The organism is Bradyrhizobium betae, from assembly GCF_050632175.1.
Classification (GTDB): domain Bacteria; phylum Pseudomonadota; class Alphaproteobacteria; order Rhizobiales; family Xanthobacteraceae; genus Bradyrhizobium; species Bradyrhizobium betae_B.
In genome coordinates this window covers 6,942,772-7,054,002 of sequence record NZ_CP192576.1, presented here as the reverse complement: position 1 = coordinate 7,054,002, position 111,231 = coordinate 6,942,772, and the positions used below count along the sequence as shown (strand labels likewise).

Genomic DNA, 111,231 nt, shown 5'->3' with positions numbered 1-111,231 from the left:
GAGGCTTCGGTGACGAGCGTTGCGCCCTGCTTGATCAGATCGTTGGCGCCGGCGGCGCGCGGATCGAGCGGCGAGCCGGGGACGGCGAACACCTCACGGCCCTGTTCGGCGGCCATGCGCGCCGTGATCAGCGAGCCCGACCGGTGCGCGGCCTCGACCACGACCACGCCGAGCGAGGCGCCCGAGATCAGCCGGTTGCGGCGGGGAAAGTCGCGGGCGCGCGGCTCGTGGCCGAGCGGCATCTCGGAGATCGCGGCACCCGCGTGATCGAGGATCGCGGCGAGCAGATCGCCATGCTCGGGCGGATAGATGCAATCATGGCCGCCGGCGAGCACCGCGATCGTGCCGCTCGCGACGCTGGCGCGGTGCGCGGCCTGGTCGACGCCGCGGGCGAGCCCCGAGATGACGATGAAGCCGGCCTCGCCAAGCTCGCGGGCAAGCTGGCCTGCGAATTTCAAGCCAGCGCCGGAGGCGTTGCGCGAGCCGACGATGGCGATCATCGGCCGCATCAAGGTCGCTTTGTCACCGCGCACGGCGAGCAGCGGCGGCGCGTCGTCGATCATGGCCAGCCGCGACGGGTAGCCATCCTCTCCAGGCGCGAGCCAGGCGATGCCGAATTTGCGGCTGGCGGCGAGTTCGGCCTTCGCCTCATCCGCGCTGCAGATGCGCCCCGACCGCTGCGCACCGCCGCGGCGCGCCAGATCGGGCAGGCGCTCGAGGGCAACGCGGGCCGAGCCGAAATGATCGACAAGCGAGCGAAAGGTGCGCGGCCCGACATTGTCGGAGCGGATCAGCCGCAGGCGGTCGATCCGGTCGGCCTCGGTCAGCTCCATGCTGGGATTGATGGCGTCCACGGTGTCTCCTTGCAGGGGCAGCATGGAACAACCTGAGGGCGTGGGCAACGGCTTCGTGTGCTTGCGCGCCCCCGTCGCAATGCTAAAAGCGATCCCAATAAGAAGGGTTTTGTCATGATTTCACTCGCCGACCTCCAGCGCCGCATTGAAGCCGGCGAGCTTTCTCCCGATGACGCCATCGCCCAGTCGCATGCAGCGATCGAGGCCAAAGAGAAGGGCGTTCACGCCTTCGTGCGTCATGACAAATCGGCGAAGGCGCAGGCCTCCGGCCCGCTGCGCGGCATCGCGGTCGGCATCAAGGACATCATCGACACCGCCAACATGCCGACCGAGATGGGCTCCGAGATCTACCGCGGCTGGCAGCCGCGCGCGGACGCGCCGGTCGTGATGATGCTGAAGCGGGCAGGGGCCACCATCATCGGCAAGACCACGACCACGGCGTTCGCCTCGCGCGATCCGACCCCGACGCTCAATCCGCACAATCCCGGCCATACCCCGGGCGGCTCGTCCTCGGGTTCGGCGGCAGCCGTCGGCGCCGGCATGATCCCGCTGGCGCTGGGCACCCAGACCGGCGGCTCGGTGATCCGCCCCGCCGCCTATTGCGGTGCTGCCGCGATCAAGCCGTCGTTCCGGATGCTGCCGACGATCGGCGTGAAGTGCTATTCGTGGGCGCTCGACACGGTCGGCCTGTTCGGATCGCGCGCCGAAGACCTCGCGCGCGGATTGCTGGCGATGACCGGCCGCACCGAATTCTCCGGCATCGTGCCGGCCAAGGCGCCGCGCATCGGCGTGGTCAGGCAGGAGTTCGCCGAGGCCGTGGAGCCGGCGGCCGAGCAGGGCTTGCAGGCCGCGATCAAGGCGGCCGAGAAGGCCGGCGCCAGCGTCAAGATCATCGATTTGCCCGAGTCGGTGCAGGAAGCCTGGCGCATCCATCCCATCATCCAGGATTTCGAGGCGCATCGCGCGCTCGCCTGGGAGTTTTCGGAACATCACGACGAGATCGCGCCGATGCTGCGCGCCAGCCTCGACGAGACCGTCGGACTGACGCCGAAGGAATATGACGACGCACGCCGGGTCGCGCGTCGTGGCCGCCGCGACCTCAGCGAACTGTTCGATGGATTCGACGTGCTGCTGACCTATTCGGCGCCGGGCACCGCGCCGGCCAAGGAACTCGCCTCGACCGGCTCGCCCCGCTATAACCGGCTGTGGACGCTGATGGGCAATCCGTGCGTCGCCGTGCCGGTGATGAAGGTCGGCGGCCTGCCGATCGGCGTGCAGGTGATCGCGCGTTTCGGCAACGATCCCGCGGCGCTCGCGGCGGCGTGGTTCCTGGAGGATGCGCTGGCGCGAGCATGAGCGTGTGCCTCAACTTTATGTGAGCGGATCCAACCGTGCCGCGGCCCGGCCGACCAACTGAATTCATGACTCTCCCGCACCGACAGGGTCCACGCGGCCCACAATTCTTCGCCGCGAGTGAAAGTCTCGGCGAGATCGTCGAGACCTGTTGTGATGTCGATCTTGCGGATGCCGCGACCGCCTGCGCGCGCACGATCAAGGTGCTGCCGACGACGTCGCCGGTCGTGATCGTGCATTATCGATCGCCGATGGCCTCGCAACGCGGAGCCTACAAGCGAACCGTCAATGGCATGCACACCCGTGCGGCGGCGCTGACGCCGAGTGGTCCGGTCGGTGTCGTGCTGGTGCGGCTGAAGCCCGAGGCGGCCGACCGCGTGCTCGGGGTCAGGCCGGCCGACCTGCTCGACGCCAGCGTCGAAATCTCCGACATCTTCGGCGACGACGTTGCCGCGCGGCTTGAAGAACGTCTCGCCGGGGCCGGCAGCGCGGCCGAGCGCGTCACTTGCATGCAGGGCTTTCTCGAGCAGAGGCGGAGGCCGTCACGCCTCGATCCGCTGGTTGCGCAGGCGATGCGAGCGATCAGGCGGAATCCGGCGATCTCGATGCGCGGCCTCGCCGATTACCTCGACATCGGCGAACGCAGCCTTCAGCGCCGCTTCAAGACCGAGACCGGTACCAGCGCCAAGCAGTTCGCGCGGATCGAGCGGATGCTGCAGGCGATCGCGGCCCGCCGGTCCGGCGCCGATTGGGCCGATGTCGCGCATGCGTGCGGATTCACCGACCAGGCGCATCTGATCCGCGACTTCCGCACTTTCGCGGGAAGCTCGCCGGAGATGTTCTGCCGGCGTGTCGCGACCGACAGGGTGCAGGGCTGGAACGAGGAACTCGCCTCGTCGGATTTTTACAATACGTTCGTCAGCTAGGCCGCTACCAGCGCGTCTCCAGACTTCGCAAGGAGACGCAAACATGTCGACAGAATTCGCCCGCGGCACTCGGCTGCGCAATGCATTCAACAAGGAGACGTTTGTCTTCTCCGGACTGCTCGACAACCGTGACGTCGCACGTTTCGGCGTGATCCTCGAAAAGGGCGGCTCGGGCGGCGGCAACGCGCTCGTGCATGTGCATCCCGGCGCGGACGAGCATTTTGCGGTGAAGAGCGGTCGCGTCAAATTCGTCGTCGACGGGCGCGAGCAAGTGGTGGAGGCCAGCGGCAGCGTGACCGTGCCACGTGGCAGACCGCATTATTTCGCCAATGCCGGCGACGGTAACGCCGAGCTCGAGGTCTCCTTCACGCCGGCGCAGCAGCATCTGCGCTTCTTCGCCAATTTCGTCACGCTCACGATGAAGCAGCCCACATGGTTCTCCAGCGCCGGCGATCCGAACGTCCTGCTGATCGCGTTGGTGCTGCACGCCTATCGCGATCACATGTATCTGGCTGGCGTACCGATCTGGCTGCAAAAACTGCTGTTCGCCGTGCTTGCGCCGATCGCGCGCCTTGCCGGCTACCGGTTGGCGATCGAGCCGCTGCGCGAGGCGCCGGCGCCCGCAAGGTCGGGCTTTGCCGGGTAGGCGAGGGATCAGACCAGTGCCGGCTCGGCTCGCGCGGGCGCAGCATCTTGTGTCGCGGTCGTGCCTTGCCCGAGCCAGCGCTCGGCAGCGTGACGACCGCTCCGGTGCAGCAGGCGGATGAAGCCGCGGCCGAAATCGGTGGACGAGCGCTGCGCCAGGCCGTCGACGGAGTCTTCGGCCGCGATCCTGAACAGGCGCAGCGATGAGGCGGCCTGCGCCTGCGCCCATTCGATTGCCGCGATCTCCGCGTTGAGGACGGCATTGGCCGCGATCTGGTCGAGCCGGCGGTCGATCGCGGCGAGCGTGATCGGCACGAAGCTATCGCGCGCCGGCGTGACCTGGACCAGCAGAACGTCGGTCGCCGTGGTTTCCCGCGCCAGGCGCAGCAGCGGCGGATTGCCGCCAAGGCCGCCATCCCAATAGGCTTCGCCATCGATCTCGACGGCGCAGTGGACCAGCGGCGGGCAGGTCGAGGCCAGCGCGACGTCGGCGGTGATGTCATCGTTGCCAAAGATCTGCTGCTGTCCGTCGCGGATTCGCGTCGCCGCGATCAGCAGTTTGGGGCACGCCGCCTCGCGCAAGGCCGCGAAGTTGATGTCGCGCGACAGCGCACGCCTGAGCGGATCGAGGTCGAACGGATCGAACTGGCCGGAGCGCAGCGTCGGTCCGAACGCGACCGAACTTCCCGCTGCCGAGAAGCCACCGACCAGCATCAGCGAGCGGAACGAGGCCTCGTGCATCAGGCGGATCCAGAACCGGTTCAGCCGGTTGCGGGCCGCTTCGCGGCCGCCCTCGGCGAGGCCGCACGCGAGCAGGAGCGCGTTGATGGCGCCGGCGCTGGCGCCGCTGATCGTGTCGATCTCGATGTCAGGTTCTTCCAGCAGTCGCTCCAGCACGCCCCAGGTGAAGGCCGCGAAGGTGCCGCCGCCCTGAAGCGCCAGCGACAGTTTTCGCGGCGGCCATTGGTCGGAGCGGACGGGGGCGAGCGGCGCAGCGGTGATGGCGATCTCGATCGTCACAGGAACTTGCGCGACGGGATCGGGTGCCGGCGCAGGCGGCATAATGGGCACCGGGTTTGCTGCGGGCGGCGGCGCGGGCGCGTCGGACCAGATGTTGGTCGCCGAGAGCAGTTGGCTCGCCGCCGTGCGCGCGGCACCTTGCGAGTCCCCGTCGATATGCGTGCCGACAAACTTCTCGCTCATTCTGAGCAACCGCGTGACGCCATTTCCACCGTCAGGATGACAGGCATGGAACCTGTTCGCCACTCCGGCCGCGTGCAGGCGGCGAGTTGCGAACAGGTTTGGCATATAATGCAGAAGGGCCGCGGCGATATCCGTAGATGCCCGGCTCAGGCCTTCTCGCCGATCCGGCTTTCCTTGCCTGATTGCAGCCGCTTGATGTTCTCGCGATGCGCATAGAACAGCAGCAGCGTCAGCACCGCCGCGAGCGCCGAGAGGGCGAGGTGGCCGAACCACCACAGGAACAGCGGCGTGATGAACGACGCCACCAGCGCCGAAAGCGAGGAATAGCGGGTGGTGAAGGCCGTCGCCAGCCAGAGCACGCAGAACACCAGTGCGGCCGGCCAGAACAGTCCGAGCAGGATGCCGATATAGACGGCGACGCCCTTGCCGCCTTTAAACTTGAGCCAGACCGGGAAGAGATGGCCGAGGAAGGCGCCGAGCCCGGCCAGCATCGCGGCATTGGGGCCGCCAATGTAGCCGGCGATCACCACGGCGACGGTGCCCTTGAGTGCGTCGAGCAGCAGGGTGCCCGCGGCCAGGCTCTTGCGGCCCGTGCGCAGGACATTGGTGGCGCCGATGCTGCCGGAGCCGATCGAACGGATATCCTGCGTGCCGGCAAGCTTCGTCAGGATCAGCCCGAACGGAATCGAGCCGAGCAGGTAGCCGATGACGAAGGCCACCGGCAGGAATGCTTCAGGCGCCATGGGCGTCTCTCCAAATTGAACCGAGACGCCGCGCATCAATTCGCACGTCAGACATGTTCGAAGACCGTCCGTCCGCCGACAATGGTACGCACCACGCGGCCCGTAAAGCGCGCTTCGTCGAACGGAGTGTTCTTGCAGGGCGATTTGAGATCGGCGGGATCGACCACCCAGGGCACATCAGGATCGATCACGATGACGTCGGCAGGCGCTCCGTTGCGCAGTGTTCCACCCGGCAGGCCCAGGATCTCGGCCGGCCGGGTCGACATTGCCCGGATCAGCGTCTTCAGGCTCATCTCGTCATTGTGCACGAGGCGAAGGCCCGCCGGCAGCATGGTTTCGAGCCCGATGGCGCCGGATGCCGCTTCGGCGAACGGCAGGCGCTTGACCTCGACGTCCTGCGGATTGTGGTCGGACATGATGACGTCGATAAGACCGGACGCCACGGCCGCGACCAGCGCGCGGCGGTCGTCCTCGGTGCGCAGCGGCGGCGACAGCTTCAGGAACGAGCGGTAGGGGCCGATATCGTTCTCGTTCAGCGCAAGATGATTGATCGAGGCCGAGGCGGTCACGGCGAGGCCGGCGTCGCGGGCGCGCTTCAGCACGTCAAGAGAGTCGATGCAGGTCAGCGACGCCGCGTGATAGCGCCCGCCCGTCAGCGCGACGAGGCGCATGTCGCGCTCCAGCATCACGGCCTCGGCGGCATTCGGGATGCCCATCAGGCCGAGCCGCGAGGCAAACTCGCCCTCGTTCATCACGCCTTCGCCGACGAGATCGGGATCCTCGGTGTAATGCACGATCAGCGCGTCGAAATCGCGCGCGTAGGTGAGGGCGCGGCGCATCACCTGCGCATTGGTCACGCTCTTGTCGCTGTCGCTGAAGGCGATCGCGCCGGCGGCCTTGAGCAGGCCGAACTCGGTCATCTCCTCGCCGTGCATGCCCTTGGTCAGCGCCGCCATCGGCTGGATGTTGACGATCGCGGTGTCGCGGGCGCGGCGCATCACGAAGTCGACGGTCGCCGAATTGTCGATCACCGGAGACGTATCGGGCTGGCAGATGATGGTGGTGATGCCGCCGGTCGCGGCCGCCTGGCTCGCGGACGCAAAGGTCTCGCGATGGCTGAAGCCGGGCTCGCCGACGAAGGCGCGCATGTCGATCAGGCCGGGGGCCACGACCTTGCCGGCGCAATTGACGACGTCGGTGCCCTCGGGGACGCCGGCCGCACCAATGCCGCGGCGGGTCTCGCGGATGACGCCATCGGCAATCAGGACATCGCCGGGGCCGTCGAAGTCCCTGGAGGGGTCGACGACGCGGGCGTTGGCGAGCAGGATGGGGCGGCGGTCAGTCAGCATGAGCATCACGCGTTCGGCAAATTGCGGGCGAGCGCTTCGAGCACGGCCATGCGCACGGCGACGCCCATCTCGACCTGTTCGCGGATCAGCGATTGCGCGCCGTCGGCGACCGCGGTGTCGATCTCGACGCCGCGGTTCATGGGGCCGGGATGCATCACGAGCGCGTCCGGCTTGGCGTAAGCGAGCTTCTTCTGGTCGAGCCCGAAATAGTGGAAATATTCCGAGGTCGACGGCACGAAGGAGCCGTTCATGCGCTCGCGCTGGAGCCGTAGCATCATGACGATGTCGGCGCCATTGAGGCCCTCGCGCATGTCGCGCGCCACCTCGACGCCCATCCGCTCGATGCCGGGCGGCAGCAGGGTGGAGGGACCGACGACGCGGACGCGGGCGCCCATGGTGTTGAGCAGGATGATGTTGGAGCGGGCGACGCGCGAATGCAGCACGTCGCCGCAGATCGCGACCACGAGACCTTCGATCCGGCCCTTGTTGCGGCGGATCGTGAGCGCGTCGAGCAGGGCCTGGGTCGGATGCTCGTGCGCGCCGTCGCCGGCATTGATCACGGAACCGTCGACCTTGCGGGCCAGCAGTTCCACCGCGCCGGAGGCGTGATGCCGGACCACCAGGATATCCGGGTGCATGGCGTTCAGCGTCATCGCGGTGTCGACCAGCGTCTCGCCCTTCTTGATGGACGAGGAGGACACCGACATGTTCATGACGTCGGCACCGAGGCGCTTTCCCGCAAGTTCGAACGAGGACTGGGTCCTGGTCGAGGCCTCGAAGAACAGGTTCACCTGCGTCCGTCCACGCAGGACGGTGCGCTTCTTGTCAACCTGGCGGTTGAGCTCGACATATTCTTCGGACAGGTCGAGCAGGCCGGTGATGTCGGCCGCGGAAAGGCCCTCGATGCCCAGCAAATGCCGGTGGCCGAGGACGAAGGTCGATTTGGATGTCATTAAAGCGAGAGCTATAGGCGGGGATGGCGGGGGAGCAAGGGCCAATACCGGGGCGGGGAGTTATCCCCTGATCTGTCGATTTTGCCGCTGGGGCGTGGCCTCTCCGTCATGCCCGGGCTTGTCCCGGGCATCCACGTTCTTCTATCGCATTTGACGCAAAAGGGCGTGGTCGGCCGGGACAAGCCCGGCCATGATGGCGAGGAAAAATTCCGGTGAAATTACTTATGGCAGCAATTGTTGCGGCTAGCGTCATCTCGCCGACCCACGCCCAATGGCTGCCCGGCGGCTTCGTCTATCTGCGCGACGTCGATCCCACCATCGTCCAGGACATCCGCTACGCCACCGCGAACAATTTCGTCGGCCGTCCGCTCGCGGGCTACGGCGCCGGCGAGTGCGTGGTGAAGCGCGAGGTCGGGTTGCGGCTGAAGGCGGTCCAGCAGGAGCTGGCCGCGCAAAATCTGTCGCTGAAAATGTTCGACTGCTACCGGCCGGCGCGGGCCTCGCTCGACATGGTGAGATGGTCGCAGAACGGCCACGAGACCGCCGCGGAGCGGCGCTACAATCCCAAAATTCCCAAGACCGAGCTGTTCCGCCTCGGCTACATCGCGAGCCGCTCGCAGCATTCCACCGGCGCGGCGCTCGATCTGACGCTGGTCGATCTCAGGGCCGACAATTCCGGCAAATACGATCCGTCGAAAACCTATGCCGACTGCACGGCGCCGGTTGAGGCGCGGCTGCCTGAGGGCAGCGTCGACATGGGCACCGGCTACGACTGCACCGACACGAAAGGCCATACCGCGGCACCATCGATCACGCCGGAGCAACGCGCCTGGCGCAGGCGGCTGGTGGCTGCAATGGCGAAGCAAGGCTTTGTGAACTATTCGAAGGAGTGGTGGCATTTTTCCCTGCCAGGGGCGGGCGGGGCAGCCTATGATTTCCCGATTACGCCGCGACGGAACTGAGTCCGCGCCGCAAGAAAGCGCCATGACTGACCCCAGCCTTGCGACCGACCAGGTCTTCAATCCCCCGCCGCTAACCGAGACGCCCACGCCGCCGCGCGTCTGGAAATTCTGGGGCACGGCGCTGTGGGGCCTGTTCATCTTTGCCGCGATGTTCGTCGGGCAGATCGGCGGCGTCGCCCTGCTGGTCGCGTTGCGCGGCCTGCCGATGGACCTTGCCTCGGTCCAGCTCGTCGGCCGCGAGCCGCAGGCGCTCGCGCTGTCGGTGACCATGGGCCTGCCGGCGACGCTTGCCGCGGTGTGGCTCGCCATCCGCATCAAGAAGGCGTCCTTCGTCGACTATCTCGCGCTGCATTGGCCGTCCTGGAAGCAGCTGCTGCTCGGGGCCGTCGGGCTCATCCTGATCGTGGTGGCCTGGGAGACGATATCGCGAAGCCTCGGACGCGAGGCGACACCCGGCTTCATGACCGATCTGCTGAAAACGGGGCGGGACAAAGGTGCCGCTGCGCTGCTGCTGTTCGCCTTCAGCGTGGCCGCGCCGATGTCGGAAGAAGTTCTGGCGCGCGGCTTCCTCTATCGCGGCTGGTCGGCGAGCTTCCTGCGCGTTCCCGGCGCGATCATCCTGTCGTCGCTGCTGTGGACGGTCGTGCATCTGCAGTACGACATGTATTTCCTGGCCGAAGTCTTCACCATCGGCTTGTGGTTCGGCTACATGCGCTATCGCGCTGGTTCGCTCTGGCTCACGATCATACTGCACGCGCTGAACAATATGACTGCGGTGGTGCTGACGATGTGGCTGGGGAACTGAGGCGGCTGCCTCACGCCACCAGCGCGATCGCGATCGGCATCGTGATCGCCGCCAGAATCGTCTGCAGCGTGATGATCTGCGCCAGCAGCGGGGCGTCGCCGCCCATCTGGCGGGCCAGCACATAGGCGCTGGGGGAGGTCGGCACCGCAGCGCAGATCGCGACGATGGCGAGGCTGTTGCCGGACAGACCAAACCACACGGCGAGCGCCAGCGCGAGCACGGGCATCAGCACCAGCTTGAACGTCACGCCGAGCGTTGCGCCCAGGCTGGGGTGGAACAGGCCCTTGAGCTGCAGGCCCGCGCCGGTGACGAGCAGCCCTATCGCGAGCGAGGAACGGCCGAGCGCGTCGGCGACCTCATGCCAGATTTTCGGCAGCGGCAAATGGACGACGTTGATGACAAGGCCGATGACGCAGGCCCAGATCAGGGGATTGCGGATCACCGTCATGACGATGGCGCGCGCGGACTGCTTTTCGGGCGAGGCATAGTGCGCGAGCACGGCGACGCTGAAGACGTTGACCAGCGGAATGATTGCGACCATCGCCACCGAGGCCAGCGCCAGCCCGACATCGCCGTACAGATTGGCCGACACCGACAGCGCCACATAGGTCTGCCAGCGCGTCGCGCCCTGGAAGATCGAGGTGAAGGCGGGACCGTCGATGTCGAGCCGGGCGAGAGCCGGGCGGAGCGCGAGGCAGAGCAGGGACATCACCAGCGCCGACAGCAGCAGCGCGCCGCCGACACCGGCGACCGGCACTTTGGTGAGGTCGGCCTTCACCAGCGTCTGGACCAGAAGCATCGGAAACAGCACGTAATAGGTCAGCCGTTCCAGCCCGTGCCATTGCGTGTCCAGCCGCATCAGGCTGTGCCGGAGCACCACGCCGAGCACGATGAGGATGAAGACCGGGAGCAGCGCCGCGATCACGACGGCCATGGATCAGATGGCCCCCGGGCTGGCGCGCAGATTGGCGAGCCGGTCGAGCGCACCTTGCAGGATGAAGATCGCGGCGTGCTCGTCGATCACCTCGGCGCGTTTGGCGCGGCTGACATCCATCCCGATCAGCTCGCGCTCGACGGCCGCGGTCGAAAGACGCTCGTCCCACAGGCCGATCGGGAGCGCGGTCAGCCCGGCGAGATTGCGGGCAAACGCCCGGGTCGATTGCGCGCGCGGGCCCTCGCTGCCGTCCATGTTGATGGGCAGGCCAAGCACGAAGCCGACCGCCTTGCGCTCGGCCGCGATCGCAAGCAGCCGGGCGGCATCTTGCTTGAACGCCTTGCGCTGAATCGTCTCGACGCCGGTCGCGAGCCGGCGGTCCGGATTGGATACGGCGACGCCGATGGTTTTTGTGCCGAGATCAAGGCCGACCAACCCGCCGCGCTCGGGCCAGTGGGTTGCAGCATCGACGAGAGGCAGGATAAGAGCCGGCATGGTTTAGCGCATATCACGCGGTGCGCTGCGGAGTGAACCGGGAACATGGATGCGCTGACACTATTCGGCCTGTTTGCCGTGACGGCAATGCTGGTCTGCTATGCCCTCGAGGATCGCAGCCACTGGTTCGTTCTGCTGTTCGCAATGTCCTGTGCGCTCGGCTCGGCCTACGGCTTCCTGCAGGGCGCCTGGCCGTTCGGCGTGGTCGAGGCGATCTGGGCCTTGGTTGCGCTGCGGCGATGGGCGATCAGGCCGCGATGACCTCGTCATTGCCTTTCAGGCAGGATACGAACCCGCCGAGCGCGCTGTATTGATGTCCGGCACTGCGCTGGATGAAGAGCGTCTCGACGCGCGCGTGCGGGGGCTCAACGCGTGGATCGACACGCTGCCGTTCATCGCGCTGCGCTCGACGACGGCGCGCGGCAGCAGCGTGACGCCCATGTCGGCGGCCACGCAGCCGATCATGCCGTCGAGCGTGCCGAGTTCGAAGCGTGCCGCCGAGGGCCAGCCGAACTCGACGAAGATCTGTTCGAGACGCTGGCGGTAGGTGCAGCCGGTGCGGAACACCAGGGCGGTCGGACCGGACTCCGGCGTTCCGGCGCGCAGCTCGGCGAGCGAGCTCCAGCGCCGCGCGCTGACCAGCACCAGCTCTTCGCGGAAGGCACTGGTCGCGGTGAGGTCGGCATGCGCGATGGGACCGGCGACGAAGGCGCCGTCGAATGTACCTTCAAGTACGCCGGCGACGAGGTCCGCGGTGGTTGCCGTGCGCAGGCTCAGCCGCACGGCCGGGAAGCGGCGGTGGAAATCGGCCAGCAGGGGCGGCAGCCGAACGGCCGCGGTCGTCTCCATCGAACCGATCGCCAGCGGCCCTTCGGCTCGCCATCGTCGCGCGCGGCGAGCACGGCCTCGCGCGACAGCGCCGCCATCCGCTGCGCGTAAGGCAAAAGCCGCTTGCCGGCGCCGGTCAGCGTCATGCCGCGGCTATGGCGTTCGAACAGCGGCGTGCCGATCTCGGCCTCCAGCGCCTTGACGCGCTGGGTGACGTTGGATTGCACCGTGTTGAGCTCTTCGGCGGCGCGCGTGATGCCGCCGGTGCGGGCGACCGCGGCGAAGGTCTGGATATCGCTGAGTTCCATAGAGACGTCGTTTCGCTTTTGTGATGGCAGCGTTCGCGATAATTCATTTTTCGAGAATGCTAGCCGCGCGTAGTCTTGCTGTCCAGACAGGAGGATCCATGCCGATCGGGACGCCGCTGACCACGTTGCTGGAGATCACCCATCCGATTCTGCTGGCACCGATGGACGTCGTTGCCGGCAGCCGGCTGGTGACGGCCGTGAGCGGTGCGGGCGGCTTCGGTATTCTTGGCGGCGGCTATGGCGAACGGGAATGGCTGGAGCGGGAGAGCGCGAAACTCGCCGGCTTGTCAGCGCCGTTCGGGATCGGCTTCATCACCTGGAGTCTCGCCAGCCAGCCCGGGCTTCTCGACATCGCGCTCGCAGCAAAGCCATCGGCGATCATGTTGTCGTTCGGAGATCCGGCGCCGTTCGCGAGAAAGATCAAGTCCGCGGGTGCGCGGCTGATCTGTCAGGTGCAGGACGAAGCGATGGCGCGGCAGGCGCTCGGCGCCGGAGCCGACATTCTGATCGCACAAGGCACGGAGGCGGGCGGTCACGGGGCCTCCCGCACCACGATCGATCTCGTGCCCGCGATCGTCGATCTTGCGGCCGGCCGCGCGCCGGTGGTCGCGGCGGGCGGCCTTGCCGACGGGCGCGGGCTCGCCGCCATGATGATGCTGGGCGCGAGTGGTGTGCTGCTCGGCACGCGCTTCTATGCGAGCCAGGAGGCCGATGGCGCGCAGGACGCCAAGCGTCGCATCTGTGCGGCAAACAGTGGCTCGACCGTGCGCGGCATCATCTTCGATCTCTCGCGTAACAATGTCTGGCCGGCGCCGTTCACGGGACGGTGTCTGGTCAACGACCACGCCAGACGCTGGATCGGGCGCGAGGTCGAGCTGATGCAGAATGTCGCCGTAGTCGCAGAGGAGTATGCGGCTGCGAAGGCGACCGGCAATTTCGACGTGGCCGCAGTGATCGCGGGCGAGGCGGTCGGCTTGATCCATGATATTCCACCGGCGGCCGAGATCGTCGAACGGATTGCATCCGAGGCCGAGCAGCTTCTGGCCGGTCGGCGCAACTCCACTGTTTCGCTCGCCTGAACCAAGAGAGACACACCATGTGGCCTGACCGTCGACTGATCGACCTCTTCAAGACCGAATTTCCGATCGTGCTGGCGCCGATGGCCGGCGTGATGGATGCGGAACTGGTGATCGCCGTCGCGGAGGGCGGCGGGCTCGGCTCGCTGCCGAGCGCGATGCTGTCGCCGGAGAAGGCGCGCGAGCAGGTCAACATCATTCGCCAGCGCGTGAAGGCGCCGGTGAACATGAATTTCTTCTGCCACACGCCGGTCGAACTCACGGCCGAAGCCGAGGCGCGCTGGAAGCAGCGGCTCGCGGGTTATTACACCGAGCACGGTCTCGATGCCGCAGCGCCGATCAACGCGGCAAACCGCGCGCCGTTCGACGCCTCTTTCTGCGAGGTCGTCGAGGAGTTGAAGCCGGAAATCGTCAGCTTCCATTTCGGCCTGCCCGACGCATCGCTGCTCAAGCGCGTCAAGGCGGCCGGCTGTCTCGTGATCTCGTCGGCCACGACGGTGAAGGAAGCCGTCTGGCTCGAACAGCACGGCGTCGATGCCGTGATCGCGCAAGGCGCCGAAGCCGGCGGCCACCGCGGCATGTTCCTGACCGACAGGATCTCCGAGCAGCCCGGCACGTTCGCGCTGGTGCCGCAGGTCGCCGATGCGGTGAAGGTGCCGGTGATCGCGGCCGGCGGCATCGCGGACGGGCGCGGCATCGCAGCCGCCTTCGCACTCGGTGCCTCCGGTGTGCAGATCGGCAGCGCCTATCTGCGCTGTCCGGAATCCAAGGTCAGCGCGGGTGGGCGCAAGGCGCTCGCCGAGGCGCAGGACGATTCCACCGTCATCACCAATGTGATGACCGGGCGACCGGCGCGCGGTGTCCAAAACCGCCTGATGCGCGAGGCTGGGCCGATCTCAGTGGACGCGCCGCCATTTCCCCATGCCGCGACGGCGCTGGGGCCGCTGAAGGCGGCGGCCGAAAAGCAGGGCAAGGTGGATTTCACCAATCTCTGGGCCGGACAGGCCGTCGCCCTCGGCCGCGAGGTCCCGGCGGCCGAATTGACCCGGGATCTCGCCAAATCGGCCCTGGCCCGCATGAAAGCACTCGCTGGATAGGTGTCTCCGCCGGTTGCGGCGCAAAACCGGCCTCTGCTATACGGCACATGGGTTTTGCCGTGAGAGGCCTTATATAATGTCCGTCGACGCCGCTACCGTCCGCCGCATCGCGCATCTCGCGCGCATTGCGGTTTCCGAGGACGAGGTTCCGCATCTGCAGGGCGAGCTCAACGCCATGCTCGCCTTCGTCGAGCAGCTCTCGGAGGTCAATGTCGAGGGCGTGGAGCCGATGACCTCGGTCACGCCGATGCAGATGAAGAAGCGGCCGGACGTGGTCAATGACGGCGGGATTGCCGACGATATCGTTGCCAACGCGCCTGCGACCGAGGGGCACTTCTTCCTGGTGCCCAAAGTTGTCGAGTAGGTTTTAGGACCAAGTCCGATGTGCATGCTTTGCGACGATGAGAAGGCCTATCAGGCCTACATGAACTATCTCGACAAGATGGAGCGGCAGGGCAAGGCTGCCGACCCCAATGTCGCCGTCAATGCCGTGCTCGACGAGATCGAGGCTGCTGCGAACGCCGCCGCCAGGAAAAAGACGACCCGGCCAACGACAAGACCCTGTCTCCATTCTTCTGCAGCCCGATCAATAAATGACCGATTTGACATCGCTGACGCTCGCCGAGGCCCGCAAGGGTCTCGCGGCCAAAACTTTCACGTCACTCGAGCTGACCGACGCGCATCTGAGCGCGATCGAGAAAGCGCGCGTGCTCAATGCCTTCGTGATGGAGACGCCGGACCGGGCGCGCGACATGGCGAAGGCCGTCGACGCGAAGATCGCCAGGGGCGAGGGCGGCCCGCTCGCCGGTATCCCGCTCGGCATCAAGGATCTGTTCGCGACCAAGGGCGTGCGCACCACGGCGTGCTCGAAGATCCTCGGCAATTTCGTGCCGACTTATGAGTCGACGGTCACTTCGCAGCTTTGGCGCGATGGTGCGGTGATGCTCGGCAAGCTCAACAATGACGAGTTCGCGATGGGCTCGGCCAACGAGACCTCGTGCTTTGGCCCTGTGGGCAATCCCTGGCGGCGCGATGGCTCCAACACGACGCTGGTGCCGGGCGGCTCGTCCGGCGGCTCGGCCTCGGCCGTGGCGGCGCTGCTCTGCATGGGCGCGACCGCGACCGACACTGGCGGCTCGATCCGCCAGCCGGCGGCGTTCACCGCGACGGTCGGCATCAAGCCGACTTACGGCCGCTGCTCGCGCTGGGGCATCGTCGCCTTTGCCTCCTCGCTCGACCAGGCCGGTCCCATCGCGCGCAGCGTGCGCGATAGCGCGATGCTGCTGCGCTCGATGGCCGGGCACGACCCGAAGGACACGACTTCGGTCGATATCCCCGTGCCGGATTACGAGGCGGCAATCGGCAAGTCCGTGAAGGGGATGAAGATCGGTATTCCCAAGGAATATCGTCTCGAGGGCATGCCGGCTGAGATCGAGAAGCTCTGGAGCGAGGGCGCGGCATGGCTGAAGGCCGCCGGCGCCGAGCTCGTCGAGGTGTCGCTGCCGCACACGAAGTATGCGCTGCCGGCCTATTACATCGTGGCGCCGGCAGAAGCCTCCTCCAACCTCGCGCGCTATGATGGCGTCCGCTTCGGCCTGCGCGAGCAGGGCAGGAACATCCATGAGCTCTACGAGAACACCCGCGCCGAAGGTTTTGGCGCGGAGGTGCGCCGCCGCATCATGATCGGCACCTATGTGCTCTCGGCCGGCTATTATGACGCTTACTATTTGCGCGCCCAAAAGGCGCGCACGCTGATCAAGAAGGACTTTGAGGATTGCTTCGCCAAGGGCGTCAACGCGATCCTGACGCCGGCGACGCCGTCGGCGGCCTTCGGCATCGGCGAGAAGGGCGGCGCTGACCCCGTCGAGATGTATCTCAACGACATCTTCACGGTGACCGTGAACATGGCGGGATTGCCGGGCATTGCGGTGCCCGCCGGCAAGGACGCGCAGGGCCTGCCGCTCGGCCTGCAGCTCATCGGCCGTCCGTTCGAGGAAGAGACGTTGTTCTCGCTCGGTGACGTGATCGAGCAGGCCGCCGGCCGCTTCACGCCCGCGAGGTGGTGGTGAATGTCGCCGCGTTCATCGCGAGCCTCGACGGCGCGGCGCCGGCGCCGGACCTGAACGCGCCGCTCGCCGGTCTCTGGTGGGCCGGCAAGGGCGACTGGGACCAGGCGCACAGGATCGTTCAGGACGAGAGCAGCCGCGATGCGGCCTGGGTGCACGCCTATCTGCACCGCGTCGAAGGCGATCTCGGCAACGCCGGCTATTGGTACCGCCAGGCCGGGCAGGTGGCGGCAAAGGATTCATTGGAGGCGGAGTGGCAGCGGATTGCCGCCGCGCTGCTAGCGAGCTGAGAGCGGAGCGCCACGCAATCCCTGTTGCGGCTTCAACATGTCCTTCGGCAGCAGATAATCGTGCACGTGCGGACAGACATTGCCGACACCGCACTTCTCGGCCTTGATGATTGGCTCGAGTTGCGTGAGCAGGGTCCTGGCGTTGAAGATCCTGGGCGGCGCCGCGTCGATAGGGGCAGACAGGAAGTGGACGTCCGCTTCGATCCCTGGCTTCGGCCCTGCAGCGACGGGGCTGGTGTAGACGAAAAGCGTGCCGCCGCGAGCCAATCTGACCGGCGCGAGCGGCTGGCTCGCAAGATCTGCGTTGTCTGGTCGTAGCGAGAATGCAGCTGCTTCGTCCCACGACACAGGAATGCGCGTCTTGAGCGATGGGATCGCGCTTGCGAGCCGCGAACCCATGCGATCCTCCGGTGGCTGGCGCCGCACGAAACGCACGTCCGACAGGATCTCAAATCCGGCAAAGCCCTTTTCGATGGCTAGTTCGGCGCAGCGGTTGAGCCAGTAAACCTGGACTGTTTCGCGCGTCGTGTATCCGTTGCCCTGGAATGTGACCCGATAGACGTCAGGTCGCAGCTCCGTGACGTCCGCACCGCCGGTCAAACCTGATTGCTGATATGGTGTCGCACAGGAGGCGAGAATGATGGCCAAAGCCAACGTCATCAAAACACGAAAAAACATCCATGCCCCCTTCATGCAACTTCTACGGTACGTGCGGCGCCGACGTCAATGCCGGGGAGCACGGCCGCATTGGGCGGCGAGCGCCGAGGGCGGGCCGCTCGTGACCTGGGGCCGGCGTTGCAGTCCGATCGCGCCGGGGTCGCGTTCTCCGGCTTGACTGGCGCGGTCCATTGCGCGAAGCCCAAACCATCCCAGATATCAATTCGTCCGGAAACCAAGACTCATGAACGCCCCCGCCGCACCCCACAAGCTTCTCAAAGGCGCCACCGGTGATTGGGAGATGGTCATCGGCATGGAAATCCACGCCCAGGTGACGTCGAACTCGAAGCTGTTCTCGGGCGCATCCACGGAGTTCGGCGGTGAGCCGAACAGCCACGTGTCGCTTGTGGACGCGGCGATGCCGGGCATGCTGCCCGTGATCAACGAGGAATGCGTCAGGCAGGCCGTCATCACCGGGCTCGGCCTCAACGCGCAGATCAATCTGCGCTCGGTGTTCGACCGCAAGAACTATTTCTATCCGGACTCGCCGCAGGGCTACCAGATCAGCCAGTACAAGTCGCCGATCGTCGGCGAAGGCGAGGTCGTCGTCGAACTGGACGGCGGCAAGACCGCGACCATCGGCATCGAGCGCCTGCATCTTGAGCAGGACGCCGGCAAGTTGCTGCACGACCAGTCGCCGACCATGTCCCATGTCGATCTCAACCGCTGCGGCGTGGCGCTGATGGAGATCGTCTCCAAGCCCGACATCCGCGATGCCGAGCAGGCCAAGGCCTATGTGACCAAGCTGCGCTCGATCCTGCGCTATCTCGGCACCTGCGACGGCGACATGGAGAAGGGATCCCTGCGCGCCGACGTCAACGTCTCCGTGCGCAAGCCCGGCGCGCCGCTCGGTACCCGCTGCGAGATCAAGAACATGAACTCGATCACCTTCATCGGCCAGGCGATCGAGTACGAAGCACGTCGCCAGATCGAGATTCTGGAGGATGGCGGCGCCATCGACCAGGAAACGCGGCTCTACGACCCCAACAAGGGCGAGACGCGCTCGATGCGCTCGAAGGAAGAGGCGCACGACTATCGCTACTTCCCCGATCCGGATCTGCTGCCGCTGGAATTTTCGCAAGGCTTCGTCGACGAGCTGAAAGCGAAGCTGCCCGAGCTGCCGGACCAGAAGAAGTCGCGCTTCGTCGCCGATTTCGGCCTGTCGGCCTACGACGCGAGCGTCCTGGTCGCCGAGCGCGAGAGCGCGGTGTTCTACGAAACCGTGCTGGACAAGCTCGGCAACCGCGCCCGCGACGGCAAGATGGCGGCGAACTGGGTGATCAACGAGCTGTTCGGCCGTCTCAACAAGGAAGGCCGGGATATTACGGGCTCGCCCGTCAACGCCGAGCAACTGGCTGCGATCGTCGACCTGATCGGCGAGGGAACGATCTCGGGCAAGATCGCCAAGGACCTGTTCGAGATCGTCTGGCAGGAGGGCGGCGATCCGCGCGCGCTGGTGGAAAGCCGCGGCATGAAGCAGGTGACGGATCTTTCGGCGATCGAAAAGGTGGTCGACGACATCATCGCGGCCAATCCCGACAAGGCCGCGCAGGTCAAGGACAAGCCGCAGTCGCTCGGCTGGTTCGTCGGCCAGGTGATGAAGGCGTCCGGCGGCAAGGCCAACCCGCAGAGCGTCAACGACCTGCTCAAGTCCAAGCTCGGCATCTGATCTCGCGCGTTCGAATGAGGTGACGGTTGCTCCGTCACCTCGTTTTCAGTTCGCGATGCGACGCTCTCTTACGTCGCCGATGGCCAACATCTCCTCCTCGAACCGCCAAGCCGCGACCGAATCGCAAAGGCGCGATTCGCGTAAAAGGGTGACTTGGGCGTGCTCGGACGAGCGTTCGCGACGTTGTGCACGAAAATATTTTCGTTGCCAAAAATTGCGACTCAGAGTTCGCGCAGCGCCCTTGCGGCCCGATCGGATGAATGGCGACGTTCGTCGTCGCGGCGATCACGCGCGATGCGCATGCGCGGAATAATACTTGCTGCATAGAGTTTTTTTGCAATCACGGTCTTCGCCGACGTCGACGCGACCGCACCGTCGGTGATCGCAAGTACGCGTCGCAACGCGTGCTCGCATCGAGCGCGCGAGGCGCACGCGCGTTGCTGCGTCAACACTTCCTTAAGCGAGACGCTGTTTTTTTCGTTGTGTTGGTGTATTCCAGACAGGTGCATTCGATCCGCGAGTGCACACAGCGAATAAGCCATCTCACACATCGGAGGGCAACATGGCCAAGAAAGCTAAGAAGGCGAAGAAGGTAAAGAAGGCGAAGAGCGCAGTGAAGAAGACTGCGAAGAAGACCCGCAAGGTCGCGAAGAAGAAGTAACTTCGACTTCTGAAGTTGCCGGCTCCTCGTGAGCCGGCACGTCATCAGCGCCTCCTAACAGGTTCTGGTCGACGATAGAGGGTGTCGGCGAGACATCAGGTCAACGGTCGGATTGCTTTCTTCGCGGTCCGGCAGAAGAAACAAGTTTTCTTCGTTCGGTGCGGGGTCGGTTCGCCGGTTCTGCAATTTCACGAGTAGCCTTGCGGCCAAAGTGGAATCTGGTCCTGACGTGTTCGCCGACGCCCTCGTTCCTTGAGGCCGGGGTATTGCCGGCATTCCTTTCCCGACATTGCTGATCTGGTCGCGACGTGGCCGCGCTGCCTTGGGCGGGCGCGTTCGGTGCTCGCGCGGTGCGTCCCGGCTCACGGTGTCATCGTCCGCGCCGACCGCGCGATCCAATGCGCCGCGGCGTCTCGTGAGATGATCGGTCGTCTCTGGATGAGCGGGCACCCGACTGCCGCCTTCGCGCGGCCGGGGCGCGGGTGACGACAACGAGCGGCGCCAAATGCCCGAAGCCCACGCCACGACGCGCGATGGTTATCGTTCGGCAAAAATCCCAGGGTAAACCGAATCTGACGAATCGCAGAAGTGCCTGCAAAGCAGGGGCTTTTTGAATTTCCCGCGCGGGATGCGCGTCGCCGCGTTTACGTCTGCTTCATCGCGATACTTAAACTGCCATTCAAATTTGCCCGCCATGATCGCCTCCAACAAGCCGGCAAACGGCATGGGATGAGTTGAACGATTATCTGGACGGGAGCCGCGCTCGGGGAACGAAGCGGCATAAGAAAAAGGGGATGCGTTATGTTTCAGGGTACTTTCGATCTGGAGACGGCGACGCCGATCGACGCCAGCGCACTGTCGGACGTGCTGTTCGAGCGGGGGATCTATTGGGCGAGCGGCCGCTCCGGCCTCGTCGATCTGGTCGCCGCGCATAAATGGTTCAACCTCGCCGCCCTGAAGGGCCGCAAGGACGCCGTGACGCTGCGCCAGGAAGTCGCCGGGCAGATGTCGGACGCCGAGATCTCGTCCGCGCAGCGCGACGCGAGGGCCTGGATCTCCGCCCACTAGTCTAAACGTAGGCGTGCTTCGGAACCCACGGTTTCACGGGTCAGCCGTTTTCCGTGCCGGCGGAGTTCCGGCATCTTGAGTCAAGGCCTGGGCCGGGGAGGCGGTGTCGATATCGCCTTCGCATTGGCGGATACGGCGATCCCCCCATGTCAGCGCACACACATAAGACGAATCGGACTGAACTCAGCCGCGCAGATCCTTGCGTCGGGCTTTCGCACCCGTCGCCGCTCAGAGAACGCTCGGACCTGATTCTGCTGCTGGGTGGCGGAGAGGGAGGGATTCGAACCCTCGATACAGCTTGAGACCGTATGACGCTTTAGCAAAGCGTTGCCTTCAGCCACTCGGCCACCTCTCCGGTGCGAGCCTTATGCATCTAATTGCTTGGGCCGGTCAATTTGGAAGCGTGTGTTTTCGCTCGAATATTCCCAGCGATTTTCAAAACATGCAGTTTGCTCTCCGGGCGAGAGCGTAAAGCCGGCCCGATCCCGATAATTCGCGCCTTCTATAATGAGTGCCCGCCGCGCGCGGTGGCCATCGCCGTGACCGGGCTTGCGCCAGCTTGGAAGCCCCGGCAGCGGCGGATGCCTTCTCCTTGAGTCTCCTTCTGATTCCACGATTCGAGCCCGCCAAAAGCCCGTTCAGGCCAAGGCCTCACCTCGGGCGTCTCCCACCGGGAACTTTGGCGGCAGATGGAACCGAAGAAAAAATACAAACAAAAACAATGTGTTGCGAGGGCGTTTCGATCACATCTGCGTGTTATTTGTGCAACACCCTTCGGAAAACGAGCCTGGTTGGCCCGTTTCGGAGCGTTCTTTTGTTGTGTGTGCAAGGACGTTCGGTAATTGTCACTGAGCGACGGAGGGGGGCATCCCGAGGTCGTCCCGGTTTAGGTGGTTCGCTTAAGTCCCTCGCGTTAGCGGGTGTGTCCGAAAGCGCGAAGCGGCTAAGCGGTGAAGTTAAGGGACAAGGGAACCAACCTTAGGGTGTCTTCACCCAGCGGATCCGGAACCTTCCCTATAGAGCAAACTTGGAGGTTTGACATGAAGTTGGTTAAGAGCCTTTTGCTCGGTTCAGCGGCGGGTTTGATCGCCGTTGGCGGAGCGCAGGCAGCCGATCTCCCCGTGAAGGCCAAAGCGGTCGAATACGTGAAGATCTGCTCCCTGTACGGAGCCGGATTCTACTACATCCCGGGCACCGATACCTGCATCAAGCTGGGCGGCTACCTGCGTGCTGAAGTCGCGCTGGGCAGCAACAGCGTCTACGGTCCGGCCAACGGTGCTCCCGCCGGTGCGCACAACCGTACGAGCAACTACTACACCATGCGCGCTCGTGAAGATCTCAACATCGACACGCGCACCGCGACCGAGTACGGCGTCGTCCGCACCTTCTTCGATGCGACGTTCTCCTGGACCACCGGCGGCTACGTCGGCACGGGCTCCGGCACGGGCGTGACCGGTTACACCGGTACGACGGCTGGCACGACCACCATCAATCCGACGGACGGCGGTACCTCGGGCGGTTCGCTCGGCGTGTACTACGCCTTTATCCAGTTCGCCGGCTTCACCATGGGTAAGGCCGTGTCGCAGTTCGACGCGCCCTGGACCAACTATCCCGGCAACAACTTCGACGGTCTCGTCGGCGGTTCCGGCACGGTCACTGGTGTGAACCAGTTCACCTACACCGCGGACTTCGGTCAGGGCGTCACTGCGTCGTTCTCGGCTGAAGACGCAACGGCCTATTATCAGGCCGGCAACCTGAACCTGCTCGGCGCAACTGCTGCGTCCATGGTTGGTGGGTCGTATGGCTCCAACGCCATCGGCGGCTCGCGTTCGCCGAATCTCGTCGGTATGGTCCGTGTCGACCAGGCTTGGGGTCTCTTCCAGGCGTCGGTCGCTGCGCATGACAACCACGTTGCCTACTACGGCGCGACCGAGCCGACTGGTCACCCCGACGACAAGTGGGGTTGGGCGGTTCAGCTCGCTCTGTCGATCAAGAACATCCCGACTGGTGCGGGTGACGTGATCAACATTTCGGGCGTCTACACCGACGGTGCCACCCGCTACAACTTCCAGAACCTCGCGGGCAGCTCCTACCAGATGTACGGTAGCTCGGGCATCGCCTACCAGAGCGTCGGCTTCGCCAATGCTCCGGACACCGTCTTCACGACTGGCGGTCAGGAAACCGTCAAGACCTGGGGCTTCCGTGGTGCCTACACCCACAACTGGGATCCCTACTGGAACACCGCGCTCTACGGTGCCTACGCTCAGGCGCAGTTCGGTTCGCTCGCCAAGACCACGCTCTGCGGCGCTGGTGGTGCGGGTGGCGTGTTCGGCGGTCTGGCCGGTGTTACGGGTTGCAACCCGGACTTCGCCATCGGCCAGATCGGTTTGATCACCCGCTGGACTCCGGTCAAGAACCTGACGTTCTCGGCTGACCTCAACTGGACCCATCTGGACCAGAAGTACGCCGGTACTGCCGTCCTCAGCCCGGCTGCCAACACGGCAAAGCCGACCGCTGTGTACGAGCTGAAGGATCAGGACAGCATCACCTTGCTGCTCCGCGCTCAGCGCAACTGGTAAGTTTGGTCTAACGACCTGACAGAGAGCCCCGGCGGGAAACCGCCGGGGCTCTTTTTGAGTATCTTCGGGTGCTGAGGCGATCACCAGCGGGGGCGTATGATCATCTTCCCCTTCGGCTTCTTCATCCTGGATGAAAAGGCACCGGTCTATGTCGGCAACGACCTCAGAGCCCAGACCATCGTGCGCGCGTGGCTGGAAGCAAATCCAGACAAGGTTCGGTTGGCCTTCGATGCGGTGGGACCTGCCCGGGTGCTGACCAGGTTCCTCGGCTGGGATGAAAGCCCGCGTTCCAGCAGCATGGATCCTGAGCCCATGCTGTTCGAATCCAGCTCGGATGGCATCCCCGAAATTGCCGAGCGACGCCTGTATCGCAACTACCACGCTGCGCTGGCCGGACACGCTGAACTCGTTGAAATCGTCAAAGCCCGATTGCGCGGAGGGTGCTGATCGCAGCCGGCCTCCAGTTCAACTCTTGCTCGTCGTCGGCCCAGTTGCGGGCAGATCGGTGCTCTGGCCAGGCGATAGCGCGCCGAGGAGTCCGGGACGCCCTTACTCCACGCTACCTGCGCCGCGGCGCAGGTCAGCCTCGATCTGGAGCCGCGTGCCGCCGCCGAAGCGGGCGCGGTAGACCTGAAGGTTCTCCATGATCCGCTGCACGTAGTTGCGCGTCTCGGAGAATGGAATGAGCTCGACCCAGTCGACGGCATCGACCTTGGGGTCGCGCGGATCGCCGTAGCGGTCGACCCACTTCCTCACGCTGCCGCGGCCGGCGTTGTAGGCGGCAAACGTCATGATGTAGGAGCCGCGATAGTCCTCGAGCAGTCCGCCGAGTTCGGCCGAGCCGAGCGTGGCATTGTAGACCGAATCGTTCTTCAGCCGTCCCAGATCGTAGGTCGCGCCGTGCCGCTTGCAGACATAACGCGCGGCATCCGGCGTCACCTGCATCAGGCCGTAGGCCTGCGCCGGCGAGACCACGCGGGGATTGAACGCGCTTTCCTGTCGCGCAATGGCGTAGACGATGCTGCGCTCGACCTCGGGGCCGATCGGGGTGAACTGCGGAATGCCGTTGACGGGATAGGCGTAGAAGTCGAACGGCAGGCCGCGGTTGAGTGCAGCCTTGCCGACCAGCAGCATCCCGCGCGCGTCGCCGTAGCGCTGGGCGAGCTCGCCGAGGCCGGTGAGGGCTTCGGGATCGCCGTTCTCGCCCATGTCGGCAAGCATCGGCACCGCCATCTCGCGCTCGTCGAGTTCGTAGAGCAGTTGCGCCGCGCGCACGATCTCGAGCCGCTCGGCGCCGCGGCCGCGCGGCTGGCTGTTGAGCTCGATCTGCGGCAGGCCGAGCTTGGCGCGCGCGAGCTGGCCGTAATAGCTGGTGGATTGCTCCGCCGCCCTTGCATAGGCGTTGCGGGCCTCCTGCTGGCGGCCCGCCGCTTCCGCCGCGCGGCCCTGCCAATAGCCGGCGCGCGCCAGCGCGGTCGGGTTGACGCTGCCGACGCCGATCCGGGCGAAATGCTGCGCGGCCGCTGCGGGATCGTTGAGGAAGCGCAGCGCGATCCAGCCCGCGGTGAATTCCTGCTCGGTCTTGTAGATGTCGCGCGAGGGCAGGGCCGCATCGCGCGCGATCAGATAGGCGCTGCGGAATTCCTCGGTGTCGATCATCTTGCGCGCCAGCAGGCGCCGCTCGATCCACCATTCGTCGAGATTGTAGAGCCGGTTCGGATCCTTCGGCGCCGACAGCATGAGCTGGGCGGCCTCGGCAAACTTCTCCTCGCGGCGCAGGAGCTGGATCTTGCTGAACATGAAGCCGGGATCGCTGTGCAGCTCGCGCGGCACGGCCTCCAGCAGCGCACGCGCGTTCGGCGCTTTCTTGAGGGAAGCGATGCGGGCCTTGGCGAGCGCGACGTAGCCGGCGCCGAGACGTTTTGCGGCGCGCAGCGCGGCCTCGTTCTCGCTGCCGTAGAGCAGCGTGTCCATCCGCGCCTTCTGGTCGCCCGGCGTCAGCAACGCGCCGAACTGCTCGAGCGCGTTGTTCTCGGTATCCTCCGACATCGGATCGCTGCGCCAGGCATCGCGCACCAACCGCTCGGCATTGGCGCGGTCGCCGCGCGCCAGCATCGCCTTGGCGAGCGCGAAACGGCCCTTGGCGGACACGGGAGATTCGTTCTCGAACCACGACCACGCCACCTGATCGTCGCGTCTGTCGTCCCACATCGCAGCTTCGAGGCGGCGGCGCAGGAAGGTCTGCGACGGCCAGCTCGGATTGGCGGACAGGAAGGCGCGGTAACGCTCCACGGTCGCGCCATTGTCCTCGCTGCGCAGGATGATCCACTCCGCGAGCTTTCGCGCGACCGGATCCGAAATCGAGGCCGCATAGTTGGTGGCGTCGCCGGCCTTGCGCTTGCGCACGAGCTCGATGACGGTCTCCAGCGTGTCCTTGTCGGCTTGCGACGTCGACGAGGTCGCAGCGACAGCAGCCGGCGTCACCGGTTTGTGCGGCGCGGCGTGCTGGCGGGTCGCAGGTGCAAGCACGGGAGCGGCGAGCGGTTTGGCGGGGGCAGGGGCGGTCGGTCTGACGGTGGCCGTCGCGGCGGGCGCAGGTGCGGCTTTGGGCGATGAATTGTGGGCCGGTGTTGATTTTGGCGCAGGGACCGCTGCGGCAGCCTTGGGTGCGTCAGCCTTGGGTGCGCCAGCCTTGGGAGCGGCAAGTTTGGGTGCGGCAGGTTTGGGCTTGTCCTTCGCGGGCTCTTTGCCGGCGCTCTTGCTTGCACCCTTGCTTGCATCCTTGACGGGTTTCTTCGCGGCGTCCTTGGCTGGGGCGCTTGCGCCCTTGGTCGCGCCCTTGGCCGCGTCCTTCGCCGTTTCCTTGCCGGTTCCCTTCGTGGAGCCCTTTGCCGCATCCTTGGCAGCTGGCTTTGCGGTCTCCTTGGCCGCTTCCGCGGTCGTCTCGTTGGACTTGGCCAGGGCGGCGCAGCCGGCCGACAGCCCTGCCACCAGGCTCACAACCAGACCCGCGGATCGCCATACGGCACGAGGAAAAGAGGTCACGGCGTTTCGTCGCCCCGAATCAGTCAATTGGCTCAAGACCTATCTGTACAAGATCTGGCTGTATTTGATTGAATATGCGGACAAAATACCAACAGCCGCTTACCTCGGACCGGTTTGCACCAGCACCGCGGCAAAATCGCGGCCTAAACGGTGAGTCACACGGCCGCGGCCCTTTTACCGCCTGATTAGACCCGGTATGAATGGGACTTGCTCACAAGATTGCCGCGTACGGAGGAAGTCCATGGCTGCCAAGACGAAATTCCGGGGGTCGTTCACCGCCTTGGTCACGCCGTTCAAGAACGGCTCGCTGGACGAGGCGGCTTTCCGTTCCCTCGTCAATTGGCAGATCTCGGAGGGCACCAACGGGCTCGTCCCGGTCGGCACCACAGGCGAGAGCCCGACGCTCAGCCACGACGAGCACAAAAAGGTCGTCGAATGGTGCATCGCTGAAGCCAAGGGCCGCGTGCCCGTGATTGCGGGGGCAGGCTCCAATTCCACCAAGGAAGCGATCGAACTCGCCCAACACGCCGAGAAGGCGGGCGCGGACGCCGTGCTGGTCGTGACGCCATATTACAACAAGCCGACCCAGGAGGGCATGTACCAGCACTTCAAGGCGATCAACGATGCGATCGGGATTCCGATCATCATCTACAACATCCCGCCCCGCTCGGTGATCGACATGTCGGTCGACACCATGGCGCGGCTGTGGGAGCTGAAGAACATCGCCGGCGTCAAGGACGCCACTGCCAGCATGGTGCGCGTGTCGCAGCAGCGCGCCGCCATGGGCGAGGATTTCAACCAGCTCTCCGGCGAGGACGCGACCATTATCGGCTACATGGCGCATGGCGGCCACGGCTGCATCTCGGTGACCTCGAACGTCGCGCCGCGGCTGTGCTCGGAGTTCCAGGCCGCCTGGGCGAAGGGCGATACCAAGGCGGCGCTCGCAATCCACGACAAGCTGATGCCGCTGCACAACAATCTCTTCATCGAGAGCAATCCGGCTCCGATCAAGTACGCGATGTCGTTGCTCGGCAAGCTGGACGAAACGCTGCGGCTGCCGATGGTGCCGGTGTCCGAGCCGACGCGCGTTGCCGTGCGCAGCGCCATGGTCCATGCTGGCCTGATCAACTGATACGCCAGCTGCCGGGGAGCCCGTCATGAGCGCGATCGAGGAAAAGGGCACGCGGATGCTCAAGGAATTCCGCGAGTTCGCCGTGAAGGGCAACGTCGTCGACCTCGCGGTCGGCGTCATCATCGGCGCGGCCTTCGGCGCCATCGTCACGTCGCTCGTCGGCGACATCATCATGCCGTTGATTGGTGCGATCACCGGCGGTCTCGACTTCTCGAACTACTTCACCCCCTTGTCCAAGGCGGTCACCGCCACCAACTTAGCTGATGCGAAAAAGCAGGGCGCCGTACTTGCCTGGGGCAGCTTCCTCACGCTGACGATCAACTTCGTCATCATTGCCTTCGTGCTGTTCCTGGTGATCCGCGGCATCAATACGCTGAAGCGCAAGGAGGAGGCCGCGCCCTCCACTCCGCCGAAGCCGTCGGCCGAAGTCGAGTTGCTGACCGAGATCCGCGATCTCCTCAGGAAGCCCTGAGGCGTCGCTTCATCCGAACTGTTAGCGTCCACGTGCATCCTGCTCAGGTTTGTTTGCCAGGTTTTGACAAGTTATGGCCGAGAAGAACGAACGTCCTATCAAGGTCATGGCGGAAAACCGCAAGGCCCGCTTCAACTACGCCATCGAGGATACGATCGAGGCGGGCATTGCGCTGACCGGCACCGAGGTCAAGTCGATCCGCAACGGCAAGAGCACGATCGCGGAATCCTATGCCGATTCCAAGAACGGCGAGATCTGGCTGATCAACGCCACCATCCCCGAATATCTCCAGGGCAACCGCTTCAATCACGAGCCCAAGCGGCCGCGGAAGCTGCTGCTCCATCGCCGGCAGATCAACAAGCTGATGGGTGCGGTCGATCGCGAGGGCATGACGCTGATTCCGCTCAAGCTCTATTTCAACGAGAGAGGTCGCGCCAAATTGCAGCTTGCGGTTGCAAAAGGCAAGAAGCTGCACGACAAGCGCGAGACCGAGAAGAAGCGCGACTGGAGCCGGGAGAAGGGCCGGCTGATGCGGGCGAGGGGATAACGAGATGAATCAACGGAATCTGCTCGAGGTCGATTGGAGCCAGATTCCCGCGCCCGCCGATGACGGCGGTGCGGCGCATCTCAAAGGCATGGCGCTGCCGGCGATCAGCCTGCTCGCGACCGACGATACCTCCCTGACGCTGTCGGCGCTGCGCGGCCGGACCGTGGTGTTCGCCTATCCGCGGACCGGCGAGCCCGGCAAGATCGCGCTGGTCGACGATTGGGACATGATCCCGGGTGCACGCGGTTGTACGCCGCAGACTTGCGCGTTTCGCGATCTGTTCGCCGAGCTGAAGGCCGCCGGCGCCTCACACGTGTTCGGTCTGTCGACCCAGAGCAATGCCTACCAGACCGAGATGGCCTCGCGGCTGCATCTGCCATTCCCCGTGCTGTCGGACGAGAAGCTGGCGCTGACGCACGCGCTCAATCTGCCGACCATGGAGGTCGCGGGCCTGACCTTGATCAAGCGCCTCGCGTTGATCATCGACGACGCCAGGATCACGCATGTGTTCTATCCGGTGTTTCCACCCGACCGGAATGCCGGCGATGTGCTGGACTGGCTGAAGGCCAACCCCGCCAAGGATTCCGCCAAGGCCTAGTCGAGGTCGGCCTTGATCCTGGCGAACACGCTGCGGAACATGTCCGTCGTCAGCACGCGCGTGTTCGTGTTGTAGCGCGAGCAGTGATAGCTGTCGTAGAGCCTGAACGCGCCGGCCTGATGCACCGAGCCATGGCCGAAGGGGGCCTGCGAAGCCTTCAGCTTCAGCGGCTTGAGCACGCTGTCGTGCGCAATCCGCCCGAGCGCGACGATCGCGCGCAGCTTCGGCATGGCCTCGAGATTCGCGACGAGAAACTGGCGGCAGGTGTTGATCTCGACCGGCAGCGGCTTGTTCTGCGGCGGCACGCAATGCACGGCATTGGCGATGCGGCAGTCGACCAGCTTGAGGCCGTCGTCCGGGCGCGCCTGATAAGTGCCCGTGGCGAAGCCGAATTCGAGCAGCGTGGCGTAGAGGAGATCACCCGCATAGTCGCCGGTGAACGGTCGTCCCGTGCGGTTGGCGCCCTGCATCCCCGGCGCGAGGCCGACGATCAGGAGGCGCGCCTTGATATCGCCGAAGGGCGGCACGGGCGCATTGTGCCACAACGGCTCGCGCGCGCGGTTCGCCTCGCGAAAGGCGACCAGGCGCGGGCAGAGCGGACAGTCACGGTCGGGGACGAGGGTGGGGGAGGCCTGGTGGCTTAACCGGGCCGCCTTACTCCTCGAAGTCGTCATCGCCCCTCGCCGGCGCCATCGTGGTTGCGCGCTGGAGGAACTGCGGGGCGTGGTGGCGTGCCTCGCGGTCGCCGCGGTCACGCGGGGCAGGGCGTTCGGAAGGATCGCGGCCGAGCTTGGATTGCAGCTCGACGAGATCGGTAAAGACGTCGGCCTGGCGGCGCAGCTCGTCGGCGATCATCGGCGGCTGGCTCGCGATGGTGGAGATCACGGTGACCCGCACGCCGCGGCGCTGGACGGCCTCGACCAGGGAGCGGAAGTCGCCGTCACCCGAGAACAGCACCATCTGGTCGATGTGCTCGGCCAGCTCCATGGCGTCCACGGCGAGCTCGATGTCCATGTTGCCCTTGACCTTGCGGCGGCCGGAGGCGTCGATGAACTCCTTGGTCGCCTTGGTGACGACGGTGTAGCCGTTGTAGTCCAGCCAGTCGATCAGCGGACGGATCGAGGAGTATTCCTGATCCTCGATGATCGCGGTGTAGTAGAACGCCCGCAACAGCGTCCCGCGGCTCTGAAATTCCTTCAGCAGGCGCTTGTAGTCGATGTCGAAGCCCAGAGTTTTCGCCGTTGCGTAGAGATTGGCTCCGTCGATGAAGAGCGCGATCTTGTCGGTAGAGGAAGGTGACATTCAGTTTGCTCGCGTAGAGTTCGTGATTAATCGTTTATTGTTGGCGCACGGCAGTAAGCCGCGCACTTCAGAGTGCCGCCGAAACCGCAAATCCGGAGAAGCCGGTGCAATCAAGGTATAGTTATGACGGACTTTCATACACCCGGCGCCGCCTTCCATGGCAGCCCGGGAAACCACCCATCCCAGCCCCAATGTGGGGGTAGCAGAGCCGTTTGGCGAGGCCAAATCACAAATTGGCCTTGCGAAACCGCCCCGGCCCCTATAACTAGCCCCGATCATCCACATATTTCGTCCCACCCACAACGGAGCGACTGTCCATGGCTCGCGTCACCGTAGAAGATTGTATCGACAAGGTCGACAACCGGTTTGACCTGGTCCTGCTGGCCGCCCACCGTGCCCGCATGATCTCGTCCGGTTCACAACTAACGGTTGACCGCGATAACGACAAGAACCCTGTTGTGTCTTTGCGCGAAATTGCTGACACGACCATTTCGCCGGAGGACCTCCGCGAGGAGCTGGTGCACTCGCTCCAGAAGTTCGTCGAGGTTGACGAGCCCGAGCCCGACACCGTGCCGTTGATCGGTTCCGCCGGCGCCAGCGTCGATGCGGACGATACCGAAGTCGCTGTTGAGCGCATGACCGAAGAGGAGCTCCTGAAGGGCCTCGAGGGCCTCGCGCCGCCGGAAGAGCAGCCCGAGGAGGACGAGTAAATCGTCCATCGCAGTCGTCGACTTCTTGTGATCTTATCAAAGGCCCGAACCCGCGTTCGGGCCTTTGCTTTTGTTGGCGTTTTCGTGGTTACCATAGCGTTGCCGGTTCGCGCTCTGCACCTTTCACCGAATTGATCGGACGCGCGCGCGATCGGAGCTAAGATGTATGCAACGGGCCGTCTCATGGTCCGTTTGAAGGCAGGACAGAATGGTGTATCGGCGCCGGAGACCAACGCAGATGATGGCCGCAACCGAGATCGGTTGCCGTGGCCCCGACTGCGCCGGTGGCTCGCCCGGCCAAGCCGCGTGCGCGCATGATGCGTCAATATGACCTCGTCGAGCGCGTCCGGTCCTACAATCCGAATACCAACGAAGACCTGCTGAACCGCGCCTATGTCTACGCCATGAAGGCGCATGGTTCGCAGACCCGCGCCTCGGGCGATCCGTATTTCTCGCACCCGCTCGAAGTGGCGGCGATTCTCACCGACCTGAAGCTCGACGACGCCACCATCGTGGCTGCGCTGCTGCACGACACGATCGAGGACACCGAGGCGACCCGGGCCGAGATCGATCAGATCTTCGGCCCCGAGATCGGCGCGCTGGTCGAGGGCCTGACCAAGCTGAAGCGGCTGGAGCTGGTGTCGCGCGAGGCCAAGCAGGCCGAGAACCTGCGCAAATTGTTGCTGGCCATTGCCGACGATGTTCGCGTGCTTCTGGTCAAGCTTGCCGACCGCCTGCACAACATGCGCACCCTGGATTTCGTGCCGACGGAATCGCGCCGCCGCATCGCCGAGGAGACGCTCGATATCTATGCGCCGCTGGCCGGGCGCATGGGCATGCAGGAGATGCGCGAGGAGCTGGAGGATTTGTCCTTCCGCACGCTCGATCCCGAAGCCTACACGGTGGTGATGCAGCGCCTCGACGCGCTTGCCGAGCGCAACCGCAATCTGATCGGCGAGATCGAGGACCAGCTCTCCAACAATCTGCGCCACCGCGGCCTCGGTGCGCGGGTTTACGGCCGCCGCAAGAAGCCATTCTCGATCTGGACCAAGATGGAGCGCAAGTCGATCGGCTTCGAGCAGTTGTCCGACATCTTCGGCTTTCGCGTCGTCGTCAACGACATCGAGTCCTGCTATCGCGCGCTCGGCATCGTCCACACCACCTGGCCGGTCGTGCCGGGCCGCTTCAAGGACTACATCTCGACGCCGAAGCAGAACGACTACCGCTCGATCCACACCACCGTGATCGGTCCCGGCAACCAGCGCGTCGAGCTCCAGATCCGTACCGAGGCGATGGACCAGATTGCCGAGCGCGGCATCGCCGCGCACGCGTTCTACAAGGAAGGTGCGGGCTCGCCGACCGAATTCCTCAAGCGCGAGTCCACCGCGTTCGCCTGGCTGCGCCATACGATCGGCATCCTCTCCGAGAGCGCCAACCCCGAGGAATTCCTCGAGCACACCAAGCTCGAGCTATTCCACGACCAGGTGTTCTGCTTCACGCCGAAGGGCAAGCTGATCGCGCTGCCGCGCCATGCCAACGTGATCGACTTCGCCTATGCCGTGCATACCGACGTCGGCAACAGCGCGGTCGGTTGCAAGATCAACGGCAAGTTCGCGCCGCTGTCCTCGGAGCTGCAGAACGGCGACGAGGTCGAGGTGCTGACCTCTGAAGCGCAATCGGCGCCGCCCTCGGCCTGGGAGACACTCGCGGTCACCGGCAAGGCGCGGGCCGCGATCCGCCGCGCCACGCGCACCGCCGTGCGCGACCAATATGTCGGCCTCGGCCGGCGCATCGTGGAGCGCCTGTTCGAGCGCGCCAAGATCGAATACGCCGACGACAAGCTCAAGGGGCGCTGCCGCGGCTCGCGCGCACCTCGATCGAGGACGTCATGGCGGCGGTCGGACGTGGCGAGATCAAGGCCTCCCACGTCGCGCGCGCGATGTATCCCGACTACAAGGAGGAGCGCGTCGCGCGCTACGGCATCAAGAAGGGGCTCGCCGCCAAGCTCAGGGAAAAATCGTCCGAGCCTCCGCGCAGCCCGGTTGCGATCCCGATCGGCGGCATCAATTCCGACCTGCCGGTGAAGTTCGCGCCGAACGGCGGCGCCGTGCCCGGCGACCGCATCGTCGGCATCGTCACGCCGGGCGAGGGCATCACGATCTACCCGATCCAGGCGCCGGCCCTGAAGGATTTCGAGGAAGAGCCGGAGCGCTGGCTCGACGTGCGCTGGGACATCGAGGACTCCGTGCCGCAGCGTTTCCCGGCCCGGATCAGGGTCGAGAACGTCAACGAGCCCGGCGCGCTGGCGCAGATCGCGACCGTGATCGCCGAGCATGACGGCAACATCGACAACATCAGCATGCAGCGCCGCTCGCCTGACTTCACGGAGACGACGATCGATCTCGAGGTCTACGATCTCAAGCATTTGAGCGCGATCCTCGCCCAGCTGCGCGCAAAGGCGGTCGTTGCCCGCGTCGAACGTGTTAATGGATAGACGCATCCCACATGCGTCTGCCCTCTGATTCCGTGAGTCCTGAAATGCCCGTTTCTCCGCTCCGCCTCGGCGTCAATGTCGACCATGTCGCGACCCTGCGTAATGCGCGCGGCGGCCGCAATCCTGATCCGGTGCGCGCGGCGCTGCTCGCGATCGAGGCCGGCGCCGACGGCATCACTGCCCATTTGCGTGAGGATCGCCGGCACATCCGCGACGAAGACATGGCGCGGCTCAAGGCCGAGATCTCCAAGCCGCTCAATTTCGAGATGGCGGCGACCGACGACATGATGCGGATCTCGCTCGCCACCAGGCCGCATGCGGTGTGCCTGGTGCCGGAGCGCCGGCAGGAAGTGACGACGGAAGGCGGGCTCGACGTTGTCGGCCAGCACAATGCGCTGGCGCCCTATATCGCGCGGCTGAACGATGCCGGCATCCGCGTCTCGCTGTTCATCTCCGCCGATCCCGCCCAGATCGAGACGGCGGCGCGGCTGCGCGCGCCCGTGATCGAGATCCACACCGGCGCCTGGTGCGACGCCGTGGTCGACGGCCATACCGGCAAGGCCGATGCGGAGTGGAAGCGGATCGTGGCGGGCGTGAAGCTGGCGAAGGCCGCCGGGCTCGAAGTGCACGCGGGGCACGGGCTGGACTACGCGACGGCGGAGACCATCGCGGCGCTGCCCGAGATCATGGAGCTGAACATCGGCTACTACATGATCGGCGAAGCGCTGTTCGTCGGTCTCGCGGAGACCGTGCGCAGCATGCGCGCGGCGATGGAGCGCGGCCGGAGCCGGGCATGATCATCGGCATCGGCTCCGACCTGATCGACATCACCCGCGTGGCCAAGGTGATCGAGCGCCATGGCGAGCGTTTCCTCGACCGCATCTTCACCGCGGCCGAGCGGGCCAAGGCGGAGCGCCGGGCCAAGAACGAGAAGATGGTGGTGGCGACCTACGCCAAGCGCTTTGCCGCCAAGGAGGCCTGCTCCAAGGCGCTCGGGACCGGCATCCGGCGCGGTGTCTGGTGGCGCGACATGGGCGTGGTCAACCTGCCGGGGGGCGGCCGACCATGCAATTGACGGGCGGGGCGCTCGCCCGGCTCCAGGCCCTGACGCCGGAGGGGTTCGAGGCGAGGATCGACCTGTCGATCACCGATGACTGGCCGCTGGCACAGGCGTTCGTCGTCATTTCCGCCGTGCCGCGGGCCGGGCCCTGACGATCAGCAGGCCATTTTATAATTCGCATTAGAGATCAATATCTTACGAAGTTTTGACGCGATCCTTGATTGCGTGGACCCCGACAACCGTCTAAAAGTCCGCCGACGCAAATCAGGCTGGGCGAATTCGGCTTTACGCCGGAATTGGCCCTCATTATCAGAATCAGGACAATCTCCTTGGGCCGCGAGCGATGGGCTGTTCGCGGGAGGAGGGCGCTCCGTGACCGCCGGCCGGAATTGAGAGAGCAATGAGCGTGACTTCGGGAACAAAAACTGAGAGCGGCGTCGGCGAGACCATCCGGGTCGTGATCCACGCTCTCCTGATCGCGCTGGTGATCCGCACGTTCCTGTTCCAGCCGTTCAACATTCCTTCCGGTTCGATGAAGGCGACGCTGCTGGTCGGCGACTATCTGTTCGTCTCGAAATATTCCTACGGCTACAGCCACTACTCGATCCCGTTCTCGCCGCCGCTGTTTTCGGGGCGGATCTGGGGCTCGGATCCGAACCGCGGCGACATCGTGGTGTTCCGGTTGCCGAAGGACGATTCCACCGACTACATCAAGCGCGTCATCGGCCTTCCCGGCGATCGCGTCCAGATGAAGGACGGGCTGCTCTACATCAACGACACCCCGGTCGAGCGGCAGCGCATGAGCGAGTTCGTCGGCGAGGATCCCTGCGGCTCCGAAGGCGGCGGCATCTCCCGGGTGAAGCGATGGAAGGAGACGCTGCCCAACGGCGTGTCCTATGAGACGCTGGATTGCGCCGACAACGGCTACATGGACAACACCAACGTCTACAACGTGCCGCCCGGTCATTTTTTCATGATGGGTGACAACCGCGACAACTCGACCGACAGCCGCTTCCTCGGCCAGGTCGGCTACGTGCCGCAGGAAAACCTGATCGGCCGTGCCCAGATGATCTTCTTCTCCATCGCCGAAGGCAAGCACGCCTGGATGTTCTGGCGCTGGCCGTGGGCAGTGCGCTGGAATCGCTTCTTCAAAATCGTCCGATGAAAGACGAAGCCAAGGACATCGCGAGCCAACCGATCGAGGCGCAAGCCGTCCCTGAGGGCGAAGCTGCATCGAAGACGCCTGCAAAGAAGAAGCGGGTACGCAAGGCCAAGGTCAAGGTTAAGGCGACTGACGCGAATGCGGCGGCTCGAGGCGCGCATTGGTTACAGCTTTGCGGATCCGAACCAGTTGATCCAGGCGATCACGCATGTCTCGGCGCTGAAGTCCGGGCGCAAGCGCGGCGACAGCTACCAGCGGCTCGAATTCCTCGGCGACCATGTGCTCGGGCTCGTCGTCTCCGACATGCTATATCATGCCTTCCCGAACGCCGACGAAGGCGAGCTGTCCAAGCGACTTGCCGAGCTCGTGCGCAAGGAAAGCTGCGCCGACGTCGCCAAGTCGCTCGGTCTGCTCGACGACATCAAGCTCGGTTCGGTCGGCACCGCCGCCGACGGACGTCTGCGCAAGTCCATCCTCGGCGACATCTGCGAGGCCGTGATCGGCGCCATCTTCCTCGACGGCGGCCACGCGGCGGCGTCCGACTTCGTCAAGCGTAACTGGACCGAGCGCATGCACAAGCCGCGGCGTCCGTTGCGCGATCCCAAGACCGTGCTGCAGGAATGGGCGCAAGGCAAGGGATTGCCGACGCCGGTCTATCGCGAGGTCGAGCGCACCGGCCCGCATCACGATCCGCAGTTCCGCGTCGCGGTGGACTTGCCGGGATTGGCGCCGGCCGAAGGCATTGGCGGCAGCAAGCGCGCGGCAGAGAAGGTGGCGGCCTCGGTGATGATCGAACGTGAAGGCGTTGGCGGCGGCAATGACGGCTGAAGCAAGCGGCGAGGCGCCCACTGCTACGCGCTGCGGCTTCGTCGCGCTCATTGGCGCGCCGAATGTCGGCAAATCCACGCTGGTCAACGCGCTGGTCGGGGCCAAGGTCACGATCGTTTCGCGCAAGGTTCAGACCACGCGCGCGCTGATCCGCGGCATCGTGATCGAGAACAACGCGCAGATCATCCTGGTCGACACGCCCGGCATCTTCTTGCCCAAGCGAAGGCTCGACCGCGCCATGGTCTCGACCGCCTGGAGCGGGGCGCATGATGCCGATCTCGTCTGTGTGCTGATCGATGCCAAGGCCGGTATCGACGAGGAGGCCGAGGCGATCCTCACCAAGGTCGCGAGCGTCAATCACGAGAAGATCCTGGTGATCAACAAGGTCGACCTAGTCCAGCGCGAGAAGCTGCTGGCGCTCGCGCAGGCCGCCAACGAGCGCATGGCCTTCGCCAAGACCTTCATGATCGCGGCGATCTCGGGCGACGGCGTCGACGACCTCAGGCAGACGCTTGCCGAGATGGTGCCGCCGGGCCCGTTCCTCTATCCCGAGGACCAGATGTCGGATGCGCCGATGCGTCAGCTGGCGGCCGAGATTACCCGCGAAAAGATCTATCGCAAGCTGCACCAGGAACTGCCCTACCAATCCACGGTCGAGACCGACAAGTGGGAGGAGCGCAAGGACAAGTCGGTGCGCATCGAGCAGACGATCTTCGTCGAGCGCGAGAGCCAGCGCAAGATCGTGCTCGGCGCAGGCGGCGCGACCATCAAGTCGATCGGCGCGGATTCGCGCAAGGAGATCGGCGAAATCCTGGGCGTGCCGGTGCATCTGTTCCTGTTCGTGAAGGTGCGCGAGAACTGGGGTGACGATCCCGATCGCTATCGCGAGATGGGCCTGGAATTTCCCAGGGAATAACCAAGAAAAGATCGGTCCCCGATGAGCGTACCCAGCAACGTCCGGCGCTTCGAAGCGCTGCTCTACGCATCGTTGATGCTGGATGCCCTTTCGGTCGCGGTGCAGGACCGCACGCCCAATCCCGACATGACAGAGCAGATGATCATGACGGCCACCTTGCTCGCCGGCTGCATGATCCTGCTGCTGGTCTACTTCGTCTGGCTGGCGGCGCATTGGCGCAAGAACTGGCCGCGCTGGGTGCTGGCGGCAGCCCTGGCGTTGTCGGTGATCTCGCTCGGACAGATCATCGGCGAGAAGGGGATGGAGCTCGACAGCGCCATCGAGATCGTCTCGTGCGTGCTGACGGCGATGGGCCTGTATTTCTCCTTCAGCGGGGATGCGAAGGGCTGGTTCAACGCGTGAGGTTTCGCGCGGTCCGGTAAATGCGCTACACTTGCTTCGATGGAATGGACCGACGAAGGCATCGTGCTGGGCGTGCGGCGGCATGGCGAGAGCAGCGCCATCGTCGAACTGCTGACCCGCGCGCACGGCCGGCATCTTGGGCTGGTCCGCGGCGGCGCCGGTTCGCGGATGCGGCCGCTGCTGCAACCCGGCAACAGCTTGAGTGTGGTTTGGCGGGCGCGGCTCGACGAGCATCTCGGCACCTATGCGATTGAAGGCCTGAAGCTGCGCGCGGCGACGCTGCTGGGGGCCTCCCACGGCGTTTACGGCGTCACTCATCTGGCCTCGATTGCGCGGTTGCTGCCGGAACGCGATCCGCACGAAGAGATGTTCGCGATGCTCGAACATTCGCTCGATGATTTCGACGACATCGGCAGCGCCGCCGTGCACGTGATCCATTTCGAGCTGGCGATGCTGGCCGAACTGGGCTTCGGGCTGGCGCTGGACAATTGTGCCGTGACCGGGGAGACCACGGACCTGATCTATGTCTCGCCGAAATCCGGTGGTGCTGTGTCACGCGGTGCGGGCGAGCCGTGGCGCGACCGCCTCTTGCGTCTGCCGCCGTTCCTGCGCCAGGGCGAGGTGCAGGGCGAACTTACCGATGAGGATCTGCAGGACGGCTTCCGGCTCACCGGCCTGTTCCTGCTGCGCCACGTGCTGGAGCCGCGCGGGCAGGGCCATTCCGACGCGCGAGCCGGCTTCATCAACGCCCTGACACGTCAGCAGGCCAAGGCGGCGCTTCCCGCGCCATGACGTCTCGGCGGCTCTGCCCTGTCATGGAACATGGCGCCACCGGGAACGAAAGCCGGCAGGTCGCGTTGGCCCGACAGGTTCCATCACGGGGACGGCCTAAATGTTGATCAGGGGATTTGCCTTGTCCGCGGCGCTGCTTGCGTTCGCCCCGGATGCCATGGCCGCAGAACCGCAAACCGGCGTGTTTCGCCGGGCGTCCTGCACCGTTGTGCGGTACTATGTGGCGAAATATTCCGCTGCCGCCGCAGAGACATGGGCGCGGTCCAAGGGCGCGACGGAGGCCGAGATCGAGGTGGCACGGCGTTGCCTGACCAATGCGCCTGTGACCGCGCAGGCCAAGAGCCAGCAGACCTTCACGGCCGGTTGGGCGGGTCAATAGAAGCCCACAGGGAACCAATCGATCCTTGCCCGATTCGCTTCCACGGTTTAACCGGGCGGCATGGGAAAACGAATCGTTCCGCCGGAAGAACCGGCCGAAATTCACGACGTGCCGCTGCGTGAAGCGCTGGAAGAGCGCTATCTTGCGTACGCGCTCTCGACCATCATGCACCGTGCGCTGCCGGACGCGCGCGACGGCCTGAAGCCGGTGCACCGGCGCATTCTCTACGGCATGCGACTGCTCAGGCTCGACCCCGGCACGGCCTTCAAGAAATCCGCCAAGATCGTCGGCGACGTGATGGGCTCGTTCCATCCGCATGGCGACCAGGCGATCTACGACGCCATGGTGCGCCTAGCGCAGGATTTCTCCTCGCGCTACCCGCTGGTCGACGGCCAGGGCAATTTCGGCAATATCGACGGCGATAATCCCGCCGCCTATCGTTACACCGAAGCGCGCATGACCGACGTCGCGCGGCTTCTGCTCGAGGGCATCGACGAGGACGGCGTTGAATTCCGTCCCAACTACGACGGCCAGTCCAAGGAGCCGGTGGTTCTGCCGGGCGGCTTCCCGAACCTGCTCGCAAACGGCGCGCAGGGTATCGCCGTCGGCATGGCGACCTCGATCCCGCCGCACAACGCCGCCGAGCTGTGCGACGCCGCGTTGCATCTGATCGAGAAGCCCGATGCGAAGTCGAAGGCGCTGTTGAAGTGGGTGAAGGGCCCGGACTTCCCGACCGGCGGCATCATCGTCGATTCCAAGCAGGCCATTGCGGAAGCCTACACGACCGGCCGCGGCTCGTTCCGCGTTCGCGCCCGGTGGGAGCAGGAAGAGGGCACGCGCGGCACTTGGGTCGTCGTCATCACCGAGATCCCTTTCCTGGTGCAGAAGTCGCGCCTCGTCGAGAAGATTGCCGAGTTGCTGGACCAGAAGAAGCTGCCGCTGGTCGGCGATGTCAGGGACGAGTCGGCCGAAGACGTCCGCCTCGTCATCGAGCCGAAGTCGAAGAACGTCGATCCTGCCCTGATGATGGAATCGTTGTTCCGGCTGACCGAGCTCGAAAACAAGATTCCGCTGAACCTCAACGTGCTGTTAAAGGGCCGCGTCCCCAAGGTGGTTGGCCTCGCGGAGTGCCTGCGCGAATGGCTCGACCATCTGCGCGACGTGCTGATCCGCCGGACCAATTATCGCAAGGTGCAGATCGAGAACCGGCTGGAAGTCCTCGGCGGGCTTCTGATCGCCTATCTCAACATCGACGAGGTGATCAGGATCATCCGCACCGAGGATGAGCCGAAGCCGGCGCTGATCAAGGCGTTCAAGCTCACCGAAGTTCAGGCTGAATCCATCCTCAACATGCGGCTCCGTTCGTTGCGCAAGCTCGAGGAGATGGAGATCCGCACCGAGGACAAGAATCTCCGCAACGAGCTTAAGGGCATCAACGCGGTGCTCGCATCCGAACCCGAGCAATGGAAGAAGGTCAGTGAGCAGGTCGGCAAGGTCCGCGACATGTTCGGGCCGAAGACGCCGCTCGGCAAGCGCCGCTCCACTTTTGCGGATGCGCCCGAGCACGATCTCGCGGCGATGGAGGAAGCCCTCGTCGAGCGCGAGCCGGTCACCGTGGTCGTGTCCGACAAGGGCTGGATCCGCACCATGAAGGGCCATGTCGAAGATCTCTCCGGCCTGACCTTCAAGCAGGACGACAAGCTCGGCTTCGCGTTCTTCGCGGAAACGACCTCGAAGCTGCTGCTGTTCGCGACCAACGGCAAATTCTACTCGCTCGATGTCGCCAAGCTGCCGGGCGGCCGCGGTCATGGCGAGCCCATCCGGCTGTTCATCGACCTCGAGCAGGAGGCCGCGCCCGTCGCCCTGTTCGTCAACAAGGGCGGGCGCAAATTCCTGGTCGCGAGCCACGAGGGCCAGGGCTTCGTCGTCAACGAGGACGATTGCGTCGGCACCACCAAGAAGGGCAAGCAGGTCCTCAACGTCGACATGCCGAACGAGGCGCGCGTGGTCACCGAGGTGATCGGTGACACCGTCGCGGTCATCGGCGAGAACCGCAAGATGCTGATCTTCCCGCTCGACCAGGTGCCGGAGATGGCGCGCGGCCGCGGCGTTCGCTTGCAGAAGTACAAGGACGGCGGCCTGTCCGACATCGCGGTGTTCGACGCCAAGGCGGGCCTGACCTGGAAGGACTCCGCGGGGCGCGAATTCTCCGCAACCATGAAGGAGCTCGCGGAGTGGAAAGGTAGCCGCGCCGACGCCGGGCGGCTGCCGCCGAAGGGTTTCCCGAAGTCGAACAAGTTCGGCAAGGTGATCGGGTAGGGGCTCTCTCGTGTCCCGGACGCGCTGCAACGCTCCTGCGGTGCTGCGCAGACCCGGCACCCACGCTGCAACACAGGTGTCATGCCCCGGCTTGACCGGGGCATCAGTACGCCGCGGCTTCTCGGTTCAATCACGCTCGTCTCTGGAATACTCGATCGCCCGGTCAAGGCCGGGCGATGACACCGAGCATGTGGTTCGCAAATGCGTGGCAGATAGTCGTGAGCGCATACGTGTCCCGGCCTTGCGGGCACGAACATTGCTTTTTGCTGGCGACCGTAACCGTGTCGTCAAAAAGGCAAGAAGAAACCAATGCTCAAACTCAAATCGTTTATTCCGGCGCTGCTCGGGCTCGCGATCGTCGCGGCGCCGGCGCATGCGGCGGGCAATCTCGTCGCGGTGCTGGAGGCGGAGATCGTCACGCTCGATCCGCATTTCTCGACCGCCTACATTACGCGCACGTTTGGCTACATGGTGTTCGACACGCTGTTCGCGAAGGACTCCAAGGGCGACATCAAGCCGCAGATGGTGCAGGACTGGAAGGTCTCGCCTGACGGGCTGACCTACAGCTTCACCCTGCGCGACGGGCTGAAGTGGCATGACGGCCAGCCGGTCACTGCAGCCGATTGCGTGGCTTCGCTGCGACGCTGGGGCACCCGCAGCGCGCTCGGCCGCCGCATCTTCGCGATCACGGCGTCGCTGGAGCCGACTGATGCGAAGACTTTCGTGCTGACGCTGAAGGAGCCGTCGGGTCTCGTCATCGACGCGCTCGGCAATCCCGTCAGCCCGGTCGCCTTCATGATGCCCGAGCGCATTGCCAAGACGCCGGGCGACCAGCGCATCACCGAGATCATCGGCTCCGGCCCGTTCGTCTACAGCAAGGCCGATCACCGTACCGGCGATCGCATGATCCTGAAGAAGTTCGCCGACTACGTGCCGCGTCCCGAGCCCGCCGACTTCCTCGCCGGCGGCAAGCGCGTCAACGTCGACACGCTCGAGATCCGCGTCATTCCCGACGGATCGACCGCGGCCTCCGCATTGCAGGCCGGCGAGATCGACTTCATGCAATACGCTCCGTTCGATCTGCTGCCGCAGTTGGAGAAGAACGCAAAGGTCAAGCTGGTGAACTTCACCGGCGGCAACATGTTTGCGGGCGCCTATCGCCTCAACGCTGCATCGAAGCCGTTCGACGATCCTGCGATCCGGCGTGTGCTGTGGAAGCTGGTCGATCAGCGCGAAGTGCTCGATGCGCTCGGGCTGGATGCCAAATACGCCACGCCCTGCGCCACGTTCTTCACTTGCGGCACTACCTACGAGAGCAAGGCCGGCACGGAAGCGGCCGCCAAGCCGTCGATCGAGGCGGCGAAGGCCGCGCTGAAGGCGACGAAATATGCCGGCGAGCCAGTCGTCGTCATGGAGGCCAACGATCTCGAAGCCCCGCGCGTCTCGGCGCAGGTGCTGGCCGAGCGGCTGAAGCAGGCCGGTTTCAACGTCGATCTTCAAGTGATGGACTGGGCGAGCGTGCTGGCTCGCCGCGCCAAGAAGGAAGGCTGGAGCGTCTATGGCGTTCACGCCGGCGGTTTCGACCTCGGCTCGCCGCTGACCAACGTCATGGTCGCCTTCAACTGCGCCGACTTCACCGGGTGGCAGTGCGATGCGCGCCTGACGCCGCTGGTGGAGGCCTTCGCCAAGGCGCCGGCCGAGGAGGACCGCAAGAAGATCGCCGGTGAGATCCAGAGCATCATGTACGATCAGGCGCCCGGAATTCCGTGGGGCCAGTTCGCCCAGCCGGCCGCCTATCGCGCCACCCTGAAGGGTCTGATACCGTCCGCCATCCCGGTGTTCTGGAACGTTGAGAAGTAATGCGATGTACGATGTCATTGTTGTCGGCGGCGGCTCTGCCGGCGCCGCTGTTGCCGCACGGCTCTCCGAGGATCCCGCACGCCGCGTCCTGCTGTTAGAGGCGGGCCTTGACTGGCGCGCCGACGAAGCGCCCTGGGAGGTCAGGACACCGAACCCGATCCCGATCATTCACAAGCGCGAATATCAGGAGAAGTGGCAGTGGCCGCACCTCCTGACGCGCCGGTGGCGGAGCAGGAGCCGCGCTTCTACTGGCGCGGCAAGGGGCTCGGCGGTTCATCGATGATGAACGGCCAGATCGCCATTCGCGGCGTCGCCGATGCCTTCGACGAATGGGCCGCCAATGGCTGCACCGGCTGGTCGGCGAAAGAGGTAATGCCGCTGTTCTCAGTGATCGAGGACGATTTCGAGTTCGGCGACGCCGACGGCCATGGACGCGGCGGCCCGCTGCCGGTCTATCGTGCTCCGCCGGAGACATGGGGCCCGATCGATCGCGGCCTGCGCGATGCGGCGCTGGCGAGTGGCTATCCCTGGTGCGACGACGTCAACGGCCCGGACGGCGAGGGCGTCGCCTGCTATCCCATCAACAGCCGCGACTTGCGCCGCATCACCACCAATGAGGGTTATCTCGAACCCGCGCGCGGGCGGGCCAATCTGGAGATCCGCGGCCATGCGCTGGTCGATCGCGTGCTGATCAGCGACGGCCGGGCGACCGGCCTGCGTGTCCACATCGAAGGGCAGGGCACCCAGGACATCAGTGCCCGCCAGATCGTGCTCTGCGCCGGTGCCATCCACAGTCCCGCGATCCTGCTGCGCTCGGGCGTCGGGCCGGCCGATGAGCTGAAGGCAATGGGGATCGCGGTCGAGCGCGACCTTCCGGTCGGCAAGCACTTCTTCGATCACCCGCTGTTTCGCGCGACCATTCAGCTCCACGACAATCTGCGGCCGACCGATCCGGACACCCGCCACACCAATTGCTGCGTGACCTATTCGTCCGGTCTCGCCAACGGCGGCAAGCGCGACATGATCCTGATCGCCTTCAACCACCGTGGCATCGGTGTATCCGGGGCGATCGGCGCCGGGCTGTTCAATGCGTATTCGCGTGGAACGCTGAAGCTGGCCTCGACCGACCCTGCGATCGATCCGATCGTCGACGAGAACATGCTGGCCGATCCCCGCGACATGTTGCGCATGATGGACGCGGTGAGGCGGCTCGCCGTGATCACCTCCCAGCCGGCGCTTTCAGGCATCGCTGACTGGATCAGGCTCACAGATACCGACTTGACGCTACCGCAGGCAGCCGCGTTGCCGGATCACGAGCTCGACGCGCTATTGCGCCGGGAAACCGGCGACATCCAGCATGCCGCCGGCAGCTGCCGCATGACCGGCGCTGGCGACGCCGACGGCGTGGTCAATCCGGACGGCACCGTGAAGGGCATCAGCGGCTTGCGGGTCGCCGACGCTTCGATCATACCGTCGGACTGCCGGGCCAACACGCATTTCACGACGGTGGTGATCGGCGAGGCGATCGCGCGGATGATGATGCGGTAGTTGGCACACGACGGTGTCATGCCACGGCTTGACCGGGGCATGGACCGTGATGTTCGTCTATGGCAGCAGCTTGCGCAGCGCGTCTGGGACCTTGGTGCTGCCGACCTCCGCTTCCTTTGTCTTGCCGCTCGCCTCGTCGACCTCGAATGCATAGACGAACGCGTCGGGGATGCGCTCCGCGACGCTATTGGGCCCGCCCTTCTCCAGCAAGGAATTCAGGGCATCCGCGGTCGAGGGATCAAGGTCTTCCATTTGGAAAACCTTGACCTTTGGCTTCATGCCGGCCATGGGGCCGCCATAGCGGGTCACTTTCAGCGCCATCGTGATCTCCCGGCCAAGCTCCAGAATGTCCGAGCCTAGCACGGCGCGTGCGCGGTTTCAGGTCTCAATCGTCAGCGTCCCGCGTGACGTCTTCCGCCATTTTGGGCCCGCGTCTTGCCCTTCGCGGCGTACGTTGCGATGACCGCCTTCTTGGCTTTCTCGGTTTCCTTGGCGGCCTTCTTGGCCACGGCGGAGGACCTTGATGGTCCGCATGCCAAGCGAAGCGATCGGACCGATCGGCTTCGTGATCACACCGACGTCGATCCAGGCCTGCGAGACCTTGAGCGCGGTCGCGTCATCGAAGAAGTCGCGGGCAACCGAGATGGTTTCATAGGCACATTTGGCAAAATCGGTGTCGCCCTTCAGCCGTTGGGTGAGCGTGGTGTACCAGATTTTCGCTGCGGTTTCCCATGCCGGTTTGCCGATCGCCAGGGCCGCAAGATAGAAAGCGTGGTTTGGAATTCCCGAATTATAATGGACGCCACCATAGTCGCCTTCGCGTGTGTTTGGCAGGTTCACGTAGTCTTTCATGTTGGCCGGTTGCGGATCATCGGGGTTGGCGGTCCCTGGCGCCTTCATCGAGCGCAAGGCGCCGCCGGCCAGCAGGAGCTTGTCACCGACCAACCAGTTCGCAGTCGCAGGATCGCTCTGTTTGTCGTGCCACTGGCGAATCACCACGCCGAAGACATCGGACATGGATTCGTTGAGAGCGCCCGATTGTCCCTCATAGGGCAGCCCGGCAGAGAACTGCGTCACGCCGTGGGTGAGCTCGTGCGCGACCACGTCGAGACATTGGGTCATTCGACCAAACAGGTCGCCGCCATCGCCATAGATCATCTGCTGACCGTTCCACAAGGCGTTGTCGAAACCGCTTCCATCCTCGCTGTAGTGCACGGACGACACCATCGTCATGCCACGCGAGTCGATGGAATTGCGGCCAAACAGCGTGTTGTAAAGTCCCAGGTCACGCCGGCGTAGTCGTAGGCCTCGTTGACGGCAACGTCGGACGTTTGCCGGTCATTCTCCTCGCGGACGAGTTTTCGCGTCAGATCGGCTGAACCCTTGCAATCGAAAATCCGCCGCACCTTCGTCCGTGCGGTGGCCGGCGCCGCGTTGGTCACATTGAGCGAGCGTGATAGCGCCGATCTCACCGTTCGCGCGCGGGCGGTCGCTTCGATCGTTGCGACGGCTCGTTCCCGGATTCTTGGATCGGGGCTCTCGGCGAGCTTCTTCAGCATGTAGGGCGGGACGATTGAGCAGAATGGACAATTTCGCATGAATGCCTCCGAATGATTAGTCGGCGACGTCACAGCGTCGCGGATGAACGGCCCGTCGGCCGATGATCAATTTCAAAATCAAGTGCCCCACAAAGGGGAGAAAAAGACAGGCAATTAGTAGTATGAATGAAACAATACAGCGAAGGGTTGATTTGCGCAATTGGGCGATTCAACGCTCCGAGCGAGTCCGTTTAGGACAGTGGAGCTGTCTCAAGGTCGTCCGGCTATCGTGATCAAACCGTCGCCGAGCTGGCGGTGAGTCACCCGCTCAGCTTGAACCCATGCGAGATATCTCCTGCCGTGGCATTTTCACGCTGTCGCAAGCGGATGGTGGGGGCGCAGGGAAGGCCGGGCGCCGGCTGGCACCCGAGTCCGTGCGCCGAAAAAATGCACACGGGGTGGACCACAGGTCTCGCCGGATCGCCCGGCCTTCCCTGCGCGAATGGTTTTAACGGTGTCCTTCGTGCTCTCCTCGGGGAGCGATGCACTATTGCCCCCGTCGCATCGCGGATGGCTGATGCACGTGCCCGGTCGGGCCGCCACATCACCGCAAGGCTTGACGCCAGCCTACGGGCGTCAGGACCACACGACTTCTCCGTCCGCGCACGTCCTCGCTGGGCCCCCGGAGGGTGGCGTGTGCTCGCCTCCAGGGCCATGCGAGGACGCCGTCAGCGTCGTGTCGTACGCGCGAAGGCCGTTGCTCACGGCCAAGGCCGCCCTGCAAAGACCGATCGCGCCCGACGCCGTCGCGTCCATCGCTGCCCAACCCGCGGTTCGTGACGATCGCGATCCGCCCCTTGTAACGGGCCAGGGTGTTTTGTGTGTACGACAAATCCGAATTTCGGTAAAGTGGAATATTTTTGCGGTCGGAGGTTGACATGCGAGGTGGAGAAATTGCGCGGGTGTATTGCCCGACGGGTCATGGTCGACGGGGGAGGTGACGGGCGTTCGAAGGTATAAGCGTCAGCTTCCGAGGGCAAAGCGGGAGGTATCGGATTGACCGTCATCGTCGGCTTTTGTGACCCTGAGCAGAAGTCGAAAACGGCCTAGTTGTGCCCTGGTCGAGTAAGTTCGCTAAATCATCGTACCCACCGCGTCTTGCATAGTCGGCGGCCGCAAAACGTCCGGCGCGAGCGGCCGGATCGGCCCCGAGTTGGAGCAGAAGCCTCACAATCCCCGTGTCGCCGTTGCGCGCCGCCACCATCAAAGCAGTCACGCCGTCCGCAGAATGATTAATATTGGCGCCGCCAGCGACTAGCGCCCTTACTGCCTCCTCGCATCCGCTCTGTGCCGCAAGCATCAGGCAACTTGAATCCCCTGCGCTCGTGATTGCGTCCGGGTCTGCGCCGGCCGCAATGAGCGCTTGGATCACTGGTACTTGATCTCCGACCGCCGCCCGTAAGCTCGCCCAAAGCAACGGAGTATAACCTTTCTTGTCTCGCAGGTCGGGCAACACGCCCGCATCTAGAAGACGTCGAACAGTTTCTATGTCTGCATCAAACGCGGCGCCATGGAGATGGGACATGAGAGCTCTCGCAGTAATCTTTGCCGCGATCATACCTCCGACTCGAAGAAATGTCGCCACGTGGCCCAAGGCCGACATGCAGACCTGTCGGCTTCAACGCCGCCTTCCGATAGCAACGCCAGCAGATGTCCTACCTAGATCACCCCTGCCAGCCGCAGCGCCACGCCCGCTGCGCAACTGCCCGCCAGCACCGTCAGCATCCCCAGCTTGAACCGGAAGATTGCAATCGCCGCCGCGATCGCCAGCAGCAGCGCCGGCACATCGACGCTGCTCAGCACCGGCCTATCGAAGTTCAGCGGGAACGCATGCACCGGCACGATTGCGCGAAACAGCGTGTGCAGCGCGAACCAGATCGAGAGATTGAGGATCACGCCGACCACGGCGGCGGTGATGGCGCTCAGCGCGCCGGCTAGGCCCGGGTTGCCGCGCAATCGTTCGATATAGGGCGCGCCGACGAAGATCCAGAGGAAGCAGGGCGTGAAGGTGACCCAGGTCGCGAGCAAGCCGCCGAGCGTTGCGGCGAGCATCGGCGACAAGGCGCCGTGATCGCGATAGGCCGCCATGAAGCCCACGAACTGGAGCACCATGATGAGCGGGCCGGGCGTGGTTTCGGCCATGCCGAGGCCGTCGAGCATCTCGTGCGGCTTCAGCCAATGATAATGCTCGACCGCCTGCTGGGCGACGTAGGCCAGCACGGCATAGGCGCCGCCGAAGGTGACCAGCGCCATCTTCGAGAAGAACAGTGCGATCTGGCTGAACACGCTGGCCTGCCCGAGGGCCAGAAGCAGCGCGATCACCGGCACCAGCCAGAGCGCCAGCCACAAGGCGCCGACCCGGATCGCGCGTCCGGCGTTGGGACGCACGTGCTCGGGCACGGCATCGCCGAGCATGCTGTCGATCACAGCGCCGCTGCCGCCGGGACCGTGACCGGAGGAGACAAATTCCGGGCGGCCGCTTCTTGCGCCGGCATAGCCGATCAGGCCTGCGGCGATGATGATGATCGGGAAGGGGACCGCGAAGAAGAAGATCGCGACGAAGGCGATCGCAGCGAGCGCGATCATGATGCGGTTCTTCAGCGCGCGCTTGCCGACCCGGAAGACCGCCTCGACGACGATGGCGAGTACGGCGGCCTTCAGGCCGAAGAATAAGGCCTCGACGAAGCCGACATTGCCGAAGGCGGCGTAGATGTAGCTCAGCCCCATGATGGCAATAATGCCGGGCAGGATGAACAGCCCGCCCGCCATCAGCCCGCCGGCGGTGCGGTGCATCAGCCAGCCGATATAGGTCGCAAGCTGTTGCGCCTCCGGTCCCGGAAGCAGCATGCAATAGTTCAGCGCATGCAGGAAACGGGCTTCGGAGATCCATTTCTTCTCCTCGACCAGAATCCGGTGCATCACCGCGATCTGGCCCGCGGGAGCCACCAAAACTCAGGCAGGCGACGCGGAGCCAGACGCGAAAGGCCTCGTTGAAGCTGATGCCGTGTCCGGCATCAGCTTCCGTTTGATCGACGCGGGTATCCATCACGATTTCACTTTGTTGGTCGGCCAGTTGTGGGTCTCGCCGGTGGCGTCGCGGCACCAGCGGTAGAAGGCGTCATAGAGCAACATGCCGGCCTCGAGCTGCGCGATGTCGTCATCGTACATCCGCGACAGCCCGAGCGAGGCCGCGAGCAGGCCGGGCGCTTCCGGCGCAAGGTCGAGGCCGCGCGGTATCGGCGCCACGCACCAGCGTTGCCAGCCGGAGCAGGGCCGGAGTGGCGATCCCGAACTCTTCAACCATGACGTCGAAGGTGCAGAGCTCGCCGCGGTGGCTCCAGAACACGTTCTCGACGTCGAAGGGGGCCGCGCCGAACCGTTCGCCGACGGCGACGACCTCGGACGGCGCGACGTACAGGAACACTGCGTTGGGATCGACGAAACGGCGGAGCAGCCATGGGCAGGCGATACGGTCCACCTTCGGCCGTGCCCGCGTCACCCAGACGGTGCGTCCCCTGGCATCGCGCGGCGGCAGTTTTGACGCGTCGATCAGCGGCAGCCCGGCGTCCTTCCAGCCTTCGAAGCCGCCCTCCAGCGTCTCGGCCTGCACGCCGAGCTGCCGCAGCCAGGCCGCCGTGCCCTGCGCGAGCTTTGCGCCGCGAAGGCAGGCGACGATGGCGGAGCGGCCAGAGAGCTCGCCGCCCCAATCGGAGACAGTGTCGTGGCTCAGCTTGATGGAGCCGGGGATCAGCCTGGGGTCGGCGGCAAAATCCTCGTCCGTGCGCACGTCGATCAGGACAGGGGCGTTGGCCGTGCCGATCAGCCGTGTCAATTTGTCGGATGATATGGTCGCGAATGTTGACATGATGCGTCCTCGCATAAACGAAACGGGACGCGATACTTGGGCATGTCGCCTCGTGGGGAGATCGCTCAAATCCCCATGGACGGCATTACAACGAAATCGTGCGGGCCTGTCAATTGCTGGTTCCGAAGGCGATGAGCGTTAGAAAGATCGGCTGCCGGGGCCTATATTGATCAGAGACATCTGTTCCCGGAGCCTGACCTGATGCATTCCCATTCCATCGAGCAATGGACCCATGACCACGCTTTCCTCGGCGACAGGCACGACGAGAACGAGCGGCGCACCTGGCTCGTCGTCGTCCTGACGCTGGTCATGATGATCGGAGAGATCGTCGCCGGCTCGCTGTTCGGCTCGATGGCGCTGCTGGCCGACGGCTGGCACATGGGCACGCATGCGGCGGCGCTCGGCATTGCCGCCTTCGCCTACCGCTTCGCGCGGCGGCACCTCGGCAATTCGCACTTCACCTTCGGCACCGGCAAGTTCGGCGATCTCGCGGCCTTCTCCAGCGCGATCATTCTCGGACTGATCGCGGTCGAGATCGCCTATGAGAGCGTGCTGCGGCTGTTCACCCCGGTGCCGATCGTCTACGGCGAGGCGATCGCGGTGGCCGTGCTCGGGCTCTGCGTCAACCTCGCCAGCGCGTGGCTGCTGCGGGGCAGCCACGACCATCATCACGGTCATGATCATGCGCATGACGACCACGACGATCATGACCACGACCATCACGGTCATCATCACCACCACCATCACGACAACAATCTTCGCGCGGCCTATGTCCACGTCATGGCGGATGCCGCGACCTCGGTGCTGGCGATCGTTGCGCTCGTCGTCGCAATGTATTCGGGATGGGTCTGGGCTGACCCTGCGGTCGGCCTGATCGGCAGCGCCGTGATCGCGAGCTGGGCGGTCGGCCTGATCAGGAATGCCGGCGCGGTGCTGCTCGATGTGCGCGCCGACGAAAAGCTGGAGCGGCTCATTCGCGCACGGATGGAAGCCGGCGACGACCGCGTCACCGACCTACATCTTTGGCAGATTGGCCCCGGTCATTATGCCGTGCTGCTCTCGGTGGTGTCGGACACGCCAAAGCAGCCTTCTGTCTACAAGCGGCGGCTCGCCGGCCTGAAACGACTGAGCCACGTCACGGTCGAGGTCGAGACGTGTCCGCATTGACGTGATGGCGAAGGCGGAATTCCGCGGCTTGGCTGCAGGCCCGGTCGGGGTCAGCTCTTCGGCGCGGTCACCGCGGGTGGGCTCGCGTCCGGGGCCTTCTTCGGCCGCAGCGAGCCGGCATAGAACGAGACCAGCCAGACCAGGATGATGGCGAGCAGATAGACGCCCCAGGCCTGCGGCGGCGTGGTCGCCCAGCGCAGGAGGCCTTTCAAGTCGCGGGGCGGGCGGTTGTCTTCGGTCATCGTTCACTTGTGCGCGAAAGCCGCGAGCCGGTCAATCGGGCCGCGGCCCGGCGCGGATCAGAAACAGGGCCGCCAGCGCCGACAGGCTGAGCGCGGATGAGACGATCAGCACCCTGGCCCCCATCACGTCGATCAGCAGGCCGAAGGCCAGCGGCGCCACGGCTTGCGCCATGCGGGCGGGAGCGCCGATGATGCCGAGGCGATAACCAAAGTCCTTCGGGCCGAAGATCGAGAGCGGCAGCGTGCCGCGCGCGATGGTCAGGATGCCATTGCCGGAGCCGTGGAACAGCGCAAACGCGCTCGCCGCGGCGCCGCCGAAGATCGCCACGACCACGGCGCCGAGCGGATGGGTGAGGCAGGCGAGCCGCGTCGACCACAGCGGATGGAAGCGGCTGAGGAAGCCGGCCTCGAGGATGCGCGCGCCGACCTGCGCCGGGCCGATCAGCGCGCCGGCGGCGATCGCCTCGACCGGTGTCGCGCCCATCGTCTCCAGGATGCGCGGGAAATGCGCGGCCATCGCGCCGGTGACGGTCCAGACCGCGGCGAAGACGAAGGCGAGCAGGATCATGGTGCGGTCGAGCGGGACGTGCGGCTTCTCCGCCAATGCTGCCGCCTGCTTCGCGCCCTTGATCGCCGGCAGCATGACAAAGTTCAGGGGCAGGCCGATCAGGATATTGGCGGCAGCCCAGGCGAAACAGGTGTCGCGCCAGCCGATATGGGACAGGCCCCAGGCGGTGAGCGGCCAGCCGACGGTCGAGGCAAAGCCCGCCATCAGCGTGATGCCGGTGATGGACCTGCGTGCCTTGGTGCCATAGATGCGGCCGAGCGCGGCGAAGGCAGCATCGTAGAGCCCCATCGCCATGCCGATGCCGAGCACGAGCCAGGCGATCGCCATCACCACCACGGATTGCGAGAGGCCGAGCAGCGCGAGGCCGGCTGCGATGATCAGGTTCGAGGCCGACAGCACCTGCCGTCCGCCGACGAGATCGATCCGCCGCCCGATGCGCGGGCCGAGCATCGCGGAGATCACGAGCGAAGCCGAGAACGCGCCGAAGATCCAGTTGGAGGAGACGCCGAGGTCGCGCGCCATGGGATCGGCGAGCAGGGCCGGCAGATAGTAACTGGAGGCCCAGGCCAGGGTCTGCGTGGTGCCGAGCGCGAGGATGATCGGAAGCTGGCGCTGGCTCATATGCCGGTGTTTCTGGTCGGCGGTGTCATCGGCCAGCATTTGCTGCCTGCGGCGCCGGTGCGTCAACAGCGCCTGCGGCATATTGGACCTGCTGCGGGCGGGCGCCTTGATGGCGCGCGGTTCGCGCGCGGCCTTTCGCTCGTCACGAATGCACGCCATAATAGCGCGCATGCAATTGACCTCGCGCCTTGCGCTGATGAACTGGCTGACCGGCCAGGGCCTTACGGGCCTGCCCGAAATCGAACTGCTGCGCGGCTTCTGCGAGCGCTGCCGCGCCGAAGGCCTGGAACTCTCGCGCGGGCTCGTCGTCATCGACACGCTGCATCCGATCTACGAGGGCCGCGGTTTCCGCTGGAGCGACCGTCCCAGCAACGAGAGCGACGCGTTCGAATACGGCTCGACCGCCGAAGGCGACGCCGCGCAGAGTTGGCGCCGTTCGGTGTTCTTCCACATGCTCGAGCACGGACAGGACGAGATGGTGATCGATCTCGCGGATGCGCCGTCGATGGATTTTTCGCAGATCGGCGAACTCGCCGAGAAAGGCCACACGCACTATCTCGCCTTCGTGCATCGCTTCGGCGAGAACGGCGCGCTCGGCCTGATGGACTGCCTCTACTCCTGCTGGACCACGCGCCGCCCTGATGGTTTCGGCGAGGACGAGCTTGCCGCGTTGCGCGATCTCGTGCCGGTGCTGGGGCTCGCGATCAAGTCGGCGCAGCAGATGGACATCGCGCGCACGCTCGGGCGCGTCTATCTCGGCCGCGATGCATCCGAACAGGTCTTGCGCGGGCGCATCTCGCGCGGCGTCACCGAGCGCATCAACGCCGTGCTCTGGTATTCGGATTTGCGCGGCTCGACCGGGATCAGCGAGAGCATCGGCCCGGACGAGATCATCCCGTTCCTCAACGACTATGCGCAGGCCGTGATCGACGCGATCCACGATGCCGGCGGCGACGTGCTAAAGCTGATCGGCGACGGCGTGCTGGCAATGTTCACGGCTGCAGACATGGCGGATGCCCGGCGCGCCGCGCTGCGGGCCGAGCACCTGTTCCGCCAGAATGTCGCGGCGCTGAACGCGCGGCGGGAGGCGGACGGCCGCCCCACCACGTCGGCCTATATCGGCCTGCATGTCGGCGAGGTCTTCTACGGCAATATCGGCAGCGAGGACCGGCTCGACTTCACGGTGGTGGGGCCGACCGTCAACGAAGTGAGCCGCATCGCCTCGATGAGCCGCTCGGTCGATCGCGAACTGCTGGCCTCGGCCGAGTTCTACAAGGGGCTCGACGCCGCCGGGCGCCGCTATCTCGTCTCCACGGGCCGCTTCGCGCTGCGCGGCATCGGCCGCGCCCAGGATCTCTACACGCTCGATCCCGAGGTCGACGCAAGCGAGCCGGTGACGGGGAGCTACGAGCGGTATCTCGCGAATTAGGGCCGGGCTTTTTCAACATACTCCGTCATTGCGAGCGCAGCGAAGCAATCCAGAATCTTGCCGTAGACGCAGTCTGGATTGCTTCGTCGCTACGCTCCTCGCAATGACGAGGTTGCGGTCAGCACCGCGCCGCCACTTCGTCTCCCACCATGGCCGGCTGCCGATCCAGCGCAACCGCTGGTGACAGCCAGATCACCAGCGCCTGCACGCCGAACACGGCCGCCGCGAGATAGAGGCACGCTTCCGCGCTCCAGACGCCGCCGACGATGGCGCCGAGGGCCGAGCCGAGCGGACGGGCGCCATAGCTCATGATGTTGATGGCGGAGACGCGCCCAAGCAGGCGCGGCGGTGTCACGGACTGGCGAAGCGTGGTGGTCGAGATCACCCACAGGATCGGTCCGACCCCGAGCAGGAAGAAGCTGAAGGCCGCGAGCCAGGGCGAGGGGACCAGCACCGTCAGCGCCATCACCAATGCGGCGACAAATCCCGTGACGGGGCCGAGGCCGACCACCGTTCCGAAGGCAATTCGCGTCATCACGCGCGTGGCCAACAGCGCGCCGATCACCATGCCGACACCGTACATCGTCAGCACGGTGCCGACGCCGGCGGCGGTCAGGCCGAGATGACGCACGGCATAGGGCACGAACACCGCGACCTGCAGGAACCAACCGGTATTGAAGATGAACTGGGTGATGAACACAGGCCGCAGCAACGGATGGTGAAACACAAAGGCCGCGCCTTCGCGAATATCCTGGAAGGGATGACGCCTCGGCGGGGGTGTCCGCGCGGGCTCGTAGATGCCGGAGAGCAGCACGACCGCAATGGCCGAGGAGCGCGGCGGCAAAGCCGAAGGCCGGGCTCGCTCCCCACCAGCCGACCAGCGCACCGCCGAGCGCAGGACCGCTGGCGAAGGCGATGGTGCGTGCAAGCTCGATCCGCGCATTGGCGACCGGCAGGAGGTCCGCGCTCACCAGCGACGGCACCAGCGCCGGTGCAGCCACGCTGTAGACGACGGTGCCGCATACCGCCGCAAAGCCGAGCAGCGCCAACAGCGGCAGATTGAGCGCGCCGAGCGCGAGCAGCAGCACGATGGCCGCGAGCGCCACCGCGCGGAGCGCCTCGGCGCCGGCCATCAGCGAGCGGCGGGAGATCCGGTCGGCCAGCAGGCCTGCCGGGATCGCGAACAGGACGAAGGGCAGGGTGAGCGCGGTCTGGAGCAGCCCGGTCTGGCCTTCGGCGACCCCCAGCGTCAGCACCGCGACGATGGGAGCCGCAGCCAGCGCGATCTGCTCGGCCGACTGCGCCGCCAGATTGGACCAGGCCAGGCGGCTGAATGTGTCGGGAAGGCGCGGGGGATTTGACATGGCTCATTTCCTGCAAAGTCGGATGGGCGCCACTATCCGCTACCAACCGCAGCAACCCACCCGCTTCCCGACAAGGCGGCGAAGAAGGATCGCGAGAGGAACCTGCGCGGCTAGATGCAGTTGCAAATGAGTTGCAATAAAGTTCGACTTCGGTATTCTTCCCCCCATGGATGCTCGATCGCCCGATTTGACCCAAAACCTTCCCCGAGATGCCGCCGGCTGGCGCACGGATGCGCCGACCACTAAGAGCCTTGCCGAGGTGAACGGATCGGTCGCGCTCCCGATTGCGGGCGTGTGGTGGCGCCGGCTGCTCGCTTTCGTCGGGCCGGGCTATCTGGTCTCGGTCGGCTACATGGATCCCGGCAACTGGGCGACCGACCTCGCCGGTGGGTCCAAGTTCGGGTACACGCTGCTCTCGGTCATCCTGCTCTCGAATTTGATGGCGATCCTGCTGCAGTCGCTGGCGGCGCGGCTCGGCATCGTCACCGACCGCGATCTCGCGCAGGCCTGCCGCGCGACGTACTCGCCGGCCACGAACTTCCTGCTCTGGCTCGCCTGCGAGGCGGCGATCATCGCCTGCGATCTCGCCGAAGTCATCGGCACCGCGATCGCGCTGAAACTGCTGTTCGGCATTCCCCTGATCGGCGGTGCGCTGATCGCCGCGCTGGATGCCTTCCTGCTGCTGCTCCTGATGAACCGCGGTTTCCGCTTCCTCGAAGCCTTCGTGATGGCGCTGCTCGCCGTGATCGCGGTCTGCTTCGCGGTCCAGATCGTGGCCGCGGCACCGCCGGTCGCGGAGGTCCTGCGCGGCTTCATGCCGAAGACCGAGATCTTCACCAACCCGGAGATGCTCTACATCGCGATCGGCATCATCGGCGCGACCGTGATGCCGCACAATCTCTACCTGCACTCCTCGATCGTGCAGACGCGCGCCTATGAGCGCAACGACACCGGCCGGCGCGAGGCAATCAAATGGGCGACGACGGACTCGACCATCGCCCTGATGCTGGCGCTGTTCATCAACGCCGCGATCCTCGTGGTCGCCGCTGCGACCTTCCACAAGAGCGGGCATTCGGACGTCGCCGAGATCGGCCAGGCGTTCGAGCTGCTCTCGCCGCTGCTGGGGTTCGGCATCGCCTCGACGTTGTTCGCGGTGGCGCTGCTCGCCTCCGGCCTGAACTCGACGGTGACGGCGACGCTCGCCGGCCAGATCGTGATGGAGGGCTTTCTCGATTTGCGCCTGCCGAGCTGGGCGCGCCGCCTGCTGACGCGCGGCATCGCCATCATTCCGGTGATCGTCGTCACTGCGATCTACGGCGAGCGCGGCACGGCGGATCTGCTGGTGTTCAGCCAGGTCGTGTTGTCGATGCAGCTGCCCTTCGCCGTCATCCCGCTGGTGCGCTTCGTCTCGGACCGCCGCAAGATGGGCAAGTTCGCGATTCCCAAATGGGTCGCCGCGATCGCGTGGATCGTCGCGGGCATCATCGTGATTTTGAACGTGAAGCTGCTTGTGGATACGCTGTTCGGGTGAGCGCGCTAATCCTGCGGCTCGGACGACGCGTCGCCCTGTGCGTCGATGCGCAGCCAGCCCGACGGTGCCAGCCGCTGCTGCGGCAGGAAGCGGGCCTTGTAGTCCATCTTCTTGGAGCCTTCGATCCAGTAGCCCAGATAGACGTAAGGAAGGCCCTGACGCCGCGCCCGTGCGATGTGGTCGAGGATCATGAAGGTGCCCATCGAGCGGCTGACCTGGCCCGGCTCGAAGAACGAATAGACCATCGACAAGCCGTCGCTGAGCACGTCGGTCAGGGCGACCGCGATCAGCTCCTCGCCGCGGCCGGTGATGCCGCTGTCGGGGCCACGCTTGCGATACTCGATGATGCGGGTCTCGACATGGCTGTCCTCGACCATCATGGCGTAGTCGAGCACGGTCATGTCGGCCATGCCGCCGTGGCGGTGACGGGAGTCGAGATAGGCGCGGAACACCGAATATTGTTCCGAGGTCGGCACCGCGCTGCGCTGCTCGCCGATGATGTCGGCGTTGCGCGCCATCACCTTGCGGAAGTTGCGGGATGGCCGAAATTCGTTGGCGACCACCCGGACCGAGACGCAGGCGCGGCACTGGTCGCAGGCGGGCCGGTAGGCGATCGACTGGCTGCGGCGGAATCCGCCATGGGTCAGAAGGTCGTTGAGGTCGCCCGCGCGCTCGCCCACGAGGTGCGTAAACACCTTGCGCTCATGCCGGCCCGGCAGATACGGGCAGGGCGACGGCGCGGTAAGGTAAAATTGTGGGGTGTCGCGCGAGTGCTGGGTCAAGGGACGTCGTGGGCCTCCGAAGTGGGTGTCAGCATCGCGCTACGAAAGCCCTTGGTCAATTGGTCCGCTCGGCAGATCAGATCATTCAGCTTAGCGGGTCCTGGTTGACAGGTCCTTGATCACCAGCTTCTCAATAGGTCCTTGCTGCCTGAGGCACGGGCGCCCGGACCGAATTGTTGACGATGACCGTTCCCAGCACGAAATCGTGCAGCAGGGCGCCGGCGGCCATTGAACAAGCCGACCAGCACCACGAAGGGCGACAGGAACGAGACCGTCACCCAGAACAGCACGGCGTGGGTGGCGCCGAGCACGAAATAGCCCGGAGCGCCGTACCAGGTGCGCAATTCGAGGTCCATCAGGCGCATGCCGATCGTCGCCGACGACGGACCGCCGATGCAGGCGCCGTAATAGACGATGGCCCAGATCACGGACGCCGGCCAAGCCAGCCAGAACAGTGCCCAGCCGATGCCGAGTGTCACCACCCCGAACAGGGCGATGAAGAGGTATCCGAGGATCACCGGCACGGAGATCACGACCATGTCGACCAGGAAGGCGAACACCCGTCGCGTCGCGACGCCGCGGAACAGCTCCGGATGCAGATAGGGATCATAGGCGTGAGCCGCGCCGTCGCTGCGCCAGGCATTGCCGGAATTGCCCGAGTCCGAATACGACATGGTCCGCCTCCCAGGGAAAACTCCCGTGACAGGACATGGGAATAATCCATCTCCGTGCCAAGGGCGCGCTGGGATTAACTAGCCGAAATATTCCGGCGATTCCGCGGCGGTGCGCTACACCCTCACTGTCGTCCCGGACAAGCGAAGCGCAGATCCGGGACCCATAGCCCCAGGGAGTAGTTTGGTGATGACGCGTCGTTGCTCCCGTCGCCGGGACGACACCGGAGGGGCCGCGCGAGCTTATGCTTGGCTGCGCAGCTTCTCCGCCGCCTTCGGCGCGAAATAGCTAAGAACGCCGTCGGCGCCGGCGCGCTTGAAGGCGAGCAGGCTTTCCATCATCGCGCGCTCGCCGTCGAGCCAGCCGTTGTTGGCGGCGGCCGCGATCATCGCGTATTCGCCGGACACCTGGTAGGCGAAGGTCGGCATCGCAAACGTGTCCTTCACGCGGCGGACAACGTCGAGATAGGGCATGCCCGGCTTCACCATCACCATGTCGGCGCCTTCGGCGATGTCGAGCTCGACCTCGCGCAGGGCCTCGTCGGTATTGGCGCTGTCCATCTGGTAGGTACGCTTGTCGCCGGTGAGCGTCTTGGCCGAGCCGATGGCGTCGCGGAACGGGCCATAGAAAGCGGAAGCGTATTTGGCCGCATAGGCCATGATCTGCACGTCGAGGAGACCCGAGTGGTCCAGGCCTTCGCGGATCGCGGCGACGCGGCCGTCCATCATGTCGGAGGGTGCGATGATGTCGCAGCCGGCTTCGGCCTGCACCAGCGCCTGACGCACCAGCACGGCGACCGTCTCGTCGTTCAAAATCTTGCCATCGGTGATCAGGCCATCATGGCCGTGGCTGGTGAAGGGATCGAGCGCGACGTCGCAGAGCACGCCGATCTCGGGAAACTCCTTCTTGATCGCGCGCACCGCCTGGCAAACCAGATTGTTCGGATTGGTCGCTTCCGAGCCTTCGTCGTCGCGCAGGGACGGGTCGGTGTAGGGAAACAGGGCGATGCAGGGAATGGTGAGCTTCATGGCGCGCTCGGCCTCGCGCACGGCCTGGTCGACGCTGAGGCGGTCGACGCCCGGCATCGAGGCGATCTGCTCGCGCTTGTTGTTGCCGTCGATCAGGAACAGCGGCCAGATCAGATCGTCGGTGGTGAGCACGTTCTCACGCACCATGCGCCGGGCCCATTCGGCCTTGCGGTTGCGGCGCGGACGGATGGTCAGATCGAGGGCAGGGAGGCTCCCGCGCCAGTCCCGCGCGAAACCTCGCGCAATTCGATCGGACGTCCGTATTTGATCGCCATCACTCTTCCTCCGGCTGGAATTATTCTTATACCAGCTCGCATGGTTCCCGTCACCGCGGCTTGACCTGCCGCAAGGCAGAATTGAACGGACTGGGCAGCCGATTGATTTTGCGGGGCGAACCAGCCAGAAGAGGGCCATGTCCGAGATCTCGACCCGCGACCCGGCCCGCGACGGCGCCCATGCCAGGGACGCCAGAGACAATGCCCGGGAAAACGCCATGTCGGTGGCGGCGATCTCGTCGGAGCGCCAGGAGTCCGACGACAATGTCTGGACGCGCCGGCTGGTGCTGTTCCTGCGGGTGATGGCGCTGCTCTCGATCCTGAAGGGCCTCTATCATTGGGCCCAGGTGACCGGCTTCGTCGGCGGCGAGGACGAGGCGTTCGAGAACCAGTCGATGGCCTGGCAGGCCTCGACCATCTACTTCGCCGTGATCGAACTCGTCGCGGCGGTCGGCCTGTGGCTGGCGACGCCGTGGGGCGCGGTGGTGTGGCTGACGACCGTGGTGTCGATGGCGGTGATCGAACTGATGTTCCCGGGAATCTACGGCGGCAGCCTGGTCGTGGTCGGCGTCGAGGTCTTCATGCTCGCCGCCTATCTCGGGCTCGCCTGGATGGCCGCGCGCGAAAGGCCGCCATAGCGCAGCGTCGTCGCAGTTCAAAACACTCTCGTGCCCCGGACGCAATGCAGCGCGCCGATGGCGATGCGAAGCATCCTCCAGTGCGGCGTGATGCGTTGCAGTGCCGGGGCCCATCTCTCCGCGATCTCGTTTTTGGGCCCTGGGTCCGGGATCTTCGCTGCGCTCGTCCGGGACACGAGAGTGGAGTTGTAGCTACTTGGTTGACCGCTGGTTGCGTAAAATTCGACGTAACTTTTCGCTAACCAGCCCGTTCCGCCACAGCCGTTACGCGCGCGTTTCGAAACGGGGCGGGGCTGTTCAGGAATGCGACAACCGGGGCGGACGGAGGGTGAACAGGACCTTACGAGGGTCAACAGACGGTTGCGAAAAGCCCTTGTGGCACAGGCTTAATCCGCAATTCACTCTCTTAAATTCATGATCTCTTTATTCTCTTATTTAAGCCGATCTTCAAACGGCCCCCTTAAGTTGCACCTATCAGACGGGACACAAGTTTCGTCGAATGAGTGTCGATAAAAACGACAACAGGGGAAGTGTCATGATGAAAGCCGTCGCAACTGCGGCAGATACCGCAGAACGCGTCTCCGGCCAGCAGGGCTCGGTGCAGACGCTCTATCTGGAAGCTTTGACTCTGGTGGAGCGGCTGCATCGCCGGCTCCTCGACGTCATCAAGGACGAGTTCGATCGCCGCGGTCGCGCGGACATCAATTCGGTGCAGGCGCTTTTGCTCTACAACATCGGCGACAAAGAGCTGACCGCGGGCGAACTGCGCACGCGCGGTTACTATCTCGGCTCCAACGTTTCCTACAATCTGAAGAAGCTCGTCGAGCTCGGCTTCCTCGATCATCAGCGTTCGCGCGTCGATCGGCGCTCGGTGCGCATCCGCCTGACCCCGCAGGGCCAGGAAGTCCGCCGCATCGTCGACTCGCTCTACCAGAAGCATGTCAAGACCGTTGAACAGGTCGGCGGCATCTCCGGCGAGGAGTTCTCGACCCTCAACAAGTCGCTGCACCGCCTCGAGCGGTTCTGGACCGACCAGATCCTGTATCGGCTCTGAGTTTTTCCGGGGGATCAAGGCCAAGCCGGCCCATAACAAGACCGGCGGCCCTCCCGAAACTATCTGCCAAACGTGCCTCACTTCCCCAAGCGCGCCGGCCCGGCTTGTCCCGGACCGGTGCGTTTTGTCGTCTCGCGGTTGCGAAAAATCCACAACCCGGCGGAACCAGTTCCCTGCCTCGCGGTTATCTCGCCGGATCGGAGGATGCGATGCTGGTCGAACGCGGGTTGCAGGCTATGAATGTCGAGCTCGTGAGCGATGCCTATGCCATCGCCGCGAATTACCTGCGTCGCTCCGGCGCAATTCCCGACACGCTCGTCACCAACGAACGGCTGCTCGAGATCATCGTCAAGCTCCTCCAGCATGGCGAACTCAACAAGATCAGGCTCGCGAACAAGGCGATTGGCCGGTTCGAGGCCCAGTCCGGGGCCCGCGCGGTTGCCTGATCGAAACTCCCAGAATTCCATCGAAACAGAGGGTGCCATGGAAGCTGCTATCGACCGCATCATGCAGACCTATGACCTGCTCGCCAACCGCACCTCCGCGGCGAGCGCAGAGGCGCGGACCAAGGTGACGAACTATCTCAATACCTTGATTGAAGCGGGCGAGAAAGACACCCACAGGTTGACGGTGTGCGGCCTGACTTATCTGCGCCAGCTCGACGGCAGCGTGGACCCCGTGAAGGCGGGCTATACGGGACTGTAGGGCACCCGGGAGGGCACCCGGGCGTTACCGGCTCCGCGCACGTCCCTAAGGGTCCAAACCGGACCCTTTGGGCCCTTCGGAACGGGGTGGTTTCAGAGAACCGCTCTTCCATCCCACCATATCTTGCATAAATATCAGGCCCGACCCGCAACTACTTGGCCTGTTGCGGGCGATGTGGTAGATCGCGCGTGCTTCCGATCGCCACACCAGACCCGTCCGTAGCCCACCAAAAGGCTGCGGCGGTGGAGATATTCGCAAGATGACCCTCGCCAAAACCGCCTCCGCGCCCGACTCGTTTTTCACCGCCACGCTCGACCAGGCCGACCCGGAAATCGCCGCCGCCATCAAGGGCGAACTCGGCCGGCAGCGCCATGAGGTCGAGCTGATCGCCTCCGAGAACATCGTCAGCCGGGCCGTGCTGGAAGCGCAGGGTTCGGTGATGACCAACAAGTACGCCGAGGGTTATCCGGGCGCGCGCTATTACGGCGGTTGTGAGTGGGTCGACGTCGCCGAGAACCTCGCGATCGATCGTGCCAAGAAGCTGTTCGGCGCCAATTTCGCCAATGTGCAGCCGAACTCCGGCAGCCAGATGAACCAGGCGGTGTTCCTGGCGCTGCTGCAGCCCGGCGACACCTTCATGGGTCTCGATCTTGCGGCCGGCGGCCATCTCACCCACGGCTCGCCCGTCAACATGAGCGGCAAGTGGTTCAAGGCCGCGCACTACACCGTGCGCCGCGAGGACCAGATCATCGACATGGACGCGGTTGCCAAGCAGGCCGAAGAGGTCAAGCCGAAGCTGATCGTCGCCGGCGGCTCGGCCTATTCGCGTCCCTGGGATTTCAAGCGTTTTCGCGAGATCGCGGACAGCGTCGGCGCTTACCTGCTGGTCGACATGGCGCATTTCGCGGGCCTCGTTGCCGGCGGCGTGCATGCTTCGCCGGTGCCGCATGCCCACATCACCACCACGACGACGCACAAGTCGCTGCGCGGACCGCGCGGCGGCCTGATGCTGTGGAATGACGAGGCGCTGACCAAGAAGTTCAACTCGGCGATCTTCCCGGGCCTGCAGGGCGGCCCGCTGATGCATGTGATCGCGGCGAAGGCGGTCGCCTTCGGCGAAGCGCTGCGTCCGGACTTCAAGGTCTATGCCAAGAACGTCGTCGAGAACGCCAAGGCGCTGGCCGAGACGCTGAAGAGCCACGGCTTCGATATCGTCTCGGGCGGCACCGACAACCATTTGATGCTGGTTGACCTCAGGCCGAAGGCGCTGAAGGGCAACGTCTCGGAGAAGGCGCTCGTTCGCGCCGCCATCACCTGCAACAAGAACGGCATTCCGTTCGACCCCCAGTCGCCGTTCGTCACCTCCGGTATTCGGCTCGGCACGCCGGCGGCGACGACCCGCGGTTTCGGCGTCGCCGAATTCCAGCAGGTTGGCGGCATGATCGCCGAGGTCCTCAACGCGATCGCACAGTCCGACGATGGCAAGGCGCCGCTGGTGGAGGCCGCGATCAAGGAACGGGTCAAGGCGCTCACCGACCGGTTCCCGATCTATCAGTAAGGCCAAGAAAACCGGTTAAGGTACAACGGATGCGCTGCCCGAACTGCAACAGTCTCGATACGCAGGTAAAGGACTCGCGTCCGACCGAGGACTCGTCCGTCATCCGCAGGCGGCGCGTGTGCGTCGCCTGCAATTTCCGCTTCACCACCTTCGAACGCGTGCAATTGCGCGAGCTCACGGTGATCAAGCGCAACGGCCGCCGCGTGCCGTTCGACCGCGACAAGCTGATGCGCTCGGTGTCGATCTCCCTGCGCAAGCGGCAGGTCGAGCCGGAGCGGGTGGAGAAAATGGTCTCCACCATCGTGCGCGAGCTGGAGACCGGCGGCGAGGCCGAAATCTCCTCCGAGGTGATCGGCGAGACCGTGATGGAGCATCTGCGCACGCTGGACGACGTCGCCTATGTGCGCTTCGCCTCGGTCTACCGCAATTTCCGTGAGGCCAAGGATTTCGCCGACGTGCTCGGCGAGCTCTCCGGTGAGGAGGAAGCGCGGCTCGCCGCGATCCGCAAATGATCTTCCGCATCCTGGAGGATCAGTTCGCGCAGAAGGCCCGTGAGGCCAAGGACGCCGATCGCCGTTTCATGGAGCTGGCCCTTGCTCTCGGCCGGCGCGAGCAGGGGCGGACCTGGCCCAATCCCGCCGTCGGCGCGGTCATCGTGAAGGACGGAATCATCGTCGGCCGCGGCTGGACCCAACCGGGCGGGCGGCCGCATGGCGAGCCTGAAGCCTTGCAGCGGGCCGGCGAAGCGGCGCGCGGCGCCACGCTCTACGTCACGCTCGAGCCGTGCTCGCATTTCGGCAAGTCGCCGCCCTGCGCCGATGCGGTGATCGCAGCCGGAATCAAGCGCGTGGTCGCGGCGATCGAGGATCCCAATCCGGAAGTAGCGGGTCAGGGCCATGCACGCCTGCGCGCCGCCGGCATCAATGTGGACGTCGGTCTATGCGCGGCGGAGGCCGCCTTCGATCATTCCGGCCATTTCCGCCGCATTCGGGACAATCGCCCGCATGTGATCCTGAAGCTCGCAGTGTCGCCCGACGGCAAGATCGGCGCGGCCGGCGGCAAGCCGCTCGCGATCACCGGCGAGGCGGTGCGCGATCGCGTGCATCTGCTCCGTGCGCAGAGCGATGCCATCCTGGTCGGCATCGGCACGGTGCTGGCGGATGATCCGCAGCTCAACTGTCGCCTGCCGGGCATGGAAGCGCGTTCTCCGGTGCGTATCGTGCTCGACCGGAATCTTCGCATCCCGGCCACGAGCCAGCTGGTCCGTTCAGCGCGCGAGACGCCGCTCTGGGTCGTCAGCTCCGAACTCGCCGAAGCCGCCGCCGCAACCCGCCTTGGCGCTGCCGGCGCGCAGATCATCCGCATACCGCACGCCAGCGCTTCCGGGCTCGATCTTCCGTCTGTGCTGCATGCCCTGGCCGGGAAGGGCATCACGCGGCTGATGGTCGAGGGCGGCAGCCGGGTCGCAGCATCGTTCATTGCGGCCGACCTCGTCGACGAAATCTGGCTGTTCCGCGGAGCGGAAGCGGTTGGGCTCGGCGGAATAGATGCGCTCGATGCATTGCCCCTGTCGAAAATCACGCAGTCGCAGGCCTACAAGGTTCATGCTAGCGAGACATTCGACAAGGATACCCTCACCATCTACGAGCGCGCCTAACATGTTCACCGGCATTGTCACCGACATCGGCGAGATCATCGGCTTCACGCCAACGGCGCAGGGGCAATTGCACCGGCTGCGCATTGCCTGCCACTATGACCAGGCCACCATCGCCGACGGCGCCTCGATCGCCAACAACGGCGTCTGCCTGACGGTGGTTGCCTCCGGCGTCGAAGGCGGCAGAACCTGGTTCGACGTCGATGCCGCGGCCGAGACGCTGGCGCTGACGACGGCCAAGCATTGGAAGCTCGGCACGAAGCTCAATCTCGAGCGCGCGCTGAAGATCGGCGATGAACTCGGCGGCCACATCGTCGCCGGCCACGCCGACGGGATCGCCACACTCGTCAGCCGCGAGGATCTGCCCGAAATGGCGCGGTTCGAGCTCTCGACCACGCGGGAGCTGGCACGGTTCATCGCCACCAAGGGTTCGATCACGCTCGACGGTGTCTCGCTGACCGTGAATACGGTGAAGGACGTGAGCTTCTCGGTGCTGATCATCCCGCACACGCTGACGGTCACGACGATCGGCGGCTGGAAGGCGGGCGCCGAGGTCAATATCGAGGTCGATTTGATGGCCCGCTACGCGGCGCGGCTGACGGAAATGACAGTTTAAAACTTGGCTTACCCGCCTGCGGCGACTACATAGCGCCAACCCCTGTGAAATGGATCGAAGAATGGCTGATGCACGGCGTGCACCCCTGAAGGACCAGACCGACGTTTCCGGCGCTCGCGCGCTGATCGTCGAGGCGCGGTTCTACGACGATCTCCAGGACGCGATGCTCGAAGGCGCGGTGATGGAGCTGAAGGCGGCCGGGCTGACCCATGACGTCATCACTGTTCCCGGTGCGCTGGAGATCCCGGCGGCGATCGCCATCGCCGTCGATGCGGCTGCCGCCAACGGCAAGCCTTATGACGCGGCGATCGCACTCGGCTGTGTCATCCGCGGCGACACCATTCATTTCGAGATCGTCTCGCAGGAATCCTCCCGTGCGCTGATGGATCTTGCGGTGGCGCGCAAGCTGCCGCTCGGCAATGGCATCCTCACCGTCAACAATGAAGACCAGGCTTGGGCGCGGGCGCGCGCCAGCGAGCTCAACAAGGGCGGCGATGCCGCGCGCGCGGCGATCGCGATGCTGCGCATCAAGCGCCGGCTGGCGCGGGCTTGATCATGGCCGATCACAGCAAGAAGCCGCCTGTCGGCACCGAGAAGAAAGCGAACCGGCGCGGCGCGGCTCGGCTCGCGGCCGTGCAGGCGCTGTACCAGATGGACATCGCGGGTGCCGGCATCAACGATATCTTCGCGGAGTTCGAGAGCCACTGGCTCGGCAACGAGGTCGAGGGCGACACGTATCTGCCGGCGGAAGCCGCCTTCTTCCGCGACGTCGTCTCCGGCGTCGTGCGCGACCAGAAGAAGCTCGATCCCCTGATCGACGAGGCGCTGTCGCAGGGCTGGCCGTTGAAGCGGATCGAGGCGATCCTGCGCGCAGTCCTGCGGGCAGGGGCCTATGAGCTGCAACACCGCAAGGACGTGCCGGGCCGTGTGGTCGTCTCCGAATATGTCGACGTCGCCAACGCCTTCGTCGACCGCGAGGAGACCGGCATGGTCAATGCCGTGCTCGACCAGATCGGCCGCCAGTTTCGCGGCGACGAGTTCGGGCGGGGGTAGACACACATTCCGCTGTCATCACCCGCCTTGTGCGCACTTGCGCACTGGAGCGGGTGATCCAGTAAGCCGCGGCAGCGGTTATTGATTTCGGACGGCTCGGCGTACTGGATCGCCCGGTCAAGCCGGGCGATGACAGCAGTGGGTGTGGCTAAGGCAGATGGCAGACTCTCAAAATCCCTCCGCCGAAGACTCCCTCATCGCGCGTTATTTCGAGCCGCTGGCGACAGATCCCGGCGCGTTCGGGCTGGTCGATGATGCCGCGGTCCTGGCTTCGTCCGGCGACGACATCGTGGTCACCACCGACGCCATCGTCGAGGGCGTGCACTATCTTGCCACCGACCCGCCCGACACCATCGCGCGCAAGGCGCTACGGGTAAACCTGTCCGATCTCGCCGCCAAGGGCGCGGTCCCCGCCGGCTTCGTCCTGACCCTGGCGCTGCGCAGCAAGGAAGACGCCTGGCTCAGGCCGTTTGCGGATGCCCTCGGCGAGGACAGCAAGACCTTCGCCTGTCCACTGCTTGGCGGCGACACGGTGTCGACGCCAGGACCGCAAATGATCTCTATCACGGCTTTCGGCCGCGTCCCGAAGGGGCGGATGGTCGGCCGCACCGGTGCCAAGCCGGGCGACCGCATCCTGGTGACGGGAACGATCGGTGATGCGGCGCTTGGCCTCGACGTGCTCACCGGCGGCGCGGCGGCGGCGGCGCTCGTGTCCGATCCCGCCGCAAGAGAGGCTCTGGTCTCGCGCTATCGTGTTCCGCGGCCCCGCAACGTTCTTGCGCAAGCCGTACGCGAGCATGCCTCGGCCGCGATGGATGTCTCCGACGGGCTCGCCGGCGATCTGACCAAGCTCTGTGCGGCGTCCGGTGTCTCGGCCACGGTCGACGTGGCGAGCGTGGCCCTGTCAGCCGCGGCCGCCGGGTTGATCGCGCGTAGCGTCGTTTGCGTTGAGACGCTGCTTGCCGGGGGCGATGATTACGAGGTGCTGTGCACGGTGCCGCCGGCGCAAAGCGATGCGCTGATTGCAGCAGGGCAGGCGGCAGGCGTGGTCGTCACGGCGATCGGCACGATCGTCGCGGGCGATGGGCGGCCGCGCTTTCTCGACGGGCACGGCCAGGAACTGGCCCTGAAGCGCCTGTCCTACAGCCACTTCTGAATTCAAGTCCGCTCGAATCCCATCCGTCCCTTCAGCCTTGCCCGATCGCCGGTTGTCGCAACCCCGGCGCAAGCAAGCCGACGTACCAGCGCCATTGATGCACAAGCAGCCAATGGGTTTGATTCGATGACGGCAGCCATTTCGAGTGCGAGCGAGGCACAGGCTGCCCCGGGAGGGAGTGCGGAAGCTGCACGCTCTGTTGCAAGGTCTACAACGTGGTCGAGCTCGGCAAGGCCGCCGGCAAGTGGTGCTCGCATTGCAAGCCCGGGCGGGGCTGCACGATCCACGACAAGCTGCCGAACGAGTGCGCGGCGTTCAATTGTCTCTGGAAAACCATGCCGTCGATGTCGATGCAATGGAAGCCCGAGCAGTCGAAGATGGTGCTCACCTTGCACCCCGATACCAATAACATCCATGTCGTGGTTGATCCCGGCCTGCCGTCGGCCTGGACCCGGGAGCCTTATCACGGCCAGCTGCGCGGGTTGGCGAAGACCAACATGATGAAGGGCCATCTCGTGGTGGTGCTGGTCAATGAGCAGGCGACGCTCATTCTGCCCGATCAGGATGTCACGATCGGCATCCTCAAGCCCGAGCACGTCATTTCGGTGACGCAGGAGACTGGCCCCAATGGCGGCGTCTACGACGTCAAGATCTTCAGCCGGCGCTCGACGGCCGAGGGGCAGGCCCTGGAAATGGTATCGACCTCCCGTCATCCGGTCAGGTCCGCCGCCTGAGGCGGAGGCCGGGACCGGCGCATGTCGGTGTCGAAGAGGCGCCTGGAGAGATTTCCGCTGAGCGGGCGTCTACGACCTAAATACCTGCCGAGTTCGCCTTTTCGGCCGCTTCCGGCGTTGCACGCTCAATGCGATTTTGGCAAGCTTGTGGCCGACTAACGCCACCTCTTCAGGGCAAGAGGCGGGGTTGTTCAAAATCAAGGCGCCGCACCGCAAGACGGACAACAAAAGGCGCCGGGGACACATCAAGGATCTGAGGCAGAAAATCACATGACAGCATTATGGTTGATAGTGCTCTGCGGAGTGCTTTCCGTCGTCTACGCGATCTGGGCGACGTCTTCGGTGTTGAGTGCGGACGCGGGGTCGCCGCGCATGCAGGAGATCGCGGCAGCGGTGCGCGAAGGCGCACAGGCTTATCTCCGGCGCCAGTACACAACGATCGGTATCGTCGGCATCGTCATCTTCGTGCTGCTCGCCTACTTCCTCGGTCTTTACGTCGCGATCGGTTTTGCCATCGGCGCCATCCTGTCGGGGGCGGCAGGCTTCATCGGCATGAATGTCTCGGTCCGCGCCAATGTGCGGACCGCCCAGGCGGCGACCACCTCGCTCGCCGGCGGTCTCGAACTCGCCTTCAAGGCAGGCGCCATCACCGGCATGCTGGTGGCGGGTCTGGCTCTGCTCGGCGTGACGCTCTATTTCGGCTTCCTGGTGCATTCGCTGAAGCTTGCGCCCGATAGCCGTGTCGTGGTTGACGCCTTGGTGGCGCTCGGCTTCGGCGCCTCGCTGATCTCGATCTTTGCCCGTCTCGGCGGCGGCATCTTCACCAAGGGGGCGGATGTCGGCGGCGACCTCGTCGGCAAGGTCGAGGCCGGCATCCCGGAGGACGATCCGCGCAACCCGGCCACCATCGCCGACAACGTCGGTGACAATGTCGGCGACTGCGCCGGCATGGCCGCCGATCTGTTCGAGACCTATGCGGTGACCGCGGTCGCCACCATGGTGCTCGCGGCGATCTTCTTCGCCAAGACGCCGATCCTCTCCAACATGATGACGCTGCCGCTCGCGATCGGCGGCATCTGCATCATCACCTCGATCATCGGCACCTTCTTCGTCAAGCTCGGGCCGAGCCAGTCGATCATGGGTGCACTCTACAAGGGGCTGATCGCCACCGGCGTCCTGTCGCTGGTCGGCATTGCCGGCGTGATCTACTTCCTGATCGGCTTCGGCAAGCTCGACGGTGTCGACTATACCGGCATGGCGCTGTTCGAATGCGGCATCGTCGGTCTCGTCGTCACTGCGCTGATCATCTGGATCACCGAATACTACACCGGCACAGACTATCGTCCGGTGAAGTCCATTGCGGCGGCGTCGGTGACGGGTCACGGCACCAACGTGATCCAGGGCCTGGCGATCTCGATGGAGTCGACTGCGCTGCCGGCAATCGTCATCATCGCCGGCATCCTGGTCACCTACAGCCTGGCCGGCCTGTTCGGCATCGCGATCGCGACCGCCACCATGCTGGCGCTGGCCGGCATGGTTGTCGCGCTCGACGCCTTCGGTCCCGTGACCGACAATGCCGGCGGCATCGCCGAGATGGCGGGCCTGCCGAAGGAGGTGCGCAAGTCGACCGACGCGCTCGACGCGGTCGGCAACACCACCAAGGCGGTGACCAAGGGCTACGCGATCGGCTCCGCCGGTCTCGGCGCGCTGGTGCTGTTCGCGGCCTACAATGAGGATCTCAAGTTCTTCATTGCGGACTCCGCACACCACGCTTATTTCGTAGGCGTCAAGCCGGACTTCTCGCTGAACAATCCCTACGTGGTCGTGGGCCTCCTTTTCGGCGGCCTGCTGCCCTATCTGTTCGGCGCGATGGGCATGACGGCGGTCGGCCGCGCGGCGAGTGCGATCGTCGAGGAGGTGCGCCGGCAGTTCCGCGAGAAGCCGGGCATTATGCAGGGCACCGACAAGCCGGATTACGGCAAGGCGGTCGACCTGCTCACCAAGGCTGCGATCAAGGAGATGATCATCCCCTCGCTGCTGCCGGTGCTGTCGCCGATCGTCGTCTACTTCCTGATCTACGTCATCGCCGGCGGCGGCGCGGCCGGCAAGTCGGCAGCGTTCTCTGCTGTCGGCGCGATGCTGCTCGGCGTGATCGTGACGGGTCTGTTTGTCGCGATCTCGATGACGTCGGGAGGCGGCGCCTGGGACAACGCCAAGAAGTACATCGAGGACGGCCATTACGGCGGCAAGGGCAGTGATGCCCACAAATCCGCTGTGACCGGCGACACTGTCGGCGATCCCTACAAGGACACGGCGGGACCTGCGGTGAACCCGATGATCAAGATCACCAACATCGTGGCCCTGCTGCTGCTGGCGATCCTGGCGCACTGACCGGCGTTACGATCAACGACAAAACCCCGCGGCGCGAGCCGCGGGGTTTTTGATGTGTTTTGGTGCGGAAGTCTTTCATCGCGCCATTGCGAGCGCAGCCTCACCCTCGCTGTCGTCGTCCGCGAAGGCGGACGATCCAGTATTCCACAGACAGAGACGTCATGCGGAGAAGCCGCGGCGTACTGGATTCCCCGCCTTCGCGGGGAATGACATCGGTGGATGCTGCCTCTATCTCCGCCAACGCCTACTGCACGTCCATCTGCAGTCCTTCCTTCTGGATGATGCCGGCGAACTTCTTCGTCTCGGTGTCCACGAAGGCGGAGAACTGCTCCGGTGTGCCGTAGTCGGCGCGGGCGCCCATGGCGGCGATGTTCTTCTTGATGTCGTCGCGGCTCGAGCATCGCCTTCACTTGAAGGTTGAGCGCATTGAGCACCTCCGGCGAGACGCCCTTCGGCAGGAACACCGAGAACCAGGACGATACGTCGAAATTGGCCAGCTCGGGTGCGCTCTCGCGCATGGTTGGCAGGTTTTTCGCCAGTTCGCTGCGCTCGGGCGTGGTGACGCAGAGGCCGGTGAGGGTGCCGTTCTGCACCTGCGGCAGGCTCGGATAGAGATTGTCGAACAGGATCTGGATGTCGCCCGCCAGCGCGGCCTGGAGTGCGGGACCGGCGCCGCGGAACGGGATGTGCGTCATCTTCAGCCCGGTGAGCTGGAGGAACCAGGCGCCGGTGAGGTGAGGGCTCTGGCCGACGCCGGATGAGGCGTAGCTGAGCTTGTCCGGATTGGCCTTCAGATACGTGATCAGCTCGGCGATGGATTTGATGCCGGTTTTCGGATGCGCCGAGACGATGTTCGGGATCCGGATGATGTTGGAGACCGGCTGGAGCTGGTCCGGCTTGTAGGTGAGGTTCTTGAAGATGCTGTAGGCGATCGCGTTCGGACCGGGATTGCCGACCAGGATGGTCTGGCCGTCCGGCTTGGCGCGGACCACCTCGGCGGTGCCGATCGTGCCGCCGCCGCCGGAGCGGTTTTCCACGACAGCCGACTGGCCCCAGGCGGTTTGCAGATGCGCGGCGAGAAGCCGGCCCATGACGTCGGTGGAGCCGCCGGCCGCAGCCGGCACGATGATGCGGACCGTTTCGGTCGGCTTCCAGTCCGCCAGGCTCGATCGCGGCAGGATCGCAGCGGCCGAGAGGCCAGCGGCGCCGGTGAGCACCTGGCGGCGGGACAGAAATGTCTTCTCGAGTTTCTTGGGTAGTTTGTTGGGCACGAATCCACTCCCTGCTTCTTGCTTTGCAGGCAGCGTATGGAACCCGACGAGCAACGGCAAGTCGTCCGCGACGACAAGTGCCGCACTGGAGGCGGCACGACGCCGCAGGCTGAATGCTCAGTTAAAACTGAGCAGCTTGAAGATTGGCGCGAGGTAGCTCATCTCCTGGCCCGACGTCGGCGTGGTCCGGCTGATGAAGTCGAAGATCTTGCCATCCTGGAGGCCGTAATTCGCCAGCCGGCGCACGCGACGGTTCTTGTCGAAGTAGACGGCGATGACGCGCTGGTCGACCACCTTCTGGTTCATGAAGGCGACCATGCGCTCCGAGCGCTGCGAGATATAGTAGAACACCTCACCGTCGAGGGTTGCGACCGTGGAGGGCGTGCCCATCACGATCAGCACCTGATCCTGGCTCGCGCCGATCGGAATCTGCTCCAGCGCGCCCGGCGGCAGGATGTAACCCTTCTGGAACTGCTCGCCGGTGCAGCCCGCAAGCGCAACGCCGACCAAGGCCATGGCCGCGAACAGGCGCAGGCCACGCCAGCGTGTTGGAAAGCCGCGCAGCTTGTCCGCGCGCCGGCTGATCTGGTTCGTTATCGTCATAGCGGAACTGATTCCGTCCCCTTGCGTCGCGCGAGGCGCTGAAGTACCGGGCGGAGGCTGCAATTGCAACACGCGCACGCCCGCTTGCGGAACCCACAATGGTTTGGCCGTTCAATCACTTCAGGAAACCCCGGCAAGCCCCGCGCGGCACCATTGAAGCCATCTATGGCATGATCGTGACGCAGGCGCGAGAACCCATATTTTACCGCGACTTGGGGGTGCCGGATACGGTTAACGGGCGTTTCGACCTGTTGCTGCTCCATCTCTGGCTGCTGCTGCGGCGCCTGCGCACGGCCCAGAGCGCCGCGGAGCTGTCGCAGGCGCTGTTCGACCGGTTCTGCGAGGACATGGACGACAATCTGCGCGAAATGGGGATCGGCGACCAGACCGTGCCGAAGCGGATGCGGGCCTTCGGCGAGGCCTTTACGGCCGCGTGCAGGCCTACGACCAGGCCGCGGATAGCGGCGGCGAAGCGCTGGCGTCGGCCATTTGCAGGAATATCTTGAACGGGGCTGGCCTGGACCTGGCGCGGCAGCTTGCGGCCTACGCCCGGGCCACCGAGGCCGATCTTGGCCGGATCGACGAAGCGGCGCTGCTGGGCGCCTCCTTCAGGTTTCCCCCAGCGCTGACCGAGGATATCACCCGATGAGCCGACCGAACGCCGAATCCGTACCCGATCCCTGGCGGTCTCCCATCATCGTCGTGCAGATCCCCGACACCGGCCTGCATCGCAAGCTCAAGGCATCGGCGGCCGAGCTCCAGGCTATAGCCGAGGCAGGCGGCCTGCGGGAGGTCCTCTCCGCCGAGGCCGCCTTTGACGTCGTACCCAGGAGCGGTGGCCGATTCGAGGTCAAGGGCCACGTCCGCGCCCGGATCGGCCAGACCTGCGTGGTTACCCTCGATCCGATGGAGAGCGAGATCGACGAGGAGGTGGACCTGGTGTTCGCCCCCGAGGCCGAGGTCCGGAAGATGGCTGAACTGATCGAGGAGGGTAAGGACGATGCGGAGCCGCCGGAGGTGATCGATCCCCCGGAGCCGATCGTCAATGGAATCATCGACCTTGGCCGGATCGCGACAGACGCGCTGTTCCTGGCGGTCGATCCCTATCCGCGCAAGGAGGGGGCCGTGTTCGAGGCCGAAGTGATCGCCCCCGATCCGGAGGACCATCCGTTCGCGGCGCTGAAGGCGCTTCAGGACAGGAAGAAGGGCAAATAGCTGGGCATTCCCCGCTGCCCCCGCTTTGCTACGGAGCGCGAGGCGCTTGCCGGAGAGGTTTGAAAGGTGGGGTTATCTATCTGATTTTCATGTGTTTCTCTTGAAATCAAGTCTGTGCCGGCAAATCGCCCCGCATGCAAAAGGCTGGGGGCAAGAGGTTGTTTCGGGATAGCAAAACGCTATTGTCGCGCCCCGGTCGGGGCGCGGCGTGGCGCCTGACCGGTCGCCATGTCCATGGCGCACCCATCCGCGGCCCCGCTCGTTCAAGACCGCACCAGACCAGGTTTCCAGGACTTTTATGCCAAGCAAGGTTCGCATTGCGCTTGACGCCATGGGGGCGACTCCGGCGCCGCCGTGGTCATTCCGGGCGCAGCCATCTCGCTCGGCAGGCATCGCGACACCGAGTTTCTGCTGGTCGGGGACCGCGCCAGGATCGAGCCCGAACTCGATCGGCATCCCCAGCTCAAGGCGGTTTCGAAGATCATCCATACCGATGTCGCGGTCAGCGGCGAGGACAAGCCGAGCCAGGCGCTGCGGCGCGGCCGCAGGACCTCCTCGATGTGGCTCGCCATCGACGCGGTGAAGCAGGGCGAGGCGGATGTCGCGGTCTCCGCCGGCAACACCGGCGCGCTGATGGCGATGTCGCGTTTCCACCTGCGTACGCTGAAGGGCATCGACCGTCCGGCGATCACGGGGATATGGCCGACGAGGCGCGGCGAGTCCGTCGTGCTCGACCTCGGCGCGACCATCGGCGGCGACGCCCACCATCTGGTGGCGCTCGCGGTCATGGGCGCTGCGATGGCCAGCGTGCTGTTCGACAAGAAGCGGCCCACGGTCGGCCTGCTCAACATCGGGGCCGAGGAGATCAAGGGGCACGAAGAGATCCGCGAAGCCAGCGAGATCCTGCGTGCGCGCAACCTGCCGGAGCTCGACTATATCGGCTTCGTCGAGGGCGACGGCATCGGCAAGGGGCTGGCCGACGTGATCGTCACCGAAGGTTTCAGCGGCAACATTGCGCTCAAGGCCGCTGAAGGAACCGCGCGGCAGATGGCGGAATTGCTCCGCAATGAGATCCAGCGGAGCTGGCTGTCCAGGCTCGGCTATCTCTTTGCCCGCAGCGCCTTCCAGGCCCTGCGCAACAAGATGGACCCGAGCAAGTCCAACGGCGGCGTGTTCCTGGGGCTGAACGGCCTCGTGGTGAAGAGCCATGGCGGAACCAGCGCCGAAGGCTTTGCCTATGCGATCGATGTTGGCTATGAGATGGCTCACTACGATCTCCTGAACAAGATCAATCAGATGCTCAACCGCGAGGGTGGTGCACTCAATTTCGTGCAGCCCGCGCCGGAGGATGTTTCGTGACTCAAATTCGTTCGGTCGTGCTGGGCTGCGGCTCTTATCTGCCGGAGCAGGTGGTGACCAACGCCCAACTGGCGGCGCGCATCGACACGTCCGACGAGTGGATCGTGCAGCGCACCGGCATCCGCGAGCGGCATATCGCGGCCGAGGGCGAGTTCACCTCGCACCTGGCGACCAAGGCGGCGCAGGCCGCGCTCACCGATGCCGGCCTCGACGCACAGTCGATCGACCTGATCGTGCTGGCGACCTCGACGCCCGACAACACCTTCCCCGCGACCGCGGTCGCCGTGCAGCACGCGCTCGGCATCAACCACGGCGCGGCGTTCGACCTTCAGGCGGTGTGCTCGGGCTTCGTGTTCGCGCTCGCCACGGCCGACAATTTCCTCCGCACCGGCGCCTTCAAGCGCGCGCTGGTGATCGGCGCGGAAACCTTCTCGCGCATCCTCGACTGGAACGATCGCGGCACCTGCGTGCTGTTTGGCGACGGTGCCGGCGCGGTCGTGCTGGAGGCGCAGGAGCAGCCCGGCAACGCCGCGACCGACCGCGGCATCGTGACCACGCATCTGCGCTCCGACGGCCGCCACAAGGCAAAACTGTTCGTCGACGGCGGGCCGTCCTCGACCCAGACCGTCGGTCATCTGCGCATGGAGGGCCGCGAGGTCTTCAAACATGCGGTCGGCATGATCACCGACGTGATCGTCGACGCCTTCGAGGCGACCGGGCTCAATGCCGACAGCATCGACTGGTTCGTGCCGCACCAGGCCAACAAGCGAATCATCGACGCCTCCGCCCACAAGCTGCACATCGCGCCCGAGAAGGTGGTGCTGACGGTGGACCGTCACGGCAACACCTCGGCCGCCTCGATCCCGCTGGCCCTGTCGGTGGCGCGGAAGGACGGCCGCATCAAGCGTGGCGACGCGGTCCTGATGGAGGCGATGGGCGGCGGCTTCACCTGGGGTTCGGCCCTGGTGCGCTGGTAGAGCCACACTCGTTCAAATTTTGCCGGAATCAGCGCGCATTATCGATGCGTCTGCATTGATGAGCGCTGTTGACCGCCGTATCGTAACCTCATAATTTCAGACAACAATTGTTCGCCGTGATGTGGGGCAGGGCGATGACTGATCAAAGTAAAACCGTAACGCGTGTTGATCTCTGCGAGGCCGTCTACCAGAAGGTGGGCCTGTCGCGGACGGAATCCTCTGCGTTCGTGGAACTCGTGCTGAAGGAGATCACCGACTGCCTCGAGAAGGGCGAGACGGTGAAACTGTCCTCGTTCGGCTCCTTCATGGTGCGCAAGAAGGGGCAGCGCATCGGCCGCAACCCGAAGACCGGCACCGAGGTTCCGATCTCGCCGCGGCGGGTGATGGTGTTCAAGCCGTCGGCGATCCTGAAGCAGCGGATCAACACCCAGCACCGCACCAATGGCGACGCCACCAAGGCGCAACCCGAGGCTTAAAGCCGCCTCGCGCGAAGGATGTGGCATTTGGACAAGGCGCCGGATGCGTTCCGAACCATCAGCGAAGTAGCGCAGGAACTCGACATTCCGCAGCACGTGCTGCGGTTCTGGGAGACCCGTTTCTCCCAGATCAAGCCGATGAAGCGCAGCGGCGGCCGCCGCTATTACCGCCCCGACGACGTCGACCTGCTCAAGGGCATTCGCCGTCTGCTTTACGGGGAGGGCTACACCATCCGCGGGGTGCAGCGGATCCTCAAGGAGCACGGCGTCAAATCGGTGCAGGGCCTCGCCGACAGCTCGGCCGCGGTCTCGTTCGGCGCCATCGAGGACGCCATCGGCGCGAGCCTGATGGAGCCGGACGACGAGGCGCCGCTGCCGATCAAGCGCGTCACGGACGCCGACGAGGACGACTACCAGGGCGACGAGGAGGAGGGCATCGACTTCCGCTTCTCGGAGGTCGACGACGAGGACATCCTCACCACCTTCCGCAAGGGCGGCACCCCCGCCGCACCCGCCGGCCCCAGCGCACTGGACCGGGAAAGGCTGGGCAAGGCGCTCGCCGACCTCGTGGCCTGCCGTGAGATGCTGGATCAGGCGCTGAACGACGGCTAGGGCCGCATTCGGCTCGGCTTTACGGGTTGTTCCCCGGACTTTGGACAGGGACACCAAAATGGTGCCGCTCGCCTTGCGCTAAGCGGCGATCCTAGCTAATGGAACGACGTTCGGAGCGTGGCGCAGCCCGGTTAGCGCACTAGTCTGGGAGACTAGGGGTCGGAGGTTCAAATCCTCTCGCTCCGACCAATTTTTTTCAAATCGTCTGTCGGGTGGATTGCGGGTGGCGTGGAGCCTGCTCCCAGAGGTGACGCATGCGCGGCGGGCGTGGTGGGTGGTTGCTGCGGGTGGCTGGCAACCAAAATGCCGAAAACAACCCCATGCACAGTAGCGAGGCCGTTGCTGAATAAGGTTTTTCCGAAGTCGGCTTGGCCCGTCGGGCAAAACAGGGGGAGGATGCCAGCTTGTGAAGTCGGATTTCTCGACGTCCGCTTGGTCTTCAAGACTCTGCTTTGTGAGAGCTCCGGATCTTGTGGAGCAACCTTGGCAAACCTACAACGCCCCTAGACCCTTTGGTTACGGTTAAATCAGCAGGGTTTCCGCTCTCGCTGAACTTCACTATTTGCCGCATTGGCTCTGCCATCTTTGCGAGTAAAAACTCGCAGTCTTTCGCGCGCTTCTCTGCGAAGGCTGAAAATGCCTTCATAGACACCACGTCAACCGTGGCAAAGAATTTCCATTGGGGAGACCCTTTCCAGTGACAGCGAACGTAAGGCACTGGCTCTAACATCACGCCATCTGCATCCGCGTCGTAGAACGCGCGAATGAGTTCACCCTCAATGAGAACAACAGGAAATGCCAGCACGCCGAGTCGGGGTATCGTCCCTTCCTTGTTTCTAGTGTCATATTGGTCTGCATATGCCTTGCTGTTCCCGACTGCAGCCTGAACTGCCGAATAAAAAAGATCGTTTCCTTTGTTGAAGGCTTGTCTTCCGCCGAAGCCACCCTGTTCAGGCGTTGAAAAGATTTGAAGATCGTGGAGTTGTTCGTCGCCGGCGAGCATCCAGATTATTGCTTCGCCGAGCAGTGATGAGATTGTTTGAGAAACGCATGCGGCCGAGCCGATGCTCGTTGTCGGACTGGTAAATATGACCCAGGGCTTGTCTCCCGACCACTTGCATTCAACAATCATGGACACGCGCAGAAGGCCCGCGTCGGGCACGTCACACGTCATGGATGCCAATACGTCTATTTCTCGCTTCGGCTTGTCCTCGCCTTCTTGGACGTACACACCTTGAACAGAATGAAAGCCTTGCTTACGCAGCGTGTTTGCCGCTCGAAACTCGAGAGGATAGCCTTCGGTTTCCAGCCACTTTCCCACATTTTCGAGCAGTGAGCCGCTTGCTGCATTAGACTCCGAAGAACCTTCCGACATGAAAATTCCAGCCTCCAAGTGAGAATTTCTGGGGCAAAAGGAGAAACTCGGGGACGGCGTTGGCGACATGGTGCCCGGTAGAATACTTGAACAGCATCGGTCTCATTTGAATCAGATGGTGACGTTGCCGACTCGTGGCTTTTGAAATCTGGAGTCCGCTAAGGGCTCTTATCGGACTCCAGACTCACTGTGGACCGGTATGACCATGAACGGAAAGTGGTCCCAAATCTGCTCGTACAGCTTCCGGACTTCTGCGGTCTTCTCTACGAGTTCGCCCGGTCGTGTGAAATACGGGCCATCAGTGAAGGTCGTCCGTGACGCGTGAATAGCCGCGGGTGTTCCATCATGGTCGTACCAGTAACCGTGTGCGATGCGGTTTCGGTCCTCAACGACCTTCAAAGCCCGTTTAATCAGCTCTTCGAGGAAGCCCCGTTGGGGGTCGTCCTTCATCGTCCTAGCGACCTCCGCCTGGCAGATCTTGCACATCGACACAAAGTCCACCACGGGCATGAGCCGATTGCGCTGCAGATCACTCAGTGCGAGCATGTCGCATGCGGCAGTTCGCACAGCGTTCTCCATTTGAGAGAACCAGTAGACGTAAAGGCCTATCTGCTTGAATTTTTCGAGTTCATCAGTGCTGCCGTCTGTAGACATTGCCGGTGGCTCCGACCTGACTTGAATTCTGTAGTGATACCAATCGATGTTCAGGGTCAGTAATGGCTCTTATCGGGCTCCAGAATATCGAAGCGATTGCGTAACGAGTTTCGGAGCGCGGCAGTGCTCGCATACCGAATCTATGCGATTGAAGTCCGACGTAAGGCCAAGGGCGGTGCAAACGGGGTTCACTTGCTGACGAGGAGAAACACCCGTCAATTCGGTGATGCAGTCGTCGCAGTACCCTTTTGGCGTTTCGTCTCTCAGGAACGTGTAGATTTTCTCAGGGTTGCTCATGGTCATTCCTGACGGGTTGCGGCGATACATGCGACAGAATCGCAAGGGCCTGTTGGCGACCTGCGGCAAGATTCTGGAGTGGCTGGGGGACGCGCTCAAAGGCTGGTTTTCTCGTGCCTATTTATAACCCCGTCTTTCCCATACTCGCAACGGTTGCAGGTCTCGGCTCGATATGAAACCCTCTTCGGTCGCGGGAGGTCTAAATGGCGGACAACGTCACAATCGTGTTGGGCGCTCTGAACATTGCTGCAGATCCGCACCCGCCGGGCATTTACCGTGCGCTTTTCGAAGCCGCGACGGACGTACCCGAGAGGATTGGGGCTCCGGCTGGCGTCACGGTGACAGTGCACGAAATTGGACTGAACGTGGCTTGCAATTTTGCGGTCTTACTCCTGGCAAGACCAGATGCGGCCGACGCCGACGTTTGAAGGCGCGCACGTGTGGTCATTCTGCGTGCGATTGTTTGAGGAGAAGGTGTGACCGTCGTCACAGGACGCGCCACCTCAACGGTCTGGCGCTGCAAGCCGGAGGGACAAGGCGGCCCCCGGGCGTTTCCTCGTATCAGTAGTTTTGCGGGCCGCTTACGCGTGGCCCTTGATCTCGTAGTGACCCGGCACGCATTTGTAGCGCTCGAGGCGCCAGTTGGCGTGATAGATCGGGTGCTCGCCCATCCATTTGGCGAGCGGTGCCTGTGCGCCGACCGCACACTGCATCATCGAAATCTCGGGCGTCATGTTGCTGTCGGTCACGATTTCCTCGACGCAACTGCCTGAGCTGGCTGCGCTGAGCCGGCAGAGCACGGCAACGACGGTCACGAACATTCCAGTCACCTCATCGGTAGTTTCTGACCACGACAAAGATGCAAGTGGAGTGCCAGCGTCTGTGACGGAGACGACACGCTGGCCTGGCCGACTCGCCCCGGCGTCCAACTCCATTTGACGATTCGGATTGTAAAAAAATGCCCTAAAACCGAAGCCGGGCAACTACGGGGGAACCCCGGTCAAATGCGGAGGAATGAGCGATTGTGGGGGCTGCGCCGCGCGAACGCCCCTTCACAACCCCTGCGCAGCCGATACGCTCGCGGACGTGCGGATACTCGTCAAAAGAGCGGGACCGCCGCAGGACCAAAGGAAACGCGAGGGCAGACCATGAAGGCACGACCGACCGGCGTGATCCCGCCGATGACGACGCCGTTCCGCAAGGACGGCGAGATTGATTACAAACTGGTGGCGCCGCAGGTCGACTGGATGATCGGCGCGGGCGCGCACGGCCTCGCCGCCGGCGGCTCGACCGGCGAGGGCCACACGCTTGATCACGAGGAATATCGCGACCTGATGGCGGCGACGGTGGAGGCGGTGAACGGGCGCATTCCCGTCATCGCCGGCATCATCGTGGACTCCACGCGTGACGCGATCCGCCGCGGCAGGCTCGTGCGCGACATGAATGTCGCGGCACTCCAGGTCACGCCGGTGCATTACCTGTTCAAGCCTGATGACGAGGCGATGGTGGCGCATTTCCGCGCCATGGCCGACGAGACCGGCATGCCGATCATCATCTACAACGTGGTGCCGTGGTCGTACCTGTCGCCGGCGCTGCTGACGCGGATCATGACCGAGGTGCCGCTGGTGGTCGGCGTCAAGCAGAGCGCGGGCGATCTGAAACTGTTCGCCGACCTGATGATGATGGCGCCGGACAAGCTGATCTACAGCGCCGTCGATGCGCTGATGTATCCGTCCTACACGCTCGGGGCCCATGGCTCGATCGCCGCGATCCTGACCGCGGCGCCGCATGCCTCCGTGGCGCTGTGGGATGCGGTGAAGGCGGGCGATCATCCGCGCGCGCTCGATCTGCACAAGAGGCTGCTGACGCTGTGGAATGCGATCATTGCCGACAATCTGCCGGCCTGCACGCGTTACGCCCAGACGCTCCAGGGCTTGCCGAAGACGTATCCGCGCGCACCGATGCCGGAGGCCTCGCCCGCACAGCAGGCCGCGACCCGCAAGGCGCTGGAGGCGCTCGGCGCCTTGAGCGGTCAGCACGTCGAAGCGGCGGAATAGTCCGCCGGCCGAAATACGATTGTTGAATGGCAGCGCCGATCCGCTTTTACCTGCGGATGCGGCGCTGCTACATTTTGGGCGCCGTATGAGCGGCACGAGGACGAAGAAACAGACCGACAAGGGGAGGGACCGAAGTCCCATGAAGGATTTTGCAGGAAAGATCGCCGTCATCACCGGCGGCGGCACGGGAATGGGACGCGAGCTCGCACGGCAGCTCGTTGCCGAAGGCTGCAATGTCGCGATGTGCGATATCTCGGAGGCCGCGATGGCCGAGACCAGGCGGCTCTGCGAGGTCGAGAAGCTGCCGCAGGGCCTGCGCGTCACGACGCATGTCGCGGATGTCTCGATCGAGGATCACCTCAAGCGCTTCCGCGACGAACTTGCCGAGCAGCAGAAGACCGACAAAATCCATCTGCTGTTCAACAATGCCGGCATCGGTGGCGGCGGCAGCCTGTTCACCAACACGCGCGAGCAGTGGGAGCGCACCTTCAACATCTGCTGGGGCGGCGTCTATCTCGGCGTGCGCACCTTCCTGCCGATGCTGGTGGCCGCGGACGAGGCGCACATCGTCAACACCGCCAGCGTCAACGGCTTCTGGGCCTCGATCGGCATGGGGCAGGCGCACACCGCCTACAGCTCGGCCAAGTTCGCGGTGAAGGGATTCAGCGAAGCGCTGATCAACGACCTTCGCCTGCACGCGCCACACGTCAAATGCTCGGTGGTGATGCCTGGCCACATCGGCACCTCGATCGTCTCCAATTCGCGCAAGGTGCAGAGCGCCGACGGATCGGAGCGGCTCAATGCCGACGAGGTCGCGCTGACCCGCAAGCGCATGGTCGCGAACGGCGTGCCCAATGCCGACAAGATGTCGGACGAGGACATCCAGGCGGTGTTCGCCGAGCGCGCCCGCAGTTTCCTCCAGGATGCGCCGACCACCGCGGCGCAGGCCGCGAAGATCATCCTCGACGGCGTGAAGGCGGAGCGATGGCGCATTCTCGTCGGCGAGGACGCCAAGCGTCTTGACGAGCGCGTTCGTTCTACGCCGGACCAGGCCTATGAAAGATCCTTCTACGAAAGCTTTACGCAGGAGGTCGGCTGGCGACTCGGCTGAATCTGTTCGGCTGGGTCAGTCTCGCTGAGACCGTCAACGAAGGCGCGCCAATATAGGTATGATGATCATCATGGCAAGAGGCGGAGCGGTACTTTTGCGTGCCACCTCTTGCCAGTCTTGAAGGTCTTATGACGAATTGGAATGTCACGCATGCGACACGGCCATCGCGCCCGCTTTGTTCAAGCGATGGTGATGCCAAACGGGTCTCATTCGGCGCACGGCCGCTTGGTTGGCGAGCGGGAATAGTCTACTCAATCAGGGGTAACGCCATCATAAAGCGTAGCCCCGATGATACCCGCATGCCTCTCCGACGACTGGACCCTCTGCCCGGAGAGAGAGGACATCTCCGCTGAGTTCACGCGGCTCCTCACCGCGGCCCAGGAGGGCGGCGCCACGATCGCAGAATGCCTGATGATCGCGCGGCAGCTCAAACGCGGCGACGAGCATTCCTGGCACCGCGAGTGGAAGAAGCTGGCGCGGGCCAACCGGCAGCGCGCAGAGGCGGCGTTCGCGGAGCGCCATATGGCGACCGCGCAGCGCAACTGGCTTCGGGCGATGAACTACTACGGCGCGGCCGCGATGCCGCTCGACCAGGCCGACGAGCGCCGCTGGGTCGCGGTGCTGGCGATGCAGGAATGCGCCCGCCGCTTTCTGTCCGCGCGTAGTCCGGCCGGCGACATCGTCACGATTCCCTGGTCCGACGATGGACACGCCCTGCAAGGCTATTTCCTGCCCGCAGCTTCGGCGAGCAAGCGGGCTCCGACCGTGATCTGCATCGGCGAGCCCGGGCATCGCAAGGAGGAATTCCTGTTCAAGCTCGCGCCGCATGCGCGCGAGCGCGGTCTGTCGATGCTGGCGCTGGACCTGCTCGGCGACCAGCGCGACGATTACACCGACACGCTGCTGCAGCGCCGCGATCTCGAGAGCTCGATCGGCAGCGTCATGGACTATCTGGAAACGCGCGACGACGTCGATTTCAATCGCATCGGGATCGTCGCGGACGGGTGGGGCTCCTCCTTCGTCGCACGTGCGGTGTTGCAGGAGCCGCGGCTCGCAGCTGCGGTCTGCGACGGCGGTCTCTGGGACCTGCATGAGCGGTCCTTCTTCGCCAGCCGCTTTGCCATGAGCGACCTCAGCATCGTCCCGGTGCCGTCGGCGCCGCTGATGGCCTCGAGTGTCGACTGTCCGGTGCTGATCACCATCGGCGAGGACGGCTGGCTCAAGGCCGACCGGGCGCGCCAGATCGTGCAGAAGTCGCGGCCCGGCGGCTCGGATATCGTGCTGAAGGTGTTCACCGCGGCGGAGACCGGCGCGGCGCAGGCTCACGCGGACAATCCGAGCCTTGCCAATGAATACATCTTCGACTGGCTGGAATCGCAGCTGGGCGGCATGGGGCGTCGGAGCTGAGCGCCGCCTGCCGTTTCGGAGCCATTTCCGTTCCGATGTCATCGGAACGGGGGTCTGGCTTCTTGCCTTGACGCGTTTTCTTGACGCGAACCGGTATCCACGTCGCTCGAAAACGCTCTAATAGTCCAGGGATATCCTGACGCAGGCCTTTTCGAGCCGGTTCTTCAGCGTCGCGAGCTTGGTGGTGAATTCCGCGAGCTCTTCCTCGTCGAACTCCTGGAAGACGGATTCGCGAATCGACTTGTACTGTTCGTTGAGGCTCGCAATGTGCTTCTTTGTCTTGTCGGCCAGCGACAGGCGGACCACGCGGGCGTCGGTCGGCGAGGGGCGCCGGCGCAGCAGGGCCTTCTTCTCAAGCAGCTTGGACTGGGTGGTGACGAAGGAAGGGTCGACATTGAGCAGCTTGGAGACCACGTTGACGGGCACGCCGTCGTCCTTGTCGAGGTCCGAAATCGCCATCAGGATCAGCCATTGCGGACCGCTGATGCCCAGCGTTCTCGCCCAGAACTGACGCAGCTCCTCCAGATGCATGTTGATCGACGATATCTCCCAGGTGAAACGCCTGATGATATCCAGATTGCCGATGGAGCGGAGGCGCGCCCCTTCTTTCCTCGTCGCTGACACAGCGTCACTCCCGTCAACAGATTCATTCCGGCCGGCGTCGTGCAAGGTCATAGTCCACGCAAGTCTGCCCTGACGCAAGTGCAGAGCAGGGTAATTTTGTCACGAAAAGTACAAAGATGATCCACTCAGCATATTGCAGCGCCTCCCGGTGTTGCGCGCGGGGTACAGGTTTTGCGAAACCATAAAGCTGACCTAATAAACTATTTTGATTAGCGGAACGACGCAGGCATATTGATCCGTGACGGTGGGGGTTCTCGATCGTCCCGTTGCAGGTGGTTCGCTCACGTCCCTCGCGTTCAAGCGGGTGTGTCCGAAAGCGCACAGCGGCCGAGCGGATTTGAAGAGACGGGGATCTGGGGGGCCTCACGGTCCAGTCTCCGCAAAATGAGCAACTTGGAGGTTTTATATGAAAGTGGTGAAGAGCCTTTTGCTCGGCACTGCGGCGGGTCTGATCGCCGTCGGTGGAGCCCAGGCGGCCGATCTTCCGGTCAAGGCCAAGGCAGTCGAATACGTCAAGATCTGCACGCTTTACGGCGCGGGCTTCTACTACATCCCGGGCACCGACACCTGCATCAAGCTGGGCGGCTATCTGCGCGCTGAAGTCGCGCTCAATGCCGGCGGCAACTACAGCGCCCAGTACAACGGCGTGTTCGCGGCCAACAACCGCCTGAGCAACTACTACTCGATGCGTGCTCGTGAAGATCTCAACATCGACACGCGCACCGCGACCGAGTACGGCGTCGTTCGTACCTACTTCGATGCGGTCTTCAGCTGGACGACCGGCAGTTACGTCGGCACCGGCTCCGCCACGGGTGCGACCGGCTACAGCGCCACGACGGCTGGCACGTCCAACCTCAACCCGACGGACGGCGGTATCTCGGGCGGTTCGCTCGGCGTCTACTATGCCTTCATCCAGTTCGCCGGCTTCACCATGGGTAAGGCCGTGTCGCAGTTCGATGCTCCGTGGATCAACTATCCCGGCAACAACTTCGACCAGCTGGTCGGCGGCAGCGGCTCGACCAACGGCGTCGCCCAGTTCACCTACACGGCCGATTTCGGCCAGGGCGTGACGGCCGCGTTTTCGGCGCAGGATCAGACTCAGTTCTTCACGACCAACGTCTGGAACACCGCCGGCATGAGCACGTCGGGCGTGCTCGGCGGCGCCTACGGCTCGAACGACATCGGCGGCACCCGGTCTCCCGATCTCGTCGGCATGGTCCGCGTCGACCAGGCCTGGGGTCTGTTCCAGGCGTCGGTTGCGGCGCACGACAACCACGTCGGCTATTACGGCGCCACCGAAGTCACGGGACATCCGGAAGACAAGTGGGGCTGGGCCGTGCAGCTCGCATTGTCCATCAAGAACATCCCGACCGGCGCAGGCGACGTGATCAACGTCTCGGGTGTCTACACGGATGGCGCGAGCCGCTACAACTTCCAGTCGCTGGCTGCGACCAGTTACTCGATGTTCGGCAGTTCGAACGCCGCCTACCAGAGCATCGGCTTCGCCGGCGTGTCTGACGCGGTGTTCGGCCCCGGCGGCGGCCTCGAGCTGACCAAGACCTACGGCTTCCGGGGTGCCTACACCCACAACTGGAGCCCGAACTGGAACACCGCGCTCTACGGCGCGTGGGCTGCTGTCAACTACAGCGGAACGGCGAAGGATCTGATCTGCGGCAGCGCCTCGTTCGCGACCCTGACCGGCACCTGCAACCCGGACTTCAACATCGGCCAGGTGGGCGTCATCACCCGCTGGGTCCCGGTGAAGAACCTGACCTTCTCCGCCGACTTCACCTACAGCCATCTCGACCAGAAGTACTCGGGCGTGATCACGACCCCGGCGCTCACGAGCGTCGCGAAGCCCGCGGCAACATACGAGCTGAAGGATCAGGACACCTACAGCCTGCTGCTGCGCGCCCAGCGCAACTGGTAAGCCGAGGGTTCTTTCGGATCTGACCAGGCCCCGGCGGGACACCGCCGGGGCCTTTTTCAGATGCGGCGTTCGGAAAATCCGGCAGGCGTTGCTGGCGGCGAAGACGAGCCATGCGATTCAATTGCTCGCAAACTTATTTGCTTACCTGAGTTGATCAGCTATATATTGGCCAGCCGATTACGAAAGTTGCGGCTCTTAGCTTGATGCTATGACCTCCAGAAACCTCCGGTAGTGCCCTGCCGGAGGTTTTTCTGTTTCCGGAGTTCCGCTTCGGAAGCGCTTTCCGGCGAAGCGGATACCGGTTCGCGTCAAGACAGCGCGTCAACCGAGAATCTAACCGCGCATCACGCGAACGCGGGAGTTCGGCCGGTAGGCGAGGCGGCTGTGGCCGGCGCAATAGGGCTGGCTGTCCGGCGCGATATTGCCGCAGAAGCAGAAATCCTCCGCGCCCGGCGTCGAGATCGGCCAGCGGCAGCGGTTCTCGGCAAGCTCCAGCAACGAGCACCGATTGGCGTCGTCGATGGGACCTGCGACCACGGGCGCATCGGTCTCGCCGTAGATGGTGGCGAGCATCTGGTATTGCAGCCGCGGCACGGCGCGCATCGCGCGCGCCGGCGCGGAGCCCCTGTCCTGGACCTTGCGCTCGTCGACGGTCCGGCCGCGCGTGAGGTTCAGCCGCGACAGCTTGCCGATCACGGCGTTGCGGCTGACGCCGATGTCGGCGGCGATCTCGCGGCAGGAGAGGCCGGCCTCGAAGTGCTGCTTCAGAAGCTCGATTCGTTCGTTGGTCCAGGTCGGTGAAAGAACAGGCATTGTAACGGTCCCAGGTTGCAGATGTCGGCCATCCGCCTTGCGAGATCCGTCCGCCTCACGTCCGGCGCGCGCTCACGTCCTGCCGTTGTCGCGAATCGACAAAAGCCCGTCCTTGATGGCGAGACGGATGCCTTCCTCGATCAAGGTACGTGCGACGCCGGGAACGCTGGTGCCGTGGGTGCCCTGTCTCACCAACTTCTCCAGGTAGGTGATGGTCGAGAGCGCCAGGGTTACGGGAATGCGGTCAGTCTCGGCTTTTTCGGTGGCCATGGTCCGAACGCTAGCCTCATACTCAGGTACATAAAAGTAACGATTAAGACTCTATTTAGGTTTGAGGCCGGAAGTCAAATGCTGGCTGATGTCGTGGCTCAGCCCGTTGAAATCACATATAAAAATGAACACGACGCCGCGCGCCGCGCGGGAGTCCGGGCGGCGGCGTGGCGTCGTCAGGCGAGGGAAGGGCGGCTGGTTCAGCCGTGCACGATCGCCTTTTCGATCATGCAATGGATGCCCTTGGAGCCGTTGACGGTCTGGGTCACCCGCAGGTCGGCCGCGAGGCTGCACAGCGTGTAGGCGTCTTCGCGCGACAGGTTTCGCCTCTCGCCGAGGAGCACGATCATGTCGCGCAGCGCGCGGACCGCGCATTGGTCGAGGTCGGGGTCCATCGCCATGGTCATGTAGTGCGTCGCCGTCTCGGCGCGGGGATAGTCGAAGCGCAGGTCCTTGCGCAGCGTCAGGCGGAAGCGGCCCTGGAGCGCGGTCTCGATCGCGGTGACGCAGACCTCGCCGTCGCCCTGCACGCCGTGGCCGTCGCCGCAGGAGAACAGCGCGCCCGGAACGAATACCGGCAGGTAAAGGGTCGCACCCGCGCCGAGCTCCTTGTTGTCGAGATTGCCGCCCATCGCGCGCGGAACCAGCGAGGAGATGCGGCCCCAGCCAGGGGCGGCGACACGCCCATGACGCCGAAGAACGGCTTGAGCGGCAGGTCCAGACCCCAGGGCATGCGGCCGACCATCCGCGTCCGGTCGAGCGGGATGTTGAGGATGCGCGTCTCGTGGAAATCGTCTGGCAGCGTGCCCGAGAGCGGCTTGATCATGTTCCAGCCCCAATCCTGCCGGAGCTGGACGTCGAGGATCTCGACCGCGAGCACGTCGCCGGGCTCGGCGCCCTCGACCGCGATCGGGCCGGTGAGGATGTGGCCGGGCAGCATGCGCTCGTTTATGGCGTGAACCTCGAACATCTCCGGCGGAATGTGAAACCTGTTGCGGTCGGGCAGCATGTCCGGGCCGCCGCTGATCGTGTCGACGGTCACCTCGTCGCCGCTCTTGACGGTGAGGACGGGCTTGAGCGCGGCTTCGAAGAAGCCCCAATGGCAGGTCGCGGGGCTGGAATGCAGGTGGTGGTGGGTCATTTGCCGCGTCCAATCGGTTTCATCAGAACTCGTCACGAGAACCTGTTATGCCCGGGCTTGACCGGGCGATCGATCCTCTTTCAAGAAGATTTCTGAAGATGGACCGGCCGGTCAAGCCCGGCACGATCATTTCAGCGAGGCGCCCCTGTATTTCGTTCTTTCCAAGACCCTTGGCAGTGCACTGCTGCCGATCAATCTGCTGGTCGAGCTCGGAATCCTGTCGCTGCTGCTGATGTTGACGCGCTACGCGGCTCTCGGCCGCAAGCTGGCCGTGACCACGCTGGTCCTGCTGGCATTGTCCGCGTTCTCGCCCCTCGGAAATCTCCTGCTGTACCCGCTGGAGTCGCGCTTTCCGGCGTGGGACCCCTCGCGCGGCGCGCCGGACGGCATCATCGTGCTCGGCGGCTCCGTCGACACCGATCTGTCGGCGGCGCATCGTACACCGGTGGTCGCGAACGCGGCCGATCGCCTGCTCGCGCCGGCCGAGCTCGCGCGCCGCTATCCGAACGCGCGCATCGTCTTCACCGGAGGTTCGGCGAACCTGGTCTCGACGGATGCGAAGGAGGCCGACTACTCCGCGCCGATCCTGGAAAACCTGGGCATCCCGAAGGAACGGCTGATCCTCGAGCCGTGATTCCCGCAACACCTGGGAGAACGCGGTCTTCACGAAGCAATTGGTGACGCCGAAGCCGGGCGAGCGCTGGCTGCTCGTCACCTCGGCCTTCCACATGCCACGCTCGATGGGAATCTTCCGCAAGGCCGGATTTAACGTCGAGCCCTATCCTGTCGATTGGCGGATGGGGGCCGCGACGAGCTCTTCACGTTCACCAATGCCGGCAAAGATGGTCTCGAAAAGACCGAGGTCGCCGTGCGCGAATGGATCGGTCTTCTGGTGTACCGCCTGATGGGCCGGACCGGCGAGTTGCTTCCGGGACCGGGCAAGGACTAGAACGAGAGCCGCAATAACAAGAACGCGGCACCGGCGCCCGACCGCCGGCTGGGAGGACGCCATGCAGCAGCACAGTGCAGAGAAGATCGATCTTGCCGGCCTCGTCGCCGATCTCAACAGCCTGCTGCGGCTGAAGACGACGGTCACCGGCATGAAGCTGTTCGCGCGCGTCTCGGAGATGGAGGCGATCCCGAAGATCCGGCGGCCCAATGCGGTTCACACCACCGACCAGATCGTCAGCATGGCCTCGCGGCTCGGCTGGACCGTCGGCATCACGGGCGACGATCTCGTCGGCGCGCAATGCCGCGCGGTGATTGGCCTCAGCCCGCAGGACGAAAAATGGCTCGCCGGCGAAAACTACGTCGGCGTCTGGCACGGCACGGCGGAAGACGCGCGCAAGCGCCAGGAGGCACTCGATGTGGTTCCGTTCGGACAGTATCAGGCGCTCGCGGTCAGTCCGCTCGCGAGCGGCCGGCTCGATCCGCCCGACATCTGTCTCGTCTATGCGACGCCGGGGCAGATGATCATCCTGATCAACGGACTGCAATATACCGGCTACAAGAAATTCGAATGGGGCGTGGTCGGCGAGACCGCCTGCGCGGATTCCTGGGGACGGGCCCTCAAATCCGGCGAGCCCAGCCTGTCCTTGCCATGCTATGCGGAACGGCGCTATGGCGGCGTGCCGGACGAGGAGATGCTGATGGCGTTGAAGCCGGAACATCTCGCCAAGGCGGTCGAGGGCATGAAGGCGCTCGCAAGGAACGGCCTGCGCTATCCAATCCCACCCTATGGTATTCAAAGCGACGTCCGTGCCGGCATGGGCGTGAGCTACGCGAAGAAGTAAAGGCCGATCATGAGCTCTGCGAAATTCGACATCGTCGTCTACGGTGCGACCGGATTCACCGGCCAACTCGTCGCCGAATATCTCACTCAGCGTTACAAGGGCGACAACGCACTCAAATGGGCGATGGCAGGCCGCAGTCTCGGTAAGCTCAAATCGGTCCGCGATGCGGTCGGCGCTCCCGGGAATACGCCGCTGATCGTTGCGGATGCGTCGGACGCGGCTTCGCTGAAGGCGATGGCGGAACAGACGATGTCGGTGATCACCACCGTCGGTCCGTACCAGCTCTATGGTGAGGAACTGCTGGCCGCCTGCGTCACCACCGGCACGGACTATTTCGATCTGTGCGGCGAGCCGATCTGGATGCGGCAGATGATCGACAAATACGAGGCGGAAGCCAAGGAGAGCGGCGCGCGCATCGTGTTCTCCTGCGGCTACGATTCCGTGCCGTTCGAGCTCGGCACGTTCTTCGTGCAGGAAGAGGCCAGGCGGGTCTTCGGCGCGCCGGCCGCACGCGTGAAAGGGCGCGTGCGCGATATGCGCGGCACGCTCTCCGGCGGCACTGCCGCGAGCGCGAAGGCGACTTTCGATGCCGTGGCCAAGGATCTCAGCCTCGTTGCGATCCTGAACGATCCGTTCGCGCTGACGCCCGGTTTCACCGGGCCGAAGCAGCCGAAGGGCAACAGGGCGGTGTTCGAGGACGACCTGCAATCCTGGGCCGCGCCGTTCATGATGGCGCTGATCAACACCCGCAACGTCCACCGCTCCAACATGCTGATGGGCTTTCCCTACGGTCAAGACTTCGTCTACGACGAAATGGTCCTGACCGGTCCGGGCGAGAAGGGCGAGGACAACGCCAAGCGCGTGATGGCCGCCAATGCGGGCAAGACCGGCCCGGACGCACCGAAGCCGGGCGAGGGGCCTTCGAAGGAAGAGCGCGAGAACGGGCGCTTCGATCTGCTCTACGTCGCGATCGCCCCCGACGGCCGCACGGTCCGCGCCGGCGTCACCGGCGACCGCGATCCCGGCTACGGCTCGACCTCGAAGATGATCTCCGAATGTGCGATGTGCATGCTGCGCGACGTGACGGATGTGCCAGCCGGCTTCTGGACACCGGGCGCAGCGATGCAGCACAAGCTGATCAAGCGGCTGCGCGACAATGCGGGGCTGACGTTCGAGGTGGAAAGCTAGCTGTTGTCGGAGGGCGGGCAAAGCGAAGCGTGCCCACCAATGCAAAGCAAGTTGCGGAGAGATGGTGGGCACGGCGCGTTGCGCCTTTGCCCACCCTACAGCTCAAGCTGAAGCAGCTTCGTCCGCAGCCCTGATCCTGTAGGCCTGCGCGGCCGCGATCATGCCCCACATGGCGCCCAGCATCATCCAGAAGTGCCGCCAGTGGTCGGTGTCGATCACGAAGCTTTCGCCGACGGTGCCGATGAAGGCGGAGAAGACGGCGAGATAGGCGCGCTGCCAGGGCACACGGACGAAGATGTGCCTGATCCCCATGATGACGGTGGTGAAGACCAGCGCGGGATAGCAGACGCCGGAGATCCAGCCGCCGGACATGAAGGCGTTGAGGTAGGAGTTGTGGGTGTCCTCGGGGAAGAAGCGGTGGAATTGCAGCGGGCCGATGCCGAACGGCAGGTCGAGCGCCATCTCCGCACCCAGGATGTGCCGGCCGAACCGTCCGAAGCGGCCTTCGTCATAGCTCTGGTCGAAGCTCGCGCGCTGCTTGAACATCTCGGCGGTGGAATCGAAAGACATCAGCACCGCGATCAATGCGACGCCCAGCACCGCGGCGACGATCGCCATGATGATGATGCGCGAGCGCTGCGCGTTGGTACGGCTGGTCAGCACCATCAGCGCCAGCATGCATACGGAGGTCAGCACCAGCCCGCCCCAGGCCGCGCGGGAAAACGCGAGCAGGATCGCCAGTGACATGATGCCGAACGCGACGACATTGCGGAGCGCCTTGCCGAGCTTGTCCGAGACCACGCTCTGGAGCGCGAACAGCGCCGGCAGGATCAGGAAGGCGCCGAGCACGTTCGGGTCCTTGAACGTGCCGCGCGCGCGTCCGTAGAGCGTGAGGAGATCGTCGCCGCCGGGGACGAGATGGAAATAGCCGGCGACGGCCGACAGCGAGGCGACCATCGCGCCGACCACGAGACCGCGGCGGAGCATGTCGAGCCGGGCCGTCGTGTCTTCGGACGTGATCATGGCGAAGAACACCACGGTCACCGCCATGTACCAGGAGGTCGCGATCCAGTTCACGACCTCGGGCTGTTCGTACAGCGGGATCGCGCTGATGGTGTAGCCGACGTTGAGCAGGACCAGCATCAGCACCAGCGGCATCAGCGCGAGCCGCAGGCGCAGGCCGGTGGCGAAGAAAGTGACGGTGGCGAGCAGCGTCACGATCTCGTAGGGGCTCGGCTCGATGAAGACGATCGCCCCGGAAGCGCCGACCAGCCACACCAGCGCGCGCTGCAGGGCCAGCACGCCGGGCGCAGCGCGAACCGCTGCATTCATGTCCCCGGCTGTTGCCGCATACGCCATTATACGCTCACACTACAACTCAACCCGTACACGCAACTTCCGCTGTCATGCCCCGCCTTGTGCGCACTTGCGCACTCGGGCGGGGCATCCAGTATTCCGCGCTGCCAGTGGCGCCGTTCGCCGCCGGCGTTGACTGGATCGCCCGGTCGAGCCGGGCGATGACAGCTGTTTTGTGGCACGCTCAACTCAATACGCGTTCTCGTTCTTGGTCAGCAGCGAGATCGGCGTCTTCAGGAGAATGACGAGGTCGAACAGCACCGACCAGTTCTCGATGTAATAGAGATCGAACTCGACGCGCTTCTGGATCTTCTCCTGATTGTCGATCTCGCCGCGCCAGCCGTTGATCTGGGCCCAGCCGGTGATACCGGGCTTGACGCGGTGGCGGGCAAAATAGCCGTCGACCGCTTCGTCGAACAGGCGGCTTTGCAGCTTGCCCTGCACCGCATGCGGACGCGGGCCGACCAGGGAGAGATTGCCAGAGAACACCACGTTGAAGAGCTGCGGCAGCTCGTCGAGGCTGGTCTTGCGGATGAATCGGCCGACGCGGGTGACGCGCGGATCGTTCCTGGTCACGACCTTCGAAGCCGTCGGGTCGGCCTGATGGTGGTGCATCGAGCGGAACTTGTAGACGTCGATACGCTCGTTGTTGAAGCCGAAGCGCTTCTGGCGGAACAGCACCGGGCCGGGACTGTCGAGCTTCACCGCCAGCGCCACCAATGCCATCACCGGCAGGGCCGCGAGCAGCGCGAAGCCTCCGACGATGCGGTCGAACAGCCATTTCATCACCAGATCCCAGTCGGTGATCGGCGCCTCGAACACGTCGAGCGTCGGCACCTCGCCGAGATAGGAATAGGAGCGGGGACGGAAGCGCAGCTTGTTGGTGTGCGCGGACAGGCGGATGTCGACCGGCAGCACCCAGAGCTTCTTCAGCATCTCCAGGATGCGCGTCTCCGCGGAGATCGGCAGTGCGAACAGAACGAGGTCGACACGTGTGCGGCGTGCGAATTCGACGATGTCGTCGACCTTGCCGAGCTTGCGCGCGCCGGCGCAGGTGTCGAGCGCGCGACTGTCGTTGCGGTCGTCGAACACGCCGAGCACGTGGATATCGGAATCTTCCTGCGCCTTCAGCGCCTCGACCAGCTGCTCGCCGTTGCTGTCGGAGCCGACGATGATGGTGCGGCGGTCGAGCCGGCCCTGACGTGCCCAGCCGCGCACCAGCGAGCGCAGGATCAGGCGTTCGCAGATGAGTGCGGCGAGCCCAAGGACGTAGAACGCGGCAAGCCACAGCCGTGAGACCTCGGTGCCGAACTTGGCAAAGAAGGAAATGCCGATGAACAGAAGGAAGACGAATGACCAGGACGAGATCATCCGGGTCATCTGCCGGAGCTGTCCGCGGAACAGCTGCACCTGATAGATGTCGGCGGCCTGGAAGCAGATTACGGCGGCGACCGCAACGGCGACGATCTGCGCAGGATAAGTCCAGCTGAAGCCGACGTGCGGCATGACATAGCCGGCATAGAGTGAGATGCCGACCAGGCTGAGCAGTGCGAAGTCGGCCACGCGCACGAAGCCGGTGATCACGATCGGCGAATAGGCTGGGGCGACCTTCTGGTTGACGATTTCGAGCGCTGCGGGCGAGAGCCGGCGGCGGCGTTCGACGAAGGGTTGGTCAGCCGGTCTGGCTGCGGCGGTGGTCGCGGCATCCAGCATCGAGCGTGCGTTGAGCGGTTCCACGGGCGTCCCGTCCATTCCAAAAACCCTGGGGTCGCGACTTTGCACCCCGGGCGAGCATCCCCAGGCCCATCGATTATCGGACAAATCGGAAGATTCTCTAAAGCGGCCTTAAGAATGGTTAATGATTGGCAAATGCGTCGCGATAGCCCGCGAGCACGCCCTCGACCATGGCCTGCTGGGAGAAATGGGCGGAGATGCGCTCTCGCAGGGAGGAGGCGCGCTGTGCGGTTCCTTTGGGATCGTCGAGTGCGGCCGCGATCGCTTCCGCCATGGCCTCGGCGTTGCTCGCCGCGAACAGGGCCGGGCTTTCCGGTCCGAAGATTTCGGGGATGCCGCCGACGCGGGCGGCGATCATGGGAATGCCAGCGGCCCCGGCCTCGATCACGACATAGGGCATGGAATCGCCACGCGATGGGACGACCAGCAGCCGCCCCTTGGAGAAGCCGTAGCGCGCCTTGACGTGGCCGATGAAACGGATGGCGCTCGAGAGGCCGAGCTTCTCGACCTGCGCCTTGAGCGCCGCCATTTCCTCACCGTCGCCGCCGAGCGTGAGTGTGACCTTCCTGCCGCCTTCGTGCAGTCGGGCCACGGCATCGACCAGCAGATCCGCGCCCTTGATGTGCCTGAACTCGCCGACATAGGCGAGGTCGGTGGCGTCGTCGGCGAGGACGACGGGCTCGAATTCCCCCGGCGTCACGCCGTTGAAGACGCAATGCACCACGCCCTTGGGCGTGCCGACGATGCGTTGATAGGTGTCGCGGGCAAAGGCGCTCTCGAACAGGAACAGGTCGGTCGCGTCCATCAGCGTGCGTTCGAGGCGTGCATAAAACTCGCCCTTTAACGTGTTGAGCGGATAATGCAGCGAGCCGCCATGCGGGGTGTAGATGCGGATGGTGTCGTCGGAGCGCCGCCGCATGCGGACGAAGGCGCCGGCCTTGGCGCCGTGGCCGTGCATGACGTCGGGCTTGAGCTCGCCGATCAGGCGCCGCATCCGCAGCCACACCAGAAGATCATCGGGCGACGGTTCGCGGCGGATCGCGAGGCGATGCACGCCGAGCTTCAGCCGCGGCGCGAGCTCGGCCAGCGCCTTGTCCGCGCGCTCACCGCCGGTGAGACTGTCGGCGAGAATGCCGACGTGATGGCCGCGATCGACCTGACCGTTCGCAAGGTCGAGGATGTGCCGGATGATGCCGCCCACGGGAGCGCGCACGGCGTGCAGGATGCGGAGCGGCCGGTCGGAAGAGGGGGCATGATCAGAACCAGCGCTCGGCGGCGAAGACGCGAACAATTCTTCGAAATATCGAGCTGGATTAAGGGCCCTCATGGTTAACAAACGGTGTCGGCGTCGTGCATGCCGCTCGCGGCGAGATGCGATTAACCCAGCAGCAACCTTAATGGAGTGTAATCGCCGCGGTTGAGGTAGAGTCGCAGCGTTGCCCTGCGGGAGTGTTCGATGCGTTTAGCGTTCTGGCGTGCCGGCAAGGACAAGGCTGTGGTCGAGCGGGCTGTCTCGAAACCCAAGGCCGAACCAGCGCCCAAGGTCGAAGCCAAGGTTGAAGTCAAGGATGAACCAAAGCCTGCGCGCGCTGCGACAACGCAGGCGCAAGGCGAATCCGGCGACATCGACCTGCACGCGCTCGGCGCGGCGCTGGCCCGCAGGCGCGGCTGGATCATCGTGCCGACGGTGCTTGCGCTCGTCGCATCCGTCGCGGTCGTCAATCTCGTCACGCCGCGCTACAAGTCTGAATCCCGCATCCTGATCGACGGCCGCGAGAACGTGTTCCTGCGTCCGAACAGCGACCGCACCGAGGAGCGGCAGGCGCTCGACCCCGAGGCCGTCACCAGCCAGGTGCAGCTCGTGCTGTCGCGCGATCTCGCGCGCGAGATCATCAAGAAGAACAAGCTTGCCGAGCGGCCGGAGTTCGATCCGGTGCTGCAGGGCGTTTCGCCGCTGAAGTCGCTGGCTGCTCTGATCGGCATCGGCCGGGACCCGTTCTCGATGACGCCGGAAGAGCGTGTGCTCGACGCCTATTACGATCGGCTCCAGGCCTATGCCGTCGACAAGTCGCGCGTAATCGTCGTCGAATTCCAGTCCGCCGATCCCGATCTCGCCGCGCGCGTCGCCAATTCGATCGCCGACGGCTATCTGGTGCTGCAGCAGAATGTCCGTCAGGATCAGGCCAGGAACGCGAGCCAGTGGCTCTCCGGCGAGATCGACAGCTTGCGCAAGAAGGTCTCCGAGGCCGAGGCGCGGGTGGAGGATTTCCGCTCGAAGTCGAGCCTGTTCGTCGGCACCAACAACACCACGCTGTCGAACCAGCAGATGGGCGAGGTCAACACCCAGCTCAACAACGCGCGCTCGCTGAAGGCGGATGCGGAATCCAAGGCGCGGCTGATCCGCGAGATGCTCCAGAGCGGCAAGCCGATCGAGTCGTCGGAAGTGCTCAACTCGGAATCGATGCGCACGCCGTCCCAGCAGCGGGTGGCGCTGCGGGCCCAGCTCGCCGAGCAATCCTCGACGCTGCTCGGCAATCATCCGCGCATCAAGGAATTGAAGGCCCAGCTTGCCGATCTCGACACCCAAATCCGCGACGAGGCCGCCAAGATCGCCCGTTCGCTTGAAAACGACGCGCGCTTTGCCAGCGGACGTGTGCAGGAATTGACGTTGAGCCTCGAGCAGCTGAAGAAGCAGGCGACGTCGACCAACGGCCAGGATGTGCAGCTCCGTGCGCTCGAGCCGCGAGGCCAAGTCGCAGCGCGACCTGCTCGAGACCTATCTTGCCAAATATCGCGAGGCCAATACCCGCGAGACCATCGACACCGCGCCGACGGATGGCCGCATCATCTCGCGCGCCATCGTCTCGAATACGTCGGCCTATCCGAAGAAGCTGCCGATCGTGCTGATCGTGACGATCGCGACGCTGCTGCTTTCGTCCGGCGTCGTCGTCACCGGCGAGCTGTTGCGCCAGACCGCACCGCGTGCGGTGGCGGTGTCCGCCACGGTGCAGGCGCCGGCACCGGTTCGTCAGGAGCCGGCTGTGCTGCCGGTGGTCGAACCCATTGCCGATCCGGTCATGGCAGAGCCTGCTCCGCTCCAGCCGGAGATGACGGCCGATGCCGACGTCACTGAATTCGACGAGATCGAGCGATTGGCGGAGCGCCTGCGTGCCGCTGGTCCGGCGGCGAAGAAAATCACGGTGCTCGGCACCGCATCGGGCGAGGCCATCACGCTCTCGACGCTGACGCTCGCCCGGCATCTGGCGCGCGAGGCCCGTGTCGTCGTGGTCGATCTCGCGGCATCCTCGCCGACGATCGCGGCCGTGTCCGTCGATGCCTCGGCGCCCGGCCTTGCCGAACTGATGCAGGGCGAGGCCTCGTTCGCGCAGGTGATCACCCGGGACAAGCTCTCGCGGCTGCATCTGGTCATGGCCGGCCGTCCCGGCTTCGATCGCAGCCTGCTGCAATCGCCGCGGGTGACACTGGCGGTCGACGCGCTGCTCCGCGCCTACGACTATGTGCTGCTCGACGCCGGCAGCGCCTCGGACCTTCCGGCGGAACTGCTGACGGCGCATGCCCGCGCCGTCGTGGTGCCCGATGCGTCGATGACGCCGGATGCGCGCACGCTGATGTGCGAGCAACTCAGCGCTGTCGGGTTCAGCGAGGTGACGATGCTGAGCAAGCCGGTGCAGCCGTCGAATGCAGTGGAGGCGCCCCGCGTGGTGGCGGCGTAGGCCTGTCTCCTTGCGGGAGGCGGGTGAGGATTTTTCTCCACGCGTTCGGAATCGTGGGGGCAAAGGCGCACTTGCGCCGTGCCCACCATCTTTCCACGATCTGCGGCTGACGTGGTGGGCACGTTTCGCTTTGCCCACCCGACAGGGCTGGATGGATTAGCGGCGCGGGTAGCTACCCGAGCGCCCGCCGTAGTCGCTGTGCGAGGTCGAGCAGCATCTGGTTCTGCTTCACCAGCCTTTTGCCGTGGCTCAAGGACGACATCGCCATCGCCGCGAGCTTGCCGCGGGAGGTCAGGGGCACGAAGCTGTCGAAAATGTCTTCGTCGTCCTTGCAGAACATCCGCTTGTACTCGTCCGAGCCGATGCCGAGGTCGAGCGAGCGGTAGCCGCGCTCGGCGTAGCGATCGATGATGTAGCGCATCAGGATCAGCCCGGGGCTGTAGCGGGCGTGCTCGGACATCGTGTAGGTGTTGAACATCATCGAGAAGCGCTGGCCGTCGGCGACGCCGGCGAAGATCGCGATCACCTCCTCGTCGCATTCGAGCGCATGGATGTCGATGACTCGGCCTTCGCCGCGCGGCGCGAGGCAGGCGCTGCGGATGAACTTCCCGACGCCGGGCTCGGCGAAGACGTCAGGCAACTTCTGCTCGGCCATCCGCGCCGGCTTGACGCGGAAGAACCAGTCGAGCAGGCGGGTGACGTCCGCGTCGGTGGTCGCGAGGTGATAGCGATAGCCGGCGAGCGACTGGAGCTTCTTCTCCTTGCTCTTGAGGCGGCGGCGGAAGGAATTGCTGATGCGCGATGCGGGCGGGCCGCCGGGCTCCATCACCAGCAGCGGGCAGCCGTTGATCGCGCTCTGGCGTGGCAGAGCCGCAAACGGGTTCTGCTGGTCGTTCCAGCGCAGCGGCTGCTGTGTCAGCGACAGCACGTCGGCATGCTCGCGCAGCGGCGCAAGCAGCGCGTCGAGATCGGCCGCGCCGGCCTCTGCGGCGAACTCGGCGTTCCACAGGCCCATGTTGAAGGTGGTGTGCTTGCCGCCCATGAAGCAGGCGGTGCGCACGCCGTGGCTCTGGCGCAGCGAGAGCGGTAGCAGCACGAGCGGCCGGCGCTCGGTGTCGCGGGCGATCACGATGAAGGGACGGGCGCTATCGCAGCCGCCGACCAGCCGTTGCCAGGGGCCGAGCAGGTCGAAGCGCTGATAGGGCGTGAAGAGGTGGCCGCTCTCCTCGAAAGCGCGCCAGATGGCTTCGGCCTCGCCGAGGTCGCCGACGATGTCGACATGCGCGATCCGGCTCGCTTTTGACCTCGCTGGCGATTCTGCCGTCCGGCTTTGCATCGCCGCAGCCATGGTCATTCACGAAACCTGTCGAGAAACGAAAATTTACGTAATTCGGCCTGTGGCCGACCTTTGCAAAGAAATGTCAACAAAGGGTAAGGACAATAGGCAAGCAAACAGGCCGACGGCGAACGCGAAGGCGGGATATTGTCATCCGACGACAGGTGGCTGGAGCGGTTACGGCTTGAACTGGCCTGGTTCACCGGGCAGGCGGCGTTGCGCAGTCGTGGGGCCGGCGCAATCCTGCGCTTTACGCACGTGCGGCCGCGGCGGCGCGGCGCGTTCCAGCCGCTGCGCGAGCACGAGATCACGCCGCAATTCCTCGACCGCGCCATCCGCGCGCTGAAGCGGTGGAATTTTGATTTCGTCGGCATGGACGAAGTCTGCCGCCGCGCGGTGACCCTGCCGGAGGATCGGCGCTTCGTCGCGCTCACCTTCGACGGCGCGAACAAGGATCTCATCAGCTTCGCCTATCCGGTGCTGGCGCGGCACGCCGTGCCGTTCACGATCTACGTGCCGACCGCGTTTCCCGATGGCGTCGGGGAGGCCTGGTGGCTCGGGCTCGAGCAGGTGATCGCGCGCGAGAGCCGCATCAGTCTGATGGTGGGCGAAAAGGAACAGCGCTTCGTCGTCACCAGTACAGCCGAGAAGCAGGCGCTGTTTTCGCATCTCGAGAGCTGGCTGCGCACGCTGCCGCCGGTGGATGTGTCGGCGGCGATCGCCGATCTGTGCACGCGCTACCGGATCGACCTTGCCGCGCCTCGCGCGCGGCGTCGATGGACTGGGAGGATCTGGCGAGGCTGGCGGCCGATCCGCTCGTCACCGTCGGCAGCGCGACCGTGAACTATCCCGTCCTCGCCAACATGAAGGACACAGCCGCGCTGCGCGAGATGACGATGGGCAAGGCGGTGGCGGAATCGGCGTTCCACCGCGAGATCCGGCACCTGGCGTTTCCGTTCGGCGATCGCGCCTCGTTCCGGCGCAGCCATGTCGTGATGGCCGAGGAGGCCGGCTTTGCCAGCGCGGTGTCGGCGATATCAGGCATCGTGGACGCGGAGGGCCGCACCAATCTGCGTGCGCTGCCGCGGATTTCCTGGGATGGCCGCGTACGCTCGCTGCGCATGCTGCGCGTGCTGGTATCGGGTATTGCCTTTGCGCCGGTGAAACCGACCGGCAGTCTCACGAGCTAGATTTGATACGGTCGGGGCGCTGCATCCAGCTCACGATCGGCATCGCCGGTAAGACCCACCCCATGCCGACCACCACGTAATAGATCGCCTGCCGCCAGCCGGACTCGGCGATCCACGGCATCTGCGCCAGAGCCATGCCGAGCAGGGCCCAGACGGTGGCGAGCACCAGGAGCAGGATGGCGCCGAGGAACTTGCGGGTGCGGATCGTCATGATGGAATGCTGCGGCTTTCGCGTAACTTGCGCTGCGGGAGCGGGGGACTATAAGGGGCACGCAGTCCGGTTCAAGCCTCATTAGCTCAAGTCCAGGTTAGCTGAAGTACTGGTTTCGCTCCCGAATGACGACGATTCCCGCCTCCAACAACCCGCATCGCGCCGTGCGCTGGTGGCTGATCTCGGTGGCCGCGCTGATCGCGCTGATGGTGCTGGTCGGCGGCGCGACGCGGCTGACGGAATCCGGGCTCTCGATCGTCGAGTGGAAGCCGGTCACGGGCAGCGTGCCGCCGCTCTCGGATGCGCAGTGGACCGAAGCGTTCGAAGCCTACAAGAAGATCCCGCAATATCGTGAGCTCAACGCCGGCATGAGCCTGTCCGAGTTCAAGCAGATCTTCTGGTGGGAATGGAGCCACCGGCTGCTCGGCCGCTTCATCGGCGTCGCTTATCTCTTGCCGTTCCTGTTCTTCCTGTGGCGCGGCGGCCTGGCCGGTGACTTGAAACGGCGGCTGTGGTTGCTGTTCGCGCTCGGTGGCCTCCAGGGCGCGGTCGGCTGGTGGATGGTGGCCTCGGGCCTGACGGAACGGGTCGAGGTGTCGCAATATCGGCTGGCGACGCACCTGCTGCTGGCGCTGCTGATCTTCGCCGGCATCGTGTGGACGGTGCGGCGGCTCAAAGAGCGGCCGCAGATCGCCGCACCCGCGCGCCTGCGCTTCACCAGCGTGCTGCTTCTCGTCGTGACCTTCGTACAAATCTATTTCGGCGCGCTGGTCGCCGGCCTGCGCGCCGGGCGCGCCTACAATACCTGGCCGCAGATCGACGGCGCGTTCATTCCCTCCGCCGAGCGGCTGTGGTTCGAAACGCCGTGGTGGCGCAACATGTTCGACAATGTGCTGACGGTGCAGTTTGAGCACCGCATGACGGCCTATGCGCTGTTCGCGCTGGCCGCGCTGCACGCGATCGACGCGGTGCGTTCGCGCGCGGGGCTGGCTGCCAGCGGCGCGCTCTGGCTGGTCGCGGCGGTGAGCCTGCAGGCGGTGCTCGGCATCCTCACGCTGCTCAACCAGGTGCCAATTGATCTCGCGCTTTCGCATCAGGCGGTGGCGATCGCGGTGCTGACGCTCGCGGTGATGCAAGTGGAACGGCTGACGTCGCGGCAGTCCACGCAGGCGCAGCCGCGCGCGGTTCCGGTCGGTCAGGCCGGCTGATCACCATCAGCCCGGCTGATCAGGTCAGCAATAGCCGTAGATGCCGCACGAGTAGGGCAGGCGCCAGAAATAGTCGACCTGCTTCCCGCCGTAATACGCGCCCTGATAGTCGTAGTCCCAGGGGCGGCCGTAATAACCCGGCAGCGTATGCGCGCCGGGCAGGAGCGGGGCGCCCGGCAGGTTGCGGATGTAGCTGCCGATGCCATAGGCCGGCGAGATCAACGCATCCGGATCGGTTTCGACGTAGACCTTTGGCGGCTCCTGCGGCGGAGCCACGGTCCGGCGCTTCGGTGTGGCCGGCAGATCGGCGGCGAGCGCGCTCGAGACCGTCAGCATCACCGCAAGGGCAGGCACCATCCAGCGCAGCATCGTTGGCTCCGAATCAAACAGGGCGATCCAAGACCGATGTATGCGGCAGATATGGTTAATGACTGTTAACTGACGGCGCGGGGGCGGCTGTTTGCGCCGCCCCGGAGCGACACCAACTACGCCCCCAGTGCCTGTTCCAGATCGGCGATCAGATCTTCCTTGTCCTCGATGCCGATCGAGAGCCTGACCACATCGGGGCCGGCGCCGGACTTGACCTTTGCGGCGTCGTCGAGCTGGCTGTGCGTGGTCGAGGCCGGATGGATCACCAGCGAGCGGGTGTCGCCGACATTGGCCAGATGCGAGAACAGCTGCAGTTTCGACACGAGGCTGACGCCGGCATCGTAGCCGCCCTTGAGGCTGAAGGTGAACACGGCGCCTGCGCCCTTCGGCGCATATTTGCGGGCGAGCTGGTGGTACTTGTCGCTGGCAAGGCCCGCATAGCTGACCGAGGCCACCGCCGGATGGCCGGCGAGGAATTCGGCAACCGCCTTGGCGTTTTCGCAGTGCCTCTGCATGCGCAGCGGCAGCGTCTCGATGCCGGTCAGAATCATGAACGCGTTGAACGGCGACAGCGCCGGACCGAGGTCGCGCAGGCCGAGCACGCGGCAGGCGATCGCGAAGGCGAAATTGCCAAACGTCTCCTGGAGGCGGATGCCGTGATATTCCGGCCGCGGCTCGGACAGCATCGGATATTTGCCGCTCGCCGACCAATCGAAGGTGCCGGCATCGACGATGATGCCGCCAAGCGAGTTGCCGTGGCCGCCGAGAAACTTCGTCAGCGAATGCACGACGATGTCGGCGCCGTGGTCGATCGGGCGGATCAGATAGGGCGAGGCCAGCGTGTTGTCGACGATCAGCGGCACGCCGGCTTTGCGGGCGACGGTGGAGATCGCCTCGATGTCGGTGATGCTGCCGGCGGGATTGGCGATGGATTCGATGAAGATCGCTTTCGTGCGCGGCGTCACCGCGCTCTCGAAGCTGCCGATGTCATCGGGATCGGCCCACACCACGTTCCAGCCGAAGCTCTTGAACGCGTGCGTGAACTGGTTGATCGAACCGCCATAGAGCTTTCGCGCGGCGATGAACTCGTCGCCGGGCTGGAGCAGTTGCTGCAGCACCACGACCTGTGCGGCATGGCCCGAGGCGACCGCGAGCGCGGCGGTGCCGCCTTCGAGCGCGGCAACGCGCTCCTCCAGTACCGCGTTGGTGGGGTTGCCGATGCGCGTATAGATGTTGCCGAACGCCTGCAGGCCGAACAACGAGGCGGCGTGGTCGGCGTCGTTGAAGACGAAAGACGTCGTTTGATAAATCGGGGTCGCGCGCGCACCGGTGGTGGGATCGGGCTGTGCACCGGCATGCACGGCAAGGGTGGAAAATCCCGGAAGGCGATCGCTCATTGGGGGCGTCCTGTTTCTTGTGGTCTGAAATCGCGCGGCATGCTGGTCGGCGCCGCGCCTGCCGTCAAGGCGCTGCTTCACATCGAAACGATCATGCTACGCATTGCCGCGTCCGCGAAACGAATGCTTCGCGATTGCGTCAGCTCTGATCGGTCTTGTTTTTTGCAGCGCGATCCGAGGCCGCGGTATCGCCGCCACCGACACTCATCCGATTGAGGGATAGACGCATGCCTTGCGTCGGCGCCGGCGCGCGCTTGGAACTCAGCGTGCGTGAGTTCACACCCATCCAGGAGATCTCGGACGACAAACGGCCATATTCGATCTTGGGGCAGCGGTTCATCACGACCTTGATCCCGACCGACTCCGCTTTCGCCGCCGCCGCATCGTCACGTCCGCCGAGCTGCATCCAGATCACCTTCGGCAGCGGATCGAGCGTGAGCGCCTCTTCCACGACCGGCAGGATGTGGCTGGAATTGCGGAAGATGTCGATCATGTCGACGGGATGACCGATGTCGGACAGCGAGGCGATGAAGGGCTTTCCGAGCAGCTCCTTGCCGACATGGCCGGGATTGACTGGGATCATGTCGTAGCCGCGCTGCGCCAGATATTTGAATGCGAAATAGCTCGGCCGCACATTGACCGGCGAGGCGCCGACCATTGCGATCGACTTCACGCCGTTGAGGATGCCGCGGATGTAATTGTCGGGATAGGCGTCGTGATTCATGAGCTCTTCTTCTTGCTGTCATTGCGAGGAGCGAAGCGACGAAGCAATCCAGACTACCTCGGTGGAAAGATTCTGGATTGCTTCGCTTCGCTCGCAATGACGATTCTATTCATCCCGCCATGTCGGCGTGCGCTTCTCGATGAAGGCCTTGATGCCTTCCTCGGCGTCGCGCGCCATCATGTTCTCGGTCATCACCTCTGCCGCGTAGCGATAGGCGTCGGCGAGGTTCATCTCGGCCTGGCGATAGAACGCTTCCTTGCCGAGCTTGACCGTGTAGGCCGATTTCAGTGCGACCTTTTCTGCCAGCGCAATCGCGGCGTCGCGCTCGGTGCCGGCCGCAACCACGCGATTGACGAGGCCGATCTCACGGGCGCGCGCGGCCGGGACCGGCTCGCCCGTGAGCAGCATCTCCATCGCCTGCTTGCGCGGCACGTTACGCGACAGCGCGACCATCGGCGTCGAGCAGAACAGGCCGATGTCGACGCCGGGCGTGGCGAAGCTCGCGGCTTCCGAGGCAATCGCGAGATCGCAACTCGCCACGAGCTGGCAGCCGGCCGCGGTTGCGATGCCCTGGACGGCGGCGACCACGGGCTTCGGCAGGCGCACGACGGCCTGCATCATCGCGCTGCAGGCGGTCATCATCTCGGCAAAGAAGGCGCGGCCGCGATCGGGGTCGGCGCGGCGGGCGGTCAGCTCCTTCATGTCGTGGCCGGCGGAGAAGGCAGGGCCGTTGGCGGCGATCACCACGCCGCGGATCGCCTTGTCGTCGTGGATCTCGTTGAGCTCGGCATGCACGGCTGCAATCATCGCCGCCGACAGGCTGTTGCGCGCGGCCGGACGGTTGAGCGTCAGGATCGCAATGCTGCCGATTGTTTCGCGGAGCAAAATCGGCGGTTGCGGGGAGGGGACGCGGGCGGCCTGGACGGGCATTGGCGCGATTTCCGTTTGAATGATTGCAATTGGATGACACAGACAACTTAATGTAACAGGAGACGTGAAGCGAGGGTGAGGCGTAGCATGGCGTTAGCGAAAATGAGCGTGGCGGAGGTCGAGCAGTTTCTCCGCGACGAGTTTCCCCAGGCCTTCAGCGGCGACGACATCACGATCGAGAGCGCGGACGGCCAGACCTGTCTCCTGCGCCAGCGTTATAGCGAAAGGATGCTGCGGCCCGGCGGAACCGTGTCTGGGCCGACGCTGATGGCCCTGGCCGATTTCGCGATGTATGTGGTGCTCCTGTCCGCGATCGGCCCTATCGGGCTCGCCGTGACCACCAATCTCAACATCAATTTCCTGCGCAAGGGCCAGCCCGGGCAGGACGTGCTGGCGGAGGCTAGGCTGCTCAAGCTCGGCAAGCGGCTGGCGGTCGGGGAGGTGAACCTCTTGTCCGGCACCTCACCCGATCCGATCGCCCATGTCACCTCGACCTATTCCATTCCAACTGTTTGAGCTTTTTGAGGGTATTATAGCACCGTATTTGTAAGACATTGATTTTCAACATCTAATTTCCGTGACGGGGCATTGACCGTTGCGCCTCTCTTCTCTAGAAAACCGCGCAGTCCGGCGCGGTGTTCGCGCCGATGTCTCCCGTCCACGGAAACTCCGATATGAAAACCTTCTCGGCAAAGCCGGCTGAGGTGACGAAGAAGTGGGTGCTGATCGACGCCAAGGGTCTGGTCGTCGGCCGCCTCGCCACCATCGTCGCCATGCGCCTGCGCGGCAAGCACCTCCCGACCTACACCCCGCACGTTGATTGCGGCGACAACGTCATCATCATCAACGCGCAGCATGCGGTCCTCACCGGCCGCAAGCGCGAGCAGAAGACCTATTACAAGCACACCGGCTATGTCGGCCACGTCAAGGAGCGCACCGCGCGCCAGATCCTCGAGGGCAAGCATCCCGAGCGCGTGCTGGAGAAGGCCGTCGAGCGCATGATCCCGCGTGGTCCGCTCGGCCGCGTGCAGATGGGCAACCTCCGTGTCTATGGCGGTGCCGAGCATCCGCACGAAGCGCAGACGCCCGAGAAGATCGACATCGCCAAGTTGAACCGCAAGAACACGAGGGCCGCATAACCATGGCCGAATCCATTCAGTCGCTCGACCAGCTCTCGCAGCTCAAGACGGCGGCGCCCGATGCGCCCAAGCACGAGAAGAAGGTCGACAAGTTCAACCGCGCCTACGCCACCGGCAAGCGCAAGGACGCGGTCGCTCGCGTCTGGATCAAGCCGGGCGCCGGCAAGGTCACGGTCAACTCGCGCGAGGTCGAGGTCTATTTCGCCCGTCCCGTGCTGCGCATGATGATCGAGCAGCCGTTCTCCGTGGCCTCGCGTTCCGGCCAGTACGACGTGATCTGCACCGTCGCCGGCGGTGGCCTGTCCGGCCAGGCCGGCGCAGTCCGTCACGGCATCTCCAAGGCGCTGACCTATTTCGAGCCGGAACTGCGCTCGGTGCTCAAGAAGGGCGGCTTCCTCACCCGCGACTCGCGCGTGGTCGAGCGCAAGAAGTACGGCAAGGCCAAGGCCCGCCGGTCCTTCCAGTTCTCGAAGCGTTAATCGCTTCGGTCACATTCGCCGCGAAAGCGGCTTCAATGAGATGCAAAAGGGCGCTGATTTCAGCGCCCTTTTTGCTGTTCGTTTGTACGCAAATTGATGGCGAGTTTCCTGAAAACTTGGCCACGCGCGAAAACCTGAATCGAACCCGCTGGACATAGCGTCGCATCTGGAAGGGCGCGCAATTCGGATGTGCCGATCGCGTAACTGCTATTTCTTAAGAGGGGGCCGACATGATGTCGCTCGATAGCATCACGCTCTATTTGGTCGCTACCATGGTCGCCGCACTGCTCGGCGCCATGATGGTGTTTTTCGGCAGGCAGGAAAACAGTCCTGCGTTGAAATGGTGGGGCACCGCCTATCTGCTGGGCGCGGCTTCGGTCGCGCTATGGACCGCGGCCGGCGACAAGCTCGGCCCGCATCTCTATCTCGCGCTGAACGCGGTCGGCTTCGTTGCCTGCGGCATGGTGTGGAACGCGGCGCGCGTCTTCCACGGCCGCAAGCCGAACTGGCCGGGTCTCCTCGTCGGCGCGCTGGCCTGGGTCGCCGCCGCCACGCTGCTCGATCCCGCGGCCTCGATGCTGCGCATGATCGTCGGTGCCGGCATCGTCTCGGTCTACGCGGCGCTGACTGCGGGCGAGCTCTGGGTCGAGCGGCGCAAGAGCCTGCAGCGGCGCTGGCCGGCCTTCGTGGTGCCGGTGATGCACGGCTGCGTATTGATGTTGCCGATCCTGCTCGGCAGCTTCCTGCGCCCCAACGAGGCCGGATTCGCCGGCAGCATCTGGGTCACCGTGTTCGCGGTCGAGCTGATCCTTTATGCCGTCGGCACCGTGTTCGTGATCTTCATGCTGGTGTCGGAGCGCACGGTGACGGCGCACCGGACCGCCGCATCGACCGATCCCCTGACCGGCATGCTCAACCGCCGCGGCTTCTCGGAAGCCTGCGGCCGCGTGATCGAGCGCGAGGCCAAGGCCGGTCGTCCCGTGACCGTGATGATCTTCGACATCGACCATTTCAAGTCGATCAATGACCGTTTCGGCCATCCCGCCGGCGACGAGATGCTGAAGCTGTTCTCGACCGTCGTGGTCAGCAATTTGCGCATCACCGACATGTCGGGTCGCATCGGCGGTGAGGAGTTCGCAGCGCTCCTGCCATGTTCACTCGAGGAGGGCGTGCTGGTCGCCGAACGCGTGCGCGAAGCGTTCGAGACCTCCGGCGTCGTGGTCGATGAGGGCCCGGTCGACACCACCGTCAGCATCGGCGTCGCCGGCGGTCCGGCCGGCACCGAGCTCGAGGTGCTGCTGGCCTCGGCCGACACCGCCCTCTACCAGGCCAAGCGCGGCGGCCGTAACCGTGTCGAGGCGGCCGAGGAGCTGCCGCTGTCGCTGGAGAACTGGCGCCGCCAGAGTGCCGCGCGGACAGGTGTGACACAGACGCGTCCGATCACGGCCTGAGGACTGAGCGGCCTTGCGGTAATCCCCTGTTTACCAATCGATCCCTACCATCGCGGTCATGGAATCGATCCGCCGACAGAATCCGCAAGCTGCCCTGATGTCGCTCGAAGCCGCAGCGGCCTCGGCACGCGGCGGGTTCGCCTGTCTTTTCTCGACCGCAGACGAATATGAACGCGCGCTGATCACCGAGCGCCGTGCCCAAGGGCGATACACGCAGAGCCGCAGCTATTGGCCGTTCGCGTTGTTTGGCGGTTGCGCGCTGGTCGTGGCAGGGATCGTTCTGCTGTTCGCCTGAGAGCGCCTGCATTATTGACCGATCAGGGCGCCATTTCGGCGCCTTTTTCTTTTTTGCCGGCTGCGGTAGACACGCTTATCAAACAAAAGAGGGTGGAAGCCGATGATCACCGAGATCGCGCAAATCGACGTCAAGCCGGGCAGTGAGAGGGATTTCGAGGCCGCCGTCGCCAAGGCCAAGGCCGCCTTCGGCCGCGCCAAGGGGTTTCACGGCTTCGAGCTGCACAAGTCGATCGAGAAGCCGCAGCGCTACCGGCTGATGGTGAAGTGGGAGACGCTGGAAAACCACACCGTCGATTTCCGCGGCTCCGAGAATTTCACCGAATGGCGCGGCCTCGTCGGGCAGTATTTTGCCTCGCCCCCGGAGGTCGAGCACACCGAGACCGTGCTGGCGACCTGAGCGATTTCACGAGACGTTACGCCGCCTCCGCGAGCGGCGGCGCCTCATACGTCTTGAAATGGTCGATCATGACCTTGGCGATGGCGACCAGCGGCAGCGCCAGCGCAAGGCCCCAGATTCCGAACACGACGCCGAGCAGGATCTGGAACGCGAACAGCGTCGCCGGCGGGATGTCGAGTGCCTGGCGCTGAAGCAATGGCGTCAGCACATAGCTTTCCATGGCATGGACGCCGAGGAACAGCAGGAAGGCCGACAGCG

97 protein-coding genes, 2 tRNA genes and 18 pseudogenes (2 of these 117 cut by a window edge) are annotated in these 111,231 nt (G+C 64.6%); 72 read left to right on the top strand and 45 right to left on the bottom strand.

The window, feature by feature from the left end; all coding sequences use genetic code 11:
- Positions 1-878, bottom strand: partial view of a DNA-processing protein DprA gene (dprA, locus tag ACQ86E_RS33970; protein ID WP_431203634.1) — the 5' portion only. 265 nt of this gene lie to the left of the window's left edge; 878 of the gene's 1,143 nt are visible here — the first part of the coding sequence; it begins with the start codon at positions 876-878; its stop codon lies beyond the left edge, outside the window.
- A 90-nt stretch (positions 879-968) separates the two neighbouring features.
- On the opposite strand from dprA, the gene ACQ86E_RS33965 reads away from it, so the two are divergent.
- The 3 genes from ACQ86E_RS33965 (at position 969) to ACQ86E_RS33955 (ending at position 3,779) form a co-directional block, all read left to right on the top strand.
- Positions 969-2,210: an amidase gene (locus ACQ86E_RS33965; RefSeq protein ID WP_431203633.1), complete on the top strand. Its 1,242-nt coding sequence runs from the start codon at positions 969-971 to the stop codon at positions 2,208-2,210.
- 65 nt (positions 2,211-2,275) lie between these two features.
- Positions 2,276-3,133 (top strand): helix-turn-helix domain-containing protein, encoded by an 858-nt coding sequence (locus tag ACQ86E_RS33960; RefSeq protein ID WP_431203632.1) that lies wholly within the window; start codon positions 2,276-2,278, stop codon positions 3,131-3,133.
- Positions 3,134-3,176: 43 nt separating this feature from the next.
- On the top strand, positions 3,177-3,779 hold the full coding sequence (locus ACQ86E_RS33955) for a cupin domain-containing protein (protein ID WP_431203631.1): 603 nt from the start codon (positions 3,177-3,179) through the stop codon (positions 3,777-3,779).
- A gap of 8 nt (positions 3,780-3,787) precedes the next feature.
- On the opposite strand, the gene ACQ86E_RS33950 is transcribed toward ACQ86E_RS33955, so the two are convergent.
- From ACQ86E_RS33950 to ACQ86E_RS33935, 4 genes are all read right to left on the bottom strand, one after another.
- Positions 3,788-4,981, bottom strand: a complete 1,194-nt coding sequence (locus ACQ86E_RS33950) for a patatin-like phospholipase family protein (protein ID WP_431203630.1) — start codon at positions 4,979-4,981, stop codon at positions 3,788-3,790.
- Between the two features lie 146 nt (positions 4,982-5,127).
- Positions 5,128-5,724, bottom strand: a complete 597-nt coding sequence (plsY, locus tag ACQ86E_RS33945) for a glycerol-3-phosphate 1-O-acyltransferase PlsY (protein WP_431203629.1) — start codon at positions 5,722-5,724, stop codon at positions 5,128-5,130.
- Between the two features lie 47 nt (positions 5,725-5,771).
- Entirely contained in the window at positions 5,772-7,073 is a 1,302-nt protein-coding gene (locus ACQ86E_RS33940) for a dihydroorotase (protein WP_431206632.1), read from the bottom strand.
- A 5-nt stretch (positions 7,074-7,078) separates the two neighbouring features.
- Entirely contained in the window at positions 7,079-8,026 is a 948-nt protein-coding gene (locus ACQ86E_RS33935) for an aspartate carbamoyltransferase catalytic subunit (protein WP_143845774.1), read from the bottom strand.
- A gap of 224 nt (positions 8,027-8,250) precedes the next feature.
- Here ACQ86E_RS33935 and ACQ86E_RS33930 point away from each other — a divergent pair, with 224 nt between their 5' ends.
- Positions 8,251-8,988 carry a M15 family metallopeptidase gene (locus ACQ86E_RS33930; protein ID WP_431203628.1) on the top strand — a complete coding sequence of 246 codons (738 nt, stop codon included), beginning with the start codon at positions 8,251-8,253 and terminating at the stop codon, positions 8,986-8,988.
- A 22-nt stretch (positions 8,989-9,010) separates the two neighbouring features.
- Entirely contained in the window at positions 9,011-9,793 is a 783-nt protein-coding gene (locus ACQ86E_RS33925) for a lysostaphin resistance A-like protein (protein ID WP_431203627.1), read from the top strand.
- Positions 9,794-9,803: 10 nt separating this feature from the next.
- Here the strand turns inward: ACQ86E_RS33925 and ACQ86E_RS33920 are convergent, their stop codons facing one another.
- Positions 9,804-10,727 (bottom strand): AEC family transporter, encoded by a 924-nt coding sequence (locus ACQ86E_RS33920; RefSeq protein ID WP_431203626.1) that lies wholly within the window; start codon positions 10,725-10,727, stop codon positions 9,804-9,806.
- 3 nt (positions 10,728-10,730) lie between these two features.
- The gene (gene ruvX, locus ACQ86E_RS33915) at positions 10,731-11,222 is read right to left on the bottom strand and encodes a Holliday junction resolvase RuvX (RefSeq protein ID WP_431203625.1); all 492 of its coding nucleotides are present in this window, start codon (positions 11,220-11,222) and stop codon (positions 10,731-10,733) included.
- Between the two features lie 45 nt (positions 11,223-11,267).
- Between ruvX and ACQ86E_RS33910 the strand changes: the two genes are divergently transcribed.
- A complete protein-coding gene (locus ACQ86E_RS33910) occupies positions 11,268-11,483 on the top strand; it encodes a hypothetical protein (protein WP_431203624.1) in 216 nt (71 codons plus the stop codon).
- Here the strand turns inward: ACQ86E_RS33910 and ACQ86E_RS33905 are convergent.
- Positions 11,470-12,358, bottom strand: a pseudogene (locus ACQ86E_RS33905) (LysR substrate-binding domain-containing protein). The gene ACQ86E_RS33910 and the pseudogene ACQ86E_RS33905 overlap by 14 nt on opposite strands.
- A 98-nt stretch (positions 12,359-12,456) precedes the next feature.
- Between ACQ86E_RS33905 and ACQ86E_RS33900 the strand changes: the two are divergent.
- The 6 genes and pseudogenes from ACQ86E_RS33900 to ACQ86E_RS33875 all read left to right on the top strand — a co-directional run bounded on the left by ACQ86E_RS33900 (position 12,457) and on the right by ACQ86E_RS33875 (position 16,887).
- Entirely contained in the window at positions 12,457-13,437 is a 981-nt protein-coding gene (locus ACQ86E_RS33900; protein ID WP_431203623.1) for an NAD(P)H-dependent flavin oxidoreductase, read from the top strand.
- Positions 13,438-13,454: 17 nt separating this feature from the next.
- Complete coding sequence (locus ACQ86E_RS33895) at positions 13,455-14,531, top strand: NAD(P)H-dependent flavin oxidoreductase (RefSeq protein ID WP_431203622.1); 1,077 nt, start codon at positions 13,455-13,457, stop codon at positions 14,529-14,531.
- Positions 14,532-14,607: 76 nt separating this feature from the next.
- A complete protein-coding gene (gatC, locus tag ACQ86E_RS33890; protein WP_431203621.1) occupies positions 14,608-14,895 on the top strand; it encodes an Asp-tRNA(Asn)/Glu-tRNA(Gln) amidotransferase subunit GatC in 288 nt (95 codons plus the stop codon).
- Between the two features lie 18 nt (positions 14,896-14,913).
- Positions 14,914-15,128, top strand: a pseudogene (locus ACQ86E_RS33885) (hypothetical protein).
- Positions 15,125-16,600, top strand: coding sequence for an Asp-tRNA(Asn)/Glu-tRNA(Gln) amidotransferase subunit GatA (gene gatA / locus ACQ86E_RS33880; protein ID WP_431203620.1), 1,476 nt, complete (start codon positions 15,125-15,127; stop codon positions 16,598-16,600). Before ACQ86E_RS33885 ends, gatA begins: the two are co-directional and overlap by 4 nt.
- Positions 16,591-16,887 carry a hypothetical protein gene (locus ACQ86E_RS33875; protein ID WP_431203619.1) on the top strand — a complete coding sequence of 99 codons (297 nt, stop codon included), beginning with the start codon at positions 16,591-16,593 and terminating at the stop codon, positions 16,885-16,887. Before gatA ends, ACQ86E_RS33875 begins: the two co-directional genes overlap by 10 nt.
- On the opposite strand, the gene ACQ86E_RS33870 is transcribed toward ACQ86E_RS33875, so the two are convergent.
- A complete protein-coding gene (locus ACQ86E_RS33870; RefSeq protein ID WP_431203618.1) occupies positions 16,876-17,580 on the bottom strand; it encodes a CC0125/CC1285 family lipoprotein in 705 nt (234 codons plus the stop codon). The two genes, ACQ86E_RS33875 and ACQ86E_RS33870, sit on opposite strands and share 12 nt — an antisense overlap.
- A gap of 208 nt (positions 17,581-17,788) precedes the next feature.
- On the opposite strand from ACQ86E_RS33870, the gene gatB reads away from it, so the two are divergent.
- A complete protein-coding gene (gene gatB / locus ACQ86E_RS33865; RefSeq protein ID WP_431203617.1) occupies positions 17,789-19,273 on the top strand; it encodes an Asp-tRNA(Asn)/Glu-tRNA(Gln) amidotransferase subunit GatB in 1,485 nt (494 codons plus the stop codon).
- Positions 19,274-19,494: 221 nt separating this feature from the next.
- Here the strand turns inward: gatB and ACQ86E_RS33860 are convergent, their stop codons facing one another.
- Positions 19,495-19,815 carry a hypothetical protein gene (locus ACQ86E_RS33860; RefSeq protein WP_431203616.1) on the bottom strand — a complete coding sequence of 107 codons (321 nt, stop codon included), beginning with the start codon at positions 19,813-19,815 and terminating at the stop codon, positions 19,495-19,497.
- Between the two features lie 920 nt (positions 19,816-20,735).
- Between ACQ86E_RS33860 and ACQ86E_RS33855 the strand changes: the two genes are divergently transcribed.
- The gene (locus ACQ86E_RS33855) at positions 20,736-21,002 is read left to right on the top strand and encodes a hypothetical protein (RefSeq protein WP_375314264.1); all 267 of its coding nucleotides are present in this window, start codon (positions 20,736-20,738) and stop codon (positions 21,000-21,002) included.
- Between the two features lie 262 nt (positions 21,003-21,264).
- Here ACQ86E_RS33855 and ACQ86E_RS33850 read toward each other — a convergent pair.
- Positions 21,265-21,357: transfer RNA gene (locus ACQ86E_RS33850), tRNA-Ser, on the bottom strand.
- A gap of 685 nt (positions 21,358-22,042) precedes the next feature.
- On the opposite strand from ACQ86E_RS33850, the gene ACQ86E_RS33845 reads away from it, so the two are divergent.
- Positions 22,043-23,581: a porin gene (locus ACQ86E_RS33845; protein WP_431203615.1), complete on the top strand. Its 1,539-nt coding sequence runs from the start codon at positions 22,043-22,045 to the stop codon at positions 23,579-23,581.
- 96 nt (positions 23,582-23,677) lie between these two features.
- Positions 23,678-24,028, top strand: coding sequence for a hypothetical protein (locus ACQ86E_RS33840; protein WP_431203614.1), 351 nt, complete (start codon positions 23,678-23,680; stop codon positions 24,026-24,028).
- A 102-nt stretch (positions 24,029-24,130) separates the two neighbouring features.
- Here ACQ86E_RS33840 and ACQ86E_RS33835 read toward each other — a convergent pair whose 3' ends face one another.
- Complete coding sequence (locus tag ACQ86E_RS33835; protein WP_431203613.1) at positions 24,131-26,626, bottom strand: transglycosylase SLT domain-containing protein; 2,496 nt, start codon at positions 26,624-26,626, stop codon at positions 24,131-24,133.
- 241 nt (positions 26,627-26,867) lie between these two features.
- Here ACQ86E_RS33835 and dapA point away from each other — a divergent pair, with 241 nt between their 5' ends.
- The 4 genes from dapA to ACQ86E_RS33815 all read left to right on the top strand — a co-directional run bounded on the left by dapA (position 26,868) and on the right by ACQ86E_RS33815 (position 29,375).
- A complete protein-coding gene (dapA, locus tag ACQ86E_RS33830) occupies positions 26,868-27,758 on the top strand; it encodes a 4-hydroxy-tetrahydrodipicolinate synthase (protein ID WP_431203612.1) in 891 nt (296 codons plus the stop codon).
- Positions 27,759-27,813: 55 nt separating this feature from the next.
- The gene (gene mscL / locus ACQ86E_RS33825) at positions 27,814-28,230 is read left to right on the top strand and encodes a large conductance mechanosensitive channel protein MscL (RefSeq protein ID WP_041748865.1); all 417 of its coding nucleotides are present in this window, start codon (positions 27,814-27,816) and stop codon (positions 28,228-28,230) included.
- Between the two features lie 73 nt (positions 28,231-28,303).
- Positions 28,304-28,777 (top strand): SsrA-binding protein SmpB, encoded by a 474-nt coding sequence (gene smpB, locus ACQ86E_RS33820; RefSeq protein ID WP_015685647.1) that lies wholly within the window; start codon positions 28,304-28,306, stop codon positions 28,775-28,777.
- A 4-nt stretch (positions 28,778-28,781) separates the two neighbouring features.
- Positions 28,782-29,375, top strand: a complete 594-nt coding sequence (locus ACQ86E_RS33815) for a peroxiredoxin (RefSeq protein WP_431203611.1) — start codon at positions 28,782-28,784, stop codon at positions 29,373-29,375.
- On the opposite strand, the gene ACQ86E_RS33810 is transcribed toward ACQ86E_RS33815, so the two are convergent.
- Positions 29,372-30,049, bottom strand: coding sequence for a uracil-DNA glycosylase (locus ACQ86E_RS33810; RefSeq protein WP_431203610.1), 678 nt, complete (start codon positions 30,047-30,049; stop codon positions 29,372-29,374). The two genes, ACQ86E_RS33815 and ACQ86E_RS33810, sit on opposite strands and share 4 nt — an antisense overlap.
- Positions 30,030-30,677, bottom strand: coding sequence for an NYN domain-containing protein (locus tag ACQ86E_RS33805; protein ID WP_431203609.1), 648 nt, complete (start codon positions 30,675-30,677; stop codon positions 30,030-30,032). Before ACQ86E_RS33805 ends, ACQ86E_RS33810 begins: the two co-directional genes overlap by 20 nt.
- A gap of 317 nt (positions 30,678-30,994) precedes the next feature.
- Here ACQ86E_RS33805 and rpoZ point away from each other — a divergent pair, with 317 nt between their 5' ends.
- From rpoZ to ACQ86E_RS33740, 13 genes and pseudogenes are all read left to right on the top strand, one after another.
- Positions 30,995-31,387 carry a DNA-directed RNA polymerase subunit omega gene (gene rpoZ / locus ACQ86E_RS33800; RefSeq protein ID WP_008133017.1) on the top strand — a complete coding sequence of 131 codons (393 nt, stop codon included), beginning with the start codon at positions 30,995-30,997 and terminating at the stop codon, positions 31,385-31,387.
- A 208-nt stretch (positions 31,388-31,595) separates the two neighbouring features.
- A pseudogene (locus ACQ86E_RS33795) lies at positions 31,596-33,881 on the top strand (RelA/SpoT family protein).
- Positions 33,882-33,925: 44 nt separating this feature from the next.
- Positions 33,926-34,678: a pyridoxine 5'-phosphate synthase gene (locus tag ACQ86E_RS33790; RefSeq protein WP_431203608.1), complete on the top strand. Its 753-nt coding sequence runs from the start codon at positions 33,926-33,928 to the stop codon at positions 34,676-34,678.
- Positions 34,675-35,093, top strand: a pseudogene (acpS, locus tag ACQ86E_RS33785) (holo-ACP synthase). The gene ACQ86E_RS33790 and the pseudogene acpS overlap by 4 nt, the downstream one beginning before the upstream one ends.
- 248 nt (positions 35,094-35,341) lie before the next feature.
- On the top strand, positions 35,342-36,106 hold the full coding sequence (lepB, locus tag ACQ86E_RS33780; RefSeq protein ID WP_431203607.1) for a signal peptidase I: 765 nt from the start codon (positions 35,342-35,344) through the stop codon (positions 36,104-36,106).
- A pseudogene (rnc, locus tag ACQ86E_RS33775) lies at positions 36,103-36,931 on the top strand (ribonuclease III). The gene lepB and the pseudogene rnc overlap by 4 nt, the downstream one beginning before the upstream one ends.
- On the top strand, positions 36,921-37,847 hold the full coding sequence (era, locus tag ACQ86E_RS33770; RefSeq protein WP_431203606.1) for a GTPase Era: 927 nt from the start codon (positions 36,921-36,923) through the stop codon (positions 37,845-37,847). The pseudogene rnc and the gene era overlap by 11 nt, the downstream one beginning before the upstream one ends.
- A 21-nt stretch (positions 37,848-37,868) precedes the next feature.
- On the top strand, positions 37,869-38,249 hold the full coding sequence (locus ACQ86E_RS33765) for a hypothetical protein (protein ID WP_431203605.1): 381 nt from the start codon (positions 37,869-37,871) through the stop codon (positions 38,247-38,249).
- 39 nt (positions 38,250-38,288) lie between these two features.
- Positions 38,289-39,041, top strand: a complete 753-nt coding sequence (gene recO, locus ACQ86E_RS33760; RefSeq protein WP_431203604.1) for a DNA repair protein RecO — start codon at positions 38,289-38,291, stop codon at positions 39,039-39,041.
- Positions 39,042-39,141: 100 nt separating this feature from the next.
- The gene (locus tag ACQ86E_RS33755) at positions 39,142-39,420 is read left to right on the top strand and encodes a hypothetical protein (protein ID WP_431203603.1); all 279 of its coding nucleotides are present in this window, start codon (positions 39,142-39,144) and stop codon (positions 39,418-39,420) included.
- A gap of 60 nt (positions 39,421-39,480) precedes the next feature.
- On the top strand, positions 39,481-41,739 hold the full coding sequence (gene parC / locus ACQ86E_RS33750) for a DNA topoisomerase IV subunit A (RefSeq protein WP_431203602.1): 2,259 nt from the start codon (positions 39,481-39,483) through the stop codon (positions 41,737-41,739).
- Positions 41,740-42,048: 309 nt separating this feature from the next.
- Complete coding sequence (locus ACQ86E_RS33745; protein ID WP_431203601.1) at positions 42,049-43,599, top strand: ABC transporter substrate-binding protein; 1,551 nt, start codon at positions 42,049-42,051, stop codon at positions 43,597-43,599.
- Positions 43,600-43,603: 4 nt separating this feature from the next.
- Positions 43,604-45,147, top strand: a pseudogene (locus ACQ86E_RS33740) (GMC family oxidoreductase).
- A 57-nt stretch (positions 45,148-45,204) separates the two neighbouring features.
- Here the strand turns inward: ACQ86E_RS33740 and ACQ86E_RS33735 are convergent.
- The 6 genes and pseudogenes from ACQ86E_RS33735 to ACQ86E_RS33710 all read right to left on the bottom strand — a co-directional run bounded on the left by ACQ86E_RS33735 (position 45,205) and on the right by ACQ86E_RS33710 (position 50,610).
- The gene (locus ACQ86E_RS33735) at positions 45,205-45,468 is read right to left on the bottom strand and encodes a protealysin inhibitor emfourin (RefSeq protein ID WP_431203600.1); all 264 of its coding nucleotides are present in this window, start codon (positions 45,466-45,468) and stop codon (positions 45,205-45,207) included.
- A 57-nt stretch (positions 45,469-45,525) separates the two neighbouring features.
- A complete protein-coding gene (locus tag ACQ86E_RS33730) occupies positions 45,526-46,380 on the bottom strand; it encodes a M4 family metallopeptidase (protein WP_431203599.1) in 855 nt (284 codons plus the stop codon).
- Positions 46,377-46,706: a hypothetical protein gene (locus ACQ86E_RS33725; RefSeq protein WP_431203598.1), complete on the bottom strand. Its 330-nt coding sequence runs from the start codon at positions 46,704-46,706 to the stop codon at positions 46,377-46,379. The genes ACQ86E_RS33730 and ACQ86E_RS33725 overlap by 4 nt, the downstream gene beginning before the upstream one ends.
- A gap of 1,042 nt (positions 46,707-47,748) precedes the next feature.
- Positions 47,749-48,270 (bottom strand): ankyrin repeat domain-containing protein, encoded by a 522-nt coding sequence (locus ACQ86E_RS33720; RefSeq protein WP_431203597.1) that lies wholly within the window; start codon positions 48,268-48,270, stop codon positions 47,749-47,751.
- A gap of 134 nt (positions 48,271-48,404) precedes the next feature.
- Positions 48,405-49,791 (bottom strand): annotated as a pseudogene (chrA, locus tag ACQ86E_RS33715) (chromate efflux transporter).
- A pseudogene (locus tag ACQ86E_RS33710) lies at positions 49,791-50,610 on the bottom strand (chromate resistance protein ChrB domain-containing protein). Before ACQ86E_RS33710 ends, chrA begins: the two co-directional pseudogenes overlap by 1 nt.
- Positions 50,611-50,811: 201 nt before the next feature.
- Between ACQ86E_RS33710 and dmeF the strand changes: the two are divergent.
- On the top strand, positions 50,812-51,777 hold the full coding sequence (gene dmeF, locus ACQ86E_RS33705) for a CDF family Co(II)/Ni(II) efflux transporter DmeF (protein WP_431203596.1): 966 nt from the start codon (positions 50,812-50,814) through the stop codon (positions 51,775-51,777).
- 50 nt (positions 51,778-51,827) lie between these two features.
- Here the strand turns inward: dmeF and ACQ86E_RS33700 are convergent, their stop codons facing one another.
- Together ACQ86E_RS33700 and ACQ86E_RS33695 are read right to left on the bottom strand one after the other, a co-directional pair.
- Complete coding sequence (locus ACQ86E_RS33700; RefSeq protein ID WP_211385917.1) at positions 51,828-52,019, bottom strand: hypothetical protein; 192 nt, start codon at positions 52,017-52,019, stop codon at positions 51,828-51,830.
- A 31-nt stretch (positions 52,020-52,050) separates the two neighbouring features.
- On the bottom strand, positions 52,051-53,208 hold the full coding sequence (locus tag ACQ86E_RS33695; protein ID WP_431206631.1) for an MFS transporter: 1,158 nt from the start codon (positions 53,206-53,208) through the stop codon (positions 52,051-52,053).
- A gap of 169 nt (positions 53,209-53,377) precedes the next feature.
- On the opposite strand from ACQ86E_RS33695, the gene ACQ86E_RS33690 reads away from it, so the two are divergent.
- Positions 53,378-54,637, top strand: a complete 1,260-nt coding sequence (locus ACQ86E_RS33690) for an adenylate/guanylate cyclase domain-containing protein (RefSeq protein WP_431203595.1) — start codon at positions 53,378-53,380, stop codon at positions 54,635-54,637.
- Between the two features lie 118 nt (positions 54,638-54,755).
- Here ACQ86E_RS33690 and ACQ86E_RS33685 read toward each other — a convergent pair.
- Positions 54,756-56,001 (bottom strand): annotated as a pseudogene (locus ACQ86E_RS33685) (MFS transporter).
- Positions 56,002-56,167: 166 nt separating this feature from the next.
- Between ACQ86E_RS33685 and ACQ86E_RS33680 the strand changes: the two are divergent.
- On the top strand, positions 56,168-57,532 hold the full coding sequence (locus ACQ86E_RS33680; RefSeq protein WP_431203594.1) for an Nramp family divalent metal transporter: 1,365 nt from the start codon (positions 56,168-56,170) through the stop codon (positions 57,530-57,532).
- 5 nt (positions 57,533-57,537) lie between these two features.
- Here the strand turns inward: ACQ86E_RS33680 and ACQ86E_RS33675 are convergent, their stop codons facing one another.
- The 3 genes and pseudogenes from ACQ86E_RS33675 to hemB form a co-directional block, all read right to left on the bottom strand.
- The gene (locus ACQ86E_RS33675) at positions 57,538-58,314 is read right to left on the bottom strand and encodes an arginyltransferase (protein ID WP_431203593.1); all 777 of its coding nucleotides are present in this window, start codon (positions 58,312-58,314) and stop codon (positions 57,538-57,540) included.
- A gap of 130 nt (positions 58,315-58,444) precedes the next feature.
- Positions 58,445-58,988: pseudogene (locus ACQ86E_RS33670) on the bottom strand (RDD family protein).
- A gap of 240 nt (positions 58,989-59,228) precedes the next feature.
- Positions 59,229-60,289, bottom strand: a pseudogene (gene hemB / locus ACQ86E_RS33665) (porphobilinogen synthase).
- Positions 60,290-60,426: 137 nt separating this feature from the next.
- Between hemB and ACQ86E_RS33660 the strand changes: the two are divergent.
- The 13 genes from ACQ86E_RS33660 (at position 60,427) to ACQ86E_RS33600 (ending at position 71,848) form a co-directional block, all read left to right on the top strand.
- Positions 60,427-60,927 carry a DUF6163 family protein gene (locus tag ACQ86E_RS33660; RefSeq protein WP_431203592.1) on the top strand — a complete coding sequence of 167 codons (501 nt, stop codon included), beginning with the start codon at positions 60,427-60,429 and terminating at the stop codon, positions 60,925-60,927.
- A gap of 535 nt (positions 60,928-61,462) precedes the next feature.
- Positions 61,463-61,981, top strand: a complete 519-nt coding sequence (ldtR, locus tag ACQ86E_RS33655) for a transcriptional regulator LdtR (RefSeq protein ID WP_007603420.1) — start codon at positions 61,463-61,465, stop codon at positions 61,979-61,981.
- 209 nt (positions 61,982-62,190) lie between these two features.
- Positions 62,191-62,427, top strand: coding sequence for a hypothetical protein (locus tag ACQ86E_RS33650; RefSeq protein WP_015685678.1), 237 nt, complete (start codon positions 62,191-62,193; stop codon positions 62,425-62,427).
- 37 nt (positions 62,428-62,464) lie between these two features.
- On the top strand, positions 62,465-62,686 hold the full coding sequence (locus ACQ86E_RS33645; protein ID WP_015685679.1) for a hypothetical protein: 222 nt from the start codon (positions 62,465-62,467) through the stop codon (positions 62,684-62,686).
- Positions 62,687-62,945: 259 nt separating this feature from the next.
- Positions 62,946-64,244, top strand: coding sequence for a serine hydroxymethyltransferase (glyA, locus tag ACQ86E_RS33640; protein ID WP_015685680.1), 1,299 nt, complete (start codon positions 62,946-62,948; stop codon positions 64,242-64,244).
- A gap of 29 nt (positions 64,245-64,273) precedes the next feature.
- Positions 64,274-64,756 (top strand): transcriptional regulator NrdR, encoded by a 483-nt coding sequence (gene nrdR / locus ACQ86E_RS33635; RefSeq protein WP_007603426.1) that lies wholly within the window; start codon positions 64,274-64,276, stop codon positions 64,754-64,756.
- Positions 64,753-65,901 carry a bifunctional diaminohydroxyphosphoribosylaminopyrimidine deaminase/5-amino-6-(5-phosphoribosylamino)uracil reductase RibD gene (gene ribD, locus ACQ86E_RS33630; protein WP_431203591.1) on the top strand — a complete coding sequence of 383 codons (1,149 nt, stop codon included), beginning with the start codon at positions 64,753-64,755 and terminating at the stop codon, positions 65,899-65,901. Before nrdR ends, ribD begins: the two co-directional genes overlap by 4 nt.
- A 1-nt stretch (position 65,902) precedes the next feature.
- Entirely contained in the window at positions 65,903-66,514 is a 612-nt protein-coding gene (locus ACQ86E_RS33625) for a riboflavin synthase (RefSeq protein WP_431203590.1), read from the top strand.
- Between the two features lie 61 nt (positions 66,515-66,575).
- Entirely contained in the window at positions 66,576-67,067 is a 492-nt protein-coding gene (ribH, locus tag ACQ86E_RS33620) for a 6,7-dimethyl-8-ribityllumazine synthase (RefSeq protein WP_431203589.1), read from the top strand.
- A 2-nt stretch (positions 67,068-67,069) separates the two neighbouring features.
- On the top strand, positions 67,070-67,567 hold the full coding sequence (gene nusB, locus ACQ86E_RS33615) for a transcription antitermination factor NusB (RefSeq protein WP_431203588.1): 498 nt from the start codon (positions 67,070-67,072) through the stop codon (positions 67,565-67,567).
- 157 nt (positions 67,568-67,724) lie between these two features.
- On the top strand, positions 67,725-68,723 hold the full coding sequence (thiL, locus tag ACQ86E_RS33610) for a thiamine-phosphate kinase (protein WP_431203587.1): 999 nt from the start codon (positions 67,725-67,727) through the stop codon (positions 68,721-68,723).
- A gap of 215 nt (positions 68,724-68,938) precedes the next feature.
- The gene (locus tag ACQ86E_RS33605; protein ID WP_431203586.1) at positions 68,939-69,457 is read left to right on the top strand and encodes a hypothetical protein; all 519 of its coding nucleotides are present in this window, start codon (positions 68,939-68,941) and stop codon (positions 69,455-69,457) included.
- A gap of 270 nt (positions 69,458-69,727) precedes the next feature.
- Positions 69,728-71,848: a sodium-translocating pyrophosphatase gene (locus ACQ86E_RS33600; RefSeq protein WP_431203585.1), complete on the top strand. Its 2,121-nt coding sequence runs from the start codon at positions 69,728-69,730 to the stop codon at positions 71,846-71,848.
- Positions 71,849-72,092: 244 nt separating this feature from the next.
- Here ACQ86E_RS33600 and ACQ86E_RS33595 read toward each other — a convergent pair.
- Positions 72,093-73,119 (bottom strand): annotated as a pseudogene (locus tag ACQ86E_RS33595) (Bug family tripartite tricarboxylate transporter substrate binding protein).
- A gap of 117 nt (positions 73,120-73,236) precedes the next feature.
- The gene (locus ACQ86E_RS33590; protein WP_431203584.1) at positions 73,237-73,722 is read right to left on the bottom strand and encodes an outer membrane protein assembly factor BamE; all 486 of its coding nucleotides are present in this window, start codon (positions 73,720-73,722) and stop codon (positions 73,237-73,239) included.
- Positions 73,723-73,820: 98 nt separating this feature from the next.
- On the opposite strand from ACQ86E_RS33590, the pseudogene ACQ86E_RS33585 reads away from it, so the two are divergent.
- From ACQ86E_RS33585 to ACQ86E_RS33555, 7 genes and pseudogenes are all read left to right on the top strand, one after another.
- Positions 73,821-74,371, top strand: a pseudogene (locus tag ACQ86E_RS33585) (ubiquinol-cytochrome C chaperone family protein).
- The gene (locus ACQ86E_RS33580; RefSeq protein ID WP_431203583.1) at positions 74,368-74,937 is read left to right on the top strand and encodes a YceD family protein; all 570 of its coding nucleotides are present in this window, start codon (positions 74,368-74,370) and stop codon (positions 74,935-74,937) included. The pseudogene ACQ86E_RS33585 and the gene ACQ86E_RS33580 overlap by 4 nt, the downstream one beginning before the upstream one ends.
- Before the next feature lie 298 nt (positions 74,938-75,235).
- Positions 75,236-76,296, top strand: a pseudogene (gene plsX / locus ACQ86E_RS33575) (phosphate acyltransferase PlsX).
- Positions 76,293-77,273: a beta-ketoacyl-ACP synthase III gene (locus ACQ86E_RS33570; RefSeq protein ID WP_431203582.1), complete on the top strand. Its 981-nt coding sequence runs from the start codon at positions 76,293-76,295 to the stop codon at positions 77,271-77,273. Before plsX ends, ACQ86E_RS33570 begins: the two are co-directional and overlap by 4 nt.
- 134 nt (positions 77,274-77,407) lie before the next feature.
- Positions 77,408-77,749, top strand: a complete 342-nt coding sequence (locus ACQ86E_RS33565) for an integration host factor subunit alpha (protein WP_193409731.1) — start codon at positions 77,408-77,410, stop codon at positions 77,747-77,749.
- A 27-nt stretch (positions 77,750-77,776) separates the two neighbouring features.
- Complete coding sequence (locus ACQ86E_RS33560; RefSeq protein WP_431203581.1) at positions 77,777-78,361, top strand: MerR family transcriptional regulator; 585 nt, start codon at positions 77,777-77,779, stop codon at positions 78,359-78,361.
- A gap of 111 nt (positions 78,362-78,472) precedes the next feature.
- Positions 78,473-78,550, top strand: a tRNA-Pro gene (locus ACQ86E_RS33555).
- 250 nt (positions 78,551-78,800) lie between these two features.
- Here ACQ86E_RS33555 and ACQ86E_RS33550 read toward each other — a convergent pair.
- From ACQ86E_RS33550 to ACQ86E_RS33540, 3 genes are all read right to left on the bottom strand, one after another.
- Complete coding sequence (locus ACQ86E_RS33550; RefSeq protein ID WP_431203580.1) at positions 78,801-79,736, bottom strand: hypothetical protein; 936 nt, start codon at positions 79,734-79,736, stop codon at positions 78,801-78,803.
- Between the two features lie 168 nt (positions 79,737-79,904).
- Positions 79,905-80,390 carry a hypothetical protein gene (locus ACQ86E_RS33545; RefSeq protein ID WP_431203579.1) on the bottom strand — a complete coding sequence of 162 codons (486 nt, stop codon included), beginning with the start codon at positions 80,388-80,390 and terminating at the stop codon, positions 79,905-79,907.
- 878 nt (positions 80,391-81,268) lie between these two features.
- Positions 81,269-81,508, bottom strand: a complete 240-nt coding sequence (locus ACQ86E_RS33540) for a hypothetical protein (RefSeq protein WP_015685698.1) — start codon at positions 81,506-81,508, stop codon at positions 81,269-81,271.
- Between the two features lie 327 nt (positions 81,509-81,835).
- Between ACQ86E_RS33540 and ACQ86E_RS33535 the strand changes: the two genes are divergently transcribed.
- From ACQ86E_RS33535 to ACQ86E_RS33525, 3 genes are all read left to right on the top strand, one after another.
- On the top strand, positions 81,836-82,744 hold the full coding sequence (locus tag ACQ86E_RS33535; RefSeq protein ID WP_431203578.1) for a dihydrodipicolinate synthase family protein: 909 nt from the start codon (positions 81,836-81,838) through the stop codon (positions 82,742-82,744).
- 139 nt (positions 82,745-82,883) lie between these two features.
- Positions 82,884-83,855 (top strand): SDR family NAD(P)-dependent oxidoreductase, encoded by a 972-nt coding sequence (locus ACQ86E_RS33530; protein ID WP_431203577.1) that lies wholly within the window; start codon positions 82,884-82,886, stop codon positions 83,853-83,855.
- Between the two features lie 288 nt (positions 83,856-84,143).
- Positions 84,144-85,262 carry an alpha/beta hydrolase family protein gene (locus ACQ86E_RS33525; protein ID WP_431203576.1) on the top strand — a complete coding sequence of 373 codons (1,119 nt, stop codon included), beginning with the start codon at positions 84,144-84,146 and terminating at the stop codon, positions 85,260-85,262.
- Between the two features lie 117 nt (positions 85,263-85,379).
- Here the strand turns inward: ACQ86E_RS33525 and ACQ86E_RS33520 are convergent, their stop codons facing one another.
- The gene (locus tag ACQ86E_RS33520; protein WP_431203575.1) at positions 85,380-85,886 is read right to left on the bottom strand and encodes a MarR family winged helix-turn-helix transcriptional regulator; all 507 of its coding nucleotides are present in this window, start codon (positions 85,884-85,886) and stop codon (positions 85,380-85,382) included.
- A 406-nt stretch (positions 85,887-86,292) separates the two neighbouring features.
- Here ACQ86E_RS33520 and ACQ86E_RS33515 point away from each other — a divergent pair, with 406 nt between their 5' ends.
- On the top strand, positions 86,293-87,816 hold the full coding sequence (locus tag ACQ86E_RS33515) for a porin (RefSeq protein WP_431203574.1): 1,524 nt from the start codon (positions 86,293-86,295) through the stop codon (positions 87,814-87,816).
- Between the two features lie 333 nt (positions 87,817-88,149).
- Here the strand turns inward: ACQ86E_RS33515 and ACQ86E_RS33510 are convergent, their stop codons facing one another.
- From ACQ86E_RS33510 to ACQ86E_RS33500, 3 genes and pseudogenes are all read right to left on the bottom strand, one after another.
- Positions 88,150-88,629: a GcrA family cell cycle regulator gene (locus ACQ86E_RS33510; protein ID WP_431203573.1), complete on the bottom strand. Its 480-nt coding sequence runs from the start codon at positions 88,627-88,629 to the stop codon at positions 88,150-88,152.
- A 72-nt stretch (positions 88,630-88,701) separates the two neighbouring features.
- Positions 88,702-88,899, bottom strand: a complete 198-nt coding sequence (locus ACQ86E_RS33505; RefSeq protein ID WP_007603456.1) for a hypothetical protein — start codon at positions 88,897-88,899, stop codon at positions 88,702-88,704.
- A gap of 200 nt (positions 88,900-89,099) precedes the next feature.
- Positions 89,100-90,040: pseudogene (locus ACQ86E_RS33500) on the bottom strand (acetamidase/formamidase family protein).
- A 181-nt stretch (positions 90,041-90,221) separates the two neighbouring features.
- On the opposite strand from ACQ86E_RS33500, the pseudogene ACQ86E_RS33495 reads away from it, so the two are divergent.
- The 3 genes and pseudogenes from ACQ86E_RS33495 to ACQ86E_RS33485 all read left to right on the top strand — a co-directional run bounded on the left by ACQ86E_RS33495 (position 90,222) and on the right by ACQ86E_RS33485 (position 93,021).
- A pseudogene (locus ACQ86E_RS33495) lies at positions 90,222-90,989 on the top strand (YdcF family protein).
- A 61-nt stretch (positions 90,990-91,050) separates the two neighbouring features.
- Positions 91,051-91,833 carry a DUF169 domain-containing protein gene (locus ACQ86E_RS33490; RefSeq protein WP_431203572.1) on the top strand — a complete coding sequence of 261 codons (783 nt, stop codon included), beginning with the start codon at positions 91,051-91,053 and terminating at the stop codon, positions 91,831-91,833.
- A 9-nt stretch (positions 91,834-91,842) separates the two neighbouring features.
- Positions 91,843-93,021 carry a saccharopine dehydrogenase family protein gene (locus ACQ86E_RS33485; RefSeq protein WP_431203571.1) on the top strand — a complete coding sequence of 393 codons (1,179 nt, stop codon included), beginning with the start codon at positions 91,843-91,845 and terminating at the stop codon, positions 93,019-93,021.
- 102 nt (positions 93,022-93,123) lie between these two features.
- Here ACQ86E_RS33485 and ACQ86E_RS33480 read toward each other — a convergent pair whose 3' ends face one another.
- The 3 genes from ACQ86E_RS33480 to ACQ86E_RS33470 all read right to left on the bottom strand — a co-directional run bounded on the left by ACQ86E_RS33480 (position 93,124) and on the right by ACQ86E_RS33470 (position 97,402).
- Positions 93,124-94,380 carry an O-antigen ligase family protein gene (locus ACQ86E_RS33480; RefSeq protein ID WP_431203570.1) on the bottom strand — a complete coding sequence of 419 codons (1,257 nt, stop codon included), beginning with the start codon at positions 94,378-94,380 and terminating at the stop codon, positions 93,124-93,126.
- A gap of 186 nt (positions 94,381-94,566) precedes the next feature.
- Complete coding sequence (locus ACQ86E_RS33475; RefSeq protein WP_431203569.1) at positions 94,567-96,114, bottom strand: undecaprenyl-phosphate glucose phosphotransferase; 1,548 nt, start codon at positions 96,112-96,114, stop codon at positions 94,567-94,569.
- Between the two features lie 118 nt (positions 96,115-96,232).
- Positions 96,233-97,402: a glycosyltransferase family 4 protein gene (locus tag ACQ86E_RS33470; protein WP_431203568.1), complete on the bottom strand. Its 1,170-nt coding sequence runs from the start codon at positions 97,400-97,402 to the stop codon at positions 96,233-96,235.
- A gap of 165 nt (positions 97,403-97,567) precedes the next feature.
- On the opposite strand from ACQ86E_RS33470, the pseudogene ACQ86E_RS33465 reads away from it, so the two are divergent.
- Positions 97,568-99,845: pseudogene (locus ACQ86E_RS33465) on the top strand (GumC family protein).
- A gap of 172 nt (positions 99,846-100,017) precedes the next feature.
- Here the strand turns inward: ACQ86E_RS33465 and ACQ86E_RS33460 are convergent.
- Entirely contained in the window at positions 100,018-101,199 is a 1,182-nt protein-coding gene (locus ACQ86E_RS33460) for a GNAT family N-acetyltransferase (RefSeq protein WP_431203567.1), read from the bottom strand.
- 129 nt (positions 101,200-101,328) lie between these two features.
- Between ACQ86E_RS33460 and ACQ86E_RS33455 the strand changes: the two are divergent.
- Positions 101,329-102,371: pseudogene (locus tag ACQ86E_RS33455) on the top strand (polysaccharide deacetylase family protein).
- Here ACQ86E_RS33455 and ACQ86E_RS33450 read toward each other — a convergent pair.
- Positions 102,361-102,582 carry a DUF2842 domain-containing protein gene (locus ACQ86E_RS33450; protein WP_015685717.1) on the bottom strand — a complete coding sequence of 74 codons (222 nt, stop codon included), beginning with the start codon at positions 102,580-102,582 and terminating at the stop codon, positions 102,361-102,363. The pseudogene ACQ86E_RS33455 and the gene ACQ86E_RS33450 overlap by 11 nt on opposite strands.
- 125 nt (positions 102,583-102,707) lie before the next feature.
- On the opposite strand from ACQ86E_RS33450, the gene ACQ86E_RS33445 reads away from it, so the two are divergent.
- Positions 102,708-103,790, top strand: a complete 1,083-nt coding sequence (locus tag ACQ86E_RS33445; RefSeq protein ID WP_431203566.1) for a COX15/CtaA family protein — start codon at positions 102,708-102,710, stop codon at positions 103,788-103,790.
- A gap of 24 nt (positions 103,791-103,814) precedes the next feature.
- On the opposite strand, the gene ACQ86E_RS33440 is transcribed toward ACQ86E_RS33445, so the two are convergent.
- From ACQ86E_RS33440 to ACQ86E_RS33425, 4 genes are all read right to left on the bottom strand, one after another.
- Positions 103,815-104,159, bottom strand: coding sequence for a hypothetical protein (locus ACQ86E_RS33440; RefSeq protein ID WP_431203565.1), 345 nt, complete (start codon positions 104,157-104,159; stop codon positions 103,815-103,817).
- 116 nt (positions 104,160-104,275) lie between these two features.
- Positions 104,276-105,556 (bottom strand): O-acetylhomoserine aminocarboxypropyltransferase, encoded by a 1,281-nt coding sequence (locus ACQ86E_RS33435; protein ID WP_431203564.1) that lies wholly within the window; start codon positions 105,554-105,556, stop codon positions 104,276-104,278.
- A gap of 139 nt (positions 105,557-105,695) precedes the next feature.
- The gene (locus tag ACQ86E_RS33430; RefSeq protein WP_431203563.1) at positions 105,696-106,280 is read right to left on the bottom strand and encodes a CoA-binding protein; all 585 of its coding nucleotides are present in this window, start codon (positions 106,278-106,280) and stop codon (positions 105,696-105,698) included.
- 105 nt (positions 106,281-106,385) lie between these two features.
- Positions 106,386-107,210, bottom strand: a complete 825-nt coding sequence (locus ACQ86E_RS33425) for an enoyl-CoA hydratase (protein WP_431203562.1) — start codon at positions 107,208-107,210, stop codon at positions 106,386-106,388.
- Between the two features lie 87 nt (positions 107,211-107,297).
- On the opposite strand from ACQ86E_RS33425, the gene ACQ86E_RS33420 reads away from it, so the two are divergent.
- From ACQ86E_RS33420 to ACQ86E_RS33395, 6 genes are all read left to right on the top strand, one after another.
- Positions 107,298-107,726 (top strand): PaaI family thioesterase, encoded by a 429-nt coding sequence (locus ACQ86E_RS33420; RefSeq protein ID WP_431203561.1) that lies wholly within the window; start codon positions 107,298-107,300, stop codon positions 107,724-107,726.
- 158 nt (positions 107,727-107,884) lie between these two features.
- Entirely contained in the window at positions 107,885-108,349 is a 465-nt protein-coding gene (gene rplM / locus ACQ86E_RS33415; protein ID WP_431203560.1) for a 50S ribosomal protein L13, read from the top strand.
- Between the two features lie 2 nt (positions 108,350-108,351).
- A complete protein-coding gene (rpsI, locus tag ACQ86E_RS33410) occupies positions 108,352-108,828 on the top strand; it encodes a 30S ribosomal protein S9 (protein WP_431203559.1) in 477 nt (158 codons plus the stop codon).
- A 230-nt stretch (positions 108,829-109,058) separates the two neighbouring features.
- Positions 109,059-110,279 carry a diguanylate cyclase gene (locus ACQ86E_RS33405; RefSeq protein ID WP_431203558.1) on the top strand — a complete coding sequence of 407 codons (1,221 nt, stop codon included), beginning with the start codon at positions 109,059-109,061 and terminating at the stop codon, positions 110,277-110,279.
- A 58-nt stretch (positions 110,280-110,337) separates the two neighbouring features.
- Positions 110,338-110,574: a hypothetical protein gene (locus tag ACQ86E_RS33400; RefSeq protein WP_151649894.1), complete on the top strand. Its 237-nt coding sequence runs from the start codon at positions 110,338-110,340 to the stop codon at positions 110,572-110,574.
- Positions 110,575-110,676: 102 nt separating this feature from the next.
- Complete coding sequence (locus ACQ86E_RS33395; RefSeq protein ID WP_431203557.1) at positions 110,677-110,973, top strand: antibiotic biosynthesis monooxygenase family protein; 297 nt, start codon at positions 110,677-110,679, stop codon at positions 110,971-110,973.
- A gap of 16 nt (positions 110,974-110,989) precedes the next feature.
- On the opposite strand, the gene ACQ86E_RS33390 is transcribed toward ACQ86E_RS33395, so the two are convergent.
- A protein-coding gene (locus ACQ86E_RS33390) for an AI-2E family transporter (protein ID WP_431203556.1) crosses the window boundary here: on the bottom strand, positions 110,990-111,231 show its 3' end. Its footprint extends 895 nt past the window's final position; only the last 242 of its 1,137 coding nucleotides appear in the window; the start codon falls outside the window, past its right edge — the gene reads right to left on this strand; it ends in the stop codon at positions 110,990-110,992.

Excerpts from the sequence above, each read along its gene's own strand:
- ACQ86E_RS33545 (WP_431203579.1), bottom strand. The coding sequence starts at position 80,390 with ATGTCTACAGACGGCAGCACTGATGAACTCGAAAAATTCAAGCAGATA.
- ACQ86E_RS33660 (WP_431203592.1), top strand. The coding sequence starts at position 60,427 with ATGTCCGAGATCTCGACCCGCGACCCGGCCCGCGACGGCGCCCATGCC.
- ACQ86E_RS33725 (WP_431203598.1), bottom strand. The coding sequence starts at position 46,706 with ATGCTGAAGAAGCTCGCCGAGAGCCCCGATCCAAGAATCCGGGAACGA.
- ACQ86E_RS33900 (WP_431203623.1), top strand. The coding sequence starts at position 12,457 with ATGCCGATCGGGACGCCGCTGACCACGTTGCTGGAGATCACCCATCCG.
- ACQ86E_RS33910 (WP_431203624.1), top strand. The coding sequence starts at position 11,268 with ATGGATGCGCTGACACTATTCGGCCTGTTTGCCGTGACGGCAATGCTG.
- ACQ86E_RS33480 (WP_431203570.1), bottom strand. The coding sequence starts at position 94,380 with ATGGCGTATGCGGCAACAGCCGGGGACATGAATGCAGCGGTTCGCGCT.
- ACQ86E_RS33935 (WP_143845774.1), bottom strand. The coding sequence starts at position 8,026 with ATGACATCCAAATCGACCTTCGTCCTCGGCCACCGGCATTTGCTGGGC.
- ACQ86E_RS33650 (WP_015685678.1), top strand. The coding sequence starts at position 62,191 with ATGCTGGTCGAACGCGGGTTGCAGGCTATGAATGTCGAGCTCGTGAGC.
- nusB (WP_431203588.1), top strand. The coding sequence starts at position 67,070 with ATGGCCGATCACAGCAAGAAGCCGCCTGTCGGCACCGAGAAGAAAGCG.
- rpsI (WP_431203559.1), top strand. The coding sequence starts at position 108,352 with ATGGCCGAATCCATTCAGTCGCTCGACCAGCTCTCGCAGCTCAAGACG.
- ACQ86E_RS33400 (WP_151649894.1), top strand. The coding sequence starts at position 110,338 with ATGGAATCGATCCGCCGACAGAATCCGCAAGCTGCCCTGATGTCGCTC.
- ACQ86E_RS33700 (WP_211385917.1), bottom strand. The coding sequence starts at position 52,019 with ATGACCGAAGACAACCGCCCGCCCCGCGACTTGAAAGGCCTCCTGCGC.
- dmeF (WP_431203596.1), top strand. The coding sequence starts at position 50,812 with ATGCATTCCCATTCCATCGAGCAATGGACCCATGACCACGCTTTCCTC.
- ACQ86E_RS33870 (WP_431203618.1), bottom strand. The coding sequence starts at position 17,580 with ATGAAGGGGGCATGGATGTTTTTTCGTGTTTTGATGACGTTGGCTTTG.
- ruvX (WP_431203625.1), bottom strand. The coding sequence starts at position 11,222 with ATGCCGGCTCTTATCCTGCCTCTCGTCGATGCTGCAACCCACTGGCCC.
- ACQ86E_RS33435 (WP_431203564.1), bottom strand. The coding sequence starts at position 105,556 with ATGAGCGATCGCCTTCCGGGATTTTCCACCCTTGCCGTGCATGCCGGT.
- ACQ86E_RS33950 (WP_431203630.1), bottom strand. The coding sequence starts at position 4,981 with ATGAGCGAGAAGTTTGTCGGCACGCATATCGACGGGGACTCGCAAGGT.
- ACQ86E_RS33845 (WP_431203615.1), top strand. The coding sequence starts at position 22,043 with ATGAAGTTGGTTAAGAGCCTTTTGCTCGGTTCAGCGGCGGGTTTGATC.
- recO (WP_431203604.1), top strand. The coding sequence starts at position 38,289 with ATGGAATGGACCGACGAAGGCATCGTGCTGGGCGTGCGGCGGCATGGC.
- plsY (WP_431203629.1), bottom strand. The coding sequence starts at position 5,724 with ATGGCGCCTGAAGCATTCCTGCCGGTGGCCTTCGTCATCGGCTACCTG.
- ACQ86E_RS33940 (WP_431206632.1), bottom strand. The coding sequence starts at position 7,073 with ATGCTGACTGACCGCCGCCCCATCCTGCTCGCCAACGCCCGCGTCGTC.
- ACQ86E_RS33395 (WP_431203557.1), top strand. The coding sequence starts at position 110,677 with ATGATCACCGAGATCGCGCAAATCGACGTCAAGCCGGGCAGTGAGAGG.
- era (WP_431203606.1), top strand. The coding sequence starts at position 36,921 with ATGACGGCTGAAGCAAGCGGCGAGGCGCCCACTGCTACGCGCTGCGGC.
- ACQ86E_RS33565 (WP_193409731.1), top strand. The coding sequence starts at position 77,408 with ATGACTGATCAAAGTAAAACCGTAACGCGTGTTGATCTCTGCGAGGCC.
- ACQ86E_RS33460 (WP_431203567.1), bottom strand. The coding sequence starts at position 101,199 with ATGACCATGGCTGCGGCGATGCAAAGCCGGACGGCAGAATCGCCAGCG.
- ACQ86E_RS33485 (WP_431203571.1), top strand. The coding sequence starts at position 91,843 with ATGAGCTCTGCGAAATTCGACATCGTCGTCTACGGTGCGACCGGATTC.
- ACQ86E_RS33625 (WP_431203590.1), top strand. The coding sequence starts at position 65,903 with ATGTTCACCGGCATTGTCACCGACATCGGCGAGATCATCGGCTTCACG.
- ACQ86E_RS33745 (WP_431203601.1), top strand. The coding sequence starts at position 42,049 with ATGCTCAAACTCAAATCGTTTATTCCGGCGCTGCTCGGGCTCGCGATC.
- ACQ86E_RS33920 (WP_431203626.1), bottom strand. The coding sequence starts at position 10,727 with ATGGCCGTCGTGATCGCGGCGCTGCTCCCGGTCTTCATCCTCATCGTG.
- ACQ86E_RS33525 (WP_431203576.1), top strand. The coding sequence starts at position 84,144 with ATGATACCCGCATGCCTCTCCGACGACTGGACCCTCTGCCCGGAGAGA.
- nrdR (WP_007603426.1), top strand. The coding sequence starts at position 64,274 with ATGCGCTGCCCGAACTGCAACAGTCTCGATACGCAGGTAAAGGACTCG.
- dapA (WP_431203612.1), top strand. The coding sequence starts at position 26,868 with ATGGCTGCCAAGACGAAATTCCGGGGGTCGTTCACCGCCTTGGTCACG.
- rpoZ (WP_008133017.1), top strand. The coding sequence starts at position 30,995 with ATGGCTCGCGTCACCGTAGAAGATTGTATCGACAAGGTCGACAACCGG.
- ACQ86E_RS33505 (WP_007603456.1), bottom strand. The coding sequence starts at position 88,899 with ATGGCCACCGAAAAAGCCGAGACTGACCGCATTCCCGTAACCCTGGCG.
- ACQ86E_RS33860 (WP_431203616.1), bottom strand. The coding sequence starts at position 19,815 with ATGGCTTATTCGCTGTGTGCACTCGCGGATCGAATGCACCTGTCTGGA.
- ACQ86E_RS33735 (WP_431203600.1), bottom strand. The coding sequence starts at position 45,468 with ATGGCGCTGAAAGTGACCCGCTATGGCGGCCCCATGGCCGGCATGAAG.
- ribH (WP_431203589.1), top strand. The coding sequence starts at position 66,576 with ATGGCTGATGCACGGCGTGCACCCCTGAAGGACCAGACCGACGTTTCC.
- ACQ86E_RS33440 (WP_431203565.1), bottom strand. The coding sequence starts at position 104,159 with ATGCTGCGCTGGATGGTGCCTGCCCTTGCGGTGATGCTGACGGTCTCG.
- ACQ86E_RS33720 (WP_431203597.1), bottom strand. The coding sequence starts at position 48,270 with ATGTCCCATCTCCATGGCGCCGCGTTTGATGCAGACATAGAAACTGTT.
- smpB (WP_015685647.1), top strand. The coding sequence starts at position 28,304 with ATGGCCGAGAAGAACGAACGTCCTATCAAGGTCATGGCGGAAAACCGC.
- ACQ86E_RS33765 (WP_431203605.1), top strand. The coding sequence starts at position 37,869 with ATGAGCGTACCCAGCAACGTCCGGCGCTTCGAAGCGCTGCTCTACGCA.
- ACQ86E_RS33430 (WP_431203563.1), bottom strand. The coding sequence starts at position 106,280 with ATGAATCACGACGCCTATCCCGACAATTACATCCGCGGCATCCTCAAC.
- ACQ86E_RS33510 (WP_431203573.1), bottom strand. The coding sequence starts at position 88,629 with ATGCCTGTTCTTTCACCGACCTGGACCAACGAACGAATCGAGCTTCTG.
- gatA (WP_431203620.1), top strand. The coding sequence starts at position 15,125 with ATGACCGATTTGACATCGCTGACGCTCGCCGAGGCCCGCAAGGGTCTC.
- thiL (WP_431203587.1), top strand. The coding sequence starts at position 67,725 with ATGGCAGACTCTCAAAATCCCTCCGCCGAAGACTCCCTCATCGCGCGT.
- ACQ86E_RS33805 (WP_431203609.1), bottom strand. The coding sequence starts at position 30,677 with ATGTCACCTTCCTCTACCGACAAGATCGCGCTCTTCATCGACGGAGCC.
- ACQ86E_RS33955 (WP_431203631.1), top strand. The coding sequence starts at position 3,177 with ATGTCGACAGAATTCGCCCGCGGCACTCGGCTGCGCAATGCATTCAAC.
- ACQ86E_RS33815 (WP_431203611.1), top strand. The coding sequence starts at position 28,782 with ATGAATCAACGGAATCTGCTCGAGGTCGATTGGAGCCAGATTCCCGCG.
- ACQ86E_RS33925 (WP_431203627.1), top strand. The coding sequence starts at position 9,011 with ATGACTGACCCCAGCCTTGCGACCGACCAGGTCTTCAATCCCCCGCCG.
- mscL (WP_041748865.1), top strand. The coding sequence starts at position 27,814 with ATGCTCAAGGAATTCCGCGAGTTCGCCGTGAAGGGCAACGTCGTCGAC.
- ACQ86E_RS33790 (WP_431203608.1), top strand. The coding sequence starts at position 33,926 with ATGCCCGTTTCTCCGCTCCGCCTCGGCGTCAATGTCGACCATGTCGCG.
- ACQ86E_RS33550 (WP_431203580.1), bottom strand. The coding sequence starts at position 79,736 with ATGTCGGAAGGTTCTTCGGAGTCTAATGCAGCAAGCGGCTCACTGCTC.
- parC (WP_431203602.1), top strand. The coding sequence starts at position 39,481 with ATGGGAAAACGAATCGTTCCGCCGGAAGAACCGGCCGAAATTCACGAC.
- ACQ86E_RS33695 (WP_431206631.1), bottom strand. The coding sequence starts at position 53,208 with ATGAGCCAGCGCCAGCTTCCGATCATCCTCGCGCTCGGCACCACGCAG.
- ACQ86E_RS33960 (WP_431203632.1), top strand. The coding sequence starts at position 2,276 with ATGACTCTCCCGCACCGACAGGGTCCACGCGGCCCACAATTCTTCGCC.
- ACQ86E_RS33530 (WP_431203577.1), top strand. The coding sequence starts at position 82,884 with ATGAAGGATTTTGCAGGAAAGATCGCCGTCATCACCGGCGGCGGCACG.
- ribD (WP_431203591.1), top strand. The coding sequence starts at position 64,753 with ATGATCTTCCGCATCCTGGAGGATCAGTTCGCGCAGAAGGCCCGTGAG.
- rplM (WP_431203560.1), top strand. The coding sequence starts at position 107,885 with ATGAAAACCTTCTCGGCAAAGCCGGCTGAGGTGACGAAGAAGTGGGTG.
- ACQ86E_RS33930 (WP_431203628.1), top strand. The coding sequence starts at position 8,251 with ATGGCAGCAATTGTTGCGGCTAGCGTCATCTCGCCGACCCACGCCCAA.
- ACQ86E_RS33580 (WP_431203583.1), top strand. The coding sequence starts at position 74,368 with ATGAGCCGACCGAACGCCGAATCCGTACCCGATCCCTGGCGGTCTCCC.
- ACQ86E_RS33840 (WP_431203614.1), top strand. The coding sequence starts at position 23,678 with ATGATCATCTTCCCCTTCGGCTTCTTCATCCTGGATGAAAAGGCACCG.
- ACQ86E_RS33600 (WP_431203585.1), top strand. The coding sequence starts at position 69,728 with ATGACAGCATTATGGTTGATAGTGCTCTGCGGAGTGCTTTCCGTCGTC.
- ACQ86E_RS33965 (WP_431203633.1), top strand. The coding sequence starts at position 969 with ATGATTTCACTCGCCGACCTCCAGCGCCGCATTGAAGCCGGCGAGCTT.
- ACQ86E_RS33425 (WP_431203562.1), bottom strand. The coding sequence starts at position 107,210 with ATGCCCGTCCAGGCCGCCCGCGTCCCCTCCCCGCAACCGCCGATTTTG.
- ACQ86E_RS33680 (WP_431203594.1), top strand. The coding sequence starts at position 56,168 with ATGGATGCTCGATCGCCCGATTTGACCCAAAACCTTCCCCGAGATGCC.
- gatB (WP_431203617.1), top strand. The coding sequence starts at position 17,789 with ATGAACGCCCCCGCCGCACCCCACAAGCTTCTCAAAGGCGCCACCGGT.
- lepB (WP_431203607.1), top strand. The coding sequence starts at position 35,342 with ATGAGCGTGACTTCGGGAACAAAAACTGAGAGCGGCGTCGGCGAGACC.
- ACQ86E_RS33895 (WP_431203622.1), top strand. The coding sequence starts at position 13,455 with ATGTGGCCTGACCGTCGACTGATCGACCTCTTCAAGACCGAATTTCCG.
- glyA (WP_015685680.1), top strand. The coding sequence starts at position 62,946 with ATGACCCTCGCCAAAACCGCCTCCGCGCCCGACTCGTTTTTCACCGCC.
- ACQ86E_RS33590 (WP_431203584.1), bottom strand. The coding sequence starts at position 73,722 with ATGACGATAACGAACCAGATCAGCCGGCGCGCGGACAAGCTGCGCGGC.
- ACQ86E_RS33755 (WP_431203603.1), top strand. The coding sequence starts at position 39,142 with ATGTTGATCAGGGGATTTGCCTTGTCCGCGGCGCTGCTTGCGTTCGCC.
- gatC (WP_431203621.1), top strand. The coding sequence starts at position 14,608 with ATGTCCGTCGACGCCGCTACCGTCCGCCGCATCGCGCATCTCGCGCGC.
- ACQ86E_RS33690 (WP_431203595.1), top strand. The coding sequence starts at position 53,378 with ATGCAATTGACCTCGCGCCTTGCGCTGATGAACTGGCTGACCGGCCAG.
- ACQ86E_RS33445 (WP_431203566.1), top strand. The coding sequence starts at position 102,708 with ATGACGACGATTCCCGCCTCCAACAACCCGCATCGCGCCGTGCGCTGG.
- ACQ86E_RS33730 (WP_431203599.1), bottom strand. The coding sequence starts at position 46,380 with ATGACGATGGTGTCGTCCGTGCACTACAGCGAGGATGGAAGCGGTTTC.
- ldtR (WP_007603420.1), top strand. The coding sequence starts at position 61,463 with ATGATGAAAGCCGTCGCAACTGCGGCAGATACCGCAGAACGCGTCTCC.
- ACQ86E_RS33540 (WP_015685698.1), bottom strand. The coding sequence starts at position 81,508 with ATGTTCGTGACCGTCGTTGCCGTGCTCTGCCGGCTCAGCGCAGCCAGC.
- ACQ86E_RS33515 (WP_431203574.1), top strand. The coding sequence starts at position 86,293 with ATGAAAGTGGTGAAGAGCCTTTTGCTCGGCACTGCGGCGGGTCTGATC.
- ACQ86E_RS33420 (WP_431203561.1), top strand. The coding sequence starts at position 107,298 with ATGGCGTTAGCGAAAATGAGCGTGGCGGAGGTCGAGCAGTTTCTCCGC.
- ACQ86E_RS33810 (WP_431203610.1), bottom strand. The coding sequence starts at position 30,049 with ATGACGACTTCGAGGAGTAAGGCGGCCCGGTTAAGCCACCAGGCCTCC.
- ACQ86E_RS33450 (WP_015685717.1), bottom strand. The coding sequence starts at position 102,582 with ATGACGATCCGCACCCGCAAGTTCCTCGGCGCCATCCTGCTCCTGGTG.
- ACQ86E_RS33645 (WP_015685679.1), top strand. The coding sequence starts at position 62,465 with ATGGAAGCTGCTATCGACCGCATCATGCAGACCTATGACCTGCTCGCC.
- ACQ86E_RS33535 (WP_431203578.1), top strand. The coding sequence starts at position 81,836 with ATGAAGGCACGACCGACCGGCGTGATCCCGCCGATGACGACGCCGTTC.
- ACQ86E_RS33490 (WP_431203572.1), top strand. The coding sequence starts at position 91,051 with ATGCAGCAGCACAGTGCAGAGAAGATCGATCTTGCCGGCCTCGTCGCC.
- ACQ86E_RS33405 (WP_431203558.1), top strand. The coding sequence starts at position 109,059 with ATGATGTCGCTCGATAGCATCACGCTCTATTTGGTCGCTACCATGGTC.
- ACQ86E_RS33855 (WP_375314264.1), top strand. The coding sequence starts at position 20,736 with ATGTTTCAGGGTACTTTCGATCTGGAGACGGCGACGCCGATCGACGCC.